This window comes from Sporolactobacillus sp. Y61 (assembly GCF_040529185.1).
Classification (GTDB): Bacteria; Bacillota; Bacilli; order Bacillales; family Sporolactobacillaceae; genus Sporolactobacillus.
On sequence record NZ_CP159510.1, the window covers coordinates 922,743 to 1,038,085 of the forward strand.

A 115,343-nucleotide genomic window follows, 5' to 3' on the forward strand; every position below is an offset into this window, starting at 1 on the left:
TTCGGATTGATAGCCGTTGCGGTGCCTGATTCTTTCTGCAGCTGACTGTAGAGACTGTCCTGAACGTCTTTATCAATCGTCAGCTGGATATTCTGTCCATCTTTCGCTTCTTTTGATGCTATCGTTGCTTTTTCATTACCCGCCGCATCGGTCAGGACAATTTCAGCGCCGTCCTGCTGACGAAGCTGTTTTTCAAAGAGCAGCTCAAGACCGGTCCGGCCGATGTAAGAGTTTTCGCTGTAGCCTTCATTCGGATGTGCCTTCAGCAGTTCGGCCGTGATCTTTCCGACATACCCAGTTAAATGGGCGCTTGCCTGTTTGTCCGGATAAATTCTGCTGGCTGTATTTGTCTTGTAGATCCCCGGCAGCTGTGTCGCTTTTTTAATCAGGTCGAGATCCGAGGCATTGACCGTCCGGACCGGGACAAGACTGTCCGCCTTGACCCACGATTGCTTCAATGCGCTGTCTATTTGTTCCCGGGGAACGCCGAGCAGCTTGCTTAGCTGATTCAGCGTTTTCTCTCTGTCCGCACCTGTCGGGAGCTGCCCCGGGACGATATCGATCCGTGCGGCGTTCCCGTTCATGGCCAGCGGTCTGCCATTCCGGTCGGCAATTTCACCGCGCTTTGCCGGTGAGGTATGAACACGCACCTTATCGTCACCGGTCATCCCGGGAAGAATCAGGGAAGGCGTCCAGTTCAGATACCAGTTTTCCTTGTCATTCCGTGACTCCTGCGTCATCGATGCCTTCTGACTGAAACGGACCGGACCGGCGACCGTCTCCAGCGTTGCCGTAAAAGGAACTGACTTTTTTTCTTTATCATCCGATTTTCTGATCGTGACGTTCAGTTTTCCGGCTTCGATCCCACTGTATATTCGTTCATAACGATCAACAAATGCACTTTTACTGACGGATTTCTGTGATTTACTGGAAAGAAACTGGTACATTGTTGAAAAGTCCTGTTTCTGCCAGGCCTTGGTGAAACTCTTAAATCTGTCCTGGGCCGTCGGCTGATTCCCGCCACAACCGGAAAGCAGAAGCAATGAGGAAAACAGCAGGACGGCAAGGACAGTATATCTTCGAAACATAGTGAGACACCTCCGTAGATTCTCAGGTGATAAAGAAACGTCGTATTTATTCACACAAAAGAGACATGCGTCTTTTTCTATTATACGTGATACATGATTGCAGGCAAAATCAAGAGACATGCAGGCAATTTTTTCACAACGTTCAAGGACCTGTTTTCATCACGCCGTCTTCTGCATGGAAAATAAGATTTTCTGCCGACAGAACGGCCGTGAAATGATAGTATGTAAGTATTGAGATGGAGGCGCGACAATCAACATGGAACTGGTGATCCTTGAAACAAGTGATATACACGGCAGCATTTATCCGGTCAATTATGCAGATAACACTCGCCGGGAAGCAGGACTGGGGAAAATCGCAACACGTGTGCGAAAAGAAAGGACAGAGCATGAGCATGTGCTGCTGGTTGATAACGGCGATCTGATTCAGGGGACGCCACTGGTTTATTATTATGCCCGTTTTGACGGAAAGCACGTGAATCCGATGGTGATTCTTGAAAATCAGATGGCCTATGACTGTGCTGTTGTCGGGAATCATGAATTCAATTTTGGGAAAAAAGTTCTGGCTGAAGCTGTCCGTCATTCGGCCTTTCCCTGGCTTGCAGCAAACATGCTCAGGACAGATACAAAAGAGCCTTATTTCGGGAAACCGTATATCATCAGGACTTTTCAGAATGGATGTAAAGTGGCCGTTCTTGGACTGATCACCCAGTACATCCCCAACTGGGAGAAACCGGAAAATATCACCGGCATGACTTTTACTGATCCGGTGGAGGCGGCAAAGAAATGGGTGCCCTGGTTGCGCCGGGAGAAAAAGGCAGATCTTGTCGTTGTCTCCTATCACGGTGGATTCGAGCGGGATCCGGCGTCCGGTGAAGAGACGGAAGCACTGACCGGGGAAAACCAGGGTTATCAGCTGTGCATGGAAGTGCCCGGTATTGATGTGCTTTTGACCGGTCACCAGCACCGGAAAATCAGCGGGGCTGAAGTGAATGGTGTAACGATTGTCCAGCCCGGCTGCAACGGAACTTTTTTAGGAAAAGTAACCGTTGATCTGGAAAAAAGAGATGACGGCTGGCAAGTCACCGGGAAAAGGTCGGAACTGCTGCCGGTCACCGGTGTCCCGGAAGACAAAGAACTGTTGAAACAGACAGATCCCTTTGAAAAAGCCACACAAACCTGGCTTGACCGTCCGCTCGGCCGGATTGAAGGGGACATGCTTGTTCGCGATCCGATGGACGTGCGGACACATGATCATCCATTAATTGAATTCATTAATAAACTGCAAATGAAGGCTTCGGGTGCTGATATTTCATCGACCGCGCTGTTTCGTAATGATTCGCCCGGTCTCCCGCGCGATGTGTCCATGCGTGATATTTGCGCCAACTACATTTATCCGAACACACTGAAAGTGATCCGGATCAGCGGACGCGATATGCGGGAGGCGCTTGAGAAGTCGGCTTCCTATTTTAAAAGGTATCAGGGTAACGGGCCGATTGAAGTCAGCGAAGGCTTTACTACTCCGAAACCGCAGCATTACAATTATGATATGTGGGAAGGTATCGATTACGTGATCGATATCTCAAAGCCGGCCGGCAGTCGGGTCGTGAAACTGGATTACCATGGCGCACCGGTGCAGATGGACAGCCACTACAACGTCGTTATGAATAATTACCGGTCCGGCGGCGGTGGAGATTATTTCATGTTCCGGAACAAACCAGTGGTCAGGGATATCCCGATTGATGTGTCGGAACTGATGGCCAATGACATTATAGCCCGCAAAACCGTCCGGGCAACGGTGAATCATAACTGGAAATTAATCTACTGATCTTTTGAATTCAGGGAGGCATGGGAAGTTGAAACATATTCTGAATAATGACTGGGAAGCTCTTCTCGAGTCTGAATTTCATAAAGATTACTATCTGAAACTGAGGTCATTTCTGAAAAAAGAATACAGCACACGCACCATTTATCCGGATATGTATGATCTGTTTAACGCGCTGAAATATACCCCTTATGAGAAAGTAAAGGTGGTGATTCTCGGCCAGGATCCTTATCATGAACCGGGCCAGGCGCACGGGCTCAGTTTCTCTGTCAAGCCGGGTGTCCCTCAGCCACCGTCGCTCCGGAATATTTTCAAGGAATTGCATGATGATCTGGGCTGCCCGATTCCGCACCATGGCTGTCTGATTGAATGGGCGAGGCAGGGCGTCCTGCTGCTGAATACGGTACTTTCGGTCCGGCGGGGCGCGGCTAATTCACATAAAGGTATGGGGTGGGAGCAGTTTACTGATGCGGTTATCCGCGACCTGAACGAACGCGAGAAACCCATTGTGTTCATACTTTGGGGACGCAACGCCCAGGCGAAGCAGGAGCTGATTACCAATGAACGCCATTTCATCATCAAATCTTCGCACCCGAGCCCGTTTTCTGCACATTACGGTTTCTTCGGCAGCCGCCCGTTTTCACGGGCAAACAGGTACCTGGAGTCGGCGGGAGAAGAACCAATTAACTGGCAGATCTCCATGGATGAGCCGAGTGTGCCGCTGAAACGATAAGGCGCGAGGGAGTACATATGATCAGGCGGTACAATCCTGTCCGGATCAGGTTTTTTACTCCTTTCGCCTTTTTTTTAAAACATATGTTACTGCAGAGGGGCTTAAAGCAGCTGAGGGTGTTCTTTCTGACTGGAGAAGACGCGCCCGGAATCAATCGCAGGATGAAACAGAATAAAGGCACGGTTTGTCCTTTAGACGGACAATCGTGCCTTTTAGTCGTTCACAGAATGATTTCTAAGGCGGTTCATAAGAGATTCAGTATCTTCTGACGCCATTTGGTTCACACGATAGGCGCGCGGCGCAGAAGAACGGATCATCACCCGGAAATTACCGAGTCCGATTTGTCGCTGGAGAGGGGAACGCTTTCGTGAGAAGGTCTGCAGATGCCGGGTCAATGTAATGACCGTTGATTTCGATAAAAAGCGCCCGGTTAGGACGAACCGGTTATTCCTCAGCCGGCAGCCCCTGGAATAATAGCAGGAATAAATCCATCCGGCAATGGGCGGCAGGATCAGCCAGAGCCATTTACCCCATGAGAAGAACCAGGTGAGGATGCCGGCAGCAACGGTAAGAAACAGCAGTGGCCGGGCTGTCCCGTACAGTATACCCCGCAGAGGGATCCGCCTGACATCCATTTGACCCGCAAACCGGGGAATGATCTCTTCCAGAAAATCCGGCAGCTGTTTAATACATACGAACGGATAGACCAGTACCGAACCCTCATCACGGTTTTCCCCGTCGACACTGCCGCTTAATTCCGCGTAAACTGTACAATAGCCGAACAGTTGCTGGAGCAGCTGCTGCCTGATCCGGATCGCCTGCACCCGGTTGGTTTTATACGTTTCATCTTTTGTCTGGAGAATGCCCTTATGGATAAACCACTGACCACCTGTCACGGTCAGCCTGAAGCCACCCCAGCGTAGCATCGTCACAAAAAGAGAGATCAGCCAGAGCAGGAGAACGAGTGCAGCAACCAGAAACACGAGCAGAGTGATCGGCAGATGGCTGAAATAATCCACTGAGGATCCCCAGAACGAGTCCGGAATCACATCGTCGACCTGCGAGAACAGGGCGAGCAGGACCCCGATGATGCCGATATTGGAGGAGGTCAGTGCCGCCATCCACAGATCTTTTCCTGATAAGACAAAGCGTTTGATCGGTGCGGCCGGCTGTTCGGCCGGAACAGCTTCAAGGCTATCCTCTGCCGGCAGCTGCTCTTTACCATGGCCGATGGCTCTCTGGATCCGTCCGGCTTCCTTTTTTGTCAGAACGGAAAGGGTAATATCTCCCCTGCTCGCCGGATCTGCCGTGTCCAGTTTCAGCTGAACGAGCCCGAACAGGCGCAGCAGAATGTTCGTCCTGATCTGGACGGATTGGATACGATTGATGCGGATGTAGCGGTCGTTACGCACGAGAACGCCCGATTGCAGGTGAAAATGTTCATCTGTAATCTCATAAGTCAGGCGCAGCCATTTAAGGAAATCAAAGACAGCAAGAACGAGCGGAATCAGGAGGATATAGCCGAGATAATCAGAGAAATGGCGTAAACCGGCAATGAAGCCGAGTCCGGCGGGCAGGATGACATTGCGCAGGGTCGCGATAAATTCGGTGAGTACGGAGACGATATGAAGATGTTTCTTTTCAGACTTCATAGGCAGCATTCTCCTTGATCAGTTCAGATATCTGATCACGCAGCGAAACAGCCTCGGCTTCATTCAGTGCAGGAATCCCGTGCGTATCAGCCGCTGTTGTAATCGAAACAGCGGTCAGACCGTGTTTGCGCAACAACGGTCCCTGTTCGGTTTCAACATTCTGCACGCGGGATAAGGGGATCACGGTCTGACTGATGATGAAAACGCCCTCCTGAATCAAAAGATCCTGCTGCCGGATGGCATAGAAATATGTACGGTAACGGATCGGCGGAACCACATAGACAAAGATGATCAGATGCAGCAGGGTCAGCAGGACAAGTCCACCGCTGATGAAATGAATAAAATAAGGCCAGTGGAAGAAGAACGTGGCGAAAATCAGTCCGGCAATAAGCACCCAGAAAATAAGATTGGTGATTCCGGCGCGCTGGCGCCAGATATGGATGACTTTACGATCGAGATGTTTTATTCTCAATGTCTGTCTCATTCCCTTTTTCTAGAAATGCTTAGGTCATTATACCATGAGGGACGGGCAGGGAGAAAGCAAAAAAATTCCCCGGCCGGTGATTGCGGCGGCGGAGTCGAGAGTTGCATGATGGACCCGGAGAAGAGCTGAATATCTATTTCTGACTTTCGTGATGACTTACATGCCTGCCATCTTCTTCTCCTTTGTCACGGGTGTATTCCAGAATATCTCCGGGCTGACAGTCTAATGCCTCACAAATGCCCTCTAAAGTAGAGAAGCGGATGGCTTTTGCTCTTCCATTTTTCAATATGGAAAGATTAGCCATGGTGACCCCGACTCTTTCTGAAAGTTCTGTAACACTCATTTTTCTTTTAGCCAGCATGACATCAATATGAATGATAATCGCCATGTGGTTCACCTCAGACCGTTAAATCGATTTCATTTTTCATATCTATGGCACTCTTTAAAAGCTTCTGCAGGACGGCAGCAAAGACCGAAACCACCAGGCAGCCGAAAATGATGCCCGTGCCGATGAGGATCATGCCCGGTGCGTCGTCTGCTTCGGCCATGAGATAAATGAGCGGCATAAATAACACATATAAGCCGCCGATGATCAGGGCACAGTATTTAATATGTTTGAGTGATGTAACAGACAACTGAGAAAACGCCTGATTTTTATCAATATAACGTAAAAGCTTCAGCGTCTCGTACAGGGCAGCGAAAAAAACAATTGCCGTGATATATAAGCCGATTAAAAAAGGATATTGAAAATAAGCAAAATCCGGATTCAATTCTGCAAAAAATCCGGCGATATCAGGCAACACAAAGATACACAGAGCCAGAACAGGAAGCCCCATAAAAAGGACTGAAAATCGCAAAAAAACAGTTTCCCGTCTCATATCAGGCACCTCACTTTTTTAACCCTTATATTATAATAGCTGAATTATCGTAAATCAATAAATATTTATCGTTATACATGGCTGCCGTTCCATGCTGATTGAATCGAGCTGCCGGCCCTGACTCCCACAAACAGGAGAGTGCCTGATCATTTTATTTCTTATTTCATACGCATCCTGCGCGAGGCGAATGCCGGACGCAGCAGATGGTGCGGAAAGAACACTTTAAACGTCCTGCGGCGACGAATCTGATCGATCACCAGCAGCATGGTCAGATAGCTGATGGCCATACCCACGAGATACCACAGCGTTGTCATCATTCCCGAGTGATCAATGGAGAATCCGGTGACAGCCGGGAAGACGGCCGCGCCCAGTCCGGAAAGACCGGAGATAATGGGCGTCACGAGATGGACACTGTTCGGGATGGAATAATTGGCATAGACCAGGGTGATTGAATAGATACCCGAAAGCATCAGTCCCAGTGTGGCAACAAAGATGAAACCGAAAATCAGATTTTTCATCAGGATAAAGAGAACAAGCGAGATAATGGCCCCGCAGATATTCATCAGTAGATAACGATTGTACGTCACCTTGCGGATGATTACACCGGTCAGTGCCCGGCCGATGACCATCGCGCACCAGAAAATACCGACACTTATTGAAGCGGTATAGGCAACGGCTCCGAGATAATCAATAAAAATCGAAGACATAAAGTTATTCAGACTGCCCTCAAGTCCACCGTACACAAAAACGATAAAGGCAAACAGGCCAAGGATGGCCCACTTCCGGCCGGAGGATAACGGCCGGGTGTCCGGTGCTCCGGATGCATCCTGTGGTCCGGAAGTCCCCGGATCCTGCGCGTTGTTCGAAATCTGAATGTGCGTCCAGATACCGGCCAGAATCAGGGCGAAAAGGACTGTTATAATAAAAAGATAACGCCAGATGTCAAGTGCAATAAAAAGTGAGGCCAGGACAGGCATGGTCAAAGCACCCAGTCCGAACGAGACTTCCAGATAACTCATCGCAACGGCCTGTCTGCCGGAAAAAACCTCAATAAACAGCGTAGCAACGACAATACTAATCATGGATGATCCGGCACTGTTCAAAAAGTAAAGCGTCATGAATACCGGAAGGGGCGGAAGCAGCAGGATACTGAACTGTGCTGCAGCAATAAGCAGTGTAGAAAAGATTAATAGCGGCCTGGGCGGAAAATGATTATTCAGCCAGGAGGATACCAGAACACCGGCGAGACAACCCATGGCCCCGACAAAAATCAGCTGACCGCCTACCGTGAAAGAGACATGATAGTAAGTCAGTAACTGCGGCATCACAGATCCAATAGAAATAGCAGTCAGACCAGTTAGAAAATACAGCGCACATGAAGCAATGGTGAATTGTCGCACGGTGAAACACCCCTCTCGAAAATATCAGTTCATGATGAAGAAAAACTTGCCGACTGGCAAGTTGCAGGCCGCCAGGGGATTTGTTTTTCTGATCTCAAAAACTTATCCTTAAAGTATAAAAAGAAGACATGCTGTGTCTCGTCTCTTTTCACAGCTAGAATATTGTAACAGGATTGCGCGGGTGATAAAAGGGGATTGCACCAATTTTTTTAAGAAAAATTCAGATGCCGGAAAACCCGGTATCAAAGGGAAAAATGGGATGCGTTTTCAAATATTCGGGCACATATAGCATCCGGTCAGATGGATTGATATAATGAAGGAAAACAGTATTTCAGGAGGCTTCAGAACATGGGGCAGCAGATCACTTTTCAGAAGGCGGATCAGCTGAAAGTCAAGCCTGAACCGGACAATCTTGGATTCGGGCAGTATTTTACAGATTATATGTTTGAAATGGATTATGCGGCGGACAAAGGCTGGTATAATCCGCGGATTGTGCCGTACGGACCGGTTAAACTGGATCCGGCAGCCACTATTTTCCACTACGGACAGGAAGTGTTTGAAGGGCTGAAGGCGTACAGAGCGGAGGACGGCCGGGTCTTTCTTTTCCGGCCGGACAGGAACATGAAGCGGATGAATCAATCCTGCGCGCGGCTCGATATACCCGAGATTGACGAAAAATTTGTGATTCAGGCGATCAAAAAACTCGTTGCCCTTGAAGCTGACTGGATTCCGGTTAAACCCGGACAATCGTTGTACATCCGGCCGTTTATTATCGGTACAGAACCCTTCCTGGGTGTCCATCCCTCGGGCACCTACAAATTATTCATCATCCTTTCTCCTGTTGGTTCCTACTTTAACCATTCCATTGATCCCGTCAGAATATACGTAGAAGATGAATATGTACGTGCTGTCAGAGGCGGCGTAGGGTTTGCCAAAACCAGCGGGAATTACGCGGCCAGTCTTAAGGCACAGTCAAAAGCTGAAGAACTGGGCTTTGACCAGGTTCTGTGGCTGGATGGCGTAGAACATAAATATATTGAAGAAGTCGGCAGTATGAATATCTTTTTCAGAATAGGCGGAGAAGTATGGACGCCTGAATTAAATGGCAGCATTCTCCCGGGCGTGACCCGTGACTCGGTCCTCCGGCTGTTAAAGGAATGGGATATCCCTGTCAGAGAGCGGAAAATTTCAGTAAAGAAACTGTTTAAAAAAGCGGAGAAGCAGCAGCTGAAAGAAGTATTCGGTACAGGAACGGCTGCCGTCATCTCGCCGGTCGGATTTCTGAAATGGGAAGACCGCGTGATCAAGGTCAGTGACGGAAAGACCGGAAAACTGTCGAAAAAGTTATATGATGCCCTTACCGGCATCCAGACCGGCCGCCTCAAGGATAAGTTCGGATGGACTCAGGAAGTGAAAATCAGAGAAGAAGAGAAAAAAGAGCCAGAAGAGACTAAAGAGCCGGTTACTGAATAACCGGGGACCGGGATGAACTGTTATGTAAGACAGCTGATGTGAGAGGATGACCAGGATGGAAGAGAGAGTAAACGGGCGTGTCCGTGCCATACAGATCAGCGGGATCAGGCGCTTTTTCAACAAAGTGAAAGACTATCCCGGTGCGGTATCGCTGACGATCGGGCAGCCGGATTTCCCGACACCGGAACATGTCCGGGAGGCAGGCAAGGCGGCGATCGACCAGAATCATACCGTTTATACGGCAAATGCCGGTCTGCCGGAACTCCGTCAGGCTATTGCCGGTTACGTTGCGGAAAAATATGATCTGCATTACCATCCGGAGAATGAAATCATTACCACGGTTGGCGCGAGCGAGGCGCTTGATTTGTCCTTCCGTACCCTTCTGGAGGAGGGGGATGAAGTGATTCTGCCGGGACCGGCGTATCCGGGTTACGCTGCTCCGATTACGCTCGCAGGCGGCGTTCCGGTCTATGTCGATACACGCGGGACGGACTTTAAAATGACAGCCGAACAGATCAGGGAGAAACTGACAGAGCGTACGAAGGCCGTTGTGCTGCCTTACCCGTCCAACCCGACCGGCTGCGTGCTGACGGAGCGCGAGTTGTCAGCTATTGCCGATGTGCTGAGAGAAAGACCCGTCTTTGTCATTTCCGATGAAATATACAGTGAACTGATTTATGGTCAGAAACATGTCTCCATCGCCTCATTTCCGGGAATGAAGCCTAAGACGCTGGTGATCAACGGACTGTCCAAGTCACATGCGATGACCGGATGGCGTATGGGCTATGTGCTTGCCGACCATCCGATCGCTGAACAGTTGATCAAAGTTCATCAGTATGGGATTTCCTGCATTACAAGTATTACGCAATATGCCGCGATTGAGGCACTTACTGCCGGGAAAAATGACGCGGAGCCAATGAGACAGGAGTATCAGCGCCGTCTGGACTATGTCATGGGACGGCTGAGGCAAATGGGGATGGAAGTGGTCCGTCCGTCGGGGGCTTTTTATGTTTTCCCATCCATAAAGAAATTCGGCCTGTCTTCAGAAGATTTTGCTCTGAAATTGCTGGAAGAGGAACACCTGGCGGCCGTTCCCGGGAGTGCCTTTTCATCATATGGGGAAGGCTATCTGCGCCTGTCCTATGCGTATTCGATGGATATCCTTCGTGAAGGACTGGACCGGCTGGAACGATTTGTCACGAGGTTAACAGGCTGAGTGAAGGGTACGGACATTTGCATGCAGACAGACGATGGCCGGGAGACAGTCTCCCGGCCATTTAGGGTTCAATCGTTAATGTATGACCTGTCTTTGGAAATTTAGGCCCCCGTATTTTCAGAATACCATTGGTAAATGAGGCATGCGTCCGGGTTTTATCAATGGTGTAAGGTAAATGGATCATACGTTCAGTATGGCTGAACTGCCTTTCGAATGCATACGTGCTCTTTTCTTTATGGCGGGCCTCCATCTCAACATCATCCCGGACGATCAGCCGGATGCGGCTTCCATGCAGCTCGATATGAATGTTTTCACGTTTTACGCCGGGCAGCTCCGCTTCCACAATCCAGTCGTCCGGCGTATCGTACAGTCGTACCGGGAATCCGGCCTGAAAGAGCGTATGGTTCTCAAAAAATTCATCAATTGATTTCAGAACACCGCCAAAAGGATTCCGCTGGAAAAAGGATTCGAGTTCTTCCATCGGACGTTTTTTTATCGGATGCTTTTCTTTATGTGATTCTTCCTCCATGGATTTCCCTCCCTTGTTCACTCTATGCCTTCAGTATATGTAAAGTGATGCGTTCGGACCGGGCGGATGACTCAGCCCGTACATGTCCTTCAGAGGCCCAGGGTAACCTAAAAAGAAAACCTGCCTTTTTTCCGCAAAAACACCCTGCGTTTAAAGGATGAGAAACCCTGAGGTGACCAGGAATGAAGAAAACAGCACTGCTGATTATCGATATGATCAATCCGCTCCAGTTTCAGGCGGGTCCTCTTTTACTTGAGGGCATGTGTCGTATTACGCCGCAGATTGCCTCATTAAAACGAAGAGCCAGAGCAGCGGGACTGCCTGTTATCTATATCAATGACAATGAGGGCAGGTGGCAGTCAGAAAAAAGTCACCTTATTCAACGTGCACAGGATGGGGCGGCCTGGAATCTGGTGCAGCAAATCTTACCGGATCCGGAAGATTTCTTCATTATCAAACCCAGACACTCCGGCTTTTATGCAACGCCTCTTCAGGCACTGCTGACTGAACTTGGCACGCGCACGCTGATCCTCACCGGTGTTGCCGGAAATATCTGTGTGCTGTTCACGGCTAATGACGCCTATATGCGCGGTTACCAGTTGTTTATTCCGGCCGATTGCTGCGCGTCAAACGTTCAGGAGGACAATGATTTTGCACTGAAGATGATGAAAAATGTCCTGAAAGCCGATATTCGCGGACAGGCGCAAATAGATCCGGCTGACCTCTTATCGAAAAATCCGGTGACATAGCTAGTTAAGTGCCCCGGATCGCCGGTCAAGTTATGTTATGATAAAACTGCATAACAGGACCTGAGAGGTGAGAACGGATGGATGCGGCGCTTAATGTGCTGAAACGGTACTTTGGATACGACAGTTTCCGTAAAGGACAGGAAAAAATCATTTCAGATCTGCTGGCGGGCAGGGACACCGTTGCCATCATGCCGACCGGCGGCGGAAAGTCGGTCTGCTACCAGATTCCGGCCATGCTGATGCCCGGAGCAGTCCTGGTCATCTCGCCGTTGATTTCACTGATGAAGGATCAGGTGGACGCTTTAAAGGATATCGGCATTCCGGCGGGCTTTATCAACAGTTCACTGTCCCACAGCGAGACAGACGAGAGAATGGCAGCGGCAGCGGCGGGACGATACAAGCTGCTCTATATTGCGCCGGAGCGTCTGGAGCAGCCTGTATTTGTCCGAATGCTCAAGCGAATGAACCTGTCCCTTGTTGCCGTTGATGAGGCCCACTGCATCTCGCAATGGGGGCATGACTTTCGCCCGAGTTACCGCAGAATTGCCGATCTGCTGGACGGACTTCAGCCGAAGCCGGTCGTTGCCGCTCTGACCGCCACAGCGACGCCGGAAGTCACGGCCGACATCTGCCACCTGCTGCATATTCCCGAAAGTCAGGTTGTTGCGACAGGGTTTGCCCGTGACAATCTTTTGTTCAGGGTGGTCCGCGGTCAGAACCGGGATGCTTTTTTAATGGACTATCTGCGTAAGAATTCGGGTCAGCCCGGCATCATTTATGCGGCAACACGCCGGGAAGTGGACAGGCTGTATGGACAGCTGCACAGGCGTGGTGTAGCAGCAGGAAGGTATCACGCCGGACTTTCCGAGAAGACGCGGGCAGAAAACCAGGAGCGTTTTTTGTATGATGATATCAGCGTTCTGGTTGCGACAAACGCTTTTGGGATGGGTGTGAATAAAAGTAACGTCCGTTATATCATCCACTATAACATGCCACGCAATATTGAAGCCTATTATCAGGAGGCCGGCCGCGCCGGGCGTGATGACGAGAAAAGCGACTGCATCCTGCTCTTTTCCCCACAGGACATCCGCCTGCAGCGCTTTTTCATTGAACAGTCGGATATGGATGATGTCCTGAAAGCCAAAGAGTTCCGTAAACTGGATCAGATGATCGGCTACTGCCATGCTGAATCCTGTCTTCAGGCTTATATCCTTCGCTATTTCGGAGAAAAGAATCCGGCGCCCTGTCACCATTGCGGGAATTGTCTCGATACACGCGAGAAGGCTGATGTGACGGTGACAGCACAAAAGGTGCTTTCCTGCGTGAAAAGGATGCGCGAACGCTATGGAAAAACGATGGTCGCCAAAGTCCTTGCCGGCGCTTCCGATCAGAAGCTGACCCGGTTCCGGCTCGACCGGCTGCCAACTTATGGCCTCATGAAAGATCAGACGCAGAGACAGATCAGTGATTTCATCGATTATCTGACGGGTGAGCAGTATCTCGCTTTGCGGGGCGGGGCTTACCCGACGCTTTGTCTTACGCCGCGCGCGGTACCCGTCCTGAAAGGCGAAAGAAAGGTGTATAAGAAAGCTCGGGTTCGCGCCGAACAGCTTGTGGTCGATGATGCCCTGTTTGATCAGCTGAAACAGGTTCGTAAGAGGCTCGCCGGGAAAGAATACGTCCCTCCCTACATCATCTTCTCCGATCAGTCACTGCGTGAAATGAGTGCCCGCCTTCCGGCAACAGATCATGACTTTTTGATGATCAGGGGCGTCGGCCAGCAGAAGCTGGAGAAGTATGGACGCATATTTATGGAAGCCATTGCGAATTTTGAAGCGAAAACGGCCACTCCGGCGAAAAAAGGGATCTGAGGGGTGCCGTTTCATTTTTTGCTTGAAAATATTTTTCTGAAACGTTAAAATGAAGCCTGTTGACATTTTTGTCTGTACGCCTCACGTGTCATGTGAGGTAGAGGTTGCGGTATTTATGAGTAGTGCTTCAGAGGTGGCAGGACACTGATGAAGAAGCGCGAAAGGAAATACCGCCGAAGTTTGCCCGGCTCCTTTTCCGGGCGAACTGGGTCCGGTTCCGAACAGGGCCGGAACTGTCACACGCCCAATGCACGTGTGATGAGCTATCAGCAGATGACATGGACGGAAGCAGTGCAGATTTCACGGTAAAAAATCGTTTTGATACTGTTTCAGTGACCATAACCGTCCGCCGGTAGCACGTGTACCGGCGGGCTTTTTAATGGGGATCCGCTTTCGATCATGTCGCCTGTAAATTCTGGGAGGAAGAAATTCATGCAACAACATGCAGCAGAAGGGACACACAAACTACAGAGAAAACTCAAGTCCCGCCACCTGACGATGATCGCGCTTGGCGGCGCAATCGGAACAGGCTTATTTCTTGCAAGCGGCAATGCTATATATACGGCCGGCCCGGGCGGAGCACTTCTCGCCTATGGGCTGACCGGCATCATGGTCTATTTTCTGATGACGAGCCTCGGGGAACTCGCGGCGTATGTGCCGACAAGCGGATCATTTCGTACCTATGCGGCGCGTTTTGTCGAACCGTCTTTCGGCTTTGCTATCGGCTGGAATTACTGGTACAACTGGGCCGTGACGATCGCAAGCGAGCTCTCGGCAGCGACGCTGATCATGAAGTTCTGGTTTCCGGACTCGCCCTCCTATCTGTGGAGCGGGCTGTTCCTGATCCTCATTTTCCTGCTTAATGCATTGACTGTGAAGGGCTACGGCGAGTCGGAATACTGGTTTGCCTTTATAAAAGTGGCAACGGTCATTATATTTATTATTGTCGGTTTATTGATGATTTTCCGGATTTTGGGTGGCGGCGTACCGGGGTTCGCTAATTTTACTGTCGGTGACGCGCCGTTTCACGGTGGCTTTCTGGCGGCGTTCGGCGTTTTTCTTGCCGCCGGCTATTCTTTTCAGGGAACAGAACTGCTCGGTGTCACTGCCGGTGAGAGTGAACATCCGGAGAAAAATGTGCCGAAAGCTATGCGCACCATTTTCTGGCGTATTTTGCTTTTTTACATCCTGGCTATTTTTGTCATCGCGATGGTTATCCCCTATACCAGCCCTAATTTGTCGATTACAGATACGGTGATGGTCAGTCCGTTTACACTGGTCTTCCAGAAAGCGGGCCTCGCAGTTGCGGCTTCGGTGATGAACGCCGTGATTCTGACTGCCGTGCTGTCTGCGGGAAATTCCGGATTGTATGCATCGACACGTATTCTGTATGCTCTGGCAAGGAAGGGCGAAGCTCCGAAATTTCTGGCTTATGTCACATCGCGCGGCATTCCAATCTGGGCACTGGTCGTGACCACGGCATTCGGCATGCTTGCCTTTCTCGCCTCAGGCTTCGGTGACGGTATAGTTTATAACTGGCTTCTCAGCGCTTCCGGGATGTGCGGCTTCATTGCCTGGCTCGGAATCGCTGTCAGTCACTTCCGCTTCAGGCGGGCCTATGTGGCACAGGGCGGAAAACTCAGTGATCTTCCGTATCGGGCAAAATGGTTCCCGTTCGGTCCGCTCTTTGCCTTTGCTGTCTGTCTGATCGTGATTATCGGGCAGAGCTTCGGCGCATTTACCGGAGGGAAGATAGACTGGGGCAGTGTCATCTCTGCTTATATCGGTATCCCGATTTTTCTTACGATCTGGCTGGTGGCCAAATGGAAGATGAAGGACAGACTGATCCCGCTCACGGCCTGCGATGTTTCCAGGCATGAGGATGCGGGCAGAGAATAAACAGCTGAAAGAAAAGTCCTGAAGCGAGGCCGCTTCAGGACTTTGTCGTTGTGCGCACGCGTCTGGTCGGACAGCTCTGTCTGTTTCATGTTAGAATAGAAAAGAACGGGTTGCACCGAATGAAACAGCCAATGGGAGGTTAGCTGAATGCAGGAGATACTGTTACATATACACAGCGGTGTCTGGGGAATTATGATTCTTCTGTTCATCCTCAGTTTCGCATTTAATCGTCAGAAGGGATGGAGTATGGCCCTTCGTCTGACTTATCTGATTATGCTTGTCACCGGTGTCTGGATGCTTGTTCTGATCCACTTCCCCATTCTTTTTGTGATCAAGGGCGTGCTGGCACTTATTCTGATCGGCCTGATGGAAATGGCACTCGCAAAAAGAAACAGGCATCAGTCGGCTGTATGGCTGATGATCTTGTTTGTGATTGATCTGATTTTCATCCTTCTGATCGGCTATGAAATTATTTAATGAAAATTTTCGGCAGAAATCTCGTGCCCTTAGAGATGGGATAAAAGCCTTCCGTTAAGCCTGGAGGGCTTTTTTTTGTTCGTTAATGTATTTCTCGACCACGTCTTTACTCATATTGCCAGGGGTACCCTGTCATAACCAGGTGACCACCAGGGTCCACCCCGGAACGCCTTATTTCAGGATGAAACGCCCTCCGACCCTTTGACAGGAACGTTATTTTTTTGCTTAATAAGCGGAGAATTTCCGCTTAAATGCAGAATCGAACGGGTTTCAGCGTATCATAAGCGGAATTTTTCCGATCAGGCAATGAAAGAGCCCCCATTTTCATCTTTTTTGGGTCAATAGCCGGAATTCCTCCGTCTATTGAAGCTCGCTGTTTTCCTTTTTGCTAAGTTAAGCGGAATTTTTCAGTCTCATTTATCGAGCCACCGGGCCGAGATGAATGGACACAGAAAAAAGGGCTTGACCGGAAAACGGGTGGAAGGCTTTTTTTCAGCTTACTCCCTGACAGGCGTCAGAATTCCTGAATCCCTGATTCGTTCTGCGGCTTCGCGAAGCCGGTCTTCCGGTTCGAGGAGACCGGCGCGCACATAGAAATTCCCGCCTCTGCCAAAGCCTATCCCGGGCGCCATCGCAACATGCGCCTCTTCAATCAGGGCTTTGGTGAACGTTTCGGATGTATAACCTTCAGGGACTTTGAACCAGCAGAAAAATGAACCTTCCGGGGAAGCGACGTCCCACCCGATTTCACGCAGACTTTCGACAAGGACGTTGCGCCTTTTTTCATAAAGCGCTCTCATTTTCCGGACAGATGTCTGCGGTCCGAGCAGAGTAGCTGCACCGGCATCCTGAACCGCACCGAATACATCGCTGTGTGCGAGGTCATGAAATTTTCCCAGCGACCGGATCAGGGACGCATTGCCGGCGGCGAAACCCAGTCGCCAGCCGGCCATGTTCCAGGTTTTGGAAAAGGTGTAAATTTCAATCCCCTGTTCCTTTGCTCCAGGAGTCTGGAGAAAGCTGAGCGGCCGCTGCCTGTCGAACCCGAATGCTGCATAGGCGAAGTCGTGCACGACGGGAATCTGATGCTCTTTTGAAAAAGCAACGGTATCGGCAAAAAAAGCTTTTGTTGCGATTGCTCCGGTGGGGTTGTTGGGATAGTTGAGCATTAACAGTTTCGCACGGCTCAGAAAAGCTTTTGGAATTTTTCTGTAATCCGGCAGAAAATCATCCTCGGCACGTACAGGTATGCCATAGACCCCGGCACCGGCCAGCGACGGGCAGATGAAGTACATGGGGTATCCCGGATCTGTAGTCAACATCAGATCGCCGGGATTTAAAAGGGCCTGCGGGAGAGCAGCAATCGCAATCGTTGCCCCGGCGAAAACCGTAATCTCGGTTTCAGGGTCCAGCGCCACGCCGTATGCCCCGGCATAGAATGTGGCAATGGCTTCTTTAAGATTTCTTTTCCCTCCGTACGGCGGGTATCCCTGATTCTCCGGAAGACGCAGGGCACGGTCCATTTCGCGAATAACAGGATCAGGCGTGAGCTGATCCGGACTGCCCTTCTCTAAATGAATCAGGTCAATGCCGCTTTGGCTAACTTGCTCAATTCGCCGGTCTAAATCCGCAAAGTAATTTCCGGGCATCTTATCAAGCAGCCTGGAAGATGGAAATTCAGTCATCCTGCCCCCTCCTGTTCAAACCTTTCTCTTCACATCGTATGCCTCACCCGGAAAAAAGCAATTGCATTTTTAACACCTGTCGTCATTTTGCCTGGAAGACAGGACTTCGTCAATGAAGAGCGACACATTCACCCAACGGCATTCCGGAGAATAAGATGGGGAAGACGCCTGGTTTCAGGTGAAACGTCAGCGTCCGGGCAGGATCCGGGCGGAAAGGGTGGGACTATGTTTGTCTATGTTGTAAAATCGGGGGATTCCTTATTCGGCATCAGCCAGCAGTTTGATGTGCCTGTGGATACGCTGCGGGCGGTCAATGGACTGACCGCCGTCAATGTGGTGATCGGTCAGGCGCTGCTCATACCAAGTGATATTTATACCGTTCAGTCGGGAGACAGTTTCTGGACGATTTCACGAGCAGCTTTTGTACCGCTCAATGCATTAATGGAAGCAAACCCCGGAATTCGTCCGGAGAATCTGCGACCGGGCATGCGTCTGAATCTGCCGGCTGTTGAGCGGCGTATCGCCACACATTTCAGCTACAGTCAGCTGAGGACTCCTTCACTTGACCAGGGGGTTATCTCAGACAATGCTCCTTATTTAACGTATATTGGCCTTTTCGAAACGCATTTTAACTGGAACGGTGATCTCAGTCCGCTGAATGATAACGCCGCAGTGCTGGCAGCATGGCGCGGGCGCGTGACTCCCGTCCTGACCGTGACCAACCTGACCGCCGCCGGGTTTAATTCGGCGCTTGTTCAGCGCGTACTGAACACGCCTTCTGTACAGCAGCGGCTGATTGATAACATGATAGCCAGGGCGACATCGCGGGGATACGGTGGAATCAATATCGATTTCGAAGGTGTACTGGCTGCGGACAGAGCAGCTTTTGTCTCATTCCTTCAGGCGCTGAAAACGCGGACAGACGCGGCCGGACTCAATCTGAGCATCGCGGTGCCGGCGAAAACCAGCGACGAGGTGCCCTGGGTACGCGGCTATGATTATGCGGCGATCGGCGCTATTGTGGATCAGCTTTTCATTATGGCCTACGACTGGCACCATGCCGGCAGTGAGCCGGGCGCAACAGCCCCGATTGCCGATGTCCGGGCGACGGTTGACTTCGCGGCCGGTTTGATGGACCGCAGCAAGATCATTATGGGCACGCCTTTTTACGGTTATGACTGGGTGATTCCATTCTCGGGCGAAACCCCGGCCGGGCCATTACCAATCAGGCAGCGATTAATCTGGCTATAAGTGAGCAGGTGCCCATTCATTTTTCAGAAGCCGACCAGGCAGCCTATTTTTACTATACAGACGACAGTGGCAGGAACCATGTGGTCTGGTTTGAAGATACACGCAGTCTGTTTGCAAAAGTACAGATTGTTGCAGATCGCCGGCTTGGCGGAATTGGTACCTGGCAGATCAATTTCGCCATGCCGCAGTATCCGTGGGTATTTACACACCTTCTGCAGATCCGGAAAGTCTGAGCTGCCTGCATATGACGTGAAAACGTGAGCCGTTCATGCTATCGTTAATTTTGGAACGATAACAAGAACAGGAAAGCGAGTGGTAGCGATGGCAGTGCAGACGATTGGCTTTGTCGGAACCGGAGTAATGGGCAAGGGCATGATCCGCAATCTGATAAAGGCGGGTTATACTCTTCAGATATTTAATCGAACGAAAAGCAAGGCGGACGATCTCATTGCAGAAGGTGCCGCCTGGAAATCGAGCCCGGCGGAAGCTGCTGAGGGAGCCGATGCGGTCATTACGATGGTCGGGTATCCTAAGGATGTCGCTTCCATTTATTTTGATAACGGGATCATTGATCATGCCGAACCGGGAGCTTACTTAATTGACATGACCACTTCATCCCCTCAACTTGCGGAAAAAATTTATCAGGCAGCCGCGGAAAAAGGTCTGCACGCACTGGACGCACCGGTTTCCGGCGGTGATGTCGGTGCAAAGAACGGCAGCCTGTCGATCATGATCGGTGGTGATCCGGAAGTTGCTGAGACTCTGGCCCCCGTCTTTCAAGTCATGGGGCAGAAAATCGTCTATCAGGGAAAGGCCGGTTCGGGTCAGCATACGAAAATGGCGAACCAGATTGCTATTGCCTCAAACATGATCGGCGTCGCTGAAGCGCTCAGCTACGCGAAACATGCGGGCCTCGACACAGACAAAGTGATGGAGAGCATTGAGACAGGAGCGGCCGGCAGCTGGTCGCTGTCCCATCTCGGGCGGCGGATGCTGAAGGGAGATTTTGCTCCCGGCTTTTATATTAAACATCTGATCAAGGACGAACGGATTGCTCTCAAATCAGCAAAAGCCATGGGACTTGACACTCCGGGACTGGCTTTGTCTGAAAAAATCTACAATGAACTGGCTGAAAAGGGCGAGGAAAACAGCGGCACTCAGGCGATTTATAAAAAATATCTGAGTGAATAACGCATTCCGGCAGCAGGACGCAAAAGGGCGGAGCTGCTGCTGGTTTATTGAGATCATGAGGACAAAGTTCACCTGGCTTAATGAAATATAACATTGAAAAAACAGGAGTGGAAAAAATGAAGTTCTTTATTGCGCTCGGCTCAGCGCTTGCTTTCCTGTCTGTAGCCCTTGGTGCCTTCGGTGCCCATGTCTTGAAGGACAGGCTGAGCGAGTATGATTTATCGGTTTTCCAGACAGGCGTCCAATATCAGATGTATCACAGTCTCGGCCTGATCCTGATCGCTATTCTGGCTATGACCGTCCTGCAGGGATCAGCAGGTCTGCTGCAGTGGGCGGGCTGGATGCTCACACTCGGCGTCGTGCTGTTTTCCGGGAGTCTCTACGTGCTCAGTCTCAGCGGAATCAGGGTTCTCGGTATGATCACACCATTCGGCGGTGTTGCTTTTCTGGTCGGATGGCTTCTTGTTGTTATTGCTGCTGTGAAGAGCTGAAACGAAAAGAGCCGGAACGGGCGGTTATCCGAACAGGCTCTTATTTTTTCACCTGTCCTGCGGGCCAAACGGATAGCTGTAATCGACCGGCCCTGTAAAGGTGATATAGTTGACGAAAACCATTGGAATCAGAGAGCGGACGGTAGTTTCCTCATCTTCAATAATGACGTGATCACGTCCTGCTGCCTCCAGCGTACCGGTAAATGTTCGCGCTGTCCATTCGGGATTTCCTTCAAAGGTGGCGTAGACCGTCACCTGTTTTCCAAGATTCAGCCGCAGGATATTTTCAATATACGACTGCTCCACAAAGCCCGGTGGAAAGCCAGCCTGCCCGGGAGGTGTCTGTGGCATCTGCTGTGGTGGCTGCGGCTGCCCGGCAGGCGGGACAGGGATGGTGTAAGAAGGGAATGGATAAGGAAGCGTCTGCGGCTGGGCCGGCGCGCCTGTGGGCGGAACGGACTGTCCCTGGAAAGGGAACGACCCGGTTCCCGTCTGCTGACGGAAGGCTTCCCATCCGGGTGCCTGACCATTTTCCGGATTATTGAAGACGCCGTATGGCCAGCTTTCTGGCTGATAAGGTGTACTCAAATGGATCACTCCTCAAAAATATGATGAAAATACCCCGCGTGCTCAGTAAACCTGCGGACAGTCGGCCTGTGAAGGAGAAAAAAAGCAGTGGGATTTGAAACGACCTGTGTTCCACTGGTTAAACCATTGAGCAGGGCATGCACCCGGAGGCTGAAAGAACCAGAGACTGTTTGTTGCGGGATTAAATCGTTCACCATTCAGCACACGCTGTGCCAGACGCCGATCCTGCGTCCGGGCAGCCTGGTAAAAGTAACCCTTCTGTGTTGCTTCAAATCCTCCGGGGCTCTGAAATACCATCTGCTGGATTGTCCGGATATTTTCAAAATCCAGACAGTTTCCGAGTACACGGTTAACCCCGACATTGCCGACCATCAGCATGCCGAGCTGCCCGTCTCCTTCGGCTTCCGCCCGCATCAGTCGGGCAAGAAGTGAGATATCACTGGATACATATTGAATGGCGGGCATAATTAAGCCGCCTCCTTTTTTCTGGTTCTCTCCCCGGATAAAACATAGCAATACATTAAACCGTATGCACGATAAAGCCTATCATGACAAAAAAGTCGACGTGCCCGACCGGACACGCCGACTTTTCAGTACGCCGGGCATGGACGACAGCCCGGCGCCACGGTATGCATGAAAAAAATGAGCAGAGAAGACGCACCCCGCTCTCTTAATCAGTTAGCCCTTTTTACAAAATGATACGGCTTCAACTGACGAATAGGGGCATGAAGTCCAAATATGGAATTCAGTCAGTCAGATGAGCCATAAGATTCAAAAAGTGAACGAACCCCCTGAAGTTGGACAACAACATTCAACTTCAGAGGGTTTGACAATGGCCAGGCGTGCCATTGATTTTAAGGAGAAAGTAATTGGTGAGTCTTTCGAAGGGACAGGATGTTAAAAAACAAGCATTCTGTAGAATCGATCCTTGTCAAGACGCGTTCCGACATAGAATGATCCGAATACGCCGTAACGCGCACTCGCCTCATCAAATCGCATCTCGTAGACAATCTTCTTAAACTGAAGCGCATCATCGGAGAACAGCGTCACGCCCCATTCCCAGTCATCAAGTCCTGTCGAACCGGTAATAATCTGATGAATTTTTCCGGCATAACTCCGACCAATTTTGCCATGACTGCGCATCAGCACTTTACGATCTTCCATCGGGAGCATATACCAGTTATCTCCATGCGTCCTCTTTTTGTCCATTGGATAAAAGCAGAAATAGGACGTTTTGGGTAATACAGGATACAATCTCTTCTGAACCCGCGGGTCAGCGTATGGATCCCCGCCGTCCTTGCCAAGGTAGTTACTTAATTCGACAACAGACACAAAGGAATAAGCCGGCTTTGTGACTTCTGCCAGTTTGGATTTATTAAACTCTATTTCCAGGTCGCTGAGCTCGTCCAGTGTCGGTCTGAGCAGCATCAGTGCAATATCTGCCTTCTGCCCGACAATGGAATAGAAGGCATAGCTTCCTTTATGATCCTGCTCGTTTTCGTCCCACTGAGAGAGATAATGATTGAATTCCTGAACGGCATCCTGCTGTTCATTAATAGTAAGCGCCTTCCATTTTGACCAGTCTATCGTCCGAAAATCATGCAGACAGTACCAGCCATCCAGCGTCTCGGCTGCTTCCGCCATCCTTCAACACCTCGCCTATATACTCGTTCTGTTACCACTATAGCACAGCCAGCCGCCTGACTGCGACTGAATCGTTTTTTCACCTGAAGCAGGATTTGTCAGAAATTTTATTTTCATCTCTGTACCCTCTGAAATTGGTTTATACTAAAAAGAAAGGAATGATTTATTTAGAGAGCCGGATTGGCTTAAATATAGTAGGAACAAAACAATAACAGGAGGCGGACGGCACGATGGTTCAATTATTTGACAAGCTGAAAACCGAAGTGAAAGCAGGGAAACCGGCGATCGTTTTTCCGGAGAGTGACGATGATCGGATTGTAACGGCAGTCCGGAAACTGGCACAGGAAGAACTTATCCTGCCTGTTCTTATCGGCAGGAAAGAGGAAGCTGCTCAGGATATCCGGGCACTGGCGGAATCAGGAAAAATCCAGTTCAGACATCCGGAGACAGAACCCGATATGAACCGCCTGGTTGCCGCACTGGTTGCCCGAAGAAAAGGGAAGACCGATGAGGCACAGGCGAAAGAATGGCTCAGTGATCCCGGCTATTACGGCACGATGCTCGTTTATATGGGTGAGGCGGACGGACTGGTCAGCGGAGCCGCGCATTCAACCGCCGCCACCGTCCGTCCGGCCTTGCAGATTATTAAGGCACAGCCGGGCAAACACAGAATTTCCGGTGCATTTATCATGGTGAGTGAAGGGAAAAAATTTATCTTTGCCGACTGCGGAATCAACATCTCGCCGGACAGTGAAACGCTGGCGGAAATCGCCCTGGAATCAGCGGAGACAGCGAAACTCTTCGGTATTGATCCACGCATTGCCATGCTCAGTTTTTCAACAAAGGGGTCGGCCAAGGACCCGAGTATTGATAAAGTCACTGAAGCGGTTCGACTGGCAAAAGCAAAAGCTCCTGACCTCCTTATCGACGGCGAACTGCAGTTTGACGCGGCTTATGTCCCGGAGGTTGCTGCCCGGAAGGCACCGGAATCGCCGATCAAGGGTCAGGCTAATGTATTCGTCTTCCCAAACATTGACTCCGGAAACATCGGTTATAAAATGGTTCAGCGGCTTGGCGGTTATACCGCGGTCGGCCCGATCCTTCAGGGACTGAACAAACCGGTTAATGACCTGTCACGGGGATGCAGCGCCGATGACGTCTATAAACTGGCCGTAATCACAGCAAAACAGGGCCTGATTGTCCGTCAGAGTCAGAATGCCTGAATACGTAAAAAAATAAAAGCTGACTCAGCGTCGATGTTGATGTGTCGACGCTGAGTCAGCTTTTTTGCAGCGCGGCGCCGGAGATCCCCCCCCTACGAAACGGCTGGAAAAACGCGCAGCCGGATCTCAGGGACACCAGGGGCGGGGAAAGCCGGCTGACCACGTACATCGTCCCCTGCTTCTGCTGCAGGAAAGGCAGCCGGCACCGATGATTGCTTTTTCATGGGGAAACAGCCCCCTGAATTTGCAGAATTAGCTGTGTCCGGGGTGAAATCCTTCTTCAATCAGATATTCTTTTGCTTCTTTATACGTGCGGAACGTCCCGTCGAGCAGATCGCCGGCGTAGACATTCCACAGGTCATGTTCAAATACGATTTCAAGAGTCTGCCGCCTGTCGTTGATCCAGATCTCGTGATCGACCCCCCCTGCTGTGTGGGATTCATAGACCCCCTCCGGAGACAGCATGTGGATCGATTTCCGGATAATCGCGCGAAGTTCTTCTTCGGAAAAATCACGGATATTAACCATGCCCTTCTTGTCCGGTTCATAATCTTCAAGACCTTTTGCGTAGACGTAACCATTGCCGTTTGGATGCAGATGATAGACGACATTTTTCTTCTCCGCAGCACTTCCGGTATATTGAAAATTAACCCGTCCGAGTGAGACTTCTTTTTTCTCCAGTTCCGGGAATGACTCAATGATCGACAGTTTTTTCCGGTAATCAAGCATCAATAACGTTCAACTCCATCACTTTATTCGATTTCGGTTCATTATAGCATAACGGCACCCTTTCTTTAAAACGAGCTCATTGCGATGCGAGGACTATGGGTTTAATGTTTCGGTCCGAATCTATGAAAAGTTGGTCCGAATTCAAGAAAAGTTGGTCCGAATCCGTGGAAAGTCGGTCCGAATTCAAGAAAAGTTGGTCCGAATCCGAAAAAAGTCGGTCCGAATCCGTGAAAAGTTGGTCCAAATCCCGGAAAAGTTGGTCCGAAAAAGTTGGTCCGAATCCCTGAAAAGTTGATCCAAACCCGAAAAAAGTCGGTCCGAATCCCGGAAAAGTCGGTCCGAATCCGTGAAAAGTTGGTCCAAATTCGGAAAAAGTCGGTCCAAAAAAGTTGATCCGAATCCCTGAAAAGTCGGACCAAATCCGAAAAAAGTCGGACCAAATCACAGAAAAGTTGGTCCAAATTCGGAAAAAGTCGGTCCAAAAAAGTTGATCCGAATCCCGGAAAAGTCGGTCCAAACCCGGAAAAAGTTGATCCAAATTCGGAAAAAATTGGTCCGAATCCGTGAAAAGTCGGTCCAAACCCGGAAAAAGTTGGTCCAAAAAAGTTGGTCCAAATTCGGAAAAAGTCGGTCCAAAAAAGTTGATCCGAATCCCGGAAAAGTCGGTCCAAATTCAAGAAAAGCCGGTCCAAATCACAGAAAAGTTGATCCGAATTCCGGGAGCAGGAAAATCTCCGCTTATTTTACTTTTTGCTCTCAGGACAAAACATTTAAATAAAAATAGCAGCTCTGAGGAGTAAAAATTCTTCGCGATAAAATCAACAACAGCCCCCTAAATAATGCTATATATGAGATAATTTAACAGTAATAAATCCCATAATAGTGCTATTTTTTAGGAGGTTCTTATGATTACACGGAAAGAGAAACGAGAGCAGGAGAAGAACGTCAATTATTTTCTCGAGTTTCAGAAAATATGCCATCATTTCTTTAAAGGATTCACCAACAGGCTCAGAAAGGTCAAAGATCCGAGACATCAGAGTTATGTCACCTATGATTCAGACTTGATGCTCTGGATGATGATCCTGAAAAATGTCTGTCAGTTCACCAGCATGCGCAGCCTGAGCAACGGACTTAATCGTGAAGAATGTATCGATAACCTGCAAAAGATGCTCGCTACTCAGGAGCTTCATGAACTGCCCCACTATGACACGATCAACGATTTCCTGTCGCGGCTTGATCCGAAGGAACTGGAAAACATTCGCATCGGTTTAATCCGGGAGCTCCTCAAAAAGCGGTGTTTTGAGGCCGAACGGATCGAGGGGAAGTATTGGGGGATTATCATTGATGGGACCGGGCTTTTCCACTTTAACAAGAAGCATTGTGCACATTGCCTGAAACGCGAACATACCCACAAAAAGACCGGAGAAACCTGGACGGATTACCAGCATCACGTTCTGGAAGCCAAACTGGTCGTTGGGGACATGGTGCTGAGTATCGACTCGGAATTTATAGAGAACGAGCACGAGGACGTGACCAAACAGGACTGTGAACGTCGCGCCTTCGAGCGCCTGAGCACCCGATTGAAAGCGACCTTCAAGCGTCTGCCCATCTGTATCCTGGCGGATAGCCTATATGCGTGTGAATCAGTCTTTCAGCGATGTGAGGCTAACCGCTGGAAATACATGTTTCGCTTCAAAGCAGGCAGTATTCCGAGTGTGGCGCAGGAATTCGAGGCGCTGAAAGCGCTGAAGTATCGGGGACAATCTGCAACGACCTACTGGGTGAATGATATCGCCTACCAGGAAAGAAAACTAAATGCTCTGGAGGCTACGGTTCAGGAAAAAGAAAAAACACACACCTTTCTGTTTCTGACCAATCTGCCTATCACGGAGAAGAAGGCAGAGGTGTTGGTAGCGGTTGGGCGAAGGCGCTGGAAGATTGAAAATCAGGGGTTTAATCGACAAAAGCACGTACAGTACGCCATTCAACACGTGAACAGCCAGAATCATCAGGCGATGAAGAATCACTATCTTCTTACACAGATTGCGGATATTTTGATGCAGTTATATGAAAAAGGGTCAAAGCTGCTCCGTACGCAAAAAAAGACGGCAAAAGAAATATCCTCAGCCCTGTTAGAAGCGATTCGGACACGCAGATTAACAGAGGAGGATATGGCTAGCCTGGTGAAACCGATGCAAGTCCGGTTCACCGGTTAAGAACAGTATATCAGAAAGGGGGAATGCCAGGCAAAGCTACAGTCAAAAAAAATTAAAAAAGGCCATCAAAATTTGGCTTGTCCCTTTTTCAAAAAAAGCGGAAAAGCAGAATTGGAAATATATGTAAAATCAGATCAGCTATTCGCATGACACGGAGGGCCTCACAAAAATTTACTCCTCAGAGCTGTAAAAATAGGCTGAGAGTTGACAGCGGCGCGGGCAGAATGTTCCAATGAATAAAGTATATAATTTTTTCCGATTGATCTATTGCGGCGGGGGAGACAGGGCATGACTTTGGTAAAAAGGCGGCGGAAACTGATTAAGCGGCGGTTCAGAGGGCTTGGTGTATCCCTTATTTTTCAGGAAGCGCTGATGTTTCTGGTGGTTATTCTTTATTTCATCATCCAGATGATCGAAGCATTGATCAGAAACAGGGGCGTGCTCAATGAGGCAGTTCTTATTTCGCTGTCCGACACCATTGAGAACATCGGGACCCCGATGATTATCGCTGTAATGATCGCATTCATCCCGATTTTGATTTATCGGAATAAACAATTTTTCCGCCGGGATCTGCTGGCGACCGGGCAGAAGATGACGGTCAGAGCGGTCCTGCTTGGCTTTGTTTTTGTACTTGGGCTCAACATGATTCTGACACCGGTCATGGTCCCCGTCGAATGGCTGCTTAACCTCTTCGGTCTGACCACGAAGCCGTCTCAGGAAATTCTTGAAGGTTCGAAAACACTGAGTATGTTCCTGTACACCTGTCTGATCGGTCCGGTATTTGAGGAATTTCTTTACCGCGGTGCGGTACTCAGAAGTCTGGAGCGATTTGGCGCCGTTTTCGCGATTTCGGTATCGGCGCTTTTGTTCGGGATGATGCATGGCAATGTCATTCAGATTCCGATGGGGATCGGTGTCGGGCTGATTCTCGGTTTCCTTGCGTGGAAGTACTCGATTCGTCTGACGATCCTGATCCACATCGCCAACAATCTGGCGGCCGAGTTGTTCATGCGTCTTCCGGAGCAGCCCTGGTCGGCTCTGCTTTATTACGGCCTCTTTGCTCTGATCCTGGTGATTATGGGCACCGTTATATATAAAAAACGGCAGGCCATAAAAGCGTGGCTGTCCGCCTGGAAAAACAGGCGTCCGCAAAAATATCTGTGGCTTTACTTTTTTACTTCCATTCCATTTATTCTTTTGCTTCTGTCCAATATTCTGACCACAGTTCTCGGCATCGAGCGGCTGTAAAATTTTTTGCCGTCAGCATTGACACATTTTTACAACTAGTGTACTATGATACTAGTACAGTAATACCAATAAATGTGCTGGAGGTTTAACCATGACGGCCTGGAAAGCATTATTCAGAAAGGAACTACGGGTTGGCAGCCTCGGATTCATCATGATATTGGGCATCGAACTGGCTGTCATCATACTCGGGCTCTATCTTCAGATTCGCGGACAGCAGAAACTGGCTGTTTCCGTAACAGGTGTTTTTCTGATCGGGTGTCACTTTTTCTACCTTTTTGGCTATCTGATGATTAATGTTATTATCGAAAAAAAGACGCTGCATCTCTGGCTGAATCACCCGCTGCCCGGCTGGTCACTGCTGGCTGCCAAGCTGGCCGGCGGAGTCGTCGGCATGACCGTTTCACTGTTTATCGCCTGCATCTACACCTGGACGGGATTTATGATCTCCGGCCAGATGAACAACGTACCGGAAGGGTTGCACATTTACCGGATTGCAGCGGCTGCGATCTTTTTTCTGTACTGGGTCGCCATTTATGGAGGGATCACCTTCCTTCTGATCTGGCTGGCGTTCCGCTGCATGCGAACACGTGTCGGCAGAGCCGCCTGGCTGCTTATGATTTTCATTCTGGGTCTGGCTGTTTTCCTGATTGGAAAACTGACGCAGGCTGGTGTGACGACAGCACTTATGGACTGGGGGCCGCTTCCTGAACCGGCGTATCACTTCTTTGTCTCCGCCTCTTTAGCAAGGGAGCTGGACCTGTCGTCCATGCCAGTTTATCTGGGCAATTTTGTGGTCGACCTCGTCATCATGCTGATTTTTTACGGACTGTCTTCCTGGCTGCTGGATCGCAAAATGGAAGTGGGGTAAAACACATGAACCATAATTCTGTCAGGGGAGGGTTTACAGATGGCTGAGCCGTTCAACCCGGCAGTTCCTATTTATCTCCAGCTATGCGAGAGGATTGAGAATCAGATCATACGCGGGGAAATCGGCATCGGCGGGCGCCTGCCCTCTGTCCGCGAAATGGCAATTGATTCGGGTGTAAATCCGAATACCGTTCAAAGAACCTACCGGGAGCTGGAGGATATGGGGATTGTGGAGAAGAGAAGAGGACAGGGGACGTTTGTTACAGAGGATCAGGAGGTGCTGCGGCAGATGCGGGATGATCTGAAAGTGAAAAGCATTTCCCGTTTCGTCCGTGAAATGAAGGATATGGGCTGTACGGAATCAGAAATGCTGGAAGGGCTGCGGCATTATTTTGCAGAAAAGGAGGAGAAATTGTGATTCAGCTCGAACATGTTTCAAAGCGTTATCTGACAAAAAAGGCGCTGAAAGACATCAGTTTCCAGATTGAACCCGGACATATTATCGGTCTGATCGGCTCGAACGGCAGTGGAAAATCAACGACGCTGAAACTGATTTCCGGCCTGATCCGGCCAACAAAGGGGCTGGTGCTGGTCGATGGACAGATCGCGGATCGAAGGATTTGCACGAAAGTGGCTTATCTGTCCGAGCTGGACAGTTATTACTCCTTTTTTACCGTGAAACAGACGGTCGATTTTTACAATCAGACTTTCAGCGACTTCAACCGGAAAAAGCGGAAGATATGCTCGACTTTCTGAAACTGGATCGAGATCAGAAAGTAAAAAACCTCTCCAAGGGAAACCGTGGCCGGCTGAAAATTGTGGTGACGCTGGCCCGTAATGCACCGTACATCCTGATGGATGAACCGCTCTCCGGACTCGATCCGCTGGTCCGGCAGTCGATCGTCAGGAGTCTGATTTCATTCATTGATCTGGAAAAACAGACGGTTATCCTGACAACGCATGAATTACAGGAAATCGAACCGCTTCTGGATACGGTGATTCTGATCAGAAATGGGGAAATACTGGACACGCGGCGTGTTGAGGACATTAGAAGCAGGGAAAATATCAGTCTTACAGATTGGATGGTGAAAGCGTATGAACAGTAATGCGGCCCTTCAGAAGAAGCCTGCAGTGAAACTTGAACATGTCACAAAGAAGTTTGGCAGTAAAACGATTATTGACGATCTCAGTTTTGAAATTTATGGCGGTGAGGTATTCGGTTTTCTCGGACCGAATGGCGCCGGGAAAACGACAACCATCCGGATGATCGTCGGTCTGATGCGGATGACCAAAGGTAATATTTATATTCAGGGTCACAGCATCAGAGGGGATTTTAAAGAGGCGATACGCCAGATCGGGGCGATTGTTGAAAATCCGGAAATGTACCGGTTTCTGACCGGATATCAGAATCTGGTTCATTATGCCCGGATGGTCCCCGGGATTACACGGGAACGGATTCAGGAAGTTGTTAAAGTAGTCGACCTCGAAGACGCTATTCACGATAGGGTAAAAAAATACTCGCTCGGTATGCGCCAGCGTCTTGGCCTCGCACAGGCCCTGCTCCATCACCCTTCTGTCCTGATTCTTGATGAACCGACGAATGGTCTGGATCCGCAGGGGATTCACGACCTGCGCAAGTATCTCCATGATCTTTCCCGTAAAGAGGGCGTTGCGATCGTCGTATCCAGTCACCTGCTGTCTGAGATGCAGCTGATGTGCGACCGCATCGGCATTATCAAAAAGGGGAAACTGATCGGTGTCGAAAACGTCCATGATTTTGTTGAAGAGGGCGGAAGCAGCGTTCGATTCACGGTAGATGACGGCCGGATGGCGGCACAGATCGCCAAAGACAAATTGTCCATTGATGCCTCTGCCGTTGAAGCCAATGCCGTCGAGCTGACGGTGGCGCACGAGAAAATTCCGGTCGTCATCGATACATTTGTCACGGCTAAAGTGAAGATTTACGGCGTTGTCTCTGTGACCAGATCTCTTGAAGATCGGTTCCTTGAAGTGACGGGAGGGGAAGAAAATTGACTGATTTTTTCGGACTGATACGAAATGAAAATATGAAAATCTACCGCAGAAATGCAACAAAAGTGATGATCATTATTCTTCTTGGAATCATTCTGGCTGCAGGCCTGATCATTAAATTCAATCAACCCGAACCGAAAGAAAATAATCAATGGAAGCAGGAACTGATTCAGGAAAACAAAAGTCTTGCCGAACAGCAGTCGCAGGTCGGCGGCAATAAACAGGCAACCGATTATCTGAAAAAACAGATTGCCATCAACGAGTACCGGATCGATCATAATCTCGAACCGGCGCAGGGCGAAACGCTCTGGAAATTCGTTGAGAGTACGGCAACAAATGCCGTCATCCTTATCAGTATTTTTACTATTATCGTCGTGTCCACTTCAATTGCCAGCGAATTTGATACCGGAACAATTAAATTGCTGCTGATCCGGCCGATATACCGAACGGAAATTCTGCTGTCAAAATACATTGCATCTATATTATTTGCGATCTTCTGTCTGATTGTCCTCTTTATTTTTTCCTGGCTGCTGGGCGGAATCCTGTTCGGGTTTGGCGGAGCGACCGAAGCCCATCTGACCTATGCGGACGGCGTCGTCCATCAGACGAGCTGGACACTTGCCATCTTGAAAAGCTATCTGCTGAACGGCGTGTCGCTCATTATGATGGTGACGGTAGCCGGACTGATTGCTGCTGCCTTCCGTAACAGCGGCCTTGCGATCGGACTGTCGATCTTCATGATGATGGCTTCATCGATCATTGTGACTCTGCTCAGTGGTTACGACTGGGTTAAATATGTCCTGTTTGCCAACATGGATCTGTCGATATACACAACCGGAACGCCGGTCCGTGACGATATGACGCTCGGCTTTTCGCTGACGGTGCTCGCTGTGTACTATGTCCTGTTTGTTATAGCCGGCTGGCTGTTCTTTACCAAACGCGATGTAAAAGCTTAAAGAATAAAGGATTGACAAAAGCGTCCGGGGACCCCGGACGCTTTTTCTGCAAGTCCCGTCTATTCATTTGCCTGAAGTTTCCGGAGCCTGATCAGGTAAGCCAGGGCGAGAATCAGGAACCAGACCGGCGTCACAAAAAGGGCGACACGCGTATCGGCAGCAAGTCCGATCAGCACCAGAAGAAAAATAAAGAACGCAAGGATCACCCAGTTGATCCACGGGCTCAGCGGTGCCTTAAATTTAGATGCAGCGGCCAGATCCGGTCTCCTTTTTAAATAGATAAGATGTGAGACAAGGATCACGCCCCAGACCCAGATGAAGCAGATGGCACTGATACTCGTTACGAGTGTGAAGACAGAATCCGGCAGAAAATAGTTGAGTACAACGCCTGCGGACAGGGCCAGCGAGGAGCTGATCAGTGCTGTACCGGGAACGGAACTTTTCTCCAGCCGGGTGAAGCGCTTCGGTGCATGACCTTCACGGCCGAGCGCATAAAGCATCCGGCTCGTCGAAAAGAGCCCGCTGTTGCAGGCAGAAGCAGCCGCAGTCAGAACAACAAAGTTAATGATTCCGGCGGCTGCCGGAATCCCGACCAGTGAAAAGACGCGGACAAAAGGACTGCTGTCTGCGCTCAGGTCAGTCCATGGAATGATGCAGAGGATGACGAAAAGAGCGCCGATGTAGAAGAGCAGAACGCGGACGGGCAGACTGTTAATGGCCCGCGGCAGATTTTTTTCCGGATCAGCAGTCTCCGCCGCGGTGACCCCGACCAGCTCGATGCCGACAAAGGAGAAGACGGCCATCTGGAACCCGAGAAAGAATCCGTGAATGCCGTTGGGAAACAGGCCCCCGTGTATCCATAGATTCTGAACGGACGCCTGACCGGTATCTGACTGGAATCCGAGGAGCAGCATCAGCAGTCCAAGCAGGATCAGAGCAATAATTGTGATTACTTTAATCAGGGCAAACCAGAATTCAATTTCACCGAAAAGCCTGACCGTGAGCAGGTTGAGAATCGTTAAAATGATCAGGCACAGAAAAGCGGGAATCCACTGGGGAACGTTAAACCAGAACTGTATGTATTTGCCTACGGCCGTGATGTCGGCGATGGCGGTCATGATCCAGCAAAACCAGTAGGTCCATCCAGTGATAAAGCCGGCCCATGGTCCAAGATATGTCACGGCAATATCCGTAAATGTTGTGTTACCGGAGTGGGACAGGAGCAGTTCACCCAGTGCCCGCATCACAAAAAACAGGGCGAACCCGATAATCAGATAAGCAAAAAGGATGGACGGGCCGGCCAGATGAATCGCTTTACCGGATCCGAGAAACAGTCCTGTGCCTATCGCACCGCCGATCGCAATCAGCTGAATATGTCTGCTTTTCAGCTTCCTTTCTAAAGTCTGCTTCGCCACTTCATTTCCTCCCTGGTTGTTAAAAGAAGTTCGTTTTTCAATGATAGCAGATGTGAACGAAAAAATCTTTTTACGTCGGAACAGTGTTATGTTAAGACAGCACGATTACATCGGGTATGAGAGGTTCTGCTGTTGACGGAGGAACCTTCTTATGTCATTTAGCGTTGAACGTGCGGACTGATGCATCCGCCGACAGGGGTAAGAAGAGTGAATGAAAGACGGAAAAATCTGAAAGTGATGGGCGAGTCGCAGTCAGATGGTGGGACATAGTCATCGGTGACGGGTGTGATATTGAACGCATCGAGTATTCCGGAACGTATCGAGCGAGCGGGGCCCTTCCGGCAGGTCAGGTCGTTCATGACAGCAGATAAACCATTTTTCAGCAGAAATGCATCGCTTTATCGAGCTGATCCGGGTCAGCAGGCGCGCTGTTCTCGCTTGCCCGTGTCCGTTTTCGTCCTGATTATGTCAAACATTCCGAATCAGAGAATTCTGCAGGCCACTTTTTTCTGCTGCCTGAGAAGGTATAAAATATCTTCGGGGAAAAGTTTCCGAAACTATGACTGATGCGTTCCGAAAGCCCTTTCATTCCGCTGGATCATCCGTTCATAATATTTTCCAAACAGAAGACTTTCCGGCCCGGAAAGCGGTGCCATGATGACTTTCCCAAAGGTCTGCAGGGTATGCAGGATGGCGCCACTCAGCTGCGGGACGGTTAAAGCCTGTCCGCTGATTTCTTCAAGGGAGGCCATTGATTCAGGGACCACATTCGGATAGGTGAATTTTGTCTTTTCACCCTTCAGTCCTTTCCGGTAGAAGGACTGGATCAATCGCGCCCGGCTGGAACCGCTTTCAGTGATACACAGATAAATCTGCACGGCAATGCCGCGTTTGACCCGCCGCTGCGAAATGCCGGCAAATTTACGCCCATCCGTACTGAGATCATAACGGCCGGGGCAATAGGATTCTGAAATTTCCCCGGTCCTGAACGGAATGTGGAACGGGTGAAGGACTTTGCTGATAAAATCGACCATTGCCTGGAAGGTTTCATCAATCGTGAGCGGGTGCCTGTTTTCAGAGAAAATCAGTGATAAATTAAGTATGCCGCTGTCGAGAACCACAGCCAGCCCGCCCGAGTTTCTCGTGAGATAACGGTAGCCCGCCCGGCGCAGCACATCGAGTGCCTCGCTCAGATGAGGAAGGCGCGTATCCTGTGTACCCAGCATCACCGTGTTCTGATGAACCCAGAGGCGGGCAGTACAGGGAGAATTTCCCGAACCCACCGATTCGCACAGGGCATCATCCATGGCAAAGGACTGCCGTCCGTCAAACCCATCCCCAAGTGCCGACTGATCAATCACACGCCAGACTTTCTGATCAAGAAGAGACATACCTGACCACACCCTTCATCGTCCTTCTTTTATTATAACAGGTCTGCCCGGGTGAAAAGTGGTAATCGGTCCTCTGCATTGTATCGGCTGGAAAAAAGGTACAGTGGAAGCCGGTCACAATCTCCGGATCGGGCAGAGTGATAATTCAGCCGGATCCGCAGGGAATTCAGCCAGATCCCCTGATAATTCAGCCGGGTCCGCAGGGAATTCAGCCGATTTCCAAATTAATCAGCCAGAATTCGGGATAATTCAGCCAGCCCGTGAGCTCTGCCAGACCATCTGCTCATCAGGGGTTTCTATTATCATTTATCATATATTAGACAAAAATAATTGACATTAATTTTCAATTATTTTAAACTATAATTGACAAATGAGAATATTTATCATTTGGGAGAATGGACGATATGAGCCGAGTTTTATGGATTATTGTGACAGCTGTTCTGGCCATCGTCTCACTTTTTGTCGGTGTAGAAGATGTCCCGATTGACGATTTTCTGCATCTGACAAGTGAACAGAAAGATGTGCTGCTGATTTCACGCCTGCCGCGGACGATCAGCATCATCATTGCCGGCGCCGGCATGAGTCTTTGCGGTCTGATCATGCAGCAAATCACACATAACCGTTTTGTCTCTCCGACGACGGCAGGGACGATGGATGCGGCCAGACTGGGTGTTCTCGTTGCTTTAATTGTTTTTCCTGCTGCAGGTACGCTGAGTAAAATGCTGGTCGCGTTTGTCTTTGCTCTTGCAGGTACCTTTCTTTTTATTGCAATTCTGCAGCGGATACGGATCAAAGATCCAATTTTTATCCCGCTTGTCGGACTGATGTTTGGTAACATTCTCGGCAGTATCACGACCTTTTTTGCTTATAAAAATAATCTGGTTCAAAACATTGGTACGTGGCTGCAGGGCGATTTCTCTTCTATCCTGCGCGGAAGATATGAATTGCTGTATCTGTCCATCCCGCTGTTCATCATCGCCTGGCTGTATGCCGACCGGTTTACGGCGGCAGGGCTGGGTGAAAGCTTTGCAACGAATATTGGTTTAAACTACCGGGCAACCGTGACAGTCGGACTGTCCATCGCCGCTTTAATGACGGCGACGGTTCTGCTGACTGTCGGCGCCATCCCGTTTCTCGGGTTGATTGTGCCGAATATTGTCTCTATTTATGCCGGCGATCATCTGCGGCGGGTGATTCCACTGACCGTGCTTTTCGGTGCCTCCTTCGTTCTCATCTGCGATATTGCCGGACGGCTGATCATCTATCCCTATGAGATATCCATCAGTCTGATGGTCGGCATCATCGGCAGTATCCTGTTTATCTGCCTGCTGGTGAGGAGGCAAAAAGATGCACCGGATCAATAATAAATGGAAAATCACGATTCTGGCTGTTCTGGCTGCTCTGGCCTGCCTGCTGTTTCTTTTTTATCAGATTCGCGGGAGCTGGGCGTTTGTGCTGGAAGAGCGGAGCGTTAAGCTTGCCGCAATTGTCCTGACGGGCGCGGCGATTGCCATATCCACGGTTATTTTTCAGACCTTATCGCAAAACCGGATTCTGACCCCGGGGATTATGGGCCTTGACTCGCTGTATATGCTTTTTCAGACGATTATTATCTTTTTCGCCGGGTCAGGAAATGCTCTGATTGCCGACAAAAATATCAATTTTATGGCGTCGCTGCTCTTGATGATCGCCTTTTCCTTCGTTCTGTATGGTATTCTGTTTGCCCGGCAAGGTGTATCCATCTATTTTATCCTGCTGATCGGCATCGTGTTCGGCACACTGTTCCAGAGCGGGGCTTCATTTATGCAGATGCTGATTAACCCGAATGAGTTTCTGATCGTACAGGGGAAAATGTTCGCCAGTTTCAATGCAGTGAACGACAGCGTTCTGCTTCTGGCAGCTGTGGTCCTGGTGCTGTCTCTGATCTATCTTTCTTTTTTCTATAAATATCTCGACGTAATGATTCTCGGCCGTGATCAGGCCATTAATCTCGGTGTGCCTTATTACACTCTCGCACGCCATCTTCTGATTATCGTCTCGATGATGGTCTCCGTTGCGACTGCACTTGTCGGGCCGGTAACTTTTCTCGGCCTGCTGGTGGCCAATCTTGCCATGCAGCTCCTTGGAACATGGCGCCACAGCCAGCTGTTTGCGGCAAGTACGCTGATCAGTATTGCAGCGCTTGTCTTCGGCCAGTGGATAGTGGAGCGGATTCTGACTTTCAGTACGACACTCAGTGTGATGATCAATTTTATTGGCGGCATCTATTTTATCTATCTGCTCATGAAGGAGAGATCGCATGCTTGAAGTCAGACAAGTAACGAAAAAATATCATGACAAAGTGGTTCTTGACTCGATCAATCTGCAGCTGCCGCAGCGAAAAATCACCGCATTTATCGGGGCAAACGGCGCCGGGAAAAGCACCTTGCTCAGCATCATCAGCCGGCTGCTGAAAAAGGATGGCGGTAACGTCCTGATTGACCGGACAGATATCAGCAAATGGAAGAGCCGGGCCCTGTCACAGAAACTGGCCATCCTGCGTCAGAGCAATCATATCACGTCACGGCTTTCTGTTGAGGACCTGGTTTCGTTCGGACGCTTTCCGTACGCGCAGGGAAAACTCAGGAAAGAAGATCGCGAAGCGGTTGACCAGGCGCTGGATTATATGGGCCTTACGCCGCTCAGGAGCAGATACATCGACGCACTGTCAGGTGGCCAGCAGCAGCGGGCGTACATCGCCATGATTATCGCCCAGGACACCGAATACGTGCTGCTTGACGAACCGCTTAATAATCTTGATATGAAGCACTCTGTGCAAATGATGAAAACATTGAGGAGACTCGTCGATGATTTTGGCAAAACCATTGTCCTCGTCCTTCATGATATCAATTTTGCCTCCTGTTATGCGGACTACATGGTGGGTCTGCGCGGAGGGAAAATTGTCGCCCAGGGACCGGCCGCGGAAATCATGACGGAGAACACATTAAATCAGATTTATGACATGCCGCTGCACATCACTGAGATCAATCACTGCAGGTACTGCCTGTATTTCAAATGATGGAGGAGTTCGAAAGATGAAAAAAATCATAGCTGCTCTCGCTTCACTTCTACTTCTGCTGACGGTCAGCGCCTGTGGCACAGATGCCGGTGCCGGGAACACCGGTGAGCAGGAGACGATCAAGATTAAAGGTACAAACGGGACGGTTTCTGTTCCCAGACATCCGAAACGGATCGTTGTTCTTGATTATGGCGTACTGGACTCACTTGATAAACTGGGAGCATCCGGTCACATCGTCGGGCTCTCCCGACAGAATGTACCGGCCTATCTGAAGCAGTATGACAGCGATAAATATGCAAACCTGGGCAACCTGAAGGAAGTCGACCTGGAGAAAATCAACAGCCTCGAACCTGACCTGATCATCAGTTCGAACCGGCTGACCGATCTGAATGAGAAATTTGAGAAGATCGCCCCCACCCTTCAGCTGACCGTCGACGAAAAAAACTATCTCGATTCGTTTAAAGAAAATACCCTTGAACTGGCCAAAATAGTCGGAAAAACGTCTAAAGCAAAAGCAGAGATAAAAAAGATTGATCAGAAAATTGCCGATCTGAAAGCCAGAGTACCGGAAGATCAGAAGACGCTGACGATCATTGCCAATGAAGGAAAAGCATCCGCATTTGGTTCCGGATCGCGTTACGGATTGATTAATGATCTCTTTGGATTTACCTCTGTTGATTCACATATCGAAGCCTCACCCCACGGTCAGAGCATCTCGACAGAATACATCAGCAAAAAGAATCCGGATTACCTCTTCGTGGTTGACCGGAGTGCCGTGGTGACTCAGAAACCTTCTGCAAAGCAGGTCATTGAAAACGATCTGGTGAAACGGACCTCTGCCTATAAAAACAAACATATTGTTCTTCTGAACCCGGAAGTCTGGTATTTTTCAGGTGGCGGGATCGAATCGCTGAACATCATGATTGATGAAGTGGCGGGTGCAGTGAAGTGAAAAAATTACGGGAACAGGCGGCTGGGGATGCCCGGCCTTTTACTTTCGGAGCGCGTCCGGTGGCGCGGATGGATGCCACAAAACGGATCCGTACGCCTGCCGCATCCCGGTGGAAACAGGAATGATGATTCAAATACGGACCCCCTCCTGCATATGTTTAAGATAACAGTCAGGCAGGGGGGATGGTTCAATGCCATTATTACGTTTTGATCTCATTGAAGGACGCAGCAGGGAAGAAGTGAAACAGTTGCTGGATGCGGCGCACCGGGCGGTCATCCGGGCTTTTGACGTGCCGGCGCGCGATCGTTATCAGATCGTTCATCAGCATCCGGCCCATGAGCTGGTGATCGAGGATAGCGGCCTTGGCTTTTCCCGTTCGAAAGATCTGGTGATCATCAGCATCATCAGCCGGAGGAGAACCATTCACCAGAAAGAAACTCTTTTTCAGTATCTCGCTGAAGAGCTTGAGAAGCACTGCGGCATCCGGGCGGACGATTTGTTCATATCGATTGTTGAAAACGGTGTCAGTGACTGGAGCTTCGGACGCGGCGAAGCTCAGTTTCTGACAGGAAAGCTGTGATGGAATGGATGCACGGTCATCTGACGGAAAAATGAATTTGTCTGTGTCCTCTGTCATTCCCTTAAGCCCTGTTTTCGAATAAAATATAAAAAATATATTCTTTCTTGTATTCTTAAATAGACAGCAGGGAGGCAGACAGGAAATGATTCGGCGGCTCACGGAAAAAGACAGAGAAACAGTTTTAGCGTACGCAGGTAAACGCTCGGCAGAGAACCTGTTTATTATCGGGGACATCGGGGCGTTCGGTTTTAACAGTGATGTCGTGACGGTATGGGGTGATTTTGATCAGAATGGGGCACTGGCATCCATCATGCTCCGGTACCGTGAAAACTATATCCCGTATGCAGAAGATCCGGAGCGGCTGGACGGTGAAGCCTGGGGCAGGATCCTCCGGCAGGACAGCCGGATGAACATGGTCTCCGGTATCGAAGAATATGCTGCCGGAATTCTGCCGTTTGCAGGACGTTCGGTGAAAAGCAGGAAAGTCTGTTATTATGCCAGGCATCCTCTCGGCAGGCCGGTCAACCGGGAGCTTTCCGGCATGGAAGTGAAGATGCTGTTCCCTGAGGAGGCTGACCGGATCATTGCACTGCGTAGGGAGATCGCTGAATTCACCGGGACAGACGAGCGCCCCGAAGTGCTGCGTGAGAACATGGAAAAGGGCATTTCACGTACCTTTTATATTGAAAAAAATGATGAGCCGGTCAGTGCGGTGTCGACCACGGCTGAAACAGGACAGGCCGCGATGATTATCGGCGCCTGTACGCGAAAAGACTGGGAACACCGCGGCCTTGCAACAAAGTGTCTGACGAAACTGATCGGCGTCTTGCAGGCTGAGCACAAGGAACCCTGTCTTTTCTATACGAATCCCGCGGCCGGAAGGATTTACAAAAAGCTTGGTTTTATTGATATTGGAAAATGGATGATGGCCGGATTCTGACGGGTTCGGTCATCTTCTGCCTGACAGGGCGGTTTTTTTTTCACATGATATGAAATGAAATATCTTATAAAATGACACAAAAAGAAAATTTTATTCTTTAAAAAGCCTGCTTAGGGTACAATATGATCAGCATAAAAGCTTTTGTACGGGGATTTTAAGTATATTGTAAAAAAAATATTTGTATTTAATCGCTTACATGGTATAAAATATATTTGCAAACGTTTTAAGGGGGATGAATCATGAGCAAAGTAGATTACGCCCGGCTTGCGGATGATATTGTGGCCAATGTCGGGGGTAAAGATAATGTGACTTCTCTGGTTCACTGTGCGACACGGCTCAGGTTCAGACTGAAGGATCATGCTAAAGCAAATAAGGAAGCACTTGAAGAGTTACCGCTGGTCCTGTCGGCAGTGAGTGCCGGCGGTCAGTACCAGGTCGTCATCGGAGACAAGGTGGTTCCTGTATTTGATGCCATTATGGACAAGTACCATTTCAAGGCCAGTGACAGTGATACAGCAACAACCGCCGAAAGTGAAAACGGCTCTGGTTCGGATACACCGCAGAAGAAAGAAAGTCCGTTTGAAAAGTTTATTGCCGTTTTATCCGGCATTTTTACACCATTTATTTCTGTTCTGGCCGGTGCGGGCGTCATGAAGGGACTTGCCATTCTCATTTCTACCTTTCACTGGCTGCCCCTCAACTCGCCCATTTACATCATCATTAACACACTTGCCAGCGGGATTCTGACGCTGCTGCCTATTTTCATTGCTATCACGGCTGCAGATAAATTCAACACGAATCGCTATATTGCTGTTGCGCTCGCCTGCGCGATGATCTATCCGCTGACCGACCGGGCGATTCCGGAGGTGGCCCATCTCGGTAGTTATGCAGTTGAATTTAAAACCTATGGCGGGGCTGTCATCCCGACAATCCTTGCAATCTGGCTTGAAAGCTACGTCGAGCGCTGGTTTAAAAAACATCTTCCGGCGGTCACCCAGCTGGTCTTTGTCCCGTTTCTGACGTTGATCGTTGCCGGTCTTCTGACTTTCCTGATCATTGGACCGCTTGGTAACCTGCTCGGTCAGGGTCTGGCCAATGGTTACAGATTTCTGTATGACCTGAGCCCGGCGATTGCCGGCGGGATTCTCGGCGGGACCTGGCAGATCTTTGTCATCTTCGGTCTGCACTGGGGCATTCTGCCGCTGTCCATCGTGAATATTGATACCTATGGATTTGATACCCTGCTTGCCGTGATGTTCGTCACTGTTTATGCCCAGTTTGGTGCCGTTACCGGAGCGGCTTTCCGGGCGAAAAAAGCGAAAAACAAGGGTATCGCTTTTTCCGCGGCCGTCAGCGGGTTCTTCGGGATTACGGAACCGGCCATCTACGGGATCAACCTGAAGTATAAAAAAGCCTTTATTTTCGGCCTGATCGGCGGAGCAGTCGGCGGCGTGATTGTTGGCCTTACCGGAATCCGGGTCTTTCAGTATTCGCCAATTATGAATATCTTTGAGCTGCCGCTTTTCGTTGGTCCGAATTCCAGCATGTGGCTCGGTCTTCTGGCTGCTTGTGTAGCCTGGCTGGTTTCGTTTTTACTCACTGTTTTGTTTGGATTTAATGAAAGCAATTCAGAGAAGCTTTTTGCCGGAGTGACTTCCGGGAAAAAGAGCCTGACCGAGAAAAAATCGGCTGCTGTTGCCGCAAAGCTTGGCGACGCAGATCGTGAAGCAGCTGCTGCTGATACGGAAGGACCGTCTGTCGACACAACCGGATTGCAGCTTGCAGATACGGTTTACAGTCCTCTGGGCGGTCAGGCCGTTCCGCTCAAGCGTGTGAGCGATCCGGTATTCAGCTCTGAGGCGATGGGCAAGGGCGTCGGCATCATCCCGTCCGAGGGAAAAGTAGTCTCCCCGGTTGACGGAGAAGTGACCGTCGCCTATCCGACCGGCCATGCCTGGGGGATCAAATCGGATAACGGCGCTGAAGCCCTGATTCACATTGGTATTAATACCGTGAAGCTGAATGGCAAATATTTCGAGCCGAAAGTGAAGAACGGCACGAAAGTGCATAAAGGTGATCTTCTGGTCACTTTCGAACCCGATAAAATTAAAGAAGCCGGATATGATACCACAACGATGGTTATCATCACGAATACAAACACCTATGCCGCAGTGGCTCCGATATACGGGAACACGTCGGCCGGTGATGAATCGATCAAACTGTATAAAAAATAAAAGAAGCAAAAAAAAGCCGCGGCATGCATGCCGCGGCTTTTTTCAGTATAAAACAGAAAGTCAAGCGTCCATCGTCTGAGCCCAATTTTTCAGGCTGGCCCGGCAATCGATGCAGAAAAAAACAGCGTACCGGAAAAACCGATACGCAGAAATATGAGACCCTTAAAAGATGAATCAGTTTGCTGCAGTGGGTGTGGTGTGAACCGCCGATTTTTTCCCATCGGCGGTTTTCTTACCTGCCCACCAGGATGCAAGAAGCGAGCCGGACATGTTGTGCCAGACGCTGAACAGAGTTCCGGGTATGGCTGCAACCGGCGTGAAGAAAGCCATCGCCAGGGTGACGCCCAGAGCCGAGTTCTGCATGCCGACTTCGAATGTAATCGCACGGCTTTTCGCATGATTCATGCCGAGCAGCCGGCTGAACAGAAAGCCCAGACCAAACCCCAGCAGATTATGCAGGATAATAACCGGAATCAGAACAAGCGTGCCGACGGCAAAAAGTCGGGTGTTGTTGGCAGCGACGACACCGCCGGCAATCAGGATGATCGATACGGTTGACACCAGCGGCAGGGCTTGGGTGACCTGCTGAACTTTATTGCCGAAGAACGTATTGACCAGCACTCCGAGGACAATGGGAATGATAACGATTTCCACGACACTGAGGAACAGCGATGCAGCCGGGATGCTGACCCAGCGCCCGGCAAGCAGCCAGAGCAGAAGCGGCAGCATGACCGGTGCGATAAATGTTGAGACAGCGCCGATCGAAACGCCGAGCGCAACATCTCCTTTGGCCAGGTAGCACATGACATTGGATGCGGTACCGCTTGGACAGCAGCCGACGAGAATCACGCCGACCGCGACAGGACCCGGCAGTTGAAAAATGTAGCATAATCCGAATGCGACCAGCGGCATGATCAGGTAGTGGGCACAGACCCCGACGATGACATCTTTCGGCCGTTTGAAAACGGCGGCGAAGTCAGAACGTTTCAGAGTCATACCCATCCCGAACATAATGATACCCAGTAAATAAGAAACATAAGGGAGGACCCAGGTAATCAGCCCGGGCTGAAAATAACTGACAACAGCAGCAGCCAGAACAAACAAGGCAAAGTATCGTCCCAGAAAATGTCCGGCAGAAACAACCCATCTCAATGACTTCAATCCCTTCTGTTTGTGTATATCCCTTTTCTCTTTTGTGTATATCCTTTTTCTCTATTGATGAACTCTGAATATCGGCGGATAGCCGGTCAGTGAATCGGGTTCACGATATCCAAATGACCTCACTTAACAGGTTCAGCAGCTTCTTCCGCCTTTGTCCAGGCTTCCGGCAGCCGCATCACCCCGCCGGTATGTGCGGATGTGACAAGCGCGGCGTAACGGGCAAGATAGCCGGTCCGCACTTTCGGGACAAACGGTTTCACGTGCTTCCGGCGTTCAGCCAGTTCATCATCGGAAACAGCGAGCCGGATTGTACGGTTGACCAGATCAATGGTTACTGTATCGCCGTCATGAACGAGGGCAATCGGGCCGCCTGATGCCGCTTCAGGTGAGATATGACCGACAGATATCCCGCGGGTTGCACCGGAAAAGCGCCCATCCGTGATCAGGGCCACGTCTTTGCCCAGTCCGCGGCCGACAATCGATGAAGTCGGAGCAAGCATTTCCGGCATGCCCGGTCCGCCTTTTGGTCCTTCATATCTGATGACTACAACATGACCTTTTCGGACGGTATGATTGTCAATGGCTTTGACTGCCTCATCATGTGAATTGAAGCAGATCGCTTTGCCGGTAAATACTTTTACGGAAGGGTCGACCCCGCCGACTTTGATGACGGCGCCTTTTGGTGCCAGATTGCCGGACAATACAGAAAGCCCCCGGTTTTTCTGTAGGCATCTGAGAGCGGATGGATCACTTTCGGGTTTTTGATTTCAGCGTCTGCTGTATTTTCGCGGATCGTATGACCGGAGACCGTCAGCCTGTCGGGATGGATGACGCCGCCCATATCAACCAGTGTTTTGATAATGGCCGAGATGCCGCCGGCTTCGTGTACATCGTGCATCGAGAAGGCGGAGCTTGGAGCTATTTTCGCCAGATAAGGCACTTTTTCAGCAACCTGATTAATCCGGCTCAGATCATAATCAATGCCGGCTTCCGAGGCAACGGCGAGCATGTGGAGAACGGTGTTGGTCGAACCGCCCATAGCCATGTCAAGGGCAAAGGCGTCATCCAGCGCCTGGCGTGTGATGAGGTCGCGGGGCCGGACGTTGTTTTTCACCAGATCCATCAGCCTGAAAGCCGATTTTCTGACCAGATCGCGTCGCTCTTCGGAGGTGGCAAGCGCTGTCCCGTTACCGGGAAGCGCGACGCCAAGCATCTCCATCAGACTGTTCATTGAGTTCGCGGTAAACATGCCGGAACAGGACCCGCAGGACGGACAGGCTGAGGATTCAATGTCGAGAAATTTTTCTTTTGTGATCTGCCCTTCTTTAAAAGCGCCGAGTCCTTCAAATACGGATGACAGCGTCAGAGCCTTCCCATCGGCAGACAAGCCGGCCTTCATTGGTCCGCCGGAACAGAAGATGGCGGGGACATTGGTTCGCACGGAAGCCATCAGCATCCCCGGTGTGATCTTGTCACAGTTTGGCATGTAAAAGACGCCGTCAAACCAGTGGGCGTTGATCATCGTTTCTGCAGAATCGGCAATCAGCTCGCGGCTTGGCAGGGAATAGCGCATCCCGATGTGTCCCATGGCGATGCCGTCATCAACAGCAATGGTATTAAATTCAAACGGAATACCCCCCGCCTCACGGATGGCCTTTTTGGCGACGTCTGCCAGTTCACGCAGATGGACGTGCCCGGGGACAATATCGACGTAGGAATTGCACACGGCGATGAACGGTTTCTGCATATCTTCAGCATTTTTAACCACTCCGGTCGCGCGCAGCAGGCTGCGGGCCGGTGCTCTGTCTAATCCTTTCTTGATTTCGTCACTCCTCAATGATTCTTCATCCCTTCTGTTTTTTTTTTGAGGAAAAATAAGAGGCTCCTGTTCGTTGCGACGAACAGGAGCCTCTTTCCGGATCCCGTTCGATGCTAACCAGGACCCGAACAATCGTTTCATTTTTCAATGATTGCCAGGGCCCTGGGTAATAATCAAAATATTTAATTCGCGGTCATCGAACGGGAACAGCATCGGAATAACCTCTTTACTTAAAATTTTTAAAAAATTTTGTAACGTCAATATAACACCACTGAAATCACTTGTCAACGATGAATATTTTTTGGGGGCAATCGGTTTCTTTTCTTTCAATAAAGGGCCCGCAAGAAAAGCAGAAAAAGTCTGACAAAGGGGTTGACGGAATTTTCAATGCCTATTATTATTTAAGTCACAACGAAAAAAGGTCAGTCAATGGACCAATGAAAAAAACGATGACGGGGAATAAATCAGCGAGGCAGAAACGCCAAGAGAGCCGGCGGAAGGTGGAAAGCCGGCCGTTCTCCTGCTGATGAACTCACCTCCGAGCGTCTGTCTGAAAGACTTGAAGTAAGGCAGACCGGGTGTTCCAGACACTCGTTAAGAAAAAGACATCCGCTGTGATGTTGCTGAGCCGGTATTTTGAAAAAAATACCGGAAGCTGGGTGGTACCGTGAAAAGAAGCCTTTTCGCCCCTGCATGACCGGTTGGATCCGGTCCGGGGTGAAGGGCTTTTTTTTATATATAAATTACAGAAAGAGACCTTGCGAAAACAAATCAGAATCAGAGAGGAGTACGAAAAATGGAAAAGGTTGAAATTTACGACACGACGCTCCGTGACGGGGAACAGTCACCGGGCTGCAGTCTGACACACGATGAAAAAATGCGGGTGGCAAAACAGCTGGAACGGCTCGGTGTCGATGTGATTGAAGCCGGGTTCCCTGCTTCATCTCCGGACGATTTCAAAGCCGTTCAGGCGATTGCAGGTGCTGCCAGGCACAGTACGGTAACGGGCCTCGCCCGATGCGTCAGGCGGGATATTGATGCATGCCGGGAAGCACTGAAAAACACAGAGAACCCGCGCATTCATGTATTTATCGCGACGTCTCCGGTTCATATGGCCAGTAAACTGAAAAAGAAGCCGGAAGAAGTGATTGACATGGCTGTTGAATCGGTGAAATACGCCGGCCGCTTTTTCCCGCAGATTGAATTCTCGGCGGAGGACGCCTCCCGGAGTGATCCGGCCTTTCTCGCAAAAGTGGTGGACGCGGCAATCCGCGCCGGTGCGACGGTGATTAATCTGCCGGATACGGTGGGCTACGCCACACCTGAGGAATTCGGCGGGATGTTCCGGTATATCAGAGATCATGTTTCAGCAAGCGACCGAGTGCGCTTCTCCTGCCACTGCCATAACGATCTTGGCATGGCGACGGCAAATACGCTGGCAGCGGTAGAAGCCGGTGCCCGTCAGGTGGAATGTACGGTGAATGGTGTAGGTGAGCGCGCGGGCAATGTAGCTCTGGAAGAAGTCGGTGTCGCTCTTCATGTACGCAGGGATGTGTTCCATACAGATACCCGACTGAATCTGAAAGAAATCACGCGGACGAGCCGTCTGGTCAGTAAGCTGATGCACAGTCCGGTGCAGGCAAATAAGGCGATTGTCGGCGCCAATGCCTTCGCCCATGAAGCCGGCATCCATCAGGACGGGGTACTGAAAAATCCGAAAACCTATGAGATTATGTCACCCTCAATGATTGGTCTCGACCGGACGCGGCTTGTTCTTGGCAAACATTCGGGCCGGCATGCGCTTGTGGAAAAGGCGGAGGAGCTTGGCATTCACATTCCGGCGGAACAGGTCAACACCTGCTTCAAAGCATTTAAGGAACTGGCGGACAGGAAGAAAACCGTATCGGATACCGATCTCATAGACCTGTTCCGGGGCGGACGTTCGACCGCTTCCATGTGAGTATCGAAAGGAGTATGAACATGACAAAAACCATTACCGTTCTGCCCGGTGACGGGATCGGTCCGGAAGTCACGGACGCGGCAGTCCGGGTGCTGAAACACATTTTTGATCACAGCAGGACCGACGTGCGTTTTGTGGAAAAGCGGATTGGCGGCGCAGCGATTGAGGCCGACGGGACCCCGCTGCCGCAGGAAACCATCGCGCAGTGCCGGAAGAGCAATGCCGTCCTGCTTGGCGCGGTCGGCGGACCGAAATGGGCCGGCATGGCAGCGAAAATGCGCCCGGAACAGGGCCTGCTCGGCATCCGCAAGGCACTGGGGCTGTTTGCCAATATCCGGCCGGCCAGAACCTTTGCTCCGCTGATTGATGCATCCCCTTTGAAAGCTTCCCGTGTCGCCGGCGTGGATTTTGTGATTGTCCGCGAACTGACGGGCGGATTGTATTTCGGAAAACCCAGCGAACGCCGCGGCCCAAACCATGAACAGGTGGTTGATACATTGGCCTACAGTGCAGATGAGATCGAACGGGTGGTCGAAACAGCGTTTCAGATGGCGGAAAAAAGGCGAAGGAAACTGACTTCGGTCGATAAGGCGAATGTCCTCGAATCTAGCCGGATGTGGCGGGAAATCGTCAATCGGGTCGCAAAGAGGCATCCGGATGTCGCCGTCACCCATGCCCTTGTCGACTCCACAGCGATGCAGCTGATTGCCTGTCCCGCACAGTTTGATGTCATCGTTACGGAGAACATGTTCGGCGACATTTTAAGTGATGAAGCTTCGATGATTACCGGTTCGCTGGGCATGCTGCCGTCGGCGAGCCTGCGTACGGATCAGCTCGGACTCTATGAACCGGTTCATGGATCGGCTCCGGACATCGCCGGGCGCGGGGTGGCGAACCCGCTCGCAACTATCTTGTCAGCCGCTTTCCTGCTGCGGTACTCACTGGACAGGGCGCATGAAGCCGGTCAGATTGAACGCGCGGTGGATACCGTACTGGCACGCGGTTATCATACACCGGATCTGAAAATCAGCGGTGAGGCGCTTGATACTGCGGGGATGACGGATCAGGTCATCACCGCGCTGGATGAGGCATTCACGAAAGAGAAGGGGGAAATGGAAGCATGAGGTCGCAAACGCTTGCCACGAAAATCTGGGAAAAACATCTGGTCTACAGAGAGGAAGGAGCACCTGATCTGCTGTATATCGACCTTCATCTGCTGCACGAGGTCACCTCGCCTCAGGCCTTTGAAGGATTACGGATCAATCACCGGGTCCCGCGACGTCCGGAACTGACTTTTGCTACCGTCGACCATAACGTGCCGACGACCGGCAACCGGGAAACAAAAGACCCGTTCTCAGGCGCGCAGATCCGCACGCTTGAGAAAAACTGCCGCGATTTCGGCATTAAGCTGGCGGACATTCACAGTCCAAATCAGGGGATTGTCCATGTCATCGGTCCGCAGCTTGGACTGACTCAGCCGGGAAAAACGATTGTCTGCGGTGACAGCCACACCTCGACACATGGCGCTTTTGGTGCCCTTGCTTTTGGCATTGGAACGAGCGAAGTGGAGCATGTGCTTGCCACACAGACGATCTGGCAGAGTCGCCCGAAAACCATGCAGATCAAAGTCAATGGCCGGCTGGGAATCGGCGCCGGCGCGAAGGATCTGATTCTGGCTATTATCGCAAAGTATGGTATCGCTGTTGGGACCGGCTACATTGTAGAATATACCGGTGAAGCGATTCACCAGCTGTCTATGGAAGAGCGGATGACCGTCTGCAACATGTCGATCGAAGCCGGGGCACGTGCCGGTCTGATCAGCCCCGATCAGACCACCGTCGATTATCTGCGGAACCGGCCTTTTGTACCGAAAGGGGAAGCCTTTGAAAAAGCAGCGAAGGACTGGCTTGCGCTGGCGACGGATGAAGGCGCGGAATATGACAGGACCATAGAAATTGATGCAGGCAAAATCAGGCCACAGGTTACCTGGGGAACCAATCCGTCAATGGGGGCTTCGATTGATGATGTCGTGCCTGATCCGGCATCATTTACTACGGAAGAAAAAAGGGATGCCGCCAGGAGGGCGCTTTCCTACATGGGCCTTCAGCCGGGCACGCCGATCCGGGATATTCCGATTGATGTCGTTTTTATCGGTTCGTGCACCAACTCCCGTTTCAGCGATCTTCGCCAGGCGGCGGAGGTGGTGCGCGGGCATCACGTGCATCAGGGCGTGCGTGCGCTTGTCGTTCCCGGATCTCAGGAAATCAAGAAGCAGGCCGAAGAGGCGGGACTGGATCAGATCTTTATTGACGCAGGATTCGAGTGGCGCCAGTCCGGATGCAGCATGTGCCTGGCGATGAACGACGATGTGGTTCCGGCGGGGAAGCGCTGTGCGTCAACATCGAACCGGAACTTTGAAGGACGTCAGGGTGCCGGATCGCGGACCCACTTGGTCAGCCCGGCCATGGCCGCAGCGGCAGCGATTGCCGGTCATTTTGCCGATGTCCGGGAATTTGCAGGAGTCAGATAACGGGAGGAGAAAATAATGGAACCATTTCAGACTTTTGAAGGGCTCGTCTGTCCGATGGACCGTCCGAATGTCGATACCGATCAGATTATTCCAAAGCAATTTCTGAAACGGGTGGAGCGCCAGGGCTTTGGCAAGTTTCTGTTTTACAACTGGCGTTTTGATAAAGAGGGACGGAAAAATCCTGATTTTATCCTGAATCAGCCGAAATACGCCGACACGTCAATCCTCGTTGCCCGCGACAATTTTGGCTGCGGCTCGTCACGGGAACATGCGCCGTGGGCTTTACAGGATTACGGTTTTAAAGTGATTATCGCGCCGAGTTTTGCCGATATCTTTTACAACAACTGTCAGAAGAACGGAATCCTTGCTGTGACCCTGGCGCCCGATCTGGTCGACCGGCTGATTAAAGCCGCTGAGCAGCGCACATTATTCTTGACTGTGAATCTCGGGCAGCAGTCGATCACGGGCGGCGACTTTGCCGTGAACTTCAGCATAGATCCTTACCAGAAGGAGATGCTGCTCAAAGGAATGGACGAGATCGCTGTCACTTTGACACACGAAGACGCGATTGCTGCTTATGAAAAAAAAGTCATATGATGATTTAGAAGGAAAAGGCCGGCGGTCCAGGGATCGCCGGCCTTTTTTTCGGGAGGGATTCATTTCCTTTTCGGGACCGAAACATTTGGACAATGGGCTCTGGAGGAAGAAGCCGCGAAAAGTTCGTCCGATCGGAAGGCGGCCGCTCAGATTGAACAATTCCCCCGGCTATCGGTGAAACCCTCTCCTGCTGGATCATATTGATGTCCTGGTTGACGGTCCTTTTGAATTAGACAAACGAAATTTGAAACTGAAACTTCGCGGATCGGAAAACCAGCGGGTCATTAACATGAAAAAAACCATACAGGCAGACAAAATAGTTCTACAGTTACATTAAACTTGTCTGGCGTAAGGAGGCTTTTTTTGACTTTAAGAAAGTACAAAACGATTGAGAAAGGGCTCAGAAAAACCAGGCCTTCGGCAGCGTCTGTTGCCGGCCAGTAATTTTTTCTTTATATCAGCGATAGATCGTCCGGGCAGGTTTAATGAGCAAATGTAAGGTGCACCATTAAAAAAATATAACCGCTATAATATGTGAAAAATTTAACATGCAAATTGACTATTTAGTGTTATAACCAATATGTAAGCGCATACAAATACATGGAGGCGAAGCAAATGTAAGGGTCTTTGTTTCAACCGATAAAAATAGGTAAAGTGGAAGTGAATGGCTCCGATGGGCGCATTTGGTTTGGTGGACAATGAAGGATGTTACAGCCAGCGGCAATAGATTACTATGTTGAACGGGTGAAAGGCGGAACGGGTTTAATTATTACGAGTATCACCAAAGTTTGGAGATGTTCACCAATGGGTGCGGGCTTGATTCTCAAGGGTTGCCCCTCAACCTCACAACTTCAAGGAGATACCCTAAAATGTTGTTAGTTATAACAACATTTCATTGCTGGTACAACGCTACCCGCAATCACTTGATTCCCCAGTCAGTAATACATGAGTAACAATATGTTTTTAGTGTTTTATAATAATCATTAATCTATGAGAAAGGAAGTATCCGTTCTTATGGTACTGAAAACTTTCAAAGCTACAGTTAATCGAAAGAATGGTTTAGCTGTAGAAGCTGTCACGAGAAATTTCAAAATTAATATTGATGAGCCAAAAGAACTCGGAGGAACAAATACGGGTATGAATCCCGTTGAACTTCTGTTGAACAGTTTAGGAGCATGCCAGGCCATAGCACTTACGACATTCGCAAAAAAATATGGCGTCCATCTTGAACATATTCGAGTAGAACTGGAAGGGGATCTTGATACAGAAGGGTTCCTGGGCAAGGCTGATGTCAGGCCCGGCTTTCAGGACATCCGGCTTAAACTATACCTTAAGACAGATACCGCAGAGGATAAGGTCAACAAATTGATTGATTACGTCCAAAGTCATTGCCCTGTTGCTGACAGTATTGGACGTAGTGTAAAAATAGAACCCCCCAAAATAGCAGTCGAAAAATGAAAAAGCAATGAAGATCACTGATAGAAAGTCATTGCGACAGCCCGGCATATTGGATGAAACATAGTTTACAGATTTTTCCTCAAAATACGGAAGGTAGCAGGGAAGTGTGAGGTGAAGGTCCGGCGGCCTTCACCTCGCACTTAAATTTTCCGGGTTTTTAAAGCGGTTCGCAAACTGTCCAAGGAAAGGAAGGACCCCGGCGGATCAGTAGAATGAAAACCACCCTTCTTTAAAGAGATCGAACACGTTTTATTTCACGCCTTATATCAGACGTTCCACATTCAGGATTCACAGCGGCCCAGTCCATGATACAATAAAGGAAATCACGTATAAGGAGCACACTTATGCCGTTTGATACGCATAATCATACACAGTTCTCGTTTGATGCGGATATGCAGCTTGAAGAAGCACGGAACAAAGCCGCTCAGCAGGGCCTGAACCTGATTCTGACGGAGCATTATGATCTGAATGAGCGTCAGGAAGACGGGTCGCCCGTCACTTTTCCGATTGAAGACTATTTCAGCACCTACGCTCCGTACCGGGGAGATCACCTGCTGCTCGGGATCGAACTCGGGCTGGATGATCGCGACAGTTATATCAAGCGCAACCGGGAAATTGCTGAACATCATCCGTTCGACATGGTCATCGGATCGGTCCACAATATCCGCGACTATGATATATGTTCCGACGAGAGCAGAAATTTTCTCTCCAAGCCGGATTTTTTTGCCCATTATCTCATCTATGCCGAGCACACCATTCATAAAAATCCCTATATCGACACATTCGCGCATATCGATTACCCGTGCCGCTACCTCAGCTATTCGGACAACGTTCTGCGTTACGGGGATTTTCCTGTTCTGATCGATAACTTTCTGTATGCCCTGATTCACCGGGACATTTGTCTTGAAATCAATCTGCGTCTGCTTGATCAGGAGGCTTTCCGCTCGGGCTTTTCCGGGATCGCCCGCCGTTATCAGGAACTCGGAGGAAAGTATGTGACCATCGGCGGGGACAATCATACGCCGGAAACCATTGGGGAAAAATATAAGCTCGGCCGGGATTTGGCCCGCGCATGCGGGCTTCAGCCGGTTTACTTTAAAAACCGGAAGAGGGTCATTGACGACTGAACACCGTTTTCATTTTGATGCAAAAAAGCTATAATGAGGAACAGAACACCCGGGATCGCCCGGAGAATATCGGGATGTGGTCTTTTGACCCAATTTGAAAAACTCAATGAAGAGAAAGTATTTAAAGACCCGGTCCACCGCTATATCCACGTACGGGAGCGGCTGATCTGGGATCTGATCGGCACACCTGAGTTTCAGCGACTGCGGCGGATCCGTCAGCTTGGCACAACCTTTCTGACTTTTCACGGAGCAGAACACAGCCGTTTCGGCCATTCACTTGGTGTTTATGAGATTGCCCGGCGCGTAATCGGTATTTTCAAAAATAGAGGCGACTGGGATGACGGCGAGACCATGATTGCACTCTGCGCCGCACTTCTGCACGACGTCGGCCACGGCCCGTTTTCCCATTCCTTTGAAAAGGTCTTCGGAACCAACCATGAACAGTTCACACAGGCGATCATTCTCGGGGACACGGAAATTCACCGCCTGCTCGAAGGGGCAGAAGGCGGCCTTCCGGAGAAGGTGGCTGATGTGATTGGTCATACGTATAAAAACCGGATGGTCGTCAGTCTGATTTCCAGCCAGATTGATGCTGACCGGATGGATTATCTCCTGCGGGATGCCTATTTTACCGGTGTCAGCTACGGACACTTTGATATGGAGCGGATCTGGCGGGTCATGCGGCCGGGAGACAGTCAGATTGTCTTTAAATCGAGCGGGATGCACGCGGTGGAGGACTATATCATGAGCCGCTATCAGATGTACTGGCAGGTCTACTTTCACCCGGTGACGCGCAGTGCGGAAGTCATTCTGACGAAGATTCTCCATCGGGCCAGAATACTGTATCAAAAGGGATTTCAGTTCAAACATGTTCCCGTTCCGCTGATTTCACTTTTTGAAGGGCACATGACGCTCCGTGATTATCTCAGACTTGATGAGTCGGTGATGATGTATTATTTTCAGGTCTGGCAGGATGAGGCGGATCCGATACTCAGTGACCTCTGCAGCCGTTTTATGAACCGGCGTCTGTTCAAATATGTCCAGCTGTCCAAAGACAGTTTGTCCGCTGGTGAAGAACTGACTGAGGCGTTTCGGGCGGCAGGTATTGATCCGGAATATTATCTCGAAGTCGATTCTTCATCAGACTGTCCGTATGACTTTTACCGCCCGGGAAAAGAAGAAGAACGCCTTCCAATCCAGCTGCTGATGCCGGACGGGAGCCTGCATGAGCTCTCCCGTGAATCGGAAGTCGTACGCGCAATCACGGGGAAAGGCGGACGGATCATAAACTATATTATCCGAAAGACAGAGTGCTCGCTCTGCCGGATTCCGCCTGGAAAAAGAAAATCTGCGGACTTTTACATATCTGAAAGCGCCGGAGACGTATCCTGGACTTTCAGGATCAATGAATCAGACAGGTGATTTTGGGGGAATGAACAATGTTGGAAGATCATGCGAAAATTGCTGCCCTGATTGATCAGGCGGGTGTGATGCCCGGTCGTAAAAAATTGCAGAAAATCGTTTACATATTGCAGAAACTGGGTTTCCCATTTTACGAAACCTATCATTTTCAATTTTACGGCCCCTATTCGGACGAGCTGTCCATGCAGCTGGAGGAACTGTGCGACTTCGGATTCGTCCTTGAGGAAGGTCGATCAGGCAGCGAGTCAACGCCCGGCTATCGTCTGTCCGAGGCAGGGGAAGGGTTTCTGTATCACTATAAGCACATTCTTCCGGATGTGAAAGACGATGTGGAAAAACTGGTTTCCGAGCGTACGGATTTTCTGGAACTCGTATCCACACTTCTTTATTTTGACCACCTGCCCCGGAAACGTGCGGCGGAAAAAGCGCGTACCGTCATCGGGGCATCCGGACCGGAAGAGGTCAATTGCGCCTATACGTATATTTCAGAGCTCTATGCTGAATGCCAGGCCAGTCCTCAGGCATCGGGACTGACGGGTCATTCATTCTGACCGGAATCATGATGACCCTGTCTGTCAGGTGCGCTTCATCGTGATTTTTTGGTTACGGTGTGCATCGCCTGCTGCAGCTCACAGGCGAGTTGACGACGCCCGCTAAAAGGGGACATCCTTCACTTTTTGCATCACGCGCTGTTCCATTTGTGGTAATAGAAAATCAGGACGGCGATGCCGCCTATAACAACGAAAGCGAAAACGACACCTGTCAGTACGTGGATAAAGTGGAGGGAAAAGGGAAGAAGACAGGCAAGGATGCCTGTCAGAATAAAGAATCGTCCGGCTGCCCGGGCGAGTTTATGCCGATCGCCGTGGAATTGTTTTTCATTGAAAAAAGTCAGCAGCTGCAGCTCTTCTTTCTTCCAGATCACAAGTCCGAAGAAAATCAGATAAGCGGCTGCAAGGGTGCAGATGAACAGTCCGGCAACAAGCAATGAAAGCGCCTCCTCAGGAACATATATCTTCCATCTTATGAATAAAGGTATTTTTCAGCCTGCGGGCCAGGTTAAGCCCCGTTTCTCCCCTCTGAAAACGTGTGATCAGGCGCTCAGCATAGCGCTTTTGCGGATTACGCCACCGCTTTTTCGCCACGTCCAGAGCGTGGAGATAACCTTCAGGAAGCGTCAGACTTCGGGCAAAGCTGCCAAGTCGCTCAAATACCCGGTCGATTTCGCTCTTCAAGGGTTCACTTACGTCCATCAGTGCCGCCTGATCAGCCAGTGCATCTGCTTTTTTCTGAGCATCCTGATCAAAAGCTTCGTCCTCCGCATTGGCCGCCCATATGAGAAAAAGATGCATCAGATAGAGATCATCCAGACTGATACCGGACGGGTAAAAGGGATTCAGGTCCGGGATGCGCAGTTCGATTCGTGTGGCCTCAGGTTCCTCATCCGGATTTTCGAACCCTCTGCCCTTGATCCGAACCTGATGATACAGTTCACGCGGCCCCTCAATTTTTCCTTCTCTGATTGCCTCCAAAAGAGAGGCGAGATAAGCTTTGGCATCGCTGTAATCGGGATGGATCACTTCAGTATTTCGATACCCGTGCGCGCTCAGGCGGACAGACCGGTACATCGCGTCAGGCTTCCGCCCGGGACTTGCCGCCAGCAGATGGATAAGAAAGAACCGGTAACGCATCGCCTGCGCGGCCAGATGCAGATAGAAATGGTTTTTCTCACCGGCCGTTTTACCGGAAAGTCCGTCAAAGGAGCAGTTAAAATGCAGACCGCAGTATAATTGTTTGTAGCGCCCGTATTTTTTTGCCAGGTAATACCGGTAGTCGGTTTTATCCCGTCCTTCCGGTCCGAAGTTGGCCACAGGAATCTGATTTTCCGGTGGGAGTTCGGCAGGCGGGTTACTGAGCGGCCAGAGCAGTTCCGGGCCGAGACCGCGACAGACCTTCTGCGTGAGGCAGTCCAGCTGCGACTGGGCCTCATGCAGGGAAGAGGTGACGGGTGTCACCAGTTCCAGCTGGCTCTCGGAAAAATCGGTCGTAATTTGGGGATGGGTCAGTTTATTACCAAACGCACGGGGATGCGGAGTCAGTGCCAGTGTTCCGTCGGGATTGATCCTCAGATTTTCCCGTTCCAGTCCAAAATGTCCCTGCCATGGCGCAATACAATCGGTCTGACAATCAGCGGACATGCGTCATCACCCCTTAACTTATCGTTTGTTAATCTGAGTGTATCGGAATGTCTGCCGGAATTCAATGATCGTGATTCGGGTTGGCTCGTTTTCACGGAACAGCAGCGCCCCGGGCAAAAAAATGAACGCTTCGTCTTTATGACAGAGCGTTCATCCTTTTCATTGATCCAGTTCTTCCATATGATTCAGGAGCCGCTTCAACGCCTTCAGTTCATCAAGCGTCAGGGTGATACCCTTACCCATCTTCTGCCCGTCCGGTGCCCAGTCGCGAAGATCATATTTCGGCGGGCGTCCGTTCCAGCTGATCACATTCAGCTGCTTTTCCCAGCCTTTCGGTGACTGAGATACGGTCCCGATATTTTTTACAATGTTATAGTCGATACCTGCCATACATTTCCCTCCTGCTGATGTCTGACTGCGTGCCGCTCAGGCGACGACGAAATGCTCATGGAACCAGGAATCTCCGGTCAGAATATCTGTGCCGTCGGCGATAACGTGCGGCTCGCCTTCCTCGTCCTGAGTCAGCAGATGCCCTTCGCCGTCCTGATCTGCCATATAAAAATGATCTTTTCTGAACAGGAGCCTTTCCTCGAGCAGATCCATGGCAGGGCTTCCTGTTTCCCCGTAAACATTTTTAATGCATCGGATCAAAATCATCTTCAGTGAATCCCCCAGACAGATTGATTGCTAATACAAGAATAAGCGTTGACGGGCTGTTTGGCAATGGTTCAGGCTTTTTTGCGAATGTGACCGGACAGGCCGTTTGCCGGCAGCCATAAAACAGACCCCGGTCAGGCATACGCCACGCGCCAGGAATAAATCTCAGAATCTGCTGAAAAGGGTTCAAAAGAACCGGGATTATCGATATAATGATGATTAATGCTGGTGATGGTTTATTTTTACATAAAAGGAATATCCGGTAAATACATAATGAATATCTGGCCATCGATATTCGCAAGGGGAAGGCAGGTGATCTCTTTGTCCAAAATGCGGTGATCCGGTTGATGGAAAATGGCGGTGCCGATTTCTGGAGGATCATTCAGGAAAGTCTGAAGGCTGATTAAAGAAGACTCAGCTGAATAAGTACGTTGATCATTGGATGTTAAAACAGAAAAGAGGTAAGAACAATGGCTGAAAATTTTTGCCGTAACTGCGGCTCAAAATGTGAACCGGGTCAGAAGTTCTGTACCCGTTGCGGACAAAGACTCGCTGAACCGGCTGAAACAGTGACAACCGGTCGGGCTGCCCGCTCAGAAGATCAGAGTCGTTCTGTTACAGAATTTGTGAAGAGAAACCGGAAATGGATCATCCCCTGCGTCATTCTTGCGGTAGTCGCCTTTTTCTTCTTCCGCCAGATGCCGGATAACAGTCCGTCCGGTGTGACCGGACAATTTCTTGAATATGCCAGAGCCGGTAAATATAATGATGCAGAAAAGCAGATTGCGGAAATAACGATTCTTGATCTTAAGGATAACAATCAATACAGTAGAGAAAAAATGACTGCGACACTGTACGAACTCGTTCATGAGGGGACAGCCGAGATCAAAAATATCCGTATTGTCCGCGAGCAGAAATCATCTGATACGAAATATGCCGGTGTCCTGGCTGCCCTCACCTTTGATGATGGGACAAAAAGGCAGCTGGGCTTTGAATTGATAAAAGAAAAAGGAAAGTGGAAGATCGATCATTTTAGTATCAGCAGATGAGAAAAAGAAGGATCGTCATGCTGCCGGCAGCCTGTGCCGGCTTTTTTTGCTGTTACCCGGAAGTATCTCGAGGGTATCTCTAATGCGGTTGAGCCGGTAAATATGATAAAATGAGACTGATTAAAGTGTGAGCTATATCACTTTTGAGAGGGTGAACGGAGTGGATATTTTCAGTCAGGATCCGAAAAAATCGGGATTTAATATTATAAAAGGCGACGCGACAAAGGGTCATGGCGGGTTCGGTGCGGGACTGGTCAATCTCGATAATATGTCGCCGGTGATCATCGATGTCGAAGCGGGGACGGCACGGGTTGATATGGGCGCACTGCACGCCCGCAGTGATGTCGAGCGAAGGATCCGTTTCACGGGCGATAAGGCCGATCTGCAGGGCGGCGGGAAAAAATACTGGCTGATCTGGGTCAATACAGAAGTGACAAAAGACGGCCCGCACTACGAGGGTGCCGCTGCAGCAGAAATGATCATTAACCGCGAGATCAGACGCGGCTATAAGCTCCTCGCTGACCATGTGAACAAAATGGGCCAGGCGTTGAAAGGAAAAGTCGTCCTGGATGAAATGGATACCCCTTCAAAAAAAGTACTGCGAACCTTCCTCGAGAAGATTGATCCCGGACAATGGGCACGTGCCAACCCCGAACTGAAAGCGCATCTGGGCAATTAAAAATGTAGGACCCTTCCTGAAAAAGAGGCTTTCCTGTCCGGAAAGCCTCAATCAAAGGTAGTTGCCCCCCCATCTGGTGACCGCAGCGCGCAGTGTGTGCGTGCGTGGCTGAAAAGCTGTGAGGACCGGCTGAATTCATGAGCACACTGGCTGAATCATTGCATGGATCGGCTGAAAACGTGCGTGATCCGGCTGAATCCATCAGCACACTGGCTGAAAAACCGGGTGAACTGGCTGAATCATCATGAGTATACCGGCTAAAAACCTGCGTGGCTGAAAAACTGTGAGGACTGGCTGAATTCATGAGCACACTGGCTGAATCACTGCATGGATCGGCTGAAAACCTGCGTGATCCGGCTGAATTCATAGGCACACTGGCTGAAAAACCGTGTGAACTGGCTGAATCATCATGAGTATACCGGCTAAAAACCTGCGTGGCTGAATTCATGAGCATACCGGCTGAATTCATGAGCGTACTGGCTGAAAAACCACGGTAGTCGGCTGAATCATCGCGTGATCCGGCTGAATTCATGAGCATATCGGCTGAAAAACCGGACAAATCGGCTGAATCCCGCCCAACCGCCCCAACGCCCCAAAACGCAGCGCGCCTCTGCACCGGGCCAGTATTCTGTTATTCCGGCGCATCGCGCATGCCTGTTCAGCGCCACCACTGGAACAGATGCTCAAATAAGCTTTTTTTCTCCACTTTTTTCTTCTTTCCCTGTTCTTTGTGGCGCTCCTTGCCGTCGCAATAGGTTGTCGGTTCTGTACCTTTGACAAACCAGGTAGGCCGGCCGGGGCATGTCCCGCCGGCACGTAATCCGGTTTTTGGATCGATGCTGACGCTGACGACGCCCTTGGGCGGATCGAAACTGTTCCGCGGCTGGCCATCCAGCGCGCTCTGCATGAAATGCGACCAGATGTCTTTGGCATAACCGGTTTCCGGATAGGTGCTGATCGTTTTCCCCTTGTCATAGCCGACCCAGACCGCACTGACCAGCTCCGGCGTGAATCCGGCCATCCAGCTGTCGGAAGAGGTCGACCCGGTTTTTGCGGCGATTTTATGTGTCAGCTGCCCGGCCACCTGCGCGCCGGTCACTTTCGTATAGCCGTTGAGCCGCTTATCGAAAATTCCGGTCATCATCTGTGACAGAACAAAAGAAGTCTGACGGTTCAGTACCTGCCTGTGTTCCGGCAGCCAGGCATAGAGCACCTTTCCTTCCCGGTCGGTCACTTTGGTCACAAGTGCCGGCCGGATCCGCGCTCCTTCATTTGCCAGAGTGGCATAGGACCGTGCCATCTCGATGACACTGACCGGCCGGGATCCGAGTGCGAGCGACGGGATGGCGGCGAGCGGACTGGTGATACCCGCACGCCGGGCGGCGGCAATCATTTTTTCCATACCGATCGCAAGGTGCGTTTTTACAGCAAAAACATTATCGGACAGCGCGAGGGCCTGAGCCATCGTGATCGGCCCATTCGCATAATACCCGCCAAAGTTGTCCGGCGCATACGTTCTCCGCCCGTCATCGTATGTAAAGGATGTCGGCTCACTCTTCAGCAGTGTAGCCGGAGTAAACCCGTTCCGCAGTGCCGCATAATAGAGAAACGGTTTCATTGCAGACCCTGGTGTCCGTCTGGCGGTTACCGCGCGGTTAAATGGACTCTCTTTATAGTGACGCCCTCCTACCATGGCCACGACCCCGCCTGTTTTCGGATCCATGGCAATGAGTGCCGTCTGGATCGCCGATTGCTCCGGAATGGTTTTCTTAACCCAGTATTCGGCCGATTGCTGCGTCTCTGCATCGAGCGTCGTATAGACGTTCAGCCCGCCTGAATCGAGTTCTTTCGTCGTAAAATGCAGTTTCTCAGTCAACTCTTTACGTACGGCATCCTGGAAATAAGGGGCTGGTCGATCAGCCGGTTTCCGTTCACCATCCGCCAGATGCAGATCCGCCCGATAGGCGGCATCTGCCCGTTCTTTAGAGAGGAATCCGCTGTCGACCATCGTCTTCAGCACCACGCGCTGCCGTTCTTTTGCTTTGTGATAATTGAGAAAAGGGGAAAAGACGCCCGGCCCGTTCGGAATTCCGGCGATCATACTGGATTCGGCAAGCGAGAGATCCCCCGCTTTTTTATTAAAATAGATTTTCGCAGCGGCTTCGATGCCATAGGCCCCGTGCCCATAATAGATTGTGTTCAGGTACCCTTCGAGAATTTTCTTTTTCGGCTCATTCATTTCAAGACGGAGGGTGTAAAAAACTTCAGCGACTTTGCGCAGCCACGTTTTTTCATTCGTCAGGAACAGGTTCTTCGCATATTGCATCGTAATGGTGCTCGCTCCCTGTTTCTTGGACAGGGTACGCAGATCGATCAGTGCCGAGGCGGCAATACGCTTCAGATCGAACCCGTTATGGTGAAAAAAGTGCCGGTCTTCAATGGCCAGAGTCGCCAGTTTCACCGATGGCGACATACGGTCGATTGCTACCCATTGCCGGTTAGCGCTCTCCCATTTGCCAATCAGTTTGCCGCGATTGTCATAAAATGTCGCCGGAGCCGAGGCGGGAAAATCCATCGGCCCTGCCAGTTTCGCAGCAAGAACAAGGAGACCGGCCGCAGCAAGTGTGGCGCAGATCACTGCACCGCCAAGCTGCGCCAGGCGAAACGCCGGACTTCTTTTCCGTACCCAGGAGATAAAACGCATCGGCAGCACCTCCTCATGGACTATTCTGCTATCCAGTATGGTTCAGCCCCCCTTTTTATAAACATGGTCTGGAAAACGCATCAGCAGGTAAAAATGATGAAGGCGGCCGGCCACAGGTCTTTTTAACAGATTTATGCGAAAAAAGGCGGATTAGCCTTGCCCGGAGCTGTCCAATATTTTATAGTTATATGAGTATGGAAAAGTGCGGTTTTATTTCGCAGGAGGCCAGAGCGTGACGTCTCAAGAGATTGAAATTGAATGGGTCAGCCGGATACCCGGCAGCCGCAGCCCGCTTCGCATGTCGCTTCGTGGCCGGCTGAAAGAGGGAACGGATGGCTTTTATCTGACATACCGTGCAGAAGGCGCTTCACAATATATCATTAAGTTTACGAAGGGTGAAGCACTGATCAGGCGCAGAGGTCAGTATCCGCTGAGGCAGCCGCTGAAGCTTGGAAAAAGCCTGCACGGGAAGCTTGGGACACCGTCTGGCAACCTGGCTACGGAAGCGGCTGCTGAAAGCATCACGGCGACCTGGAGTCCGGAGTCCGGATCCGGCGCAGCCGGTCTGGTCTACCGGCTGAACATTCAGGGAGAAGATGCCGGGACCTTCCGGATCACATGGAGCTTTATGCGATTATAATGTTTCAGGCTGACTGGAGCGGAAGGGCGCGGGACGCCTGCAGGCAGCGAGCCGGGGCTCTGGAATCCATATATTGGAAGCCTACAAATCGGCCGCGGAAAATAGGCAATGAAAAGTAGCAGAAGTGATAAAGACAGCCCGCCGTCTGAGGCGGTTCTGTATGTATTTTTTGGAGGGTAAAACATGGCAATTGTCGAACAGGTCAAAGAACAATTGAAAGAAGAAATAAAACAGGCCGTGCTGAAAGCAGGCCTTGCATCTGAAGAGCAGATTCCGGACATCGTGCTGGAAGTGCCAAAGGATAAAGCACACGGCGATTTTGCGACGAATATGGCGATGCAGCTGGCCCGGATCGCCAAGATGGCACCACGAAAAATCGCCGGCGAACTGGTCGCCCATTTTGACAGGAAGAAAGGCCATATCCGCAAAATTGAGGTGGCAGGGCCGGGCTTTATCAACTTTTTCCTTGATAATCAGTATCTGACGGATCTGATTCCGGCGATTATCAAAGCGGGGGATGCCTACGGCGCTTCGGGCAGCGGTGGCGGTGAGAAAGTGCTTGTTGAGTTTGTTTCGGCGAACCCGACCGGCAGCCTGCATCTCGGTCATGCGCGCGGCGCGGCGGTCGGTGATACGCTCTGTAAACTGCTGAACAAAGCCGGCTACAGGGCCAGTGCGGAATACTATATTAATGATGGTGGCAATCAGATCACGAATCTCGCTGTTTCTCTTGAGGCACGCTACCTGCAGGCGCTTGGGAAAAATGCCGAAATTCCTGAAAACGGCTACCATGGCAGGGATATAATCGAACTCGCCGATCAGCTCGTGGAGAAATATGGCGGCACGCTTGAAGCAAAACCGAAAGAAGAACGCCTGCGTTTCTTCCGCAACTTTGGTGTGGATCATCTGATGCGGGGCATCAGGAAGGATCTGGCCGACTTCCGGGTGACGTTCGATCGCTGGTATTCGGAGCGTTCACTGTATGAAACACACAAAGTTGAAGCGGCACTGGACATGCTGAAGGATAAAGGGGAAACATTTGAAAAGGACAATGCCGTCTGGCTGAAGACCTCGGAACACGGAGACGACAAAGACCGCGTGCTGATTAAATCAGACGGTACCTATACCTACTTTACCCCGGATATTTCCTATCATAAAGATAAGTTTGACCGCGGGTTTGACCGCCTGATCGACGTACTCGGTGCCGATCACCACGGGTATGTCCCGAGAATGAAGGCCGCGCTGGCCGAACTTGGCTATGATCCCGATAAGCTGAATGTACAGATTATTCAGCTCGTCAACCTGTTTAAGAACGGGGAAAAGGTTAAGATGAGCAAGCGAACCGGTAAAGCGGTAACGATGCGTGAACTGATGGAAGACGTCGGCGTCGATGCCGCACGTTATTTCTTTGCCATGCGGAGTGCGGACACGCATCTGGACTTTGATCTGGATCTTGCAATTTCCCGTTCCAACGAAAATCCGGTTTATTATGTTCAGTATGCTTTTGCAAGAATCACGAGTATGTTGAAACGGGCGGAAGCCCTCGATACAAAGCCCTCTGAGTCGATCGATCTGAGCTTACTGTCCGGCGAAAAGGAAATTGATCTGCTGAAGCAGCTCGGTGAGTTCCCGTCGGTGGTTGCGGGCAGTGCGGCAAAACTTGCGATTCAGCATATCCCGTCGTATCTGTTTGATCTCGCATCGAAACTTCACAGCTTTTATAATGCGGAAAAAGTACTTGATGAGACGAACATGCCGCTCAGTAAAGCTCGTGTCGCTCTGATGAAGGCCGTGCGGATAACATTAAAAAATGGTATGGATCTGATCGGTGTTCATGCGCCGGATCAAATGTAATCTGAAAAAATCCGGCGTTCCCTCGAAACTGTGGGAACGCCGGATTTTCTATTTCACAGGAAAAAACTGAACCAGGCGGAACAGATGGTTTTCAGTTTCTCGATTGGTGAACGGTTCCGTACCTTTGCGGCGTCCACCTCTACCGAAAAGTTGCGGATCTCCCGCTGCAGCTGATCGAGAACATTGCGGACAATCACCGGATCGTCGGTAAATCCGGACAGTTCATCATTCAGGAAAAAGCTCCGCTGGTCGAAATTTGTGGTACCGATATAGGCCAGCTTTCGATCGACAACAAAGGCTTTGGAATGGAAAAAGCCCTGATAAAAATGAAAGAGTCCGGCTCCTTTTTCAATAAGTGGCTGAAGGTAGTGGAAAGATGCCGGCCGGACCAGTGCATGATCCCGTTTCATCGGTAATAATATCGTCAGTTTTACGCCATGCTCAAGGCGATCCATGAGTACGTCCATCAGTTTCCGACTCGGGATAAAGTAAGGGGAACCGATTATAATCGACTCGCGCGCGGCTGCCAGCTTTTCAGCAAAAATCGTTTCAATCTGCTTCCCGTCTGTTGCAATCAGAACCAGCTTCGACGGTCCTTTTTCATGTTTGGGGAAGAAAGCGCGCCGGTCCGCTACGCTGCCGCCTGAACGGCGCCAGTCTTCGAGAAACCGGCGCTGCAGTTCAGCCACACTCTCTCCCACAACTTTCAGATGGTTATCATGCCATGGCCCCTTCTCAGGAGTCTGGCCGAGGTAGTCACGACTGACATTGAAACCGCCGAAATAACCGACCCTGCCGTCAATGACCGCTATCTTACGGTGATTGCGCCGGTTCAGCGCGTAAACGGTGAAGGGAAATCCGACTTTGCCGGAGAAGGCCAGCTGAACCCCGGCACGTGCCAGTTCCGCCTTTTTGGACCGCAGTTTGAAAGCCGCAAGGAAGTCAACAAGCAGCCGAACCTCAACGCCTTCTGCCGCTTTCTTCTTCAGCAGGTCCAGCCATTGCCTGCCGACGTTGTCTGCCTCAAAAATAAAGAAAGATAAATGGATATGATCTTTCGCTTCACTGATTTCCCGAAGCATGTCATGGAACAGTTCCCGCCCCTGTGTAAAGTAAAGCAGCCGGTTCTGTCCTGATACTGCTTTCCGTTCCGGGAGTTTCGGATGTCTGACCTTCAGGCCGGTGACAATGTCAAGTAATGCGCCGGCAATCAGCAGCAGAATAATCAGCAGAATAGTTATACCGGTCCAGAGCAGGTTCATGCGTATGTCCCCTTGTGTTTCCGGAAGCCTTTCCGGAGAGTGTATACTCATAATATATCCTGATTTCAGTAATGTATAGATTTCCGGCGCATTTCATTCAGATCGGCTGATTAGGCGGGTCCGGCTGAAACAGACGGAGGAACAGCTGAATGAAGGGGCCCGGCCGGATAACTGATGCCTACCTGAAGAAAAACGAAGTCGCAGGCGCTGCAGCTTTGTTGTCCTCTTTTTCCCAAAAAAACCGGTCCCGAAAGGCACTGATAGCCCTTTTTTACCCGAATGCGTTACCAGATCACGACCGCAATCAGCGTCGATACGATTAACCCGGCCATCACCGGGATGAAATTTTTTCTGACGAGGTCAACAGGCGAGACGCGGCAGAATGCAGCAATGGCAACAAGCGATGACCAGGCAACAATCGTGCCGCCCCCGCTCCAGATGGCTCCCATCTGACCCACAGCCGCAAGAGCCGTTCCGTCAATCTGTGTGGTGGCCAGGGCGGCGGACAGTCCGCCGACCAGCGGCAGACCGGAGAAGCCGGAACCGTCCAGTCCGGTAATGAGACCCACAATCAGAATGACTGCGGCAACAAGAAATCCGCTTTGCGGGATATTATCCTGAACGGATTGTATAAGATCAAAGAGAAAGTCCGGAGCTTCCTGCGTATTCGATAAGATCTTGCCTGAGAAATCCGAACTGCCGAGGAGAAAGAATCCCGAGATCGGGATGACAGGTCCCATGGCCCGGAAGGAGAAAATAAATCCATCCGTCAGGTGCTGGCTGATTTTGTCAAACGCATCTATACCCCAGACCGGTATGCAGGTCAGGATCAGCAGAATCACCGCAACACCGCCGATAAAGGCTGCACCTTCTCCCCCTTCCATGCTGCTGCCTGAGTTCGGCAACAGTTTTGTCGCAAACATGTAGCACATAATGGCAAGCAGGGTCAGGGGAACAAGGATGGCAAAAATCCGCGACCATTTTTCTTTTCCTGAAGGGATTACGGAGGGGCCACTGCCTTTACGAGCGCCCGGACCATGGATATCGGCCGGTTCATCGACGGTATGCTGCTGACCGGCGGGCTGGATGCTCTTGCGGAACATCAGGTAAGCGGTCAGCAGGGCAACCGCACCTGTAATCAGCGACAGAATCATCGCCCGGTCAGCCACCAGGCTAACGTCCAGCCCCGCCGATTTTGCGGTCAGCGCCGGTGCGGCCTGCATGATATAATCAGAAGACAGGGCCATGCCCTGGCCGGCGATTGAAACAGTCATCGCTACTGCCATCCGGGGCAGCCCGGCTTTCACCGCAGCAGGAAGCAGCAACGTGCAAATCAGCGGGACAGCCGGTGTCGGCCAGAAGAAAAGAGAGATCATATAGGTTGCAATGATCAGCATCAGAAAGGACAAATGGCCGTTCTTCATCACTTTTCGGATGGGAGCAATCATCTTCTGATCTGCCCCCAGGTCCCCGAGAGACTTTAGCAAGGCCATCATCAGTGTGATAATCAGAAAGATGTGGAACAGCTCCTGCGCGGCCACCAGGCTGGCATTGAATGTGGCTTTCAACCCATCGATAACAGAGGAATGATAGACGGAGGCAACGAAAAAGGTCCCGATCAGGGTGGGCATAACAATTCCCCTGCGACAGATCATAATCACGATAATGACCAGGGTGGAAAGAGCATACAGCCAGTGGGTCAGTGATAATCCGGACATGTGAACAACCCTTTCTATTCAGATTGACACGCTTGCAACTGTCTGTGGTTTAAAGGACACGATCCTCTATGAAAGGGCGAGAGGGTCATGATATTTCAGATATCATATGCAGGAGATGGAAAAAAGGTCATTCGCCTGTTTGACAGGGCGCAAGAGCATTCACAGCGGGGAAAACGCTCACCTGCTGAGACCGGCAGAAAAAACCGGGGAAAACCGGATACCTGTTTTTCAGCCCCCGGGCTTGCTTTTCAAATAAATACGGATTATTGTATGTAGTGTATAACTTTTCACGCGCGGAGCCTGTATTCTTTACAGGAACCTGGCAGGTGCCCGGATGCGGGCAATGGACGAAAGAAAGGATGTTTTCAGTGGGAGAACATGTAGCTGAGAAGTCGAAAGTAGATCAACTGTATGATATATTGGCGGCAGCTAAAGAACCGAAAAGCTTTTATGAAATGACAGATCAGATTCTTAAAAGGGATGAAGTCGAGGCCGATCACGGTGAATCGCTCGCACGTCTGTACACAACGCTTACTTTGGACGGCCGGTTTCTGAATGTCGGACATAATTTATGGGCGCTGCGTAACTGGTATCCGATCGATCAGCGTGAAGACGATGTGGCCAAGACGCTGGGTGACGAACAGTACAAGAAGAATAAAATCGCTGAAGACGGATTCGATGACTACGATGAAGATAACGACGATGAAGATGAAGATGATTCTGATGATGTGGATGACACGGATGAAGAGGATTATGGTGATCAGGATGATGATGATGTCCGCCGGATCAAAAAAAATGCCATCGATATGAATAAGGATAACGAATAACCTCTCAGGTCCTTACAGAAACCGGAAAAAATCTACTTGATTCATCTGGTCAAGTTTGTTAGAATTGCAAAGGGCTAATTATAGACCGTTTTGGAAAAAGAGCGGGCCCTCCCGAAAAGGAGCGGCAGCGCTTTTCTTTTTTTATAGCTGTTGGAACGTACAGTAAAGGCAACTGAGGCTCAACCGCGATCTTTTTATACTTGATAAAAGGATCAATTTTTGTGGGAAAAAGTTCAGAAAACAAAGTCTCTGGCGTTGCCTGCGACTGACCAGTCGGCAGGATTTTCTTTAAATTTAATCATGATTTCATATATTATCCGGGTGCAAAGGCTTCGCCTGACCGAATGGTGTGATAAGGGGGATTTGTGAACGATGACAAAGTATATCTTTGTAACCGGCGGTGTGGTGTCATCGCTTGGGAAAGGAATTACGGCTGCTTCCCTTGGCCGGCTGCTGAAAAACAGGGGATTGAAAGTAACCATTCAGAAATTTGATCCATACATCAATGTCGATCCGGGCACGATGAGCCCGTATCAGCACGGCGAAGTATTCGTCACCGACGACGGAGCTGAGACGGACCTTGATCTTGGCCATTACGAGCGGTTCATCGACATTAATCTGAATAAAAACAGCAATGTGACAACAGGAAAAATTTATTCATCCGTATTGAAAAAGGAACGCCGCGGCGATTACCTCGGACGGACGGTGCAGGTTATCCCCCATATCACGAATGAAATCAAGGATCGCGTGTTTCGGGCCGGGAAGACCACCAATTCCGATGTTGTGATAACGGAAATCGGCGGTACGGTCGGCGATATCGAGAGCCTTCCGTTTCTTGAAGCCATCCGGCAGATCAAAAGTTCCGTTGGCGTCGACAATGTCCTTTATCTCCACTGTACGCTGATCCCGTATCTCAGAGCGGCCGGCGAAATGAAGACGAAGCCGACTCAGCACAGTGTAAAGGAACTGCGCAGCCTCGGTATTCAGCCGAATGTCATTGTCGTTCGTACGGAACTCCCGGTGCCGCAGGAAATGAAAGACAAAATCGCTCTTTTCTGCGACATTGACAAAGAAGCGGTGATCGAGGCACGGGATGCGGAAACGCTGTATGAGGTACCACTGCAGCTGCAGGAGCAGCATCTTGATGATATCGTCTGCGAAAAGCTTCATTTGCCGGCAGGTGATGCGAATATGACCGAATGGCATGATCTCGTTGACAAAGTGCTGCATCCGAAAAATGAGGTAAAAATCGGCCTTGTCGGGAAATATGTAGAACTTCAGGATGCCTATATCTCTGTCGTTGAAGCGCTCAAACACGGGGGATACAATTTTGATACCGAAGTGCATGTCACCTATATCAATTCAGAAGATCTGCTCCCGGATAATGTCGAGAGCCGTCTGAAGGATGTCAGCGGCATTATTGTTCCCGGCGGATTCGGCGATCGCGGCATCGAAGGCAAGATTCTTGCGATCAAATACGCGCGTGAGCACAAGGTTCCCTTCTTCGGCATCTGTCTCGGCATGCAGCTGGCTTCGATCGAATTTGCCCGCAACGTGCTGGGCCTGAGCGGTGCGGATTCAGCGGAATTCAATGCACATGCAGAAGATCCGATTATCGACCTTCTGCCGGAACAGCAGGATGTAGAAGATCTCGGCGGCACGCAGCGTCTCGGTCTCTATCCGTGCAAGCTTCGCAAGGGTACATTAGCCTATGGCGCTTACAACAAGGAAATCATCTACCAGCGGCATCGTCACCGCTATGAATTTAACAACCAGTACCGCAGTGCGATGAAGGAAAAAGGGATTGTCTTCTCAGGCCTCAGTCCTGATAATCGTCTCGTTGAAATGATTGAACTGAAGGGGCATCCGTGGTTCGTGGCCTGCCAGTTCCATCCGGAATTTAAATCGCGCCCGACGCGGCCGGAGCCGCTGTTCCGCGAATTTATTCATGCATCACTGAAAAACAAATAAAGGACAGATCAGTAAAGGGCCGGATGCTGTGCATCCGGTTTTTCTTTTTTCAACAGGCAGGAAAAGCAGGTTTCCGCGAAGAACCCTTTTAGAAGACAGACATGGCCGCCCAGGAATAGCATCAGGAGGGATCGAGATGGATCACGTTGATTCGGAACCATCCGGGGAAATATTGATTGTTGATGACGAGCCCGGCATTCGCCTTTTACTCAGCGAATGTATCAAAAAAGAAGGCTTCCGGCCGATTGTGGCTGGAAACGGCAGACAGGCCCTTGAAGTGGTCCGGAAACAGTATCCGGATCTGGTTCTGCTTGATATGAATATCCCGGGATAAATGGGGCAGACGCACTGAGGGAAATAAAAAGGATAAATTCCGACATTAAAGTGATGATTATGACGGCTTATACGGATAAAAAGATGATCAGTCAATTAATCGGAGAAGGGGCAATCACCTGTTTTACCAAACCGTTCGACCTTGCCGAACTGATGGCAGCGATCAGGCATGAAGTGACTCTGGCGTGAACCGGCTGATTGAGGTTCAGCCGGGGGCTTTTTTATGTTATACTATATAGGGTTATCAGCATCGTCCGAAACGCATTTTACTGATCAGACAGAGCTGTTCATGGGACCGGCACAGGTGATACATAAACCGGCTTTATGCCAGATGCACGCCTCCCCGGGGAAGAACAGGGGGATACGTGCAAAATGGGAAAGGAAAGTAGACAGATTATGGACAAATTACTTATTGAAGGCGGTCACCAGCTTACCGGGACCGTTCAGATAAGCGGTGCCAAAAACAGTGCGGTTGCACTGATTCCCGCCACCATTCTAGCCAATTCTCCGGTCACCATTGATCAGCTTCCGGATATATCAGATGTCCGTACGCTCTGCAGACTGCTTCGCGAAATTGGTGGGAAGATCTCTTTTCAGAATCATACGCTGACTGTCGATCCGCGTGACATGGTCGATATGCCTCTGCCCAACGGAGCCGTGAAAAAACTGCGCGCCTCCTACTATCTGATGGGAGCGATGCTTGGACGGTTCCACAAAGCAGTGATCGGATTGCCGGGCGGATGTAACCTTGGTCCGCGTCCGATCGACCAGCACATCAAGGGCTTTGAAGCGCTCGGCGCGAAAGTGACCAATGAGCGCGGGGCCATCTATCTCCGGGCGGAACGACTGCACGGTGCCCGGATCTACCTGGACGTCGTCAGTGTCGGTGCGACAATCAATATCATGCTTGCCGCTGTCTGCGCTGAAGGCAAAACGATTATCGAAAACGTGGCCAAGGAGCCTGAAATTATTGATGTAGCGACCCTTCTGACAAGTATGGGAGCGAAAATTAAGGGTGCCGGTACCGATGTCATACGTATAGAAGGCGTGCGTGAACTTCACGGATGCCGCCATATGATTATTCCCGACCGCATTGAAGCGGGCACCTTCATGATCATCGGTGCGGCAGTCGGTCGTGAACTGCTGATTGATAACGTCATCCCTCAGCATGTCGAATCTCTCACGGCGAAGCTCCGTGAAATGGGTGCGGACGTGCAGACCGGTGAGGACCAGATGCTCGTATCGAAAAGCAAGGGACCGCTCAAGGCGGTGGATGTCAAAACGCTGGTTTATCCCGGATTCCCGACGGACCTGCAGCAGCCGATTACCTCTCTCCTGACCCAGGCAGAGGGAACAAGCATCATTACCGATACGATTTACGGCGCCCGATTTAAACATATCGATGAACTGCGCCGGATGGGGGCGGATGTCAAACTTGAAGGGCGTTCAGCGATCCTCACCGGTATCACGAGCCTTCAGGGTGCGAAAGTCAGAGCCACTGATCTGCGTGCCGGCGCGTCGTTAATTGTTGCCGGTCTGATGGCAGACGGCATAACAGAAATCAGCGGTGTGGAGCATGTTGACCGCGGATACGATCATATTATGGAAAAACTGAGCAGCATTGGCGCACACGTCTGGCGTGAGCATGCCGATGAATCTGAAATACGCGAGAACATCAGAGAGCAGGAGTAATGGTAAGGGCCGAGCCCTTGCCTGAACAGCAAACAAACAGGAACAGGTAAAGAAGATTCCGGTAAACGGAATCTTCTTTTTGCGCGGAAGCGATGGACAGCCGCCCGGCGAATCCCGCTGTCGGCATTTATGGGGAAATTTTCAAACTATGATTGATTTTCAATAGGTTTATATTTACAATGATAGAGTCTATTTATTTTTCGCAGTTATTTATAAATTAAATAAGTCTTGATGTGGGGGTTACACTATGAAATGTCCGAATTGTGGACGGGAAAATGATGACGACAGTAAATTCTGCACACACTGCGGGACGCCGCTGCAGGCAGCACAGCAGACAGCCGCGACGGGTCACAGCGCGAGCAGCAATCGGGCAGCAACCGGAGATCAGATTAACGCTGCCGCCAGCAAGGGGAAAAAAATCGCGAAAAGTTACTGGGGATTCCTGATCCGGACTCTGAAACATCCGGTTAACGCATCCTACGAAGAGACCAGTCGCTTATACGGCTATATCAGCATGGTGCTTTACTCTTTCTTCTTTTCGCTCGGTATTGTCCTCCTGACACGGAACGCAGCTTCAAGCACTCTGGGTTATTTTGGCTCTTCTGATGTTCCGCTGCCTAATATGACAGGGATGTTTTTTAAACTGCTTTTCACGGCAGGATTCTTTATTTTCGTTACAGCGCTGGTTGTCTTTGCCATTGTCCATCTGATTTTTAAAACGAACACGCCGTTTCACACCTTCGTCAGTCAGTTTATGGGGCAGGCAACACTCAGTGTCTTTGTCATGGCTCTGTTTTTCCTGCTGGAACTGGTACATATCAATAATTTCTTATCATTCGTGCTGCTCTATGCCGGGATCTTCCTGCTGTTCATACCGGAAACCTCTATAGCCTTTACCTGTAAATCGAATGACCGGTTCGACCGGATTTATACGTATCTGATCACCCTTATCCTGACCGGTATTGCGCAGACGATCTATCTTGTTATTGTCGGCATGTCGATGATACAGTCCATTGTTGAGGAACTGGAGCGTTTCAATCCCATGGGATTCTGATCTTACCTGACGGGCCGCCTGATGATCGGAGAGGAAATGATCCTCTCTGATTTTTTTATCTCTCAGGAAGTGCAAAAAAGGATGAGAAAAACAAAACTCCGGCTGCCGGCCGGAACGTTTTTTTCACCATTTTCTCTGTTCAGGCATTTTTATGTACTAATAGTTGATTTAATGGGTATAATATGCTACAAATAACTTGAGTAAAGGAATAACAGATTATTTGTCATATGGGATTAAATCACGCACTCTTCAATCATGAATCACCAGCTCGCCTGCTCCTCAGCAGGCATAACTCAATTAATTTAAGCTCCTGCCTTTTCTCCAAAGCAAATCTTAACATCCGCTATAGTGAATGAAATGGTATAGTCTCTCAGACAGGACGGTCATGCACGCGGACCGAACCCGGCTTCTCAACATCATCTATCAGACAGTACAGGTATGAAAAATAAATATTAAGAAATGTGGTGCAAGGATGGCAATTACACTGGCAGAATTGGAAAATATGAAACTTAAAGAATTATATCAGCAGGCTAAACTGCACAAAGTTTCCTATTACAGCAAGCTTACAAAAAGGGAACTGATTTTTTCGATCCTGAAAAAAGAAGCGGAAAGTGACGGTCTGTCGTTAATGGAAGGTGTGCTGGATATCATCCCGACGGAAGGATTCGGCTTTTTAAGGCCAATCAATTATTCGCCAAGCTCGGAAGATATCTACATCTCCGCCTCGCAGATTCGCAGGTTTGACCTGCGTAACGGTGATAAAGTGACCGGAAAAGTACGGCCGCCGAAGGAAAACGAACGTTATTTCGGACTGCTTCGTGTGGAAGCGGTCAACGGAGAAAATCCGGATATGGCCAGGGAACGTGTTCACTTTCCGGCTCTGACCCCGCTCTATCCCAACCGTCATATGGTTCTTGAAACCTCAAAAGAAAATTTTTCCACACGGATTATTGATATGATCGCTCCGGTCGGTTTTGGCCAGCGCGGGCTGATCGTCGCCCCGCCGAAAGCCGGGAAAACGACCCTGCTGAAAGAAGTTGCGGGCAGTATCACCTTTAATTATCCGGACGTCGACCTGATTGTCCTGCTCGTTGATGAACGTCCTGAAGAAGTCACGGACATTGAACGTTCGGTAAAAGGCGACGTCGTCAGCTCAACTTTTGATGAAGTACCGGAGAACCATGTCAAAGTTTCGGAACTTGTTCTCGAACGTGCGATGCGCCTCGTCGAACAGAAACATGATGTCGTTATTCTGATGGACAGCATCACCCGGCTCGCCCGGGCCTATAACCTCGTGATTCCGCCCAGCGGCCGGACGCTCTCCGGCGGTATTGATCCTGCCGCCCTTCACAAACCGAAGAAATTCTTCGGGGCTGCGCGCAATATCGAAGAAGGCGGCAGCCTGACCATTCTTGCCACCGCGCTGATTGATACCGGTTCACGGATGGACGACGTGATCTATGAAGAATTCAAGGGTACAGGTAACATGGAACTGCATCTTGACCGCCGTCTTGCTGAACGGCGGATCTTCCCGGCCATTGACATTCGCCGCTCCAGCACGCGTAAAGAGGAACTGATTGTCGACCGGGAGCATCTGGATAATCTGTGGACTATGCGCAAGACGATGGATGAATCCCCTGAATTCGTTGAGAACTTCTACAAACGAATCAAATCAACCAAAAATAATCAGGAATTTTTCGATCTGTTTGAAAAAGAGAAAAACGGACTCGCACACTCACAAAACTGACAGCGGTAAGTACAGGAAAAATGTGAGGAAGGGCCGCCGAACCCATCCTCATCTCAAACGTCAGCTTGCAAATTGCTTATCCGGCTGATATAATACTCGTTGTGCATAATGAACTGACTCTGGTTTGGAAGATTAATCAGGGCGCAAAGGAGATGAATGAATTGAAACCAGGTATCCATCCCGACTATCATAAGGTTGTATTTATGGATTCAAGTACCGGTTTTAAGTTTTTGAGCGGATCAACCAAAACATCCAATCAGACAGTTAAATGGGAAGACGGTAACGAATACCCGCTAATCACTGTCGAAGTAAGTTCCGACTCACATCCATTCTACACAGGCCGCCAGAAATTCGCAGACAAAGGCGGACGTGTCGATCGGTTTAAACGGAAATACAATATCAAATAAGTTGCTCCGGAAAAGAAACGGCACTTTTCGCTGCCCGGCGGAATCAGCCGTTTTTATTTGCCCGATTTATGAAAAAGATGAATCTGCAGGCAGGATCTCCTGTCTGCTTTTTGTATAGGTACTTCCGGAAGCCGGACAGTCGGTCCGAATCCGGAAAAAGTCGGACCGAATCCGGAAAAAGTCGGTCCGAACCACAGAAAAGTCGGACCGAATCTTCGGAAAAAGTTGATCCGAATCTTCGGAAAAAGTTGGTCCAAATCCGGAAAAAGTTGATCCGAATTCCTGAAAAGTTGATCCCAATCCGGAAAAAGTCGGTCCGAATCACAGAAAAGTTGGTCCAAATCCGGAAAAAGTCGGTCCGAACCACAGAAAAGTTGGTCCAAATCCGGAAAAAGTCGGTCCGAATCACAGAAAAGTCGGACCGAATCCGGTACAGAGAAAGGAAAATGCATGCGATGGCACAGCTCTTTTTTAAATATGGTGCGATGAACAGTGGAAAATCAATAGAGATTATTAAAGTAGCTCATAATTATGAGGAGCAGGGGAAGTCGGTCCTGCTGTTTACCTCAGGTCTGGATGACAGGGAGGAGGTAGGATCGATCTCCAGCCGGATCGGGTTTAAACGCCCGGCTATTCCTGTTTTTCAAGAAACAGATATTTACCGTATCGTAGCCGATTATCAGCCGCGGCCGCACTGCGTCCTTGTCGATGAAGCGCAATTTCTGACCAAAGCGCACGTCCTTCAGCTTGCCCGGATTGTCGATGATTGCCACATTCCGGTCATGGGTTTCGGGCTGAAAAATGATTTTCGCAATGAACTGTTCGAAGGCAGTAAATATCTCCTGATCTATGCCGACAAGATAGAGGAAATGAAGACGATCTGCTGGTTCTGTGAACGGAAGGCGACGATGAATCTGCGGATTGACAAAGACGGCAAGCCCATTTACGAAGGAGAACAGATCCAGATCGGCGGTAACGAAAGCTACTATCCGGTTTGCCGTCACTGCTACGCTCATCCGCCGATCTGACGGTATCCCCGCTCTTTGACGGTCTGAAGTCGCATATCATATAATGATGGGTAGAGAAACAGCCCGTAAAGCGTTTTCTCTGTGACGGATGAGGTGGAAAAATGTTTGAACGTTTGCAATCCATGGAAGAACGCTATGAAAAATTAAATCAGCTGCTCGCCGATCCGGAGGTGATCAGCGATCATGATAAACTGCGCCGATATTCGAAGGAGCAGTCTGATCTGCAGGAAACCGTTGCTGTTTATCGTCACTACCAGAAGGCGGATCACGAGCTTAATGAGTCGAAGTCGATGCTTGACGAATCTCTGGATGATGCGATGAAAGGCATGGTCCGCGATGAGATTGCCCGCCTGGAAAAAGAAAAAAGCAGGTTGGAAAAACAGCTCAGGCAGCTCCTGATTCCGAAAGATCCGAATGACAGCCGCAACGTTATTGTTGAAATCCGCGGCGCGGCCGGCGGCGATGAGGCGGCACTTTTTGCCGGTGATCTGTTCCGCATGTACTCGCGCTATGCTGAACATCATCAATGGAAGACGGAAGTCATTGATGCCAGTCCTAACGGTATCGGCGGGTATAAGGAAATTGTTTTTATGATCAGCGGACGGGGCGCCTGGTCCCGGCTGAAATATGAAAACGGGGCTCACCGGGTCCAGCGCGTCCCGGAAACAGAGTCCGGCGGCCGGATCCACACATCAACCGCAACCGTCGCCGTGCTTCCGGAAGCAAAGGAAGTCGAGGTCAATCTGAATGAAAAAGATATCCGGGTGGACCGGTTCGCGTCGAGCGGACCGGGAGGACAAAGTGTCAATACGACGATGTCCGCTATCCGGCTGACGCACATCCCGACAGGCATTGTCGTCTCCTGTCAGGAAGAACGCTCACAGATCAAGAATAAGGAAAAAGCGATGAAAGTCCTGCGTGCCCGTGTATATGACAAGTATCAGAGAGAAGCGCAGGAAAAATACGACTCCACCCGGAGATCGGCCGTCGGAACGGGCGATCGTTCCGAGCGGATCCGGACCTATAATTTTTCTCAAAACCGGGTGACCGACCACCGGATTGGCCTGACGATTCATCAGCTGGACCAGGTCCTGAGCGGCAATCTGGACGAGATCATAAATGCTTTAATCATGGACGATCAGTCGAAAAAAATGGAGCAGGCGGATACCCGATGACACTCAGGAGATATGAAGCGCTCAAATGGGCATCTGCTTTTTTAAAAGAAAATCATCGAGATGAAAATATTGGTGAAATTCTGCTCTGCTCCCGGCTGCACCTGTCGCGAACCGACCTGTTCGTCAATAACCGTGACCTGCTCACCCGGCAGGATGAGGCATGGTTTCGGGAACGCGTTGCGGAACATGTGAAAACCGGCGCACCTGTCCAGTATATGCTCGGACATGCGCCCTTTTACGGGCGCATGTTTAAAGTCACGCCTGCCGTACTGATCCCGCGTCAGGAAACAGAAGAATTGGTCTATCGCATCGGAAAATGGGCCGGGCGTTTTTTCCCAGATAAAAAACTTGAGGTCTGCGATATCGGTACCGGAAGCGGGGCGATTGCTATTACGCTCGCCCTGGAACATCCGGACTGGCACGTCACGGCAACGGATATCTCCTGCGAGGCACTGGCTGTTGCCGGAGAAAATGCGCGCCACCTGGGTGCAAAAGTTGACTTTCGCCCGGGGGACCTGACCGTGCCGCTCGCCGGCCTGCACTATGATATTCTCGTGTCAAATCCGCCCTATATCTCCCGCACCGGGATGGAGCAGCTGGACGATACGGTTAAAGATTTCGAGCCGCATCTGGCTCTTTTCGGCGGGGGAGACGGGCTGGACTGTTACCGGCAGATCCTCCGGGGAGTAACTGCTTTTTCCACCGGTCCGCTTTTCCTCCTTGGCTTTGAAATCGGTGCGGAACAGGGGCAGGCCATCTCCGGGCTGATCCGGAGCACTTTTCCTAATCGGATCGAAGCGCTGGCAGTCGAAAAGGATATTGCGGGACTGGACCGTAATGTCCTGGCTGTCCTTCGAAAAAAATAAAGTCGTACAACAGGTTTAATCGTTCCGCTTCCTGCCCACACTGTCGGGTAAGGAGGCGGGAAGGATGAAAAGATCACTGGCACTTATTTTTCTATTCACTATTATTCTCACAGGCGTCCTGTTTTTTACTCAGAGCCATTCGTCCAGGGCGGATGATCAGGGCCCGATTCCGAAAGACGCAATCCGGCTGCGCATCCTGGCAAACAGCGATTCGCCGGCCGATCAGGTGGTCAAGCGTCAGGTACGCGATGCGGTCAACCGCGATATCAGCGGATGGGTGCAGAATCTGGAATCCCCGGAACAGGCCGAGAAAATCATCCACGCGCATCTGCCTGAACTGCGACAGACCGTCATGCGTACACTGCGCAGGGTTCATGCCGACCCCACCTTTACGATCAAACTCGGTCAGGCGGATTTTCCAACTAAAATGTACGGGGAGTACGTATATCCTGCCGGTGAATATAAGGCCCTTGTCATTACCCTCGGCGATGGAAAGGGGGCAAACTGGTGGTGTGTGCTCTTCCCGCCGCTCTGTTTCCTCGACTTTTCAAACAGTGAGGCCGTCCCTGCACAGGCAAGTTCGGCAATGCCGGAGACACAAGCTGCGGAACCTGAACGGGAAAAATCAGAAAAAAAGATTGAAGTTCGGTCTTTCGCCGGCGATCTTTTCAACAAAATACGACAACTGTTTGACTGATTCAGAGCATCATCACAGACTCATAGACACATTGTGTTATACTGATTATATTGTGAGGCCGGCAGAGACGCCGGTCTCCTTAATGCGGAAAAAAGGGGATCACAAAAAATGACAGAGACAAAACTGTGGCGGGTGGACCCCGGGGCTGAAGGTCTCGCGGACGACCCGCAGATCAGGGAGGCGGCCGCCTGTCTTGCAAGAGGTGAAATCATCGCCTTCCCGACGGAGACCGTCTATGGCCTGGGCGGAAACGCTAAATTCAGGGACTCAGTCAGGAAAATCTACGAAGCAAAAGGCAGACCAAGCGACAACCCGCTGATTGTCCATGTCGCCACGACGGAGCAGGTACGGGAAATCTGTACAGATATTAATCCGATGGCGAAAAAACTGATGGATGCCTTCTGGCCCGGACCGATGACGCTTGTTCTTCCTTCACGCGGTGAGGTATCGGATACCGTGACTGCCGGACTGTCTACTGTTGCCGTCCGAATGCCGGCCCATCCGGTTGCCCGTGCCCTGATTCTGGCATCCGGGCTGCCGATTGCCGCACCGTCTGCTAACAGTTCGGGGCACCCGAGCCCAACTAAAGCCGAACACGTTTATCACGATCTGAATGGAAAAATTGCTGGAATCATCGATGGCGGAGAGACGGGCGTCGGGGTTGAATCGACCGTCGTTGATTGCACATTGACCCCGATTACAATTCTGCGCCCCGGCGGTATTTCCAAAGAGCAGCTGGAACAGGTGGCCGGTACGGTAGCTGATGACCCCGGCCTGACCCGGCCTGATCAGATTCCGAAAGCGCCCGGAATGAAATATAAGCACTATGCCCCGGACGCAACCATGCTTCTTGTTCCGGCCGGTAAAGAAAAAATTCAGGAACTGATTACCGACGAAAAGAATAGCGAACGGCGGGTAGGCGTTCTGACAACGGAAGAAAACCGTGAAGCCTTCCCGGAAGCGGACGTCGTCCTCTGCTGCGGCAGACGCAGTGACCTGAAAACTGTTGCCCACCGGCTGTTTGCGGTCCTCCGTGATTTTAATTCGAAAAAAGTCAACGTGATCTACAGTGAAACCTTCCCGAAACCGGAATCGGTAAAGCGATTATGAACCGGCTGTCTAAAGCGGCAGGCGGTAGAATTGTTGAATAAAATAAACGTTTAATTAAGGGGATTCCTGATCGGGATCCCCTTTTCTCCTTCTAACCATCCCGGGACATGCATAAATTGCATCATGGGACTGGAAAGGGGAACAGCCATGGTCGAACAGCTGATTGGGCAGGGATTTGCCATTCTTATGATGGCACTGGCACTGGGTATGGACGCTTTTTCCGTATGTATGGGGATGGGAATGACGGACTCACGCATACGGAATGTAGCAAAAACCGGCTTGTGGATCGGGCTTTTTCACATGCTGATGCCCCTGTCAGGTATGATACTCGGACATCTGCTCTCTGATCAATTTGGCGAGATTGCCGCCATCGCCGGGGGCATTCTGCTTCTTCTGATCGGTGCCCAGATGATTTTTACCGTACTCAGCCGGAAAAAGAGTGGCAGGGAACTGGATATCACATCGGATACGGGCATGCTGCTCTTTTCCATGAGCGTCAGTATCGACAGTTTCTCCGTCGGTCTGAGCATGGGCCTGTTCGGCGCGCGCGGGGTGGCGGCTATTCTTCTTTTCGGTGTGGTCAGTATGATCATGGCCTGGACGGGCTTTTATTTAGGGAGGCGTACAAAAAATTATTTTGGCCGGTTTGGCGAAATGATTGGCGGGCTGATTCTGCTCTTTTTCGGGTTGAAACTGATCTTCCATCTTCATCTGTAATCAGCCTTCCTACGACGCCGCCCTGTGGATTCCGCCAAAATTTCCCGGGAAATGACATAATCCTGCCCAAGTTGGCGCAAGCTGTTATAATTGTAATAGAAATGAACGCCTGTACTCTGGGAAGGACATGATGATGGAAAATTACAGTCAGCAGCTCATAGATGAAGTTGGCCGCGCGCTGAACGATCTGGCCGCGGCTATGCCTTTTGATGAACGCCATTTACTGGTTCTTGGCTGCAGTACAAGTGAAGTACGCGGCAACCGAATCGGCACATCCGGTTCGCCGGAGATCGCTGCCGCCATATATCAGGCAATAAAAACCTGCCACGACCGGACAGGTGTACATTTTGCCTTTCAGTGCTGCGAGCATCTGAACCGGGCCCTTGTGCTGGACCGGGAAGTCGCCGAACAACGGCATTTCGATCCTGTTACCGTCCGCCCGATTCCACACGCCGGAGGCTCGATGGCCGCCTATGCCTGGGAACATCTTTCCCATCCGGTCGTTGTGGAATTTATCCGTGCCGATGGCGGACTGGATATCGGTGACACGCTGATCGGCATGCATCTGAAACACGTAGCCGTACCGGTCAGAAGTCAGGTCAGGCAGATCGGCGAGGCCCATCTTGTCATGGCCCGCACCCGCCCGAAGCTGATCGGCGGCGAACGTGCGGTCTATCCGGAAAAAGAAACCTCGGGCCGCACCTGTTTATAAACAGGAGAACGGAGTCGATCCCAATCCGTTCTTCTGCTTTTTCATACCCTCACCCTCAGACGGAAATTCAGAACCCGCGCCCGGATCAACAGATCATCCGGCTGAATCATGGTGCGTTCCGACTGATAAATGGAGCAATGGGCTGAATGCCTCACGCTGTTCCGCAAGCTCCGTATTCAGCCATTGCGTAAAGCCGGACACGAATCGACCTGTTCGGCCGATTTCTTTTACTTAATTAGGAGAAAATGTGATAAACTTTACATGAATCAGACTTTTCGAACAGGAAACCCACCTGATCATTTACTATCCCTAATTTCTGAGAGGAGTGCAACTCATTCATGACAAGCATGAAACAGCAGGATCCGGAAGTTTTCAAGGCAATCGAGCAGGAACTGGGCAGGCAGAGAAGGAAGATTGAATTGATTGCCTCAGAAAATTTTGTCAGTGAAGCCGTACTCGAAGCAGCAGGCTCGGTTCTGACCAATAAATATGCAGAAGGTTATCCCGGACATCGCTATTACGGTGGCTGTGAATACGTCGATATTGTAGAAAACCTGGCAAGAGACAGAGCACTGAAGCTGTTTGGTGCAGAACACGTTAACGTCCAGCCCCATTCAGGTGCTCAGGCGAATATGGCGGTTTATGACACGATTCTGGAACCGGGCGACACCGTGCTTGGCATGCGCCTTTCACATGGCGGGCACCTGACTCATGGCAGTAAAGTCAATTTCAGCGGTCAGCTCTATCATTTTGTTGATTACGGAGTAAGAAGGGACACGCAGCGCATTGATTATGACGAAGTGCGCAGCCAGGCCCTGAAATACAGGCCAAAACTGATCGTTGCCGGTGCCAGCGCTTACCCGCGTATTATCGACTTTAAGAAATTTCGCGAAATTGCCGACGAAATCGGTGCTTATCTGATGGTCGACATGGCACACATCGCCGGACTTGTTGCGACCGGTCTGCATCCGAGCCCGATCCCGTATTGCGATTTTGTCACCACCACGACGCATAAAACCCTGCGCGGGCCACGCGGCGGAATGATCTTCTGCAAGAAAAAATTTGCGAAAAAGCTGGACAAGGCGATCTTCCCGGGCATCCAGGGCGGACCGTTGATGCACATTATTGCAGCGAAAGCTGTGGCATTCGGTGAAGATCTGCAGCCGGCATTCAAAACGTATTCGGCACAGATCGTTGCCAACGCCAAAGCGTTTGCGGCAGCTCTCCAGGAAAATGGTCTGAATCTTGTATCAGGTGGAACGGATAATCATCTCGTCCTCGTGGATGTCCGCAATCTGGGTATTACCGGGAAAAAAGCAGAAGCCGTGCTGGACAGCATCGGCATTACAACGAATAAAAATACCATTCCATTCGATCCGGAAAAACCGTTTGTCACCAGTGGCATCCGTATGGGGACACCGGCTGTGACGACACGTGGATTCAAAGAAGAGGATATGAAAGAAGTGGCCTCCATTATTGCAGCGGCTCTGAAACACCCGGATGATGAGGCGGTATTGAAAGAGGCGGCCGGCCGTGCAGCTGCACTGACTGAGAAACACCCGCTCTATGCGCAGGGTGCCGGTGTTTTTGCCTGACGAGGTGGCAGACGGGTCAGGTTTCCTCTATTATATATATTGGCTGCGCTGACTGGAGAGTCCGTCCCGGGTATGATTCAGGAACGGGGGCGGGCATCATCAGGCGGTGATCAAGCCACAGAATGATGAAATGGGGGTGAGAAATATGGGAAAGCTGGTTGTACTGGATCACCCGCTGATACAGCATAAACTGACCATGATTCGCAATAAGGAGACCGGAACCAAGGCCTTCCGCGAACTTGTTGACGAAATTGCGATGCTGATGGCTTTTGAAATCACACGTGACCTGCCGCTTGAAGAGGTAGAGGTTCAGACACCTGTTGCAAAAGCAAAAGCGTATCAACTGACCGGAAAAAAGCTAGGCATTGTTCCGGTTCTCCGCGCCGGACTCGGTATGGTCAATGGCATGCTTAATCTGATTCCTGCGGCAAAAGTCGGTCATGTTGGCCTTTTCCGTGACCCGAATACACTTAAACCGGTAGAATATTATTTTAAAATGCCGACCGACATCGCCGAACGTGACCTGATTATCGTTGATCCCATGCTGGCGACAGGCGGCACGGCAGCTGAGACGATTACGCTCTTGAAGAAGCATGGAGCCGGTAATATCAAGCTGATGTGCCTGATCGGTGCTCCGGAAGGGGTAAAGATGGTTCAGGAGGCCCATCCGGACGTAGATATTTATCTCGCGGCGCTCGATGAACGGTTGAATGAACATGGCTATATTATTCCCGGGCTTGGCGATGCTGGAGACCGACTATTTGGCACTAAATAACAACAATGAAAAATATTTTTCACCGGCAGAAAAAATTGCGGTATATATTTTCTTTGTTCTTGTTTTGTCACATTTCAACTGTGCAGTGATCAAGAAAAATGGTTTAGAATTTTAATTATAGAGAAAAAGCGGAGTTGATCTTCCATGTACCATACGCTGACATCTTCAATGACTAATATCACAAAAAAATGTCGGTATATGTTGACATTAAGACAGCGCTTTCGATAAAATGAAAAGGTAGCGCTCGTTTAGCTGCGGCACAGATGGACCCGCTCTTTTTTCTCAATTCTGTCAGACACAAATATGCATAATTTGTGTCATGTCCCACGTTTTTCGGTAAGCCGGCGAATGTTTGAATCATCGGGAGGCTGAATCATGAAGGGCGATAAGAAGGATAATCCACTTTATATGGCCGCCGTCGTCAGTGCCATGGGATTTGAAATTTTCGCCTTTATCATTATCGGCGCGCTGGGCGGAAATTATTTGGACCACCGCTTCGGTACATCCCGGCTGTGGCTGCCCATTCTTGCGGTTGCCGGATTCTTCTTCGGATTGCTCAGCTGTTTTTATACGCTGAAATCTTTTATGAAAAAATGAGTAGTGACAGAGATTATTTTTCTGTCTATGTTTGAATCCTGCAATCCTGGGATAATCTGGTTGTAGAAACCGGGAAGCCCCGACAAACCTTCCCGGCGGATCAGCCGGTTTATATAACTACTATTCTAATGGGGCGGGCAACATGTATCGCAGCCCGGAGTTTACATACAATGGAACGGGTCCGCCGGGTCGCTTCATACGATTCGGACAGGTTGTGTCGCCCTGTTATCAGGAATCTGTATCTTCAGTCGGTGAAAAGAGAAACACATTATGTTCGGATGAAGGGGGGGAGACTCTTGGATCTGACTCCGAAAGTTAAGTTTCTCGGTATGACCTTTGATCTCACGGTGATTATTGGCAGTGTGGTTGCAGCCATCCTTGTTTTTCTGCTTGTCACAGCGCTGACACGGAAATTGACTATCCGGCCGACGGGTAAGCAGAATGTGATGGAATACGTGATCGATTTTATTAGCGGGATCACAGGGATCATGATGGAAAAAAAGGAATCGTACAAGTATATCAGCTTTGCCCTGACGACTTTCCTCTTTATCATGATCTCCAACCTGCTGGGCGTTATCGTCATTGTTACTGCGGAAGTAGCAGGACCGATTCCGCAACTGGGCATTACAGCGGATATGCTGAAGTCGACACATGAAGTGAGCTGGTTTAAATCACCGACTTCGGACCTGAACGTCACTGTCGCCATGGCCGGAGCTGTCTTGATTTATTCTCACTTCGCAGGTGTGGTGAAGCATCCGGGCACCTATGTAAAAGATTATTTCAAGCCTTATGCATGGATGCTGCCATTTAATATCATTGATGAACTGGCCAAGCCGGTAACACACGCCGCCCGTCTGTGGGCGAACATCTTTGCCGGAGAAGTGCTGATCCTGATTCTGCGGCAGGGTACACTGTATTTAACGGCGCTCCCGCTTGCCGCCTGGATGGGCTTTTCAGTCTTCGTCGGCGTGATCCAGGCTTACATTTTTACCGTACTGGCCATGGTCTACATCGGGCAGAAAGTGTCGGCGGAATAGCCGCACGGGCTCATGAAGAAATGTTTTTCGTGTTGAAAAAAACATCGACATTTTGGGAGGAATATTTACTATGACTACAATTCTTGCTGGTGCACTCATGATCGGTTTAGGAGCTCTTGCAGCAGGTATCGGCGACAGTATTCTGTTCGCACGTTATATGGAAGGGATCGCGCGTCAGCCGGAAGCAAGGGGCACACTCTTTGGCCAGACCATGATTCTTTTCGGACTGATTGAAGCCCTGCCGATCATCTCTATCGCATTCGGCATCCTGGTTCTCTTCGGGATCGTAGGCTGATCAAAAGTGAGGTGGGGGACACATCGCCCCCGCTTTCTTTCAAATGAAACAAAAACCGGATTTTCCGAAAGGGTGCCGGCCAATCAATGAGTGAAAGGAGTGGCAGAGTATATGCAATTTTCCCTGGGAACAATTCTGGCTCAAATCGTCATTTTTCTGATTCTGATGGCGCTTGTTGCCTGGAAGGCTGTTGGACCGATTGCAAGAGTAATGGAAAAACGCAGAAAATATATCAATAATCAGATCAATGAAGCTGAAGGCAACCGCGATGAAGCTCAGAAATATCTGGATCAGCAGAAAAGTGAACTTGACAAGATGCGCCGCGAATCGCGAGACTTGATCGAACAGGCGAAAAGCCAGGCAGCTGCCGAGTCGAAAAGCATTATCGATGCGGCGAAAAACCGCTCCGATCTCCTGATTAAGGAAGCACACGAAGAAATTGACAGTGAAAAGGCCAAAGCCATTGCTTCGATACGTGATGAAGTGGCTGATCTCTCCGTGATGCTGGCTTCCAAAGTGCTTGAAAAAGAGATCAATGCCAAAGATTATACAGAAGAGATTGACCAGTTGATGAAACAGGTGGGGAACCAGCAATGAGCCAGATCGTAGCGAACCGTTATGCAAAAGCACTTTTTGAAGTAGCTGAAGAACGCGGCGCCATTGATGCTGTTGAAGCCCAGTTGAATGCAGTCGCGAATACACTGACGGGAAATGAAGATCTCCGCGTCATACTGACGCATCCGCAGGTTTCAGGCGGTAATAAGAAAGCACTGGTCGAAAAACTTTTTGCAAATACCACTGGCACTGAAGTTATGAATCTGCTGAGAATGCTCATCGATCGAAAACGCGAATCGATCATCGGTGATGTGCTTGAAGCTTTTACGCACATGGCGGATCTGAAACGGGGGATCCTCGACGTGACGGTCACAACAGCCGTCCCTCTGAACGAAGAGGAAGAAAGCGACCTGTCTTCCCGACTCAGCCGGGTGTTGGGTAAAAAGCTCCGCATGCACGTGAAGGTGAAATCAGAGATCATCGGCGGCATTCTGCTCCGCATTGGTGACAAAGTGTACGACGGAACAATTGCCGGCAAACTGGCAGAATTCAAACAGGAGATTAAAGTAGGTAAACAGGGGTGAAAATATCGTGAGCATTAAAGCGGAAGAAATCAGCTCGCTGATCAAACAGCAGATTGAAAACTATCAATCGACTGTTGAAGTGAGCGAAGTCGGCACAGTCATCACTGTCGGCGACGGCATTGCCCGCGTCCACGGTCTTGACCGTGTCATGTCCGGCGAGCTCGTTGAATTCTCCAACGGTGTCATGGGTTTGGCTCAGAACCTTGAAGAAGACAATGTAGGTATCGTCATTCTTGGCCCTTATACAGATATCCACGAAGGTGATGAAGTCAAACGTACCGGACGTATCATGCAGGTCCCGGTAGGTAAGGCTTTGCTCGGCCGGGTTGTGAACCCTCTCGGCCAGCCGATTGATGGAAAAGGACCGATTGTTACAGATAAAACCCGTCCGGTTGAGAAAAAAGCGCCGGGCGTTATGGATCGTAAATCCGTATTCGAACCGCTGCAGACCGGAATTAAAGCGATCGATTCCATGATTCCGATTGGACGCGGCCAGCGTGAATTGATCATTGGTGACCGTCAGACCGGTAAGACGGCGATTGCGGTCGATACGATCATCAACCAGAAAGATCAGGATGTCATCAGTATTTACGTCGCTATCGGCCAGAAGGAATCAACAGTAGCCGGCGTTGTCGATACGCTGAAGAAATATGGTGTGATGGATAAAACAATCGTCGTTTCCGCCGGAGCTTCCGAGCCGGCGCCGCTGCTTTATCTGGCACCTTATGCCGGCGTCACAATGGGTGAGGAATTCATGTACAACGGCAAGCACGTTCTGATTGTCTATGATGACCTTTCCAAGCAGGCAGCGGCATACCGTGAACTTTCCTTGCTGCTTCGCCGTCCGCCGGGCCGTGAAGCCTTCCCTGGCGATGTGTTTTACCTGCACTCAAGACTGCTCGAGCGTGCGGCAAAACTGAGTGATAAACTCGGCGGCGGTTCCATTACCGCGCTGCCGATCATTGAAACACAGGCCGGGGATATCTCAGCTTACATCCCAACGAACGTGATTTCGATAACAGACGGTCAGATTTTCCTTGAATCCAATCTGTTCTACTCAGGTATTCGTCCGGCGGTAGATGCCGGTACATCGGTATCCCGTGTTGGTGGTGCCGCTCAGATCAAGGCAATGAGGAAAGTTGCTGGTACACTGAAACTGGATTTGGCTTCTTACCGTGAACTTGAAGCCTTCTCACAGTTCGGTTCTGATCTGGATAAAGCGACAAAAGCCAAGCTGGATCGTGGTGCCCGTACAGTTGAAGTCCTGAAACAGGACATCCACAAACCCTATCCTGTTGAAGATCAGGTCGTTGTCCTTTACGCATTAACCAAAGGATTTATCGATGATGTGCCGATCGGTGACATCAAACGTTTTGAAAAGGAATTTCTCGCTTACCTGAAACAGAATGTTCCGGAACTCCCTGAAAAGATCAGGAAGACAGGAAATCTTCCGGACGCAAAGGAATTCGAAAAGGCGATCACTGCATTCAAGAAAACCTTCGCAGCAACACATGCTGAATAACCTGATTCAGGATTAAAAGGTGGTGAACGAATATGCCTTCGATGCGCGACATTAAGGAGAAGATCGCTTCTACCAAAAAGATGCGCAAAATTACCAAAGCCATGCAGATGGTTTCGGCTGCGAAGCTCAATCATGCACAGAACAGTGCGCAGAATTACGCGGCTTACATGGAAGGCCTGAAAGAAGTCGTTGCCAGTATTGCCAGCGGAAAACAGTCAGAGGCAAACAGCAGGCATCCCATGCTTGAGAGCCGTCCGGTAAAAAAGGCCGCCTATTTTGTGATCACCGCCGACCGCGGACTTGCCGGAGCTTACAATGGTAATATCCTGAAATATACCCAGGAGCTGATTCGGAAAAACCATCACTCCCCGGAGGAATATACCATTATTGTCACCGGTAAGGTTGGGCTGAATTTTTTCAGGAAACGCAATTACCCGGTCGTTTACAGCCAGACGGACATGCCGGATATACTGACTTTTGATGATACGATTGGACTGGCAAGGAAAATGGTTGCACTTTATGATGATAAAAAAATTGATGCACTGCATCTGATCTATAACCATTTTGTCAATGCGATGACACAGAGGCTTGTCGACAGCCAGCTTCTTCCGATACAGAATGTATTGAGCAAGGCAACAAAGAAGACCAATTATGCCTATGAACCTGATGAAGACGAAGTGCTTGATAAACTGCTGCCACTCTACGCAGAAGGGCAGATCTACGGTGCTCTGCTCGATGCCAAGGCGGCCGAACACGCGGCACGTTCAACTGCCATGAGGAGCGCATCGGATAACGCGAACGATATTATCGACAACCTGTCGCTGTCGTTCAACCGTGCGCGTCAGGCAGCGATTACTCAGGAAATTACTGAAATTGTCGGCGGAGCTGCCGCCCTCGAATAATACGGGAACACGAAAATCGGGTTTTTAAGTCTTCCCGGAAAGTAAAAAGCTGATAGGAGGTCCATTCATGAATAAGGGTTATATTACTCAGGTAACCGGACCGGTTGTCGACGTCAAATTCGACCGCGGCCAGCTTCCTGATATTCATAACGCTCTGACGGTTAATTATAAAGCGAAGTCCTCTGATGAAGCGGATATCCATCTGACACTGGAGGTAGCCCTTCACCTGGGTGATGATTCCGTTCGAACCATCGCGATGGACTCAACGGACGGACTTGTCCGTGGTACGGATGTTGTCGACACGGGGGCACCTATTTCTGTTCCTGTCGGATCTGCTACGCTTGGACGTGTGTTTAATGTCCTTGGCGAACCCATTGACGGTAAACCGCTTGCTCCCGATGTACAGAAAAGTTCTATTCATAAAGAACCTCCGAAATTCGCCGATCTGTCGACGAAGACGGAAGTTCTTGAAACGGGGATCAAGGTTATTGACCTCCTGACCCCTTATGTCAAAGGCGGTAAAATCGGCCTGTTCGGCGGTGCCGGTGTCGGTAAAACCGTTCTGATTCAGGAACTGATCCACAACATCGCCGAAGAACATCACGGCGTGTCGGTTTTTGCCGGTGTCGGTGAACGGACACGTGAAGGAAACGACCTTTACTATGAAATGACCGACTCAGGCGTTATCAAACAGACCGCCATGGTTTTCGGTCAGATGAATGAGCCGCCGGGTGCCCGTATGCGTGTCGCCCTGTCCGGTCTGACCATGGCGGAATATTTCCGTGACGTTGAAAACCAGGACGTGCTTCTGTTTATCGACAATATTTTCCGTTTCACACAGGCCGGTTCTGAAGTATCCGCGCTGCTGGGCCGCCTGCCCTCCGCCGTTGGTTACCAGCCGACGCTGGCAACCGAAATGGGCCGTCTGCAGGAGCGAATCACATCAACGAAAAAGGGTTCTGTTACCTCGATCCAGGCCGTTTATGTGCCGGCCGATGACTACACCGACCCGGCTCCGGCAACGACATTCTCACACCTGGACGCCACGACGAACCTTGAACGTTCACTGACTCAGATTGGTATTTATCCGGCCGTGGATCCGCTCGCATCAACATCCCGCGCGCTTTCACCCGACATCGTCGGCGAAGAGCATTATGCGGTAGCCGAACGGGTTCAGGAAACATTGCAGAAATATCGCGAACTGCAGGATATTATCGCCATTCTCGGTATGGATGAACTCTCAGACGAAGACAAGCTGACTGTCAGCCGTGCCCGTCGTATTCAGTTCTTCCTTGGCCAGAACTTCCATGTTGCCCAACAGTTCACCGGTGTCCCCGGATCTTATGTATCTGTTGAAGATACGATCAAAGGGTTCAAGGGCATCCTTGACGGCAAGTATGATGATGTGCCTGAAGAAGCATTCCGCAATACAGGTACAATCGAAGACGTTCTGGAAAGAGCGAAACAGCTGGCCTGATGCGCGACACATCGCCCGGGCCGGAAAAGGGGGCTGACAGATGAGCACTGTGCATACGGAGATCGTCACACCCGCAGGCAAAGTGTATGAAGGAGACGTCCACATGGTTTGCGTCCGGTCGGCAAACGGCGACATGGGCATCCTGCCCCATCACATGCCAATTGTCGCACCGCTCCAGATCGCTCTTGTTCGTCTCAAACACGAAGATGAAAAAATCACAGACTACGCCGCGGTCCATGGTGGCTTCATCCAGGTTAGCCGCGACCGCATCACGATTCTTTCGGAAGCAGCCGAAATGAAAGATCAGATCGACGTTGAACGTGCCAAAAAGGCTAAGGCTGAAGTCGACGCCGCACTCGACAGACTTCACGAAACCTCAGAAGGTTACTATGAAGCCCGTCTGAAACAAAAACGCGCCGAACTTCGCCTGGAAACAGCCGCGATTGATGACACGGTTCCGAAAGTATGACGATATCGAAAAAAAGGAAGAGCCAACCGGCTCTTCCTTTTTTGTGCATCGGGTGAAAATTGTGGTGGCAGCCAGCCGCTTGTGGTGCCGGCTGAAAAAATCTGGGAGCGGCTGAAAAAAGTGGGGACCCGGCTGAAAAGGAGGACCACCCGGCTGAATAAAGTTGAGGACCGGCTGAATTCCGGCCCGCTGGCTGAAAAAATTCGGGAGCGGCTGAAAAAAGTGGGGATCTGGCTGAAAAAGAGGACCACCCGGCTGAATAATGATGAGCCCCGGCTGAATTCCGATCCGCCGGCTGAAAAAATTCGGGAGCGGCTGAAAAAAGTGGGGATCTGGCTGAAAAGTGGGACCACCCGGCTGAATTCCGGCTCGCCGGCTGAAAAAATTCGGGAGCGGCTGAAAAAAGTGGAAACTCGGCTGAAAAGGAGGACCACCCGGCTGAAAAGTGCCGGGACCCGGCTGAATTCCTGTTTGGCGGCTGAATAAATCCAGGAGCGGCTGAAAATAGTGGGGATCTGGCTGAAAAGTGGGACCACCCGGCTGAAAAGTGCCGGGACCCGGCTGAATTCCGGCCCGCCGGCTGAAAAAATTCGGGAGCGGCTGAAAAAAGTGGGGATCTGGTTGAAAAGTGGGACCACCCGGCTGAATAATGATGAGCCCCGGCTGAATTCCTGTTTGGCGGCTGAAAAAATTCGGGAGCGGCTGAAAAAAGTGGGGATCTGGCTGAAAAGTGGGACCACCCGGCTGAAAAGTGCCGGGACCCGGCTGAATTCCGGCCCGCCGCCTGAAAAAATCCAGGAGCGGCTGAAAAGGAGGACCACCCGGCTGAAATAAGTTGAGACCCGGCTGAATTCCGACTCGCCGGCTGAAAAAATTCGGGAGCGGCTGAAAAAAGTGGAAACCTGGCTGAAAAGGAGGACCACCCGGCTGAAATAAGTTGAGATCCGGCTGAATTCCGGCCCGCCGGCTGAAAAAATTCGGGAGCGGCTGAAAAAAGTGGGGATCTGGCTGAAAAGGAGGACCACCCGGCTGAATAATGATGAGCCCCGGCTGAATTCCGGCCCGCCGGCTGAAAAAATTCGGGAGCGGCTGAAAAAAGTGGGGATCTGGCTGAAAAGTGGGTCAACCCGGCTGAAAAGGAGGACCGCCCGGCTGAATTCCGGCCCGCCAGGCCGTAATCCCGTCCATCAACTGAAAAACCCAGCCCTCGCAGAAAAATACCACCCCAGGCCAACATTTTTCCCGGTTGATCCAGATCCACAGCTTTCACGCAAGAATCCAGTCCTGCCAAATGTGAACAAAGGTTGAACTGAAAATAAAATGAACTTTAAAAATGGGAAAAAGGAAAAGGATTTTGTTCTTTCAGGTCGAATCTTGTAAACAGGATCAAACAGGGTCGAATCTTACCTTATAGAAAGAGGTGAATGTATGAAGAAACCGTCTGATGAGTTGCCCTACCACGTTCGCCAGCTTCAGGCACTGGTGGACAGATTCACCGGTCCGGCAAAGAAAAAAGAAGAATTACAGCAACAATTGAATTACTATCTCACTGGACACAGAGGCGAGAGGGAGGTGGATTACCACCTTAGTTATATGCCTCGCGACGACATAGCAATCATTAAGAATCTCAGATTGAATGATGGACTTCATCATTTTGAACTTGACCGGATCGTGATTACACCAGGTACCCTTCTGATGCTGGAAGTGAAGCACATTTCAGGTATAGTAAAAATTCACTCAAAATTACACCAGATGACACGTAAGACGCCCACTGGGGAGCTGCAACGTTTTTCAGATCCGGTCACTCAGGCTGAACGGCATTATAAGCAGCTGCAGGAATGGTTCCGTTACCGGAAATGGCCGAGTGTCCCTGTTGAAAAACAAATTATTTTCAGTTCCCCGAATGTGATTCTTGACGTCGAGGATGCCGATGAAAATTTTTTCAAAAACGCATGTCTCATCGAAAGAGTTCCCCAGAGACTCACTGCCCTGACACAAAAACACCCCCAACAGGTATTCACCCGATCCCAGATGATACGTATGGAAAAAAATTTAAATGATGCGCATGAAAAACTGGTGCAAAATGTATTTGAAGTCTATCATGTTCTCCCAAATCAGATTGTAACAGGTGTCCAGTGTCCCAAGTGTGAAAGATATGGCATGATATGGAAAATGGGACAGTGGCACTGTCCCATATGCCATCATCGGTCAAAAACGGCGCACGCAGAAGCGCTGAAGCATTACGCTCTGTTATTCAAATCGACAATAACAAATCAGGAATGCCGGGCATTCCTGAGAATAGCATCAGAATCGGTTACGAGAAAAATGCTGCAAAAAATGAACTTGCCGGCAACTGGCAGTACGAAAGGGACCCTCTATCATCTCCCGACATGATTCCATTGATCACGCAGGGCCCTGGCGGCATTCAGCGTATCATCCTGTGACCAGATTGCCGATATCACAGCCACGCCGTCGATGTCGTTCGGGTCAATCTGGTTGAGCGTTGACCGGTCGATCCCCCCGATTCCGACAATCGGCAGGCCGACCGCCTGGCGAATGGCATGCAGCACATCGGCCGAGACGCGTGTCGCGTCCGACTTCGAGCGGGTGGGAAACAGGCTGCCTGCCCCAATATAATCTGCACCGTCCTTCTCTGCCCGGATGGCTTCCGCAACGGTTGAGGCCGAGACGCCGACGATTTTTTCACTGCCGACCAGCTGCCGGGCCTTGTCCGCCGGCAGGTCCTCCTGCCCGACGTGAACGCCGTCCGCGCCCGCAGCCAGGGCGATGTCCACCCGGTCATTGATAATCAGCGGCACATGGTAACGGTCGGCGAGGGCTTTCAGCTTACAGGCCACATCAAACATCGTTCTTGAGGACGTTGTCTTTTCCCGTAACTGGAGCAGGGTAACGCCGCCGCGCAGCGCCTCCTCGACTTTCTGAAAATATAAATCTGCTGCTTTCGGATCAAACGGCCCGGTTACAAGATACAGGGTATAATCAGGATTTGGCACGGACATCTTCAACACTCCCCTTTGAAAAGTCATGTGCATCAAGAGTCGAAAAGGCGTCAAACAGGCGTACTTTAAATGTGCCGATCCCGTCCGCGTCCGCAAGTAAGGCCTCCGCTTTTTCACCGGACAGCCCCATGGTCATGATCCCACAGACGGCCGCTTCCAGTCGGTCCTCGAGAACCCCGGCAAAGGCGGCGATCAGTGAGTCGGTCATACAACCGGTGCCGGTCACCGAAGCGAGCCGGGCGACTCCGTTATGCAGGATGAACGTCCGCCTGCCATCAGAGACCGCATCCGCGGCTCCGGTAATAGCAATCACTGAACCGAGACGCCGCGCGAGGTCACGGGCAATTTTCCCGGCATGATCCATCCTGTCACCGGCATCCACGCCCCGGGTCCGGGCCTTCATCCCGGCAAGCACCTTTATTTCCGACATATTGCCGCATATGATGTCGGGATGAACAGCATCGAGGATCCTGAACACGGTCTGCCTGCGAAATGGCGTGGCTCCGGCACCGACCGGATCAAACACGACCGGCACCTGACAACGGTTGGCGGATTGCCCGGCACGTATCATTGCCGTAATGGACATTTCGGTCAGCGTGCCGATATTCAGCACGAGGGCTGAGGCCTGGGCGGCCATGTCCGCCGTTTCGTCCGGACTGTCTGCCATAACGGGACTCGCGCCGACTGCGAGCGTGGCATTGGCACAGTCATTGATCGTTACCGCATTGGTAATGTGGTGAATCAGTGGGCGCTCCTCGCGAATTTTTAAAAAGCCGTGATACAATTTTTCTGCTGAGATCATTTCTGCAGCACCTCGCTTTCCGGATACCAGCGATAAAAATGATGAGTTGGCCCAAATCCATGGCCGAGCGAGAGGCTATGCTCGATAGCCCCCTGTACATAGTCCTTAGCCAGTCCGACAGCCTCTTTCAGCTTTTCGCCGCGCGCGAGGTAAGCGGCGATCGCTGAGGAGAGGGTGCACCCGGTCCCGTGGGTATTTTTCGTGTCAATATGCCGGCCTTCAAAGGTGTGAAACTGCCGGCCGTCATAGAAAATATCCACAGGTTCTTTGAGCAGATGTCCGCCCTTCACAAGCACACTTTTTGGTCCCATCTGAAAAATTTCCCGCGCCGCCTCGTGCATGCCGTCTATCGAGTCAATACGCCGGCCGACCAGTTTTGACGCTTCAAAAAGATTCGGCGTAACAACGGAAGCAAGCGGGAGAAGTCGGTCAGTCAGGGTCTTCCGAGCTTCCGGCTTCAGCAGGTCGTACCCGCTCTTTGAGACCATCACCGGATCAAGCACAATCCATCCCGGCTGATAAAAGCTGAGCTTTTCTGCAATCCGGTCAATCGCTCCACTGTTCGAGACCATACCGATTTTTACCGCACCGACCGGGATATCCTGAAAAACGGCATCCATCTGCTCACCGATTATTTTTGGTGAAAGATCCGCGACATCCCGCACGCCGAGTGTATTCTGTGCCGTCACGCTGACGATGGCGCTCATGCCAAAGACGCCGAGTGCGGAAAAGGTTTTCAGGTCGGCCTGAATGCCGGCACCGCCGCCGGAATCCGATCCGGCAATTGTTAAACCTGTTCTCATTTTCTAGCCCCCTTTAAAAAATGTGACAGACGTGGATTCAAAGCGAAAGTTTTCAACAGGACACAGGCGATGAGACTGCCGCAGGTCGTTGACAGAAGAAACGGAATGACGAAAAATCCGGCGGCCAGATCCTGCCCGAGGACGAACCGGGCAATCGGAAAGGAAACCAGGGCGCCGAGGATACCGGTTCCAAAAATTTCCCCGACGGCAGCGGCGAACGGACTTTTGAGCCAGATGAACATCAGTCCGGCAAGAAGCGCCCCGATCATGCTCCCCGGAAAAGCAAAAATCGATCCGGTTCCCAGAAGGTTACGCAGGAGCGAGATGGCAAACGCATTGCCCACGGTATAGAAGGGACCCAGAATCACAGCACCAAGTACGTTAAGAATATGCTGAACAGGAAAAATACGCGTGACACCGAGCGGGATGTAGAGTATATGACCCGCAAGTGTACCGACTGCGACAAGCAGTGCGGACAGGGTCATCTTGTAAAGCGGTTTCATAAAGATCACCTCCAGACAGGCCGCGAAAGCGGGCGGCCATGGAAAAATGAAGCATATTGCAGGCACCGCCAGAGACCACAAAGGACTTTCTCTAAACAAAAAACGCAGCCCAGTTACATCTGGTCTGCGTTTATCATCTGATTGAAGCATACTTCCCTACGCTGGCATCACCCAGATCAGGTTTAAAGGGTCAAAGACCTAGTGTCTTACTCTCAGCCGGCCGCCGGCTCCCCTAGTATAAGCATGAAATTGTTTACATATAAAACCTAACACAGCTCTTCGGTTTGTGCAATAGCTTCCTGATCACACATGCAGCGTATCGTCACCAGGCTGCCAGTTGGCCGGACACATGCCGCCGGTCTGCAGCGCCTGAAGAACACGCAGCGTTTCATCGACACTGCGGCCGATGTTGTTATCATTGACAACCGAGTAGCGCAGGTTGCCGCTGGGGTCAATGATAAACAGACCACGCAGGGCAACGCCTTCCTCTTCGATCAGAACGCCGTATTTTTCGGCTGCCTCATGGGTATGGTCGGCAGCGAGGCGGAAATTGATCTTACCGATTCCGCCCTCTTTGCGTGAAGTCTTCATCCACTGCTGATGGGTATAAATGGTATCGCAGGAGCAGCCGATAATGTCTGCGTTCAGTTTTTTGAAATCTTCATAGCGATCGCTGAACGCTGTAATTTCTGTCGGGCAGACAAAGGTAAAGTCCATTGGATAGAAAAAGAAAACCGTCCAAACGCCGTTCCTTATATTTTCCTCAAGATCCGCCTTTCCGAATGAACCGTCCGGATTGACGCAATCCAGTTTGAATTGCGGTGCCTTTGCACTGACTAATCGTTCCGCCATATGGAAAACCTCCTATATAAGATGCAGGGGTTGTTACACTCCCTGTATTCTGTTTTAGCACAAAAAAAAGCAGATGGACAACGATATGAAACCGTTCTGAACTGATTAAATTTTCATTATGTAAGAGATAATTCGGAATAAACGATTATCGAAAAAAGTATGGTTATTTTATGGAAACCGCGTTAAAATATTCACAAGGAAAGGTTTATTTTAGATTAAATTTATGTTACAGGAATATGACAAGCAGGTGATGGATGCGGACCCCGCCTCCGCCCGAGAAGTGCGGATATCACAGCATACGGGGCAGGTGACAGAAATAATGAGTCAAGTCGGTTTACAGGCGCTGATCAGTCTGTTCGTTCACATCGTTGTCTTCATTTTAACCTGGTGGGCCCTTCAGAGCCTGAAATTTGACCTTTTATTCAGACATCCGAAAAGTCTGCAGGCACGAATGCTGTATATTCTGCTGGCCCTCGCCGTCAGTTATCCGGTGGCCCGCTTCTTTCTGGACTACGTCAACTGGTCGATGACTTTGCCACAGATCTACGGCTAAAAGTGAAACAGATGTTGCAAGAGCGCGAAAAATAACGAAAAGTACCACGTATGCCCTTCTCTCTTGGCAGGCAATACTGAGAACAGGAGAGGGGCGCAAAACAATGAAGAAAAAAGTCCTGTGTATCATCTTTTTAAGTCTGCTCCTGCCGGCCTTTCCGGCAGGTGCTGAGAGCGTAAAGAAGGATATCGATCCGATTGACCGGGTGGCGCTGTTTGCTGAAACACTTGACAGGCAGGCGACGGTAACCGGGTGGAATGTTTATGCCCGCGAGCAGTATGCAGACCTGATGACTGAAACGGAATTCGCCCAAAGAATCGAACAAATCAGGGAAAAAGAGCCCGAATACGCGTGGCACATGGAGAAAAAGCAGCACGGCGTGATCAGCTGGACAGGATCGAAAGAAAAGTCCGGTCTGAAAACCCGTGTGTCTTATATGGCCTGGCCGGCTGGAAAGTTATACAGGATAGGTATTATTTACCAGTCCGGAGCGGGCGCATTCAGCCGCCCGCAATGGACAGAACAGGAGCGAAACATTCGCGATGATATCACAAAAATTTTCCTTTCGCAAGGGCATATTTTCTCTTGTGTCAGAGCCTATAGCAATGATAAAATGGAGTCTGGCTTACGCGAGGCCGGAAATGACTTTCTGAGGACTTTTTCCGCCGGCGCGACCGAGGCTTTTTACGAAAAAACCTTTGTATCAATTTCAGCATATACTAGGGCATGGAACGATAGCATAAATTCTGGAAATAAGAAAATGAACATTCAGGTTGCACTGCGGGATGACAGAGACCGGACTGTTATCACCGTCGGCACACCAATCATCACGCAGGAGTACTGATGATCAGATTCAGCATTCAACGCGGCACGGTTGTTCCGGATGAGCGAAGAGATATAAATGAACGCGGAGGGGAAAAGTTTTGGAGAAGATTATTGTTCACGGAGGCAGACGGCTATCCGGATCAGTTGAAATTGAAGGCGCTAAAAATGCCGTACTCCCGGTTATTGCCGCATCGATGCTGGCGAGTGAGGGAACAAGCAAAATATATAATGTACCGGAACTTGCTGATGTATACACAATTAATGAAGTTTTACGTTATTTAAACACGTCGGTTAATTATCAGAATAAGACCATCATGGTGAATGCCGCAGCAGAGCCCTATACAGAAGCCCCTTTTGAATATGTTCGGAAAATGCGGGCCTCATTCCTCGTCATGGGGCCGCTTCTGGCGCGGGTCGGGCATGCAAAAATTGCCCTGCCCGGCGGATGCGCGATCGGGTCCAGGCCGATCGATCAGCACCTGAAAGGCTTTGAAGCCATGGGGGCAAAAGTTCGTATCGGCAACGGCTCCATCGAAGCAGAGGTTGAAGGCAGACTCAGGGGAACCGTGATTTATCTCGACTTCCCGAGTGTCGGTGCCACGGAAAACATTATCATGGCCGCATCTCTCGCAGAAGGGGAAACCGTGCTTGAAAATGCCGCCTGTGAGCCGGAAATCGTCAACCTGGCTGAATATCTGAATGCCATGGGTGCCCGTGTCAGCGGGGCCGGAACCGGCAGAATCACAATTCATGGTGTGAAAAAATTGCATGGCGCGGAACACACGATCCTGCCTGACCGGATCGAAGCCGGCACGTATATGATCGCGGCAGCGATTACCGGCGGCAATGTGCTGATTAAAGATTCGGATATTAAAGACCTGCGTCCGCTGATTGCCAAACTGCGTGAAGCCGGTGTAGAAGTTAACGAAGAGCCGGAAGGAGTCCGGGTCATTGGTACGGACAGTCTGAAGGCCGTTGACATCAAGACCATGCCGCACCCCGGTTTCCCGACCGACCTTCAGCCGCAGTTCATGGCACTGATGCTGAAAGCAAAGGGGACATCCGTAATCACTGAAACTGTCTTTGAAAACCGTTTCATGCATGTCGAAGAATTTCGCCGCATGAATGCCTCGATTAAAATTGACGGACGTTCAGCCGTCATCAGCGGGGACTGTGACCTGCAGGGTGCCGAGGTGGCCGCAACAGATCTTCGGGCCGGGGCGGCGCTGGTCATTGCCGGACTGGCTGCCAGTGGCTATACCCGGGTTAGAAGATTGCACCACATTGATCGTGGTTATGTGGATCTGACCGGGAAACTTCGGGCGCTTGGCGCAGATATCGAGCGTGTCCGTCTCGGTGAAGATGGACAGCTGATCCCTGCAACGGCCGAAAGTGAATCACCGCAGCGCAGCGTCAAACCTAAATTTGCCTGAAATCCGGCTCATTAAAAGAACACCCGGGGCGACAGCAATCGCCCTTTTTTCATGTTTTAATTTGCTGAAAGATCAGTGAGGCTACATTATTTATTTCGGCCATCATGGCCGATTTTTTTATACCCTTCTCCGGAAGAAGCGGAAATTCCTTCCTGTCCCGCGAAAAAAAGCATAACCTGATAAAACGGAACATATCATGAACGCGGAACGTCAGGAGGCGGAATGGGCGGGTTGAAAAAAACCACTGCGCTCAATGAGGATTGTATGTCATTTGAATTTTTTTATACCCTTTTCATGACAGACCGGCGGGTTCTGTCTTCCGGTAAACAGGCATAGGATATCTAAAGAAAAGCTGGTGTTTCTTACAGCGGAACAAAATCCGACCACCGGAGGAGACCCATGAAAAAAATCGCCACACTGCTTATCATCTGCGCACTCGCCGTACTGATCATTCCTTCCGCGGTCGTCCTGCCCTTCTCCGGTCAATCGAAAGAACAGGTTCAGGACATTGCTGCCTCTCCGGCCAGCCGGTCCACAGAATCACAGACGGTGGCCCGGCCGCCGGCCATTACGGTTTCCGTTGTCCGTTCGGAAACAAAACATACGGAGCGCATCGTGCTCGATGATTATCTGATCGGTGTCGTCGGCTCGGAAATGCCGCCAAAATTCCGCCTGGAAGCTCTGAAAGCACAGGCGCTCGCCGCCCGCACCTACATCATGGCCCGGATCATGGATAATCCGGAGGCGAAGGTAAGCGACACGGTGGCCAATCAGGTGTACCACAGCACGGCAGAATTGAAACGCCTGTGGGGTAAGGATTACGCCTGGAAAATAAAAAAAGTGAAGCAGGCGGTCAGCGAAACGGAGAATCAGGTCATTACTTATCAGGGGAAACTGATTTCGCCTGTTTTTTTCTCAACAGCCAACGGCCGGACGGAAAACGCCAAAGATTACTGGTCGGGAGACGTTCCCTATCTGAGGTCTGTTGCAAGTCCCTGGGATCAGCTGTCGCCGAAATTTCACAATGAGAAAAAATTAAGCGTTGCCGAAGTGGAGCAGGCACTCGGCGTTTCACTGGGAAAACGCAATGCCGGGAAAACGCTTGAAAAAACAGAGACAGGTCGGGTGGCCCGATATCAGATTGGCGGCAAAACCTTCACAGGCCGGCAGATCCGGGAGAAGCTCCGGCTGAGCTCGACTGACTTCACCCTGAAAAGAAAAGGGAATACGGTGACAGCGCGTACCGTCGGCAGCGGGCATGGCGTCGGCATGAGCCAGTATGGGGCGGAAGGGATGGCCCGTGAAGGAAAGAAGGCCGCCCAGATCGTGACCTATTATTATCCGGGAACCCGGATCAGTAAGATGACGATTCGGCCGAAGGAGGCTCTTGTCCGGAAATAAAGTGAAACGTCAATCAGTGGGGGGGTCGACGCACAGGGACGTGCCCGTCCAGACGTTGCGACAGGGACGCCCATAGAGCGCCTCATCCGGAGTATCGACCCCCGCCAATGTGTTCGTGCAGGCGTACAGGCCGCCCTCGTTTTTAGTCTGCGCGCAATCCAAGCAAATCGTCGACCCCATCGGACTGCTGCGGGCCACCTGAGCATGCATAACCCTGGGGGTATGGCCCGCTTAGGCGGGATAAATCTCAGAAAATAGCTATTTTATCCGGCAAAAAGCAATTTTTTAAGAAAACAGGTATAGATCACCGGCAATCTGATCAGAATGATTGCTGAGGTGATATTAAGTGACAGAAAACAAAGACCAGAAGAAGCTGCAGGGAAAAGAACAGTCCGGCCTGCGCAGACTTGCCGGACGGCGATGGTTCTATCCCGCACTCTATCTGTGCGTGGCCTCTCTGATTCTGACCGGCATTCTCTTTTTTCAGATGAGAGGCGCCGATCAGGCGAAGGACACCGAAGAACAGAACCGTGTCGTTTTCAACCAGGATGATCCGTCCGCTCCGCTGAATGCGGGTGAAGAAGTCTTCGAATGGCCGGCCGCAAAAGCCGACACCGAAGTCATTCAGCCGTTCTATGATGCAGACGGGACCGAACAGGAACAGCAAGCCGCTCTCGTAAACTATGACAACACATACGCCCAAAATACAGGCATCAACATTGGTGCGAAAGATGAACAGGCTTTCGCGGTCAACGCGGCGATGAGCGGCAAAGTAACAGAAGCAAAGAAGGACAGCCTCCTCGGCTACACCGTGACACTGAAGCATAAGAACGGCGTTGAAACGCTTTACCAGAGTCTGACCTCACTCGACGTCAAACTGGGACAGGAAGTCAAGCAGGGTGAAACCCTCGGCACTGCCGGCACATCGGCATTTAACAAGCCGATGGGGGTTCACGCCCACTTCGAAATCCGTAAGAACGGCATTCCGGTAAACCCCGAAGTCTACATGGACAAGGCAGCATCGGAAGTTAAAGCAGTAACTGTCGGTGCTCAGAAGACTTCAGGTCAGCCGTCTGCCGCAGAAAAAACGAAGTTCGAAGAAAAGGCACCGGAAGCCCCGGCAAAAAAGGAAGCCCCGTCCAAATCCGAGGAAAAGGGCAAATCCGACAGCAGCAAGTCAATGGAAAACCGGTCTGAAGGCGAATCCATCGACCAGAGTGAAAACTGATCCCCTGAACACAAGTAAACACCAACATTCGGCGATACGCAGAACGCGTATCGCTTTTTTGCATTAATTCTACCAAAATGTTTGTAAATAGTTGATATCTTGACAAAAGTAAGGGATTATGTGAAAAAGGAGAGAATATACTTTCACATTGTCTTAGTTCTGTTCATGAGCAGCATAAACAAACTTACACAGCCTCAGTGCAGCCCGAGGAGGAATTGACTGTTGAATCAGGGGGCCTGGTGGATGCGGTAACATCCACTTTGCGTTCGACAGTAGAGAAGCAGATGAAACTGGATGATACAGACCGGAGAATACTGGATTGTCTGACTCAGGACGGAAGAATGTCATATGTCGACATTGGGAAAAAACTGAACCTGTCAAGAGTAGCCATTCGGGAACGTGTACATCAAATGTTAAAAGACGGAATTATCGAGAAATTCAGCGTGGTCATTAATTCTGAGCTTGCCGGGAAGACGGTATCCGCTTTTTTTGAAGTGGAATGCGAACCTGCAGCCTTGATTTCTGTAGCCAGAAAACTGGCCGGCAATCCGAGCGTCGCCAGCTGCTATCAAATGACAGGGCCGAGCATGCTGCATGTGCATGTTCTCGTTGAAGATTTCCATCAGCTGGAAAACTTCACAAATAAAGAGTTGTATTCAATGAAGGGGATAACGAGAGTAAACAGTCACATTTTGCTGCGGAGGTTCAAAAGCCGGACAGGCCTGAAACTGTAAAACCGGAACATATGGAAACCAATAAGCATGAAGGGAAAGGTCCAAAGTTCAGCAGGGCTAAAAAAGCCATTATAATTTTTTGAAAAATGCATTGAATTATAGAACATAAAGTCATATAATCAGAACTAATGATTTTACATGTGTTAATATTTATGACATGTTTAATTAATAATAGACACATAATGGCATAAATTGGTTCCGTTTGTTACTTTATATGTTCTATATCCTGTCTAATAGTTAACGAAATATTATGATAAAGGAGCTTATCAGGGATGTTTGATTTTGAGTATCAGCCATTTTCCTCAAGAAGAGCACCGGTTTTCGGAAATAAAGGAATGGTGGCAACAGCTCAGCCGCTTGCTGCACAGGCCGGCCTCGATATCCTTAAAAAAGGAGGTAACGCGATCGATGCAGCAATAGCGACAGCAGCCTGTCTGACCGTTGTTGAACCCACCTCCAATGGGATCGGAAGTGATGCATTCGCTCTGATTTGGACAAAGGGGAAGCTCCATGGATTAAATGCCAGCGGGGTTGCTCCAGAGTCGATCTCAATCGATGCGATCAAACGGAGAGGATACAATTCAATGCCCGCACACGGATTCGAACCGGTCATGGTCCCCGGCGCTCCCTCAGCATGGGCAGCCTGTTCGGCTAAATTTGGCAGACTGCCATTGACGGAGGTGTTAAAACCTGCCATCGAATACGCAAGGAAGGGTTATCCACTCTCGGCAGGTCTCGCGAAGTATTGGAATATCTCTTATAAAAAATTTAAAGCGTCTTTTCACAATAAGATGTTTGAGCCCTGGTTCAGGACTTTTGCGCCGGATGGACGGGCACCGAAAGCGGGCGAATTATGGCGTTCCCCCGATCATGCACGGACACTTGAATGCATAGCGGAGACCGGGGCAGAAGCTTTTTACAAAGGCGAACTTGCCGAGAAAATAGACAAATTTTCAAGAGAAAACGGCGGCTTCATCCGAAAATCCGATCTGGAAAACTATCATCCGGACTGGGTCGATCCCGTTTCCATCAATTATCGAGGGTATGATGTCTGGGAATTGCCGCCGAACGGACAGGGAATTGTGGCACTGATCGCCTTAAACATTCTGAAAAAATTGAACTATCCGGATCAGAATTTAATAGAAACATACCACAAACAAATAGAAGCACTGAAACTTGCTTTTTCAGACGGGAAAAAATATATCACCGACCCACGTGACATGCACGATGAAGTCTCCGCGTTACTGGCAGACGAATATGCTCTTGCCCGCAGCAAACGGATAGGAAGCGATGCCCTGGAGCCTCTGCCCGGTACCTTACCCAAAGGGGGAACTGTTTATCTCGCTGCAGCTGACGGCGAAGGCAACATGGTTTCGTATATTCAGAGTAATTACATGGGCTTCGGCTCCGGACTGGTCGTTCCCGGGACCGGCATCGCCCTGCAGAACCGGGGCCATACCTTTTCCCTGAACCCTGATGACGCGAACGCGCTGGCCCCGGGGAAGAAAACCTATCATACAATTATACCCGGCTTTCTGACCAGAGATGGTGAAGCTGTCGGCCCGTTCGGTGTCATGGGCGGGTTCATGCAGCCCCAGGGCCACCTGCAGGTACTCACCAACACCATTGATTTTCACCTGCACCCGCAGGCGGCACTCGACGCGCCCAGATGGCAATGGATGAGCGGAAAAACCATTCTGGTTGAGCCGACTTTTCCCAACCCTATTGCTCAGGCACTGGCAAGACGGGGACACGATATCAGAGTAGCCACCGATTCCGGATCGTTTGGGCGCGGCCAGATCATCTGGCGCAACAATCAGACCGGCGTGCTCGTCGGTGGCACTGAATCCCGGGCGGACGGGGTGGTAGCCGCCTGGTGATGTCCGGCATGCAGTCATTAAGTTTTTAATTTTCAGATTACCCATGCAATTCATATACAGGGAGGATCAACAGTATGAGATTAAGACTGAAAAGTTTCCTTATTTTATCATTAACTTTCCTGCTTGTCATCGTTTCAGGATGTGGAAGCAACAATGGCGATAATGGAGAGTCTGCAACCGGCACAACAAAAAAACAACTGGTCATTGGACTGGACAATGATCCGCCGCAGCTTGATCCGCAAAAATCATCGGCGGCAGTTGACAGACAGGTTTATCAGAGTATTTACAATTCACTGGTAGACATTGATGAAAACGGGAAAATCGTACCTGAGCTGGCAACCAGCTGGAAAATATCAAAAGACGGAAAGACTTATACATTTGATCTGAGAAAAGATGTTAAATTTCATGATGGAACAGCGTTTAATGCGGAAGCTGTAAAGTTCAACTTTGAAAGAGAACTTGACCCGAAAATGGCTTCTCCGAGACTTTCAGAAATTGGATTAATCAGCAAAGTAACAGTGCTCGATGATTACAGAGTTCAGTTAACGTTGAAGCAACCCTTCTCGCCGCTTCTGGCTATTTTAACAGACCGTTCGGGTATGATGCTCTCGCCCACAGCAGTTAAAAAAGAGGGGGAAAACTTCTCAAACCATCCAGTCGGAACAGGTCCTTATCAGTTCGTTGAACGAGTTAAACAGGATCATATTACGGTTAAAGCATTCAAAGATTACTGGGGCGGCAAGCCGAAAACACCAACGATTGTCTATCGTCCGTTCGCCGATGGCAACGTGAGATTAACAAACCTGACTTCAGGTAACCTGGACCTTGTGAATACTGTTGACTACAAAGATATTGATACAGTTAAGAAAAATTCAAATCTCAAAATCGATGAAAAAGATGCCATCGGGTTCCAGGGGCTTGTGTTGAATGTGCATCGAGCACCGCTGGATAATGTAAAAGTACGTCAGGCAATTAATTTGGCCATCGACCGTAAATCTATAGCAAAGGTTATTTTCCATAATTATGTAACCCCGGCAACGAGTCCGATTCCAGCGGGAAGCTGGGCACATGACTCGAGTATAAAAGTACCGGACGGAGACGTGACTGAAGCGAAACAGCTTATCAAGGAATCAGGGTTGAAAAATATTCATTTCACACTGAAAATACCGTCTGGAAGCGCGCAGAATCAGCAATTGGGACAGATGATTCAATCAATGCTGAAAAACATTGGCATCACAGTCAAACTGGAAATGGTTGAATTCGGTACGATGATTCAGCAGGGAATAGAACATAATTTTGATGCGATCAACATCGGCTGGAGCGGCAGAATTGATCCGGATGGAACAATATACTCCTGGTTCATAACAAATGGCGGAAATAACGATATGGGTTACTCAAATCCACAGGTGGATAAATGGCTGAACCAGGCGCGTTCGGTTACTTCTCAGAAGGAACGCACACAACTCTACCATAAAATTTCACAACAGTTGTGGAAAGACGCGCCATACATTTCTATCTATTATCCGAATGACTTTAAAGCGATGAAGAAGAACGTTGATGGATTTGTACATTATCCGGATACAATGATTCGTCCTGATACCATTTCATCTAAATAACAGCGGGGAGGACGACTATGTTATATTACATCGCGCGACGCTTCTTTCTGATGGTAGTGATCTTGTTTCTTGTAAGCATCATGGTTTTTGCCCTGATAAATGTTATTCCAGGTGACCCGGCAGTTCTCATGCTGGGTCAGGAAGCTACTCCGGAAGCGCTCGCTGCTTTACGTCAAAACCTTGGTCTTAATGATCCACTTTTTATCCAGTATCTGCATTGGGTCGGCGGTGTTCTTCAGGGAAATCTTGGCTACTCCCTGGCCGATCACACGCCAGTAACAGATATCTTGTTAAGTAAAATTCCTGTTACTGTCGAGCTGACGATACTTGCTTTCGTTCTGGCTATTGTCATTGCTGTACCGGTGGGGATCATTAGTGCGGTTCACAAAGGTACAGTATGGGATTATCTGACAACAGTATTTGCTCTTTCAGGGGTATCCATCCCTGCATTCTGGCTGGGCATTCTGCTTATCTACCTTTTGTCGGTGACATTGGGGTGGCTGCCTCCATCGGGATATGTTCCTTTCGGTGATAATCCGGCGAGGAACCTGGTGCTGATGATTATGCCCTCCATTGCACTTGGCATCCGATTGTCTGCACAGCTGACGAGAATGTTGCGTTCCAGTCTGCTTGAAGTGATGCAGGCAGATTATATCAGAACGGGGTTTGCGAAAGGTCTGCTTGAACGGGCGGTTGTTTTTCAACATGCATTGCGGAATGCCATGCTGCCTGTTCTGACTGTCGCCGGTCTTGAACTATCATCATTTCTTGGTGGTGCTGTAATTACGGAAACAATATTTGCTGTCCCCGGCTTGGGTCAACTCATCGTTAATGCGATTCTGACAAGGGATTTCCCGGTTGTACAGGGTGCTATCCTGTTTATGGCCTTTGCAGTAGTCTTCGTTAACTTCATAGTAGATATAGCCTATTCCCTGCTTGATCCCAGAATCAGTCTGGGAGGTGCATCTAAATAATGGGCAAACCTTTACTGAATAATGAACATGTCGAGAATCATATTACTCAGAAGACTGAGGAAATAAAGCGAAAACGAACCGGACATTTCTCAAAGTTATTGAATAATAAGCTTGCGGTATTCGGCGGGATATTTGTTTCTATTTTGATTATTATGGCAGTTTTTGCGCCACTAATCGCGCCTTTTGATCCGACAAAGCAGAATTATGCCCAGGCGTTGCAGCCACCATCTGCGGATCATTGGTTTGGAACAGATACTTTAGGAAGAGATTTGCTGTCAAGAATTATATTCGGAGCCCAGGTATCATTAAAAGCCGGGCTGATATCTGTTGGAATTGCTTTACTTATCGGTATTCCACTGGGGGTTCTGTCAGGATATTTCAGGGGATTCTGGGATGAGTTTATCATTATGAGACTGACTGATGCGATGCTGGCTTTTCCATCACTTGTTCTCGCACTCACTATTGCAGCGGTCCTTGGGCCAAGCTTGAGCCACGCAATGATGGCCATTGGACTTGTGTTTACACCATACTTTATTCGACTGGCACGTGGTGAGGTGCTTTCACAAAGAGAACGGGAATATGTTATAGCAGCAAGAGCATCAGGATTACGAAACTTTTCGATTATGCTCAGACACATTTTTCCCAATATACTTGGTCCGCTTATCGTACAGGCCACTTTGAACGTTGCCGCGGCTATCATAGCTGAAGCTTCATTAAGCTATCTGGGGTTAGGGACACAACCACCGACACCGAGCTGGGGAGCTATGCTTGCCGAAGGGCAGGGATATATTTCACAGGCACCGTGGATATCAATCTTTCCAGGCTTGTTTATCTTCCTGGCTGTCATTTCCATCAATGTATTTGGAGACGGAATCCATGACTGGTTAGATCCGAAGCTAAAGTAATCGAGGTGCGGGTATGAATAATATTTTGACTGTTGACCATTTAAATATTGGTTTTAAGCAAAGCTATGGACGGACTTCGGTCATAGATGACATAAGTTTTGTGCTAGAAGAAGGCCAGACGTTATGTATTGTTGGTGAATCTGGTTGCGGAAAAAGTTTGACATCTCTTGCTATTATGGGACTGCTTCCCAGTGGCGGTAAAATTATTAATGGACATATTCTGTATAAGGGCAAGGACATAAGCCGTCAGGGTCAAAAAGAGTTAAGTAAAATTCGCGGTAAAGAAATCTCAATGATTTTTCAGGAACCGATGACCGCACTAAATCCCCTGCATTCGATTGGACACCAGATCGCGGAAGTCTTACGTATCCATACCAGGATAAGTAAACATGAAGCGAAAGAGCAAACAATTCATATGCTCAAATTAGTAGGGATTCCGTCTCCGGAAAAAAGATACGGCCAATATCCTCATGAATTAAGCGGTGGAATGAGACAGAGGGTTATGATTGCTATGGCACTTATTTGTCATCCGGGTTTACTGATTGCTGATGAACCGACGACGGCACTTGATGTGACCATCCAGGCGCAAATTCTCGAATTAATTCAGAATTTAAAGGATCAGTTTAACATGTCCCTGCTTTTAATTACCCATGATTTGGGGGTAGTCTCTGAAGTAGCAGATAAAGTGATTGTGATGTATGCCGGACAAGTTGTTGAATATGGTAATACGAAACAGCTCTTTAATGATCCGAAGCATCCATATACCAAGGGGTTAATTAACTCCATTCCCAGATTGGATGAGACCAGGGAAGTGCTTCCAACAATTAAGGGCACCGTTCCGGGACCTGATGAAATGCCGAGAGGGTGCCGGTTTGTATCACGCTGTCCTTTTGCTATGGATATATGTGCCAAAGCAAAACCACCTGAATTTACAGATGGTCATGAAGTGCACTGCTGGTTGTATTCATCTAAAGTTGTGAAAGGGAGTGAATCCCCTTGTCGATAAATGCTGACGCAGTATCTTCAGAAAAACTTCTGGAAGTAAAGGATTTAAAAAAATTCTTCTATATTAAAAAAGGTCTGGCAGGTTTTCGGTACCAGACTGTAAAAGCAGTAGATGATGTTAATTTTTATGTAAATAAAGGTGAGACACTCGGCATCGTCGGAGAATCTGGTTGCGGTAAATCAACCATGGGGCGCTCAATCCTCCAGCTCCAGAAACCGACCGATGGATCAGTGAAATTTGAAGGCATAGAGCTGACAAAATTAAAGAATCATCAGATCCGTAAACTAAGAAAAGATATGCAAATGGTTTTTCAGGATCCGTTTGGTTCATTAAATCCTCGTATGACTATTGGAAGTATGCTGAAAGAAATTGTAAACACGCATCATATTGTAAATGAAAAAGACAGTAGAACATATGTGGAAAATCTGTTGGAGCAAGTCGGGTTGAAAAAAACCTATTACAACCGCTATGCCCATGAATTCAGCGGCGGGCAGAGGCAAAGGATCAGTATTGCCAGAGCACTGGCTGTGAAACCTAAAATGATTGTTTGTGATGAGGCAGTATCTGCACTGGATGTTTCGGTGCAGGCTCAGATTTTAAATCTCCTGCAAAAGCTGAAAAAAGAGTATCAGCTCACATATATTTTCATTTCCCATGACTTATCTGTGGTGAAGCATATCAGTGACCGGGTTGCCGTTATGTATCTCGGACAAATCGTTGAACTCGCAAACAAGACGGAGATTTTTGATCATCCGCTTCATCCTTATCTAAAGGCACTGTTATCAGCTATTCCCCAGGTAAATCAGACAAATCGTGAGCGGATCATTTTAAAGGGAGAAGTTCCGAGTCCGATAAATATTCCTGAAGGCTGCCGATTCCACACGCGGTGTCCTTTTGCTAAAGATATCTGCCGTAAGAAGGTTCCGTCTCTTGAACAGAAAGAATACGGGCATTGGGTTGCATGTCATTTTGTATAGTTTGAAAAAGATACTGCCTTTGATGATCATTGGGTAAAATGACAGGCAGATGATGCAATCATATAGGGGACGTGCAGAATATATTTGCTCTGTAATCAGGAGGTATTGTTATAGTGACACAGCTGGAAACAGAGAGTCAGCCTGAGCCTGTGAATAAAAGGGGTTCAGCTTCCACACGTTACACAGACATTTTCATCGCCTTTTTCCGCTCGTCGATCCTCAGTTTCGGCGGAGGGCCGTCCGGCATTCCGCTGATCGAGGCGGAAGTGGTGAAAAAATATAAATGGATGACGCTTGAGGAGTTCGGTGATCTTGTGGCGATCGCCAACGCGCTGCCCGGACCGATTAATACGAAACTGGCCGGGTACGTTGGCTGGAAGCTGAAAAGATTCGGCGGGCTGCTCACCGCTCTGATTGCGGTTGTTCTGCCGACGGTCCTGCTGCTGACCGGCCTGCTTAGTTTTCTGTCTGCCTTCCGGGATCAGCGCTGGGTCCGCGGCATGACGGAAGCTGTGCTGCCTGTCGTTGGCGTCCTGATGGCCCAGCTGACCTGGCGCTTTTTTTTCAGTGCGAAAAAGGGGCTGGGCTGGGTGATCAGTCTGATTCTGATCGCCGTCAGTTTTGTGCTGATGGAAGTGCTCCATATTCATCCGGCGATTCTGATTGCGCTGACGCTGCTTTTTGTCCTGGTTAAGCCCCAGAAAAAACAGGCGGGAGGCGGGAGTAAATGACCCTTCTCTGGCAGCTGTTCCTCGCCTTTTTTATCCCGGGGATTCTTGGCTACGGCGGCGGCCCGGCATCGATTCCGCTGATTGAAAACGAAGTCGTCAGCCGCTATCACTGGATGAGCGTCAGTGAATTCAGTAACGTTCTGGCACTTGGTAACTCACTGCCCGGACCGATTGCGACAAAAATGGCCGGCTATATCGGTTATGAAGTCGGAGGCATCCCGGGTTCGATCGTCGCCCTGCTGGCAACCGTCGGCCCTTCGCTGATTCTGCTGATTGTGCTGCTTCGCCTGCTTTACCGGTTTAAAGATTCGCCGAAGGTCAAATGGCTGACGCTCCTGATCCGTCCGATCATCGTGGTCATGCTTGGCATGATGGCCTGGGACTTTTTTTCAACGTCGCAATCAGAATCCGGCTGGCTCCCGATGATCCTGATCGGAGCCGCAAGTTTCGTGCTGATGCAGCGATTCCGGCTCCATCCGGCCTTTGTTATTGCCGGTGCCCTTCTGATCGGCGGCCTGTTCATGGGCTAAAGTTCTTCCTTTTGGGAAGAGCTTTTTTAATGGAAGCTTTGTTGAATTTCTGTGCGATGCCGAAGCATTTTGACTAAGCCGGGTGACTCGCATTGCGTGAACCAATGGCTCTATTTTATCAAAATATCCGGATTATAATCTTCCCTGTCACAATCCAAAAAAGCCAATGATTCTTAAAAGGTACTCCATTCTAATTTAATAATACAATCTATCTATCCCGGAGTGACGGCTTTTCCAGTATCTCTTTCAGGTTTTACCTTTTTTTATCGCCTGAAACTGAAGGCGATGGGCCTTTTTCACGGAATCCCAAAGCATCCCTTTGAGTCACCAGGATCTAAAATGATTTTTTATCCGATAGTTGAGTTCTTTATTTGGATTTGAGCAGGGAAACACGCGTCTCCCAATAATAAAAGAGTTTTTCATGGTCTGACCGATTTTAATTCTGAACATTCCTGGTATATTGAATCATCAAATTTAGTTCCTGCAATGCCAGTCATCTCAGATAGGACAAGGAGTAAGCCCTGTTTCTACAGTTATGTCAATCAACTGTTTAAGCATAATGAAAAATATTTCTATGAAAAGATCATTAAATGGATAAAATTTTATGTTAGATTATCTAACATACACAATTATTTTAATATTTTGATGTGTTATACTTTGGACATCAGCTGGTCTGACCGGTAATGCCGATGGAGGGATGCCGCATTATCACATTAAATGATCTTAAATCATGCAAGTTTCAATGGGGTGATCATTGAAATGATTGGCAGTTTCGGGTTTTTAAAAATATGCTGTGAAGGGAAGAGACAAATGAAAAAGAATATGATGCTCGTTATCTCCAGTATTGCAGTCATGTGCCTGTTTCTTACTGCTTGTACCGGGAATGGAGCAACAGGCAGTTCGAACGGGAATTCAGGGATAACGACTCTAAAATTAGGTTATGCAAAGTGTGCACACTGTTTGCCTATGTCGCTTACACCTCAGTATCAGGATAAAAGCAAGGTTAATATTCAGGCTACATCCTTCCAATCCGGAAATGATGTTCTGACTGCATTAACCTCAAAAAGCATAGATGTAGCACAAGTCACTTATTTACACTTTATTACAGCACTGGATCGAGGCCTGGATATTGTTGCAATTTCCGGACAGGTCAACGGTGGATCCGACATTATTGCTTCTAATAAGCTAAATTTGAAGGCAGATGACTGGGCGAGTCTTAAAACTCTGGTTAAGCAGCGAAAGGCTGACGGAAAGCCACTGAAGATTGCTGCTTCCCGTGGTAATGCACAAGATATTCATTTAAGAGGGGAGCTTCAGCTACATGGAATTAATCCCAATAAAGACATCGAATTTGTCAATATTGCCAACCCGGCAGACCATGAAGCAGCCCTTGAACGTAATGAAGTTGATTTGATATGTACTGTTGAACCGTCTGCTTCAAAAATCATTCTGGATAAGAAAGGAAAGCACTTTGCATACCCCTATAATCAGGCGGCCGGGAATTTAACAAACATTATTGTGACCAGATCTGATGTAATAAAAGATCATCCGGAAGCTGTAAAAGCTTTTGTTGAAGCAAATATGAAGGTTGTTGATAAAATTTCAGCAGATAAGGCACCATGGATTTCTGTCATTCAAAAAAATACAGGAATGAGTTCGGAAGTGAGTACCAGAGCTCTGGATAATGCATATCCGGATTACAAAATGTACAAATCTAAAACACTTGCAATAGCCAAAATGATGAAAGAACTAAAGTACATTAATACTGATGTTTCAAAAAAGGTTGAAAAGCAGATGGATTATACCATTCTGGAATCCATAACCGGGAAAAATGCATCTGAGTTGGGTGACAATTAAAAATAAGATAGGTTGGACAGATTATGAATGTATCCCAATATTTAAAAAATAATTATTACCGAATATTTGTTCCACTTCTGCTACTGATCATCTGGCAATTTGTAGCTCAGATGGGATGGATGACCAATTTGTTTCCATCACCTGTAAAAGTTGCAAGGGGTCTGGCTGACTGGGTATTTAATATTGATGGAACTGCACAGGATAAAAGCGGGAAATGGGTCTTTGATGCTTTGAATAGTACAAAGAGAGTATTGATAGGGTATTTTCTGGCAAGCCTCAGTGCAATCATTATCGGCATCTCAATAGGGTGGTCAGCAATAATTCAAAAAACTATTGAACCAACAATACAGATTTTCCGTTTTATTCCACCTGTTTCCTGGATACCTTTAGCAATCATCTGGTTTGGAATTGGTGATAATCCTGCTGTATTTCTTGTGTTCCTTGGGGCCTTTTTCCCAATTCTGATCAATACGATTCATGGAGTCAGAAGTTTAGATATCAATATCATACATGCAGCATCAATGATGGGTGCGACAACCTGGCAGAAAATCAAGTTTGTTGTTATCCCAAGTTCTTTACCTAGTATTTTCACTGGCATGAGAACGAGTCTGGGAACAGCATGGATGATTACTGTTACAGCCGAAATGATAGCAGTAAAGAGTGGTCTGGGCTATGCGCTGTGGGATTCATATTATTTTATGAGGCTGGATTTAGTCATTGCTGCCATGATAAGCATTGGAATTCTTGGCTTTTTGTCAGACTGGATTCTGAGA

Annotated in this window: 110 protein-coding genes, 5 pseudogenes and 2 riboswitches (2 of these 117 cut by a window edge); of the genes and pseudogenes, 85 read left to right on the forward strand and 30 right to left on the reverse strand. The window is 49.9% G+C overall.

Translation table 11 applies throughout. The annotated features are described in order from the left end of the window. Positions 1 to 1,088, reverse strand: partial view of a penicillin-binding transpeptidase domain-containing protein gene (locus ABNN70_RS04560; protein WP_353948873.1) — the 5' portion only. 931 nt of this gene lie to the left of the window's left edge; 1,088 of the gene's 2,019 nt are visible here — the first part of the coding sequence; its start codon is at positions 1,086 to 1,088; its stop codon lies off the left edge, out of view. 256 nt (positions 1,089 to 1,344) lie between these two features. Here ABNN70_RS04560 and ABNN70_RS04565 point away from each other — a divergent pair, with 256 nt between their 5' ends. Continuing rightward, complete coding sequence (locus ABNN70_RS04565) at positions 1,345 to 2,913, forward strand: bifunctional UDP-sugar hydrolase/5'-nucleotidase (protein WP_353948874.1); 1,569 nt, start codon at positions 1,345 to 1,347, stop codon at positions 2,911 to 2,913. Positions 2,914 to 2,941: 28 nt separating this feature from the next. Further along, the gene (locus ABNN70_RS04570) at positions 2,942 to 3,643 is read left to right on the forward strand and encodes a uracil-DNA glycosylase (RefSeq protein WP_353948875.1); all 702 of its coding nucleotides are present in this window, start codon (positions 2,942 to 2,944) and stop codon (positions 3,641 to 3,643) included. 212 nt (positions 3,644 to 3,855) lie between these two features. Here ABNN70_RS04570 and ABNN70_RS04575 read toward each other — a convergent pair whose 3' ends face one another. The 5 genes from ABNN70_RS04575 to ABNN70_RS04595 all read right to left on the reverse strand — a co-directional run bounded on the left by ABNN70_RS04575 (position 3,856) and on the right by ABNN70_RS04595 (position 8,057). Beyond that, positions 3,856 to 5,295, reverse strand: a complete 1,440-nt coding sequence (locus ABNN70_RS04575; RefSeq protein ID WP_353948876.1) for a PH domain-containing protein — start codon at positions 5,293 to 5,295, stop codon at positions 3,856 to 3,858. After that, positions 5,285 to 5,767, reverse strand: coding sequence for a PH domain-containing protein (locus tag ABNN70_RS04580; protein ID WP_353948877.1), 483 nt, complete (start codon positions 5,765 to 5,767; stop codon positions 5,285 to 5,287). Before ABNN70_RS04580 ends, ABNN70_RS04575 begins: the two co-directional genes overlap by 11 nt. Positions 5,768 to 5,912: 145 nt before the next feature. Next, positions 5,913 to 6,167, reverse strand: coding sequence for a helix-turn-helix transcriptional regulator (locus tag ABNN70_RS04585; RefSeq protein WP_353948878.1), 255 nt, complete (start codon positions 6,165 to 6,167; stop codon positions 5,913 to 5,915). A gap of 10 nt (positions 6,168 to 6,177) precedes the next feature. Beyond that, on the reverse strand, positions 6,178 to 6,657 hold the full coding sequence (locus tag ABNN70_RS04590) for a DUF2975 domain-containing protein (protein ID WP_129928475.1): 480 nt from the start codon (positions 6,655 to 6,657) through the stop codon (positions 6,178 to 6,180). Positions 6,658 to 6,815: 158 nt separating this feature from the next. After that, positions 6,816 to 8,057 (reverse strand): MFS transporter, encoded by a 1,242-nt coding sequence (locus ABNN70_RS04595; protein WP_129928474.1) that lies wholly within the window; start codon positions 8,055 to 8,057, stop codon positions 6,816 to 6,818. Between the two features lie 348 nt (positions 8,058 to 8,405). Here ABNN70_RS04595 and ABNN70_RS04600 point away from each other — a divergent pair, with 348 nt between their 5' ends. Next, the gene (locus ABNN70_RS04600) at positions 8,406 to 9,530 is read left to right on the forward strand and encodes a branched-chain amino acid aminotransferase (protein ID WP_353948879.1); all 1,125 of its coding nucleotides are present in this window, start codon (positions 8,406 to 8,408) and stop codon (positions 9,528 to 9,530) included. A gap of 55 nt (positions 9,531 to 9,585) precedes the next feature. Further along, positions 9,586 to 10,746, forward strand: a complete 1,161-nt coding sequence (locus tag ABNN70_RS04605) for an aminotransferase A (RefSeq protein ID WP_353948880.1) — start codon at positions 9,586 to 9,588, stop codon at positions 10,744 to 10,746. Positions 10,747 to 10,807: 61 nt separating this feature from the next. Here ABNN70_RS04605 and ABNN70_RS04610 read toward each other — a convergent pair whose 3' ends face one another. Beyond that, on the reverse strand, positions 10,808 to 11,275 hold the full coding sequence (locus ABNN70_RS04610; protein ID WP_129928471.1) for an Hsp20/alpha crystallin family protein: 468 nt from the start codon (positions 11,273 to 11,275) through the stop codon (positions 10,808 to 10,810). A gap of 182 nt (positions 11,276 to 11,457) precedes the next feature. Between ABNN70_RS04610 and ABNN70_RS04615 the strand changes: the two genes are divergently transcribed. The 4 genes from ABNN70_RS04615 to ABNN70_RS04630 all read left to right on the forward strand — a co-directional run bounded on the left by ABNN70_RS04615 (position 11,458) and on the right by ABNN70_RS04630 (position 16,271). Further along, positions 11,458 to 12,024 carry an isochorismatase family cysteine hydrolase gene (locus ABNN70_RS04615; RefSeq protein WP_353948881.1) on the forward strand — a complete coding sequence of 189 codons (567 nt, stop codon included), beginning with the start codon at positions 11,458 to 11,460 and terminating at the stop codon, positions 12,022 to 12,024. 77 nt (positions 12,025 to 12,101) lie between these two features. Next, positions 12,102 to 13,895 carry a DNA helicase RecQ gene (gene recQ, locus ABNN70_RS04620; RefSeq protein ID WP_353948882.1) on the forward strand — a complete coding sequence of 598 codons (1,794 nt, stop codon included), beginning with the start codon at positions 12,102 to 12,104 and terminating at the stop codon, positions 13,893 to 13,895. A 90-nt stretch (positions 13,896 to 13,985) separates the two neighbouring features. Further along, a riboswitch (Lysine riboswitch) is annotated at positions 13,986 to 14,169 on the forward strand. A gap of 158 nt (positions 14,170 to 14,327) precedes the next feature. Beyond that, positions 14,328 to 15,794 (forward strand): amino acid permease, encoded by a 1,467-nt coding sequence (locus ABNN70_RS04625; protein ID WP_353948883.1) that lies wholly within the window; start codon positions 14,328 to 14,330, stop codon positions 15,792 to 15,794. Positions 15,795 to 15,941: 147 nt separating this feature from the next. Beyond that, complete coding sequence (locus ABNN70_RS04630) at positions 15,942 to 16,271, forward strand: DUF1516 family protein (RefSeq protein ID WP_129928467.1); 330 nt, start codon at positions 15,942 to 15,944, stop codon at positions 16,269 to 16,271. 497 nt (positions 16,272 to 16,768) lie between these two features. On the opposite strand, the gene ABNN70_RS04635 is transcribed toward ABNN70_RS04630, so the two are convergent. Then, complete coding sequence (locus ABNN70_RS04635) at positions 16,769 to 17,956, reverse strand: aminotransferase class I/II-fold pyridoxal phosphate-dependent enzyme (protein ID WP_353948884.1); 1,188 nt, start codon at positions 17,954 to 17,956, stop codon at positions 16,769 to 16,771. 225 nt (positions 17,957 to 18,181) lie between these two features. Here ABNN70_RS04635 and ABNN70_RS04640 point away from each other — a divergent pair, with 225 nt between their 5' ends. From ABNN70_RS04640 to ABNN70_RS04655, 4 genes are all read left to right on the forward strand, one after another. Beyond that, the gene (locus ABNN70_RS04640) at positions 18,182 to 19,207 is read left to right on the forward strand and encodes a LysM peptidoglycan-binding domain-containing protein (RefSeq protein WP_353948885.1); all 1,026 of its coding nucleotides are present in this window, start codon (positions 18,182 to 18,184) and stop codon (positions 19,205 to 19,207) included. Between the two features lie 8 nt (positions 19,208 to 19,215). Then, complete coding sequence (locus ABNN70_RS04645) at positions 19,216 to 19,440, forward strand: hypothetical protein (protein ID WP_353948886.1); 225 nt, start codon at positions 19,216 to 19,218, stop codon at positions 19,438 to 19,440. 79 nt (positions 19,441 to 19,519) lie between these two features. Beyond that, the gene (locus tag ABNN70_RS04650; RefSeq protein ID WP_353948887.1) at positions 19,520 to 20,398 is read left to right on the forward strand and encodes an NAD(P)-dependent oxidoreductase; all 879 of its coding nucleotides are present in this window, start codon (positions 19,520 to 19,522) and stop codon (positions 20,396 to 20,398) included. Between the two features lie 116 nt (positions 20,399 to 20,514). Further along, positions 20,515 to 20,889: a DUF423 domain-containing protein gene (locus ABNN70_RS04655; protein ID WP_129928463.1), complete on the forward strand. Its 375-nt coding sequence runs from the start codon at positions 20,515 to 20,517 to the stop codon at positions 20,887 to 20,889. 48 nt (positions 20,890 to 20,937) lie between these two features. Here ABNN70_RS04655 and gerQ read toward each other — a convergent pair whose 3' ends face one another. The 3 genes from gerQ to hemQ all read right to left on the reverse strand — a co-directional run bounded on the left by gerQ (position 20,938) and on the right by hemQ (position 23,121). Continuing rightward, positions 20,938 to 21,477, reverse strand: coding sequence for a spore coat protein GerQ (gerQ, locus tag ABNN70_RS04660; protein WP_353948888.1), 540 nt, complete (start codon positions 21,475 to 21,477; stop codon positions 20,938 to 20,940). Positions 21,478 to 21,519: 42 nt separating this feature from the next. Beyond that, complete coding sequence (locus ABNN70_RS04665; RefSeq protein WP_353948889.1) at positions 21,520 to 21,942, reverse strand: cell wall hydrolase; 423 nt, start codon at positions 21,940 to 21,942, stop codon at positions 21,520 to 21,522. 432 nt (positions 21,943 to 22,374) lie between these two features. Next, positions 22,375 to 23,121, reverse strand: coding sequence for a hydrogen peroxide-dependent heme synthase (gene hemQ / locus ABNN70_RS04670; protein WP_353948890.1), 747 nt, complete (start codon positions 23,119 to 23,121; stop codon positions 22,375 to 22,377). A gap of 230 nt (positions 23,122 to 23,351) precedes the next feature. On the opposite strand from hemQ, the gene pta reads away from it, so the two are divergent. Then, a complete protein-coding gene (gene pta, locus ABNN70_RS04675; RefSeq protein WP_129928459.1) occupies positions 23,352 to 24,344 on the forward strand; it encodes a phosphate acetyltransferase in 993 nt (330 codons plus the stop codon). A gap of 92 nt (positions 24,345 to 24,436) precedes the next feature. On the opposite strand, the gene ABNN70_RS04680 is transcribed toward pta, so the two are convergent. Further along, entirely contained in the window at positions 24,437 to 24,568 is a 132-nt protein-coding gene (locus ABNN70_RS04680) for a hypothetical protein (protein ID WP_353948891.1), read from the reverse strand. Between the two features lie 28 nt (positions 24,569 to 24,596). Continuing rightward, a complete protein-coding gene (locus ABNN70_RS04685) occupies positions 24,597 to 25,073 on the reverse strand; it encodes a hypothetical protein (RefSeq protein WP_353949378.1) in 477 nt (158 codons plus the stop codon). A 905-nt stretch (positions 25,074 to 25,978) separates the two neighbouring features. Here ABNN70_RS04685 and ABNN70_RS04690 point away from each other — a divergent pair. The 7 genes and pseudogenes from ABNN70_RS04690 (at position 25,979) to ABNN70_RS04720 (ending at position 32,391) form a co-directional block, all read left to right on the forward strand. Further along, entirely contained in the window at positions 25,979 to 27,289 is a 1,311-nt protein-coding gene (locus ABNN70_RS04690) for a transposase family protein (protein ID WP_353947737.1), read from the forward strand. Positions 27,290 to 27,577: 288 nt separating this feature from the next. Then, entirely contained in the window at positions 27,578 to 28,537 is a 960-nt protein-coding gene (locus ABNN70_RS04695) for a type II CAAX endopeptidase family protein (RefSeq protein WP_353948892.1), read from the forward strand. Between the two features lie 91 nt (positions 28,538 to 28,628). Beyond that, positions 28,629 to 29,405, forward strand: coding sequence for a hypothetical protein (locus tag ABNN70_RS04700; RefSeq protein ID WP_353948893.1), 777 nt, complete (start codon positions 28,629 to 28,631; stop codon positions 29,403 to 29,405). Positions 29,406 to 29,444: 39 nt separating this feature from the next. Beyond that, positions 29,445 to 29,822, forward strand: a complete 378-nt coding sequence (locus tag ABNN70_RS04705; protein WP_353948894.1) for a GntR family transcriptional regulator — start codon at positions 29,445 to 29,447, stop codon at positions 29,820 to 29,822. After that, a pseudogene (locus tag ABNN70_RS04710) lies at positions 29,819 to 30,510 on the forward strand (ABC transporter ATP-binding protein). Before ABNN70_RS04705 ends, ABNN70_RS04710 begins: the two are co-directional and overlap by 4 nt. Then, positions 30,500 to 31,438: an ABC transporter ATP-binding protein gene (locus ABNN70_RS04715; RefSeq protein WP_129928454.1), complete on the forward strand. Its 939-nt coding sequence runs from the start codon at positions 30,500 to 30,502 to the stop codon at positions 31,436 to 31,438. Before ABNN70_RS04710 ends, ABNN70_RS04715 begins: the two are co-directional and overlap by 11 nt. Continuing rightward, positions 31,435 to 32,391 carry an ABC transporter permease gene (locus tag ABNN70_RS04720; protein WP_129928453.1) on the forward strand — a complete coding sequence of 319 codons (957 nt, stop codon included), beginning with the start codon at positions 31,435 to 31,437 and terminating at the stop codon, positions 32,389 to 32,391. Before ABNN70_RS04715 ends, ABNN70_RS04720 begins: the two co-directional genes overlap by 4 nt. Before the next feature lie 59 nt (positions 32,392 to 32,450). On the opposite strand, the gene ABNN70_RS04725 is transcribed toward ABNN70_RS04720, so the two are convergent. Both ABNN70_RS04725 and ABNN70_RS04730 read right to left on the reverse strand, forming a co-directional pair. Beyond that, entirely contained in the window at positions 32,451 to 33,806 is a 1,356-nt protein-coding gene (locus ABNN70_RS04725; RefSeq protein WP_353948895.1) for an amino acid permease, read from the reverse strand. Between the two features lie 557 nt (positions 33,807 to 34,363). Further along, on the reverse strand, positions 34,364 to 35,197 hold the full coding sequence (locus ABNN70_RS04730; RefSeq protein WP_353948896.1) for a biotin/lipoate A/B protein ligase family protein: 834 nt from the start codon (positions 35,195 to 35,197) through the stop codon (positions 34,364 to 34,366). A gap of 404 nt (positions 35,198 to 35,601) precedes the next feature. Between ABNN70_RS04730 and ABNN70_RS04735 the strand changes: the two genes are divergently transcribed. The 8 genes from ABNN70_RS04735 (at position 35,602) to ABNN70_RS04770 (ending at position 42,961) form a co-directional block, all read left to right on the forward strand. Further along, complete coding sequence (locus ABNN70_RS04735) at positions 35,602 to 36,561, forward strand: ABC transporter permease (protein WP_353948897.1); 960 nt, start codon at positions 35,602 to 35,604, stop codon at positions 36,559 to 36,561. Next, a complete protein-coding gene (locus tag ABNN70_RS04740; RefSeq protein WP_353949379.1) occupies positions 36,554 to 37,504 on the forward strand; it encodes an iron chelate uptake ABC transporter family permease subunit in 951 nt (316 codons plus the stop codon). The genes ABNN70_RS04735 and ABNN70_RS04740 overlap by 8 nt, the downstream gene beginning before the upstream one ends. Continuing rightward, complete coding sequence (locus ABNN70_RS04745; RefSeq protein ID WP_129928449.1) at positions 37,497 to 38,255, forward strand: ATP-binding cassette domain-containing protein; 759 nt, start codon at positions 37,497 to 37,499, stop codon at positions 38,253 to 38,255. Before ABNN70_RS04740 ends, ABNN70_RS04745 begins: the two co-directional genes overlap by 8 nt. 16 nt (positions 38,256 to 38,271) lie before the next feature. Next, a complete protein-coding gene (locus ABNN70_RS04750; protein ID WP_353948898.1) occupies positions 38,272 to 39,207 on the forward strand; it encodes a siderophore ABC transporter substrate-binding protein in 936 nt (311 codons plus the stop codon). Beyond that, the gene (locus tag ABNN70_RS04755; RefSeq protein WP_353948899.1) at positions 39,204 to 39,332 is read left to right on the forward strand and encodes a hypothetical protein; all 129 of its coding nucleotides are present in this window, start codon (positions 39,204 to 39,206) and stop codon (positions 39,330 to 39,332) included. Before ABNN70_RS04750 ends, ABNN70_RS04755 begins: the two co-directional genes overlap by 4 nt. 65 nt (positions 39,333 to 39,397) lie before the next feature. Beyond that, the gene (locus tag ABNN70_RS04760) at positions 39,398 to 39,787 is read left to right on the forward strand and encodes a tautomerase family protein (RefSeq protein ID WP_129928447.1); all 390 of its coding nucleotides are present in this window, start codon (positions 39,398 to 39,400) and stop codon (positions 39,785 to 39,787) included. Positions 39,788 to 39,929: 142 nt separating this feature from the next. Continuing rightward, complete coding sequence (locus ABNN70_RS04765) at positions 39,930 to 40,727, forward strand: GNAT family N-acetyltransferase (protein ID WP_353948900.1); 798 nt, start codon at positions 39,930 to 39,932, stop codon at positions 40,725 to 40,727. Between the two features lie 239 nt (positions 40,728 to 40,966). Next, the gene (locus tag ABNN70_RS04770; protein WP_353948901.1) at positions 40,967 to 42,961 is read left to right on the forward strand and encodes a beta-glucoside-specific PTS transporter subunit IIABC; all 1,995 of its coding nucleotides are present in this window, start codon (positions 40,967 to 40,969) and stop codon (positions 42,959 to 42,961) included. A gap of 174 nt (positions 42,962 to 43,135) precedes the next feature. Here the strand turns inward: ABNN70_RS04770 and ABNN70_RS04775 are convergent, their stop codons facing one another. The 3 genes and pseudogenes from ABNN70_RS04775 to ABNN70_RS04785 form a co-directional block, all read right to left on the reverse strand. After that, positions 43,136 to 44,113, reverse strand: coding sequence for a bile acid:sodium symporter family protein (locus tag ABNN70_RS04775; RefSeq protein ID WP_353948902.1), 978 nt, complete (start codon positions 44,111 to 44,113; stop codon positions 43,136 to 43,138). Between the two features lie 128 nt (positions 44,114 to 44,241). Continuing rightward, a pseudogene (gene ilvD, locus ABNN70_RS04780) lies at positions 44,242 to 45,959 on the reverse strand (dihydroxy-acid dehydratase). A 126-nt stretch (positions 45,960 to 46,085) separates the two neighbouring features. Then, positions 46,086 to 46,271 carry a hypothetical protein gene (locus ABNN70_RS04785; RefSeq protein ID WP_353948903.1) on the reverse strand — a complete coding sequence of 62 codons (186 nt, stop codon included), beginning with the start codon at positions 46,269 to 46,271 and terminating at the stop codon, positions 46,086 to 46,088. Between the two features lie 466 nt (positions 46,272 to 46,737). Here ABNN70_RS04785 and ABNN70_RS04790 point away from each other — a divergent pair, with 466 nt between their 5' ends. From ABNN70_RS04790 to ABNN70_RS04830, 9 genes and pseudogenes are all read left to right on the forward strand, one after another. Beyond that, positions 46,738 to 47,901, forward strand: coding sequence for a 2-isopropylmalate synthase (locus tag ABNN70_RS04790; protein ID WP_353948904.1), 1,164 nt, complete (start codon positions 46,738 to 46,740; stop codon positions 47,899 to 47,901). A 20-nt stretch (positions 47,902 to 47,921) separates the two neighbouring features. Further along, positions 47,922 to 49,025: a 3-isopropylmalate dehydrogenase gene (gene leuB / locus ABNN70_RS04795; RefSeq protein WP_353948905.1), complete on the forward strand. Its 1,104-nt coding sequence runs from the start codon at positions 47,922 to 47,924 to the stop codon at positions 49,023 to 49,025. Next, positions 49,022 to 50,431, forward strand: coding sequence for a 3-isopropylmalate dehydratase large subunit (gene leuC, locus ABNN70_RS04800; protein ID WP_353948906.1), 1,410 nt, complete (start codon positions 49,022 to 49,024; stop codon positions 50,429 to 50,431). The genes leuB and leuC overlap by 4 nt, the downstream gene beginning before the upstream one ends. Positions 50,432 to 50,446: 15 nt before the next feature. After that, positions 50,447 to 51,028, forward strand: coding sequence for a 3-isopropylmalate dehydratase small subunit (leuD, locus tag ABNN70_RS04805; protein ID WP_353948907.1), 582 nt, complete (start codon positions 50,447 to 50,449; stop codon positions 51,026 to 51,028). A gap of 199 nt (positions 51,029 to 51,227) precedes the next feature. Next, positions 51,228 to 51,365 (forward strand): 4Fe-4S cluster-binding domain-containing protein, encoded by a 138-nt coding sequence (locus ABNN70_RS04810; RefSeq protein ID WP_353949380.1) that lies wholly within the window; start codon positions 51,228 to 51,230, stop codon positions 51,363 to 51,365. A 677-nt stretch (positions 51,366 to 52,042) separates the two neighbouring features. Next, a complete protein-coding gene (locus tag ABNN70_RS04815; protein WP_353948908.1) occupies positions 52,043 to 52,486 on the forward strand; it encodes an OsmC family protein in 444 nt (147 codons plus the stop codon). A 344-nt stretch (positions 52,487 to 52,830) separates the two neighbouring features. Beyond that, complete coding sequence (locus ABNN70_RS04820; RefSeq protein WP_353948909.1) at positions 52,831 to 53,613, forward strand: PHP domain-containing protein; 783 nt, start codon at positions 52,831 to 52,833, stop codon at positions 53,611 to 53,613. Between the two features lie 84 nt (positions 53,614 to 53,697). After that, positions 53,698 to 54,983: pseudogene (locus tag ABNN70_RS04825) on the forward strand (HD domain-containing protein). A gap of 69 nt (positions 54,984 to 55,052) precedes the next feature. Beyond that, a complete protein-coding gene (locus tag ABNN70_RS04830; protein ID WP_353948910.1) occupies positions 55,053 to 55,586 on the forward strand; it encodes a hypothetical protein in 534 nt (177 codons plus the stop codon). Between the two features lie 131 nt (positions 55,587 to 55,717). Here the strand turns inward: ABNN70_RS04830 and ABNN70_RS04835 are convergent, their stop codons facing one another. The 4 genes from ABNN70_RS04835 to ABNN70_RS04850 all read right to left on the reverse strand — a co-directional run bounded on the left by ABNN70_RS04835 (position 55,718) and on the right by ABNN70_RS04850 (position 57,836). Further along, complete coding sequence (locus ABNN70_RS04835) at positions 55,718 to 56,023, reverse strand: hypothetical protein (protein ID WP_353948911.1); 306 nt, start codon at positions 56,021 to 56,023, stop codon at positions 55,718 to 55,720. Between the two features lie 13 nt (positions 56,024 to 56,036). Further along, entirely contained in the window at positions 56,037 to 57,233 is a 1,197-nt protein-coding gene (locus ABNN70_RS04840; protein WP_353948912.1) for a glutathione synthase, read from the reverse strand. Positions 57,234 to 57,392: 159 nt separating this feature from the next. Further along, on the reverse strand, positions 57,393 to 57,623 hold the full coding sequence (locus tag ABNN70_RS04845) for a PC4/YdbC family ssDNA-binding protein (RefSeq protein ID WP_129928431.1): 231 nt from the start codon (positions 57,621 to 57,623) through the stop codon (positions 57,393 to 57,395). 36 nt (positions 57,624 to 57,659) lie between these two features. Beyond that, entirely contained in the window at positions 57,660 to 57,836 is a 177-nt protein-coding gene (locus tag ABNN70_RS04850) for a hypothetical protein (protein ID WP_240697234.1), read from the reverse strand. A 524-nt stretch (positions 57,837 to 58,360) separates the two neighbouring features. On the opposite strand from ABNN70_RS04850, the gene ABNN70_RS04855 reads away from it, so the two are divergent. Together ABNN70_RS04855 and ABNN70_RS04860 are read left to right on the forward strand one after the other, a co-directional pair. Beyond that, entirely contained in the window at positions 58,361 to 58,939 is a 579-nt protein-coding gene (locus ABNN70_RS04855; RefSeq protein ID WP_129928429.1) for a zinc ribbon domain-containing protein, read from the forward strand. A gap of 151 nt (positions 58,940 to 59,090) precedes the next feature. Continuing rightward, positions 59,091 to 59,618, forward strand: coding sequence for a YwhD family protein (locus ABNN70_RS04860; protein ID WP_353949381.1), 528 nt, complete (start codon positions 59,091 to 59,093; stop codon positions 59,616 to 59,618). A gap of 658 nt (positions 59,619 to 60,276) precedes the next feature. Here the strand turns inward: ABNN70_RS04860 and ABNN70_RS04865 are convergent. Next, positions 60,277 to 62,322 (reverse strand): PBP1A family penicillin-binding protein, encoded by a 2,046-nt coding sequence (locus ABNN70_RS04865; protein ID WP_129928428.1) that lies wholly within the window; start codon positions 62,320 to 62,322, stop codon positions 60,277 to 60,279. Positions 62,323 to 62,554: 232 nt separating this feature from the next. Between ABNN70_RS04865 and ABNN70_RS04870 the strand changes: the two genes are divergently transcribed. Both ABNN70_RS04870 and argS read left to right on the forward strand, forming a co-directional pair. Further along, positions 62,555 to 62,962, forward strand: coding sequence for a DUF1934 domain-containing protein (locus tag ABNN70_RS04870; RefSeq protein WP_353948913.1), 408 nt, complete (start codon positions 62,555 to 62,557; stop codon positions 62,960 to 62,962). Between the two features lie 183 nt (positions 62,963 to 63,145). Further along, entirely contained in the window at positions 63,146 to 64,816 is a 1,671-nt protein-coding gene (argS, locus tag ABNN70_RS04875; protein WP_353948914.1) for an arginine--tRNA ligase, read from the forward strand. A gap of 53 nt (positions 64,817 to 64,869) precedes the next feature. On the opposite strand, the gene ABNN70_RS04880 is transcribed toward argS, so the two are convergent. Both ABNN70_RS04880 and ABNN70_RS04885 read right to left on the reverse strand, forming a co-directional pair. Further along, on the reverse strand, positions 64,870 to 66,078 hold the full coding sequence (locus ABNN70_RS04880; RefSeq protein ID WP_353948915.1) for a phospholipase D-like domain-containing protein: 1,209 nt from the start codon (positions 66,076 to 66,078) through the stop codon (positions 64,870 to 64,872). Positions 66,079 to 66,362: 284 nt separating this feature from the next. Then, positions 66,363 to 67,796, reverse strand: a complete 1,434-nt coding sequence (locus ABNN70_RS04885; RefSeq protein ID WP_353948916.1) for a hypothetical protein — start codon at positions 67,794 to 67,796, stop codon at positions 66,363 to 66,365. A 359-nt stretch (positions 67,797 to 68,155) separates the two neighbouring features. Here ABNN70_RS04885 and rpoE point away from each other — a divergent pair, with 359 nt between their 5' ends. The 28 genes and pseudogenes from rpoE to ABNN70_RS05025 all read left to right on the forward strand — a co-directional run bounded on the left by rpoE (position 68,156) and on the right by ABNN70_RS05025 (position 94,334). Further along, positions 68,156 to 68,623: a DNA-directed RNA polymerase subunit delta gene (rpoE, locus tag ABNN70_RS04890; protein WP_353948917.1), complete on the forward strand. Its 468-nt coding sequence runs from the start codon at positions 68,156 to 68,158 to the stop codon at positions 68,621 to 68,623. A gap of 372 nt (positions 68,624 to 68,995) precedes the next feature. After that, positions 68,996 to 70,594: a CTP synthase gene (locus ABNN70_RS04895; RefSeq protein ID WP_353948918.1), complete on the forward strand. Its 1,599-nt coding sequence runs from the start codon at positions 68,996 to 68,998 to the stop codon at positions 70,592 to 70,594. Between the two features lie 136 nt (positions 70,595 to 70,730). Next, a pseudogene (locus tag ABNN70_RS04900) lies at positions 70,731 to 71,116 on the forward strand (response regulator). Between the two features lie 207 nt (positions 71,117 to 71,323). Continuing rightward, on the forward strand, positions 71,324 to 72,619 hold the full coding sequence (locus tag ABNN70_RS04905) for a UDP-N-acetylglucosamine 1-carboxyvinyltransferase (protein ID WP_129928616.1): 1,296 nt from the start codon (positions 71,324 to 71,326) through the stop codon (positions 72,617 to 72,619). A gap of 247 nt (positions 72,620 to 72,866) precedes the next feature. Then, positions 72,867 to 73,673: a zinc ribbon domain-containing protein gene (locus tag ABNN70_RS04910; protein ID WP_353948919.1), complete on the forward strand. Its 807-nt coding sequence runs from the start codon at positions 72,867 to 72,869 to the stop codon at positions 73,671 to 73,673. Between the two features lie 472 nt (positions 73,674 to 74,145). Continuing rightward, positions 74,146 to 75,420, forward strand: coding sequence for a transcription termination factor Rho (gene rho, locus ABNN70_RS04915; protein WP_129928419.1), 1,275 nt, complete (start codon positions 74,146 to 74,148; stop codon positions 75,418 to 75,420). A gap of 161 nt (positions 75,421 to 75,581) precedes the next feature. After that, positions 75,582 to 75,827, forward strand: coding sequence for a type B 50S ribosomal protein L31 (locus ABNN70_RS04920; protein WP_129928418.1), 246 nt, complete (start codon positions 75,582 to 75,584; stop codon positions 75,825 to 75,827). Between the two features lie 455 nt (positions 75,828 to 76,282). Next, positions 76,283 to 76,855 carry a thymidine kinase gene (locus ABNN70_RS04925; RefSeq protein WP_353948920.1) on the forward strand — a complete coding sequence of 191 codons (573 nt, stop codon included), beginning with the start codon at positions 76,283 to 76,285 and terminating at the stop codon, positions 76,853 to 76,855. 101 nt (positions 76,856 to 76,956) lie between these two features. Beyond that, positions 76,957 to 78,030 carry a peptide chain release factor 1 gene (gene prfA / locus ABNN70_RS04930; RefSeq protein ID WP_353948921.1) on the forward strand — a complete coding sequence of 358 codons (1,074 nt, stop codon included), beginning with the start codon at positions 76,957 to 76,959 and terminating at the stop codon, positions 78,028 to 78,030. Then, positions 78,027 to 78,896 carry a peptide chain release factor N(5)-glutamine methyltransferase gene (prmC, locus tag ABNN70_RS04935; RefSeq protein ID WP_353948922.1) on the forward strand — a complete coding sequence of 290 codons (870 nt, stop codon included), beginning with the start codon at positions 78,027 to 78,029 and terminating at the stop codon, positions 78,894 to 78,896. The genes prfA and prmC overlap by 4 nt, the downstream gene beginning before the upstream one ends. A 64-nt stretch (positions 78,897 to 78,960) precedes the next feature. Then, entirely contained in the window at positions 78,961 to 79,593 is a 633-nt protein-coding gene (gene spoIIR, locus ABNN70_RS04940) for a stage II sporulation protein R (protein WP_353948923.1), read from the forward strand. Between the two features lie 108 nt (positions 79,594 to 79,701). Beyond that, positions 79,702 to 80,744: pseudogene (locus ABNN70_RS04945) on the forward strand (L-threonylcarbamoyladenylate synthase). A gap of 106 nt (positions 80,745 to 80,850) precedes the next feature. Then, the gene (locus ABNN70_RS04950) at positions 80,851 to 81,420 is read left to right on the forward strand and encodes a manganese efflux pump MntP family protein (protein ID WP_353949382.1); all 570 of its coding nucleotides are present in this window, start codon (positions 80,851 to 80,853) and stop codon (positions 81,418 to 81,420) included. Positions 81,421 to 81,553: 133 nt separating this feature from the next. Then, positions 81,554 to 82,132 (forward strand): TIGR01440 family protein, encoded by a 579-nt coding sequence (locus tag ABNN70_RS04955; RefSeq protein ID WP_206184261.1) that lies wholly within the window; start codon positions 81,554 to 81,556, stop codon positions 82,130 to 82,132. Positions 82,133 to 82,470: 338 nt separating this feature from the next. After that, a complete protein-coding gene (gene glyA / locus ABNN70_RS04960; protein ID WP_353948924.1) occupies positions 82,471 to 83,727 on the forward strand; it encodes a serine hydroxymethyltransferase in 1,257 nt (418 codons plus the stop codon). 145 nt (positions 83,728 to 83,872) lie between these two features. Continuing rightward, on the forward strand, positions 83,873 to 84,502 hold the full coding sequence (gene upp / locus ABNN70_RS04965; protein ID WP_353948925.1) for a uracil phosphoribosyltransferase: 630 nt from the start codon (positions 83,873 to 83,875) through the stop codon (positions 84,500 to 84,502). Positions 84,503 to 84,877: 375 nt separating this feature from the next. Further along, positions 84,878 to 85,099, forward strand: a complete 222-nt coding sequence (locus ABNN70_RS04970; protein WP_129928408.1) for an AtpZ/AtpI family protein — start codon at positions 84,878 to 84,880, stop codon at positions 85,097 to 85,099. A 296-nt stretch (positions 85,100 to 85,395) separates the two neighbouring features. Continuing rightward, positions 85,396 to 86,136 (forward strand): F0F1 ATP synthase subunit A, encoded by a 741-nt coding sequence (gene atpB, locus ABNN70_RS04975; protein ID WP_353948926.1) that lies wholly within the window; start codon positions 85,396 to 85,398, stop codon positions 86,134 to 86,136. A 70-nt stretch (positions 86,137 to 86,206) separates the two neighbouring features. Continuing rightward, the gene (gene atpE / locus ABNN70_RS04980; protein ID WP_129928406.1) at positions 86,207 to 86,431 is read left to right on the forward strand and encodes a F0F1 ATP synthase subunit C; all 225 of its coding nucleotides are present in this window, start codon (positions 86,207 to 86,209) and stop codon (positions 86,429 to 86,431) included. 111 nt (positions 86,432 to 86,542) lie between these two features. After that, positions 86,543 to 87,028, forward strand: coding sequence for a F0F1 ATP synthase subunit B (gene atpF / locus ABNN70_RS04985; protein ID WP_353948927.1), 486 nt, complete (start codon positions 86,543 to 86,545; stop codon positions 87,026 to 87,028). Then, positions 87,025 to 87,570: a F0F1 ATP synthase subunit delta gene (locus ABNN70_RS04990; protein ID WP_129928404.1), complete on the forward strand. Its 546-nt coding sequence runs from the start codon at positions 87,025 to 87,027 to the stop codon at positions 87,568 to 87,570. Before atpF ends, ABNN70_RS04990 begins: the two co-directional genes overlap by 4 nt. A 7-nt stretch (positions 87,571 to 87,577) precedes the next feature. Continuing rightward, entirely contained in the window at positions 87,578 to 89,092 is a 1,515-nt protein-coding gene (atpA, locus tag ABNN70_RS04995) for a F0F1 ATP synthase subunit alpha (protein ID WP_353948928.1), read from the forward strand. Positions 89,093 to 89,124: 32 nt separating this feature from the next. Then, on the forward strand, positions 89,125 to 89,994 hold the full coding sequence (gene atpG / locus ABNN70_RS05000; RefSeq protein ID WP_353948929.1) for an ATP synthase F1 subunit gamma: 870 nt from the start codon (positions 89,125 to 89,127) through the stop codon (positions 89,992 to 89,994). A 67-nt stretch (positions 89,995 to 90,061) separates the two neighbouring features. Next, positions 90,062 to 91,471 (forward strand): F0F1 ATP synthase subunit beta, encoded by a 1,410-nt coding sequence (atpD, locus tag ABNN70_RS05005; RefSeq protein ID WP_129928401.1) that lies wholly within the window; start codon positions 90,062 to 90,064, stop codon positions 91,469 to 91,471. 40 nt (positions 91,472 to 91,511) lie between these two features. Further along, positions 91,512 to 91,940 carry an ATP synthase F1 subunit epsilon gene (atpC, locus tag ABNN70_RS05010; RefSeq protein ID WP_353948930.1) on the forward strand — a complete coding sequence of 143 codons (429 nt, stop codon included), beginning with the start codon at positions 91,512 to 91,514 and terminating at the stop codon, positions 91,938 to 91,940. Positions 91,941 to 92,024: 84 nt separating this feature from the next. Continuing rightward, the gene (locus ABNN70_RS05015) at positions 92,025 to 92,426 is read left to right on the forward strand and encodes a hypothetical protein (protein ID WP_353948931.1); all 402 of its coding nucleotides are present in this window, start codon (positions 92,025 to 92,027) and stop codon (positions 92,424 to 92,426) included. Between the two features lie 21 nt (positions 92,427 to 92,447). Next, on the forward strand, positions 92,448 to 92,774 hold the full coding sequence (locus ABNN70_RS05020) for a hypothetical protein (RefSeq protein WP_353948932.1): 327 nt from the start codon (positions 92,448 to 92,450) through the stop codon (positions 92,772 to 92,774). A 594-nt stretch (positions 92,775 to 93,368) separates the two neighbouring features. Then, positions 93,369 to 94,334 (forward strand): nuclease-related domain-containing protein, encoded by a 966-nt coding sequence (locus tag ABNN70_RS05025; protein ID WP_353948933.1) that lies wholly within the window; start codon positions 93,369 to 93,371, stop codon positions 94,332 to 94,334. Here ABNN70_RS05025 and thiE read toward each other — a convergent pair. From thiE to ABNN70_RS05050, 5 genes are all read right to left on the reverse strand, one after another. Continuing rightward, positions 94,319 to 94,960, reverse strand: coding sequence for a thiamine phosphate synthase (thiE, locus tag ABNN70_RS05030; RefSeq protein ID WP_353948934.1), 642 nt, complete (start codon positions 94,958 to 94,960; stop codon positions 94,319 to 94,321). The two genes, ABNN70_RS05025 and thiE, sit on opposite strands and share 16 nt — an antisense overlap. Beyond that, positions 94,941 to 95,762, reverse strand: coding sequence for a hydroxyethylthiazole kinase (thiM, locus tag ABNN70_RS05035; protein WP_353948935.1), 822 nt, complete (start codon positions 95,760 to 95,762; stop codon positions 94,941 to 94,943). Before thiM ends, thiE begins: the two co-directional genes overlap by 20 nt. Beyond that, positions 95,759 to 96,565, reverse strand: coding sequence for a bifunctional hydroxymethylpyrimidine kinase/phosphomethylpyrimidine kinase (thiD, locus tag ABNN70_RS05040; protein ID WP_353948936.1), 807 nt, complete (start codon positions 96,563 to 96,565; stop codon positions 95,759 to 95,761). Before thiD ends, thiM begins: the two co-directional genes overlap by 4 nt. Continuing rightward, on the reverse strand, positions 96,562 to 97,068 hold the full coding sequence (thiW, locus tag ABNN70_RS05045) for an energy coupling factor transporter S component ThiW (RefSeq protein WP_129928394.1): 507 nt from the start codon (positions 97,066 to 97,068) through the stop codon (positions 96,562 to 96,564). The genes thiD and thiW overlap by 4 nt, the downstream gene beginning before the upstream one ends. A gap of 136 nt (positions 97,069 to 97,204) precedes the next feature. After that, a riboswitch (TPP riboswitch) is annotated at positions 97,205 to 97,312 on the reverse strand. Between the two features lie 59 nt (positions 97,313 to 97,371). Further along, a complete protein-coding gene (locus tag ABNN70_RS05050; RefSeq protein ID WP_129928393.1) occupies positions 97,372 to 97,920 on the reverse strand; it encodes a peroxiredoxin in 549 nt (182 codons plus the stop codon). A 319-nt stretch (positions 97,921 to 98,239) separates the two neighbouring features. On the opposite strand from ABNN70_RS05050, the gene ABNN70_RS05055 reads away from it, so the two are divergent. From ABNN70_RS05055 to ABNN70_RS05130, 16 genes are all read left to right on the forward strand, one after another. Then, positions 98,240 to 98,473: a DUF1146 family protein gene (locus ABNN70_RS05055; protein ID WP_129928392.1), complete on the forward strand. Its 234-nt coding sequence runs from the start codon at positions 98,240 to 98,242 to the stop codon at positions 98,471 to 98,473. Between the two features lie 103 nt (positions 98,474 to 98,576). Continuing rightward, the gene (locus ABNN70_RS05060; protein ID WP_353948937.1) at positions 98,577 to 99,317 is read left to right on the forward strand and encodes a YwmB family TATA-box binding protein; all 741 of its coding nucleotides are present in this window, start codon (positions 98,577 to 98,579) and stop codon (positions 99,315 to 99,317) included. A 79-nt stretch (positions 99,318 to 99,396) separates the two neighbouring features. Continuing rightward, positions 99,397 to 100,731, forward strand: coding sequence for a UDP-N-acetylglucosamine 1-carboxyvinyltransferase (gene murA / locus ABNN70_RS05065; RefSeq protein ID WP_129928390.1), 1,335 nt, complete (start codon positions 99,397 to 99,399; stop codon positions 100,729 to 100,731). 399 nt (positions 100,732 to 101,130) lie between these two features. Further along, the gene (gene spoIID / locus ABNN70_RS05070; RefSeq protein ID WP_353948938.1) at positions 101,131 to 102,132 is read left to right on the forward strand and encodes a stage II sporulation protein D; all 1,002 of its coding nucleotides are present in this window, start codon (positions 101,131 to 101,133) and stop codon (positions 102,130 to 102,132) included. Between the two features lie 346 nt (positions 102,133 to 102,478). After that, positions 102,479 to 103,360 carry a M23 family metallopeptidase gene (locus tag ABNN70_RS05075; RefSeq protein ID WP_353948939.1) on the forward strand — a complete coding sequence of 294 codons (882 nt, stop codon included), beginning with the start codon at positions 102,479 to 102,481 and terminating at the stop codon, positions 103,358 to 103,360. Positions 103,361 to 103,644: 284 nt separating this feature from the next. After that, the gene (locus ABNN70_RS05080; protein WP_129928615.1) at positions 103,645 to 104,094 is read left to right on the forward strand and encodes an Lrp/AsnC family transcriptional regulator; all 450 of its coding nucleotides are present in this window, start codon (positions 103,645 to 103,647) and stop codon (positions 104,092 to 104,094) included. A 272-nt stretch (positions 104,095 to 104,366) separates the two neighbouring features. Continuing rightward, on the forward strand, positions 104,367 to 105,974 hold the full coding sequence (locus tag ABNN70_RS05085; RefSeq protein WP_353948940.1) for a gamma-glutamyltransferase family protein: 1,608 nt from the start codon (positions 104,367 to 104,369) through the stop codon (positions 105,972 to 105,974). A 74-nt stretch (positions 105,975 to 106,048) separates the two neighbouring features. Then, positions 106,049 to 107,590 (forward strand): ABC transporter substrate-binding protein, encoded by a 1,542-nt coding sequence (locus ABNN70_RS05090; RefSeq protein ID WP_353948941.1) that lies wholly within the window; start codon positions 106,049 to 106,051, stop codon positions 107,588 to 107,590. 17 nt (positions 107,591 to 107,607) lie between these two features. Then, positions 107,608 to 108,564 (forward strand): ABC transporter permease, encoded by a 957-nt coding sequence (locus ABNN70_RS05095; RefSeq protein ID WP_353948942.1) that lies wholly within the window; start codon positions 107,608 to 107,610, stop codon positions 108,562 to 108,564. Beyond that, complete coding sequence (locus ABNN70_RS05100; RefSeq protein WP_129928384.1) at positions 108,564 to 109,469, forward strand: ABC transporter permease; 906 nt, start codon at positions 108,564 to 108,566, stop codon at positions 109,467 to 109,469. Before ABNN70_RS05095 ends, ABNN70_RS05100 begins: the two co-directional genes overlap by 1 nt. A 13-nt stretch (positions 109,470 to 109,482) precedes the next feature. Next, complete coding sequence (locus ABNN70_RS05105; RefSeq protein WP_129928383.1) at positions 109,483 to 110,475, forward strand: ABC transporter ATP-binding protein; 993 nt, start codon at positions 109,483 to 109,485, stop codon at positions 110,473 to 110,475. Beyond that, on the forward strand, positions 110,466 to 111,452 hold the full coding sequence (locus ABNN70_RS05110) for a dipeptide ABC transporter ATP-binding protein (RefSeq protein ID WP_353948943.1): 987 nt from the start codon (positions 110,466 to 110,468) through the stop codon (positions 111,450 to 111,452). Before ABNN70_RS05105 ends, ABNN70_RS05110 begins: the two co-directional genes overlap by 10 nt. Before the next feature lie 149 nt (positions 111,453 to 111,601). After that, positions 111,602 to 112,183, forward strand: a complete 582-nt coding sequence (locus tag ABNN70_RS05115; RefSeq protein ID WP_353949383.1) for a chromate transporter — start codon at positions 111,602 to 111,604, stop codon at positions 112,181 to 112,183. Beyond that, a complete protein-coding gene (locus ABNN70_RS05120; RefSeq protein WP_353948944.1) occupies positions 112,180 to 112,713 on the forward strand; it encodes a chromate transporter in 534 nt (177 codons plus the stop codon). Before ABNN70_RS05115 ends, ABNN70_RS05120 begins: the two co-directional genes overlap by 4 nt. Before the next feature lie 810 nt (positions 112,714 to 113,523). Further along, positions 113,524 to 114,570 (forward strand): ABC transporter substrate-binding protein, encoded by a 1,047-nt coding sequence (locus ABNN70_RS05125; RefSeq protein ID WP_353948945.1) that lies wholly within the window; start codon positions 113,524 to 113,526, stop codon positions 114,568 to 114,570. Between the two features lie 23 nt (positions 114,571 to 114,593). Next, positions 114,594 to 115,343, forward strand: partial view of an ABC transporter permease gene (locus ABNN70_RS05130; RefSeq protein ID WP_353948946.1) — the 5' portion only. 54 nt of this gene lie beyond the right edge of the window; 750 of the gene's 804 nt are visible here — the first part of the coding sequence; its start codon is at positions 114,594 to 114,596; its stop codon lies off the right edge, out of view.

Bases quoted from the DNA above. Each gene is read 5' to 3' on its own strand.
- ABNN70_RS04565 (WP_353948874.1), top strand. From the start codon at position 1,345: ATGGAACTGGTGATCCTTGAAACAAGTGATATACACGGCAGCATTTAT.
- ABNN70_RS04575 (WP_353948876.1), bottom strand. From the start codon at position 5,295: ATGAAGTCTGAAAAGAAACATCTTCATATCGTCTCCGTACTCACCGAA.
- ABNN70_RS04585 (WP_353948878.1), bottom strand. From the start codon at position 6,167: ATGGCGATTATCATTCATATTGATGTCATGCTGGCTAAAAGAAAAATG.
- ABNN70_RS04590 (WP_129928475.1), bottom strand. From the start codon at position 6,657: ATGAGACGGGAAACTGTTTTTTTGCGATTTTCAGTCCTTTTTATGGGG.
- ABNN70_RS04600 (WP_353948879.1), top strand. From the start codon at position 8,406: ATGGGGCAGCAGATCACTTTTCAGAAGGCGGATCAGCTGAAAGTCAAG.
- ABNN70_RS04605 (WP_353948880.1), top strand. From the start codon at position 9,586: ATGGAAGAGAGAGTAAACGGGCGTGTCCGTGCCATACAGATCAGCGGG.
- ABNN70_RS04610 (WP_129928471.1), bottom strand. From the start codon at position 11,275: ATGGAGGAAGAATCACATAAAGAAAAGCATCCGATAAAAAAACGTCCG.
- ABNN70_RS04615 (WP_353948881.1), top strand. From the start codon at position 11,458: ATGAAGAAAACAGCACTGCTGATTATCGATATGATCAATCCGCTCCAG.
- recQ (WP_353948882.1), top strand. From the start codon at position 12,102: ATGGATGCGGCGCTTAATGTGCTGAAACGGTACTTTGGATACGACAGT.
- ABNN70_RS04625 (WP_353948883.1), top strand. From the start codon at position 14,328: ATGCAACAACATGCAGCAGAAGGGACACACAAACTACAGAGAAAACTC.
- ABNN70_RS04630 (WP_129928467.1), top strand. From the start codon at position 15,942: ATGCAGGAGATACTGTTACATATACACAGCGGTGTCTGGGGAATTATG.
- ABNN70_RS04635 (WP_353948884.1), bottom strand. From the start codon at position 17,956: ATGACTGAATTTCCATCTTCCAGGCTGCTTGATAAGATGCCCGGAAAT.
- ABNN70_RS04640 (WP_353948885.1), top strand. From the start codon at position 18,182: ATGTTTGTCTATGTTGTAAAATCGGGGGATTCCTTATTCGGCATCAGC.
- ABNN70_RS04655 (WP_129928463.1), top strand. From the start codon at position 20,515: ATGAAGTTCTTTATTGCGCTCGGCTCAGCGCTTGCTTTCCTGTCTGTA.
- ABNN70_RS04665 (WP_353948889.1), bottom strand. From the start codon at position 21,942: ATGCCCGCCATTCAATATGTATCCAGTGATATCTCACTTCTTGCCCGA.
- hemQ (WP_353948890.1), bottom strand. From the start codon at position 23,121: ATGGCGGAAGCAGCCGAGACGCTGGATGGCTGGTACTGTCTGCATGAT.
- pta (WP_129928459.1), top strand. From the start codon at position 23,352: ATGGTTCAATTATTTGACAAGCTGAAAACCGAAGTGAAAGCAGGGAAA.
- ABNN70_RS04680 (WP_353948891.1), bottom strand. From the start codon at position 24,568: ATGAAAAAGCAATCATCGGTGCCGGCTGCCTTTCCTGCAGCAGAAGCA.
- ABNN70_RS04685 (WP_353949378.1), bottom strand. From the start codon at position 25,073: ATGCTTGATTACCGGAAAAAACTGTCGATCATTGAGTCATTCCCGGAA.
- ABNN70_RS04690 (WP_353947737.1), top strand. From the start codon at position 25,979: ATGATTACACGGAAAGAGAAACGAGAGCAGGAGAAGAACGTCAATTAT.
- ABNN70_RS04695 (WP_353948892.1), top strand. From the start codon at position 27,578: ATGACTTTGGTAAAAAGGCGGCGGAAACTGATTAAGCGGCGGTTCAGA.
- ABNN70_RS04700 (WP_353948893.1), top strand. From the start codon at position 28,629: ATGACGGCCTGGAAAGCATTATTCAGAAAGGAACTACGGGTTGGCAGC.
- ABNN70_RS04705 (WP_353948894.1), top strand. From the start codon at position 29,445: ATGGCTGAGCCGTTCAACCCGGCAGTTCCTATTTATCTCCAGCTATGC.
- ABNN70_RS04715 (WP_129928454.1), top strand. From the start codon at position 30,500: ATGAACAGTAATGCGGCCCTTCAGAAGAAGCCTGCAGTGAAACTTGAA.
- ABNN70_RS04730 (WP_353948896.1), bottom strand. From the start codon at position 35,197: ATGTCTCTTCTTGATCAGAAAGTCTGGCGTGTGATTGATCAGTCGGCA.
- ABNN70_RS04735 (WP_353948897.1), top strand. From the start codon at position 35,602: ATGAGCCGAGTTTTATGGATTATTGTGACAGCTGTTCTGGCCATCGTC.
- ABNN70_RS04745 (WP_129928449.1), top strand. From the start codon at position 37,497: ATGCTTGAAGTCAGACAAGTAACGAAAAAATATCATGACAAAGTGGTT.
- ABNN70_RS04750 (WP_353948898.1), top strand. From the start codon at position 38,272: ATGAAAAAAATCATAGCTGCTCTCGCTTCACTTCTACTTCTGCTGACG.
- ABNN70_RS04760 (WP_129928447.1), top strand. From the start codon at position 39,398: ATGCCATTATTACGTTTTGATCTCATTGAAGGACGCAGCAGGGAAGAA.
- ABNN70_RS04765 (WP_353948900.1), top strand. From the start codon at position 39,930: ATGATTCGGCGGCTCACGGAAAAAGACAGAGAAACAGTTTTAGCGTAC.
- ABNN70_RS04770 (WP_353948901.1), top strand. From the start codon at position 40,967: ATGAGCAAAGTAGATTACGCCCGGCTTGCGGATGATATTGTGGCCAAT.
- ABNN70_RS04790 (WP_353948904.1), top strand. From the start codon at position 46,738: ATGGAAAAGGTTGAAATTTACGACACGACGCTCCGTGACGGGGAACAG.
- leuB (WP_353948905.1), top strand. From the start codon at position 47,922: ATGACAAAAACCATTACCGTTCTGCCCGGTGACGGGATCGGTCCGGAA.
- leuC (WP_353948906.1), top strand. From the start codon at position 49,022: ATGAGGTCGCAAACGCTTGCCACGAAAATCTGGGAAAAACATCTGGTC.
- leuD (WP_353948907.1), top strand. From the start codon at position 50,447: ATGGAACCATTTCAGACTTTTGAAGGGCTCGTCTGTCCGATGGACCGT.
- ABNN70_RS04815 (WP_353948908.1), top strand. From the start codon at position 52,043: ATGGTACTGAAAACTTTCAAAGCTACAGTTAATCGAAAGAATGGTTTA.
- ABNN70_RS04820 (WP_353948909.1), top strand. From the start codon at position 52,831: ATGCCGTTTGATACGCATAATCATACACAGTTCTCGTTTGATGCGGAT.
- ABNN70_RS04830 (WP_353948910.1), top strand. From the start codon at position 55,053: ATGTTGGAAGATCATGCGAAAATTGCTGCCCTGATTGATCAGGCGGGT.
- ABNN70_RS04840 (WP_353948912.1), bottom strand. From the start codon at position 57,233: ATGTCCGCTGATTGTCAGACCGATTGTATTGCGCCATGGCAGGGACAT.
- ABNN70_RS04845 (WP_129928431.1), bottom strand. From the start codon at position 57,623: ATGGCAGGTATCGACTATAACATTGTAAAAAATATCGGGACCGTATCT.
- ABNN70_RS04850 (WP_240697234.1), bottom strand. From the start codon at position 57,836: ATGGATCTGCTCGAGGAAAGGCTCCTGTTCAGAAAAGATCATTTTTAT.
- ABNN70_RS04855 (WP_129928429.1), top strand. From the start codon at position 58,361: ATGGCTGAAAATTTTTGCCGTAACTGCGGCTCAAAATGTGAACCGGGT.
- ABNN70_RS04865 (WP_129928428.1), bottom strand. From the start codon at position 62,322: ATGCGTTTTATCTCCTGGGTACGGAAAAGAAGTCCGGCGTTTCGCCTG.
- argS (WP_353948914.1), top strand. From the start codon at position 63,146: ATGGCAATTGTCGAACAGGTCAAAGAACAATTGAAAGAAGAAATAAAA.
- ABNN70_RS04880 (WP_353948915.1), bottom strand. From the start codon at position 66,078: ATGAACCTGCTCTGGACCGGTATAACTATTCTGCTGATTATTCTGCTG.
- ABNN70_RS04885 (WP_353948916.1), bottom strand. From the start codon at position 67,796: ATGTCCGGATTATCACTGACCCACTGGCTGTATGCTCTTTCCACCCTG.
- rpoE (WP_353948917.1), top strand. From the start codon at position 68,156: ATGTTTTCAGTGGGAGAACATGTAGCTGAGAAGTCGAAAGTAGATCAA.
- ABNN70_RS04895 (WP_353948918.1), top strand. From the start codon at position 68,996: ATGACAAAGTATATCTTTGTAACCGGCGGTGTGGTGTCATCGCTTGGG.
- ABNN70_RS04905 (WP_129928616.1), top strand. From the start codon at position 71,324: ATGGACAAATTACTTATTGAAGGCGGTCACCAGCTTACCGGGACCGTT.
- ABNN70_RS04910 (WP_353948919.1), top strand. From the start codon at position 72,867: ATGAAATGTCCGAATTGTGGACGGGAAAATGATGACGACAGTAAATTC.
- rho (WP_129928419.1), top strand. From the start codon at position 74,146: ATGGCAATTACACTGGCAGAATTGGAAAATATGAAACTTAAAGAATTA.
- ABNN70_RS04925 (WP_353948920.1), top strand. From the start codon at position 76,283: ATGGCACAGCTCTTTTTTAAATATGGTGCGATGAACAGTGGAAAATCA.
- prfA (WP_353948921.1), top strand. From the start codon at position 76,957: ATGTTTGAACGTTTGCAATCCATGGAAGAACGCTATGAAAAATTAAAT.
- prmC (WP_353948922.1), top strand. From the start codon at position 78,027: ATGACACTCAGGAGATATGAAGCGCTCAAATGGGCATCTGCTTTTTTA.
- spoIIR (WP_353948923.1), top strand. From the start codon at position 78,961: ATGAAAAGATCACTGGCACTTATTTTTCTATTCACTATTATTCTCACA.
- ABNN70_RS04950 (WP_353949382.1), top strand. From the start codon at position 80,851: ATGGTCGAACAGCTGATTGGGCAGGGATTTGCCATTCTTATGATGGCA.
- ABNN70_RS04955 (WP_206184261.1), top strand. From the start codon at position 81,554: ATGGAAAATTACAGTCAGCAGCTCATAGATGAAGTTGGCCGCGCGCTG.
- glyA (WP_353948924.1), top strand. From the start codon at position 82,471: ATGACAAGCATGAAACAGCAGGATCCGGAAGTTTTCAAGGCAATCGAG.
- upp (WP_353948925.1), top strand. From the start codon at position 83,873: ATGGGAAAGCTGGTTGTACTGGATCACCCGCTGATACAGCATAAACTG.
- ABNN70_RS04970 (WP_129928408.1), top strand. From the start codon at position 84,878: ATGAAGGGCGATAAGAAGGATAATCCACTTTATATGGCCGCCGTCGTC.
- atpE (WP_129928406.1), top strand. From the start codon at position 86,207: ATGACTACAATTCTTGCTGGTGCACTCATGATCGGTTTAGGAGCTCTT.
- atpF (WP_353948927.1), top strand. From the start codon at position 86,543: ATGCAATTTTCCCTGGGAACAATTCTGGCTCAAATCGTCATTTTTCTG.
- ABNN70_RS04990 (WP_129928404.1), top strand. From the start codon at position 87,025: ATGAGCCAGATCGTAGCGAACCGTTATGCAAAAGCACTTTTTGAAGTA.
- atpG (WP_353948929.1), top strand. From the start codon at position 89,125: ATGCCTTCGATGCGCGACATTAAGGAGAAGATCGCTTCTACCAAAAAG.
- atpD (WP_129928401.1), top strand. From the start codon at position 90,062: ATGAATAAGGGTTATATTACTCAGGTAACCGGACCGGTTGTCGACGTC.
- atpC (WP_353948930.1), top strand. From the start codon at position 91,512: ATGAGCACTGTGCATACGGAGATCGTCACACCCGCAGGCAAAGTGTAT.
- ABNN70_RS05025 (WP_353948933.1), top strand. From the start codon at position 93,369: ATGAAGAAACCGTCTGATGAGTTGCCCTACCACGTTCGCCAGCTTCAG.
- thiE (WP_353948934.1), bottom strand. From the start codon at position 94,960: ATGTCCGTGCCAAATCCTGATTATACCCTGTATCTTGTAACCGGGCCG.
- thiM (WP_353948935.1), bottom strand. From the start codon at position 95,762: ATGATCTCAGCAGAAAAATTGTATCACGGCTTTTTAAAAATTCGCGAG.
- thiD (WP_353948936.1), bottom strand. From the start codon at position 96,565: ATGAGAACAGGTTTAACAATTGCCGGATCGGATTCCGGCGGCGGTGCC.
- thiW (WP_129928394.1), bottom strand. From the start codon at position 97,068: ATGAAACCGCTTTACAAGATGACCCTGTCCGCACTGCTTGTCGCAGTC.
- ABNN70_RS05050 (WP_129928393.1), bottom strand. From the start codon at position 97,920: ATGGCGGAACGATTAGTCAGTGCAAAGGCACCGCAATTCAAACTGGAT.
- ABNN70_RS05055 (WP_129928392.1), top strand. From the start codon at position 98,240: ATGAGTCAAGTCGGTTTACAGGCGCTGATCAGTCTGTTCGTTCACATC.
- ABNN70_RS05060 (WP_353948937.1), top strand. From the start codon at position 98,577: ATGAAGAAAAAAGTCCTGTGTATCATCTTTTTAAGTCTGCTCCTGCCG.
- spoIID (WP_353948938.1), top strand. From the start codon at position 101,131: ATGAAAAAAATCGCCACACTGCTTATCATCTGCGCACTCGCCGTACTG.
- ABNN70_RS05080 (WP_129928615.1), top strand. From the start codon at position 103,645: ATGAAACTGGATGATACAGACCGGAGAATACTGGATTGTCTGACTCAG.
- ABNN70_RS05085 (WP_353948940.1), top strand. From the start codon at position 104,367: ATGTTTGATTTTGAGTATCAGCCATTTTCCTCAAGAAGAGCACCGGTT.
- ABNN70_RS05090 (WP_353948941.1), top strand. From the start codon at position 106,049: ATGAGATTAAGACTGAAAAGTTTCCTTATTTTATCATTAACTTTCCTG.
- ABNN70_RS05095 (WP_353948942.1), top strand. From the start codon at position 107,608: ATGTTATATTACATCGCGCGACGCTTCTTTCTGATGGTAGTGATCTTG.
- ABNN70_RS05100 (WP_129928384.1), top strand. From the start codon at position 108,564: ATGGGCAAACCTTTACTGAATAATGAACATGTCGAGAATCATATTACT.
- ABNN70_RS05105 (WP_129928383.1), top strand. From the start codon at position 109,483: ATGAATAATATTTTGACTGTTGACCATTTAAATATTGGTTTTAAGCAA.
- ABNN70_RS05120 (WP_353948944.1), top strand. From the start codon at position 112,180: ATGACCCTTCTCTGGCAGCTGTTCCTCGCCTTTTTTATCCCGGGGATT.
- ABNN70_RS05125 (WP_353948945.1), top strand. From the start codon at position 113,524: ATGAAAAAGAATATGATGCTCGTTATCTCCAGTATTGCAGTCATGTGC.